Source organism: Winogradskyella litoriviva, assembly GCF_013249065.1.
GTDB classification, from domain to species: Bacteria; Bacteroidota; Bacteroidia; order Flavobacteriales; family Flavobacteriaceae; genus Winogradskyella; species Winogradskyella litoriviva.
Window position 1 is genome coordinate 749,729 of the sequence record NZ_JABRWQ010000001.1, and the last position, 115,343, is coordinate 865,071.

The following is a 115,343-nucleotide window of genomic DNA, read 5'->3' on the forward strand; positions in this document are numbered from 1 at the left end:
TTTATGTTTGTATGGTTAACATTCAAATCCCAATAATTAGCATACTGATCCGATAAATTTCTTGGATCTAAGCCCAAATACGAATAATGTGCCCAAAAGAGAGGTCCTGTTCCTGTACCAGCATGATCTAAAATTAAAGGTGTGTTATATTGACTCGCAGAAGTAACAATATTCCCATTGTCAGCCCAACCTTCATGGTACACCTCAGCCGGAATTGAATAATCCGGCGAAGCTGCACCTAAAACAAACGCTATTAATGTTTCGTTATATCCTTTTAATTCTAAATTTATTGCAAAATTGTTAGACGGACTCCAATGCCAAAATAATGCATTTTGTCCTTGCGTGTACCAATCCCATTCTACACCTTTCCACAGTAAATCTGCTTGTGCTGCAAGTTCTGCTTCTTCTGTAGAACCGTCTTTAAAATATTCTTTTACACAAATTAAGCCTTGGGCTAAAAAAGCGGTTTCAACTAAATCGCCACCATTATCTTGATCGCTAAATGGAATAGTGTTTCCTGTTCCTCCATCTATCCAATGCGACCATGCTCCATGAAAACGGTCTGCACCTTCAAAGAAGTTTAAAATTTGAGATAATCTTGAAACACCTTCTGTTCTTGTAATATAACCACGTTCAATACCAACCAAGATAGCCATTAAACCAAATCCACTTCCTCCTGTAGTCACTACATTCTGACTATTAGTTGGGTCATTAGGGTGATATCTTTCTTTTGCTGTACCAGAGTTAGATTCGGCATAGTCCCAGAAATACTTAAATGTAGTTTCTTGAGTCAAATCCATTATTTCTTCATCCGTTAATGGTTCAACTACAGGATCATCATCACTTGGGTCATACGGTTCTTGATAACCTGGTCCATCATCTGAACCACAGCTAACCATTATTAATGCTATAATAACTAGTTTAAAAACCTTCATATTAATCAACCTTTTTATATTTAAATCCTAATTTGTCTAAGCCCCTTTTTACATCTTCATTTTTCATAAATAACTTCCAAAACAAACCAGTTCTATAATTTTCTATCATTACCGGAATTGGTCCTTGGTCTATAGCTAAATATCTAGGTGAAGACCAATTATGTTCAAAACTAAACGCATCATAAGGCCCATATTTGCCTACTAAACTATCGTGATTTTTATATATATTTTCTAATACGTTCATACTCTCTCTTGGCGTATAAGGAAATGAGGATAAAGCTGCTGTTGGTGAAATAACACCTATATCATTTTCTGGTCTATGCCCATAATAACCTTTAATAGAATAACTTGATGTTAAACCCCAAAGACTATCTCCATAACCTTTAAAATCTTTTGGATTATCCACAGCGTATTTGTAATGTATTTTAGCATGATTTTGAGTTAATCTCCAATAGTCTGCATATTGATCCGTTAAGCCCTTTGGATTTAATCCTAAATAAGAATAATGCGCCCAAAATAATGGACCAATTAAATCCTCATCATGCTCATAATAATTCAATACTAAGTCTTCATCATAGAATTTTTGGTTTGAAACGATATCTCCATTTCTTGCCCAACCATTATCATAAACCGACTTACTAATTGGATATGTTGGTGATGCAGCAGCAAGCACGTACATAATTAAACATTCGTTATAACCACCAACCGGAAAATTCATTTCCCAGTTATATTCTGGTGACCAATGCCAATAGAGTACATCTTCTCCGTTTTTTGTGTACCAACTCCATTCTACTTCCTTCCAAAGTTTATCTATTTTATGTACTAATTCTTGTTCTTTTTTATTTCCGTCTTTAAAGTATTCTGAAACGGATAGTAAACCTTGTATTAAAAATGCAGTTTCTACTAAATCGCCTCCATTATCCTTTTTACTAAACGGATAAACTTTTCCTGTTTCACCATTAATCCAATGTGGCCAAGCTCCATGAAAACGTTCTGCCTTCTCTAAAAAATCTACAATTTTGAGATATCTATTTAAGGCTTGTTCTCGTGTAATCCAATTGCGTTCTACACCAACTATTATAGCCATTAAACCAAATCCACTTCCACCTGTTGTAACCGTATTTTTTGGCGAATTTGGGTATACATCATCCATATGAATACGCTCTCTAGCTAACCCAGAATTTGGTTCTGCACCTTCCCAGAAATAGTTAAATGTTTGCTTTTGAACAGTATCTAGTAACCTATTATTAATGTTAGAAACTATAACATCTGTTGTTTCATTTAAGACTTGTTCATTTTCGTTTTTTTTCTCCTTACCATCTGTTTTACAGCTAATTGTGAAACAAAATAAAATGACAACTATAGGTAATGTATATATATTTCTCATTGAGATTTGAGTAAGATTTTAGCGACACTTTAAATATAAAATGTCGCTAAAATTCAATTAAGGATAATTCAAAAAAAACTTAGACTAAATCAATTAACTTATCATATTTTAAAGCATATCTTGTATTTCAGATACTGATAATGCTTTATTGAAGAGTCTTAATTCATCTATGGCACTTAAATCTGATAAGTGATTCCAATAACTAAATGTATCTCCTCCGGCTCCAATTATAATATCATTACAACCTGTCCAATCTATGCTTGTTCCAAATGTTGAGGCTAATTGCTCAATACCATTAAAATATATTTTACTTTCTGTTGCTGAAACCGTAACTGCTATATGTACCCATTCTCCTGCTGTGACATCAATTATACCTCCATCATTCCAACTTTCACCATCACCAATACCTACATTAATTTTAATACGTTGTTCTGTTTCGCTTCCTTCTCTAAATATTCTAAATCCTTGATTTCTATCATCTGCATCATCACCAACGATTAAAATTCCTGATCGGTCTGGTGTTGAATTTACTTTATACCAAAAGGTAGCGCTAAAAGCATCTGCGCCAAACAAACCATCTATAGGATATGATAAGTAAGAATCTGTTGCTCCCATAAAAGCATTAGAACCATCATGGCTGTCGCCTGCATAAGTAGGTCCACCAACAACAGTTGGTTCATCTAAACTCACCAATTCTGTATAAGTACCATCAAAAGGCATATAGAATGTTTCACCATCATAGATTGGTTCGTATGGATTAGTAACATTAATGATATTTAAAATCTCGCTTTGAGACAGTGTTGTATTGAATAATCTTAACTCGTCCATAAAACTGTCGTCTGATAAATGATTCCAGTAGCTAAAGGTTTCTCCACCTGCACCAATGGTTAATTCTGTGCAACCTGTCCAGTCAATAGCGCCAGAAGGGGTTGCGGTATTAACTGCAATTCCGTTTAGGTAAATTATGGTTTCTGTAGGTGCAATAGTAAAGGCGATGTGTACCCATTCTCCAGCGGTGACGTCTATAACGCCTCCATCATTCCAACTTTCACCATCACCAGTACCAACATTGAGCTTAATTCTCTGCTCAGTTGCACTACCTTCTCTAAATAATCTAAAGCCTTGTAAACGGTCATCGGCATTATCTCCAACAGTTAAAATTCCTGATCGATCAGGTGAACCATTAACTTTGTACCAAAAGGCACCACTCATTCCACTACCCAACATTAGATTGTCTATAGGAAAGTTTAAATAAGAATCTTCTGAAGCCATGAAGGCATTTGAACCCGCAAATGCTTCACCTGCAAATTCTGGTGTACCAACTTCAGTGGCATCAGTGATTGATAATAATTCGGTGTATGTACCATCGAAAGGCATATAGAATACTTCACCAGCAAAAACGGCTTCATAAGGTGGAGCTTTAGAAAAATTAACGGATGATGATGTTGTATTACCTGCTAAATCAGTCGCCGTTACAGTTACTAAGTGATCACCACTTGTAAGACTATTATAAGTATACTCTTCATTTACTATTCTATAATCTAAAAACGTATCATAAGATGCGATATCAACACCATCTAAATTTAGTACAATAGATGCAACTTCAATATCATCTACAACTTTAAATTCTATATTAATTGGCACAACTAATTCTAAACCTGTTACCTCAGTTCCTTCTGTTGGATAAATAATCTCTACACTAGGCGAACCAGTATCTTCTCCTGGATCTACTGCAGTGATTGGATCAATACCATCCTCACATGATGCTATAAAAAGCATCATAAAAATTCCAAATAATTTTATTAATGTATTTTTCATAGTTTCTTAATTGTTTAGTTGACTTTGATAATAATCGTTAAGAATATAACTTTGATCTAATTGCGATTGAGGATAAGGTAAATAAGCCTTCTCCATATTAAATGTTCTACCATCATAGCTTAACTCATCAGTTCTTTCTAGTCTTACCATATCGTTAAATCTAATTCCCCATTCCATTCCAAATTCAGCAAATTTTTCATCCATAACTTGTTGGCTAGTTACACCTGTTAAGTTTGTTAAACCTGCTCTAGTTCTCACAGCATTTACAGCACTATCTGCAGTACCAGCAGAGCCAGTTGCTCCTCTGGTAAGGGCTTCTGCATACATTAATAAAACTTCTGAATAACGAATTACTGTGAAGTTCTTATTGGTTCCATAAGAAGTTCTTCCTGGTGTTAATTCTATTGATGGTAAATAGTGTTTACCACTGGCAAAAAATGCTCTACTGTAATCATTTATAATATCACCATCTCTAGTTGTGTTAGAAATCCAATTTGGTAATGTTGCATAATCTGGATCGCTTTGCAACTCTGCAATTCCTCTATCAGTAAATAAAACACTTGTTTCTAAACGAATGGTTTCATCTCTATCTAACATAAACTTAATATACTTAAAACTAGGCTCATAAAATCCCCAACCACTTGTAGCTTCTGGTACAGCAGCTGTCCAGTTTTGTGGTCCGTAGAATGCAAATAAATGACTTACATTTTCACCAGATGCTTGGCCAAAATCTGAATATTGAATTTCTAAAATATTCTCATTTGCTAATTTTCCGTCTATTTTAAATAAGTGATAGAAGTCATCAAAAAGCTCAAAATTACCTGAATTAATTATTTCTCCTGTAGCATCCGCAACCGTTTGATAGTTCTCAACCTCTAAGTTAGCCATAGCTTTAACAGTAAGTGCCGTATATTTAGTAATACCTCCAGGTAAATCTGTTCTTTGAGAAGGAGCGACATCTAATAAATTTGGAATTGCTTCATCCATTTGATTAGAAATCCAAATCATTAGTTCATCCTTAGGTAAAACCTCAATCTGAGTTTGATCTGTTGTTTCAATTTTATAAACATCACCAAATAATCTAGAAAGTTCTAGAGTTATAAATCCACGTAATACTTTACATTCTGCTACGTATTGATCAATTAAGGCAGAATTTACTCCACCTGTTCTAAAGTCTTCTAAAGATTCAATTTGTGATGTTATTTGTAGAATATCTTGAGACCAATTTTCAAAAATAGAATTGTACATCCAATAGCTATTGTCGTAAATAAAATTGTCTGTATCAGCAAACCCTTGTTGATCACCAAGACCACCAGCATTAACATCATCACCTCTAACAGATAATAATGGAATTTGTTCCCATCCAACACTTTGAAACTTTTCATAAGCACCTATTAAAGCTCCAAATGCACCTTCTTCACTTGTATAGTCTATCTCATCTGATAGCACTACTAGTTCTTGCTCATCATCTAACTTGTCTTCGCACGTAAATAGGAAAACAGGTAAAATGAATAAAATAATTCTGAAATTAAATATATTTTTCATTGCTTAATTTTTTAAAATTTAACTGTAACTCCAAATGTATAAACCGATGGTGTTGGATATGTTTGTGTATCTCTTCCATCGAAACCAACCTCTGGATTAAAACCATTGTACCCTTTTGTCCATAAAATAGGTCGATCTGCGGTAAGTGTAAAGCGCATTTCTGGTAGCTTTTCCTCTTTTAAAGTATAGGCTAACTGAATGTTTTGAATTCTAAAAAAGTCTCCATCTTGTAAAAAGAATTCAGATAATTTTTGATTCCATAAACTTCTATAACCTTCGGATGATGGAAACTTGTTTGTGGTTCCTTCTCCATGCCAGCGATTAATTGCTAGTTCTGCATCTATATTTCTACCTTGAGTTCTAATCACTTCCATGCGGTTGGTGTTTAATATTACATTACCACCTTGTCCATAAAACGCTACATTTAACTCAAATCCTTTGTAGTTAAGACCTATGTTACCACCAAAGTAATATGTTGGTACTGGTGATCCTATAACTTTTCTATCATTAGCATCTATAGTGCCATCATTATTAAGATCTCTGTATCTAAAATAACCTGGTTCAATAGCGGTTCCGTCTGCTATAATTGCTTGAACATTTGGATCTGCATCAACTTCTGCTGTATTTTGATAAACCCCTTCTATTTCATAACCATAAAAAGAGTTAATTGCTTCACCAACAATTAATCGTTGTCTTGCTTCTGCTGTACCAGTGTTTAGATATGGTTGACCAGCTAAACCAGTAATTTCATTATCTATAGTACTAAAGTTACCAGAAACTGTATACCCAAAATCTTCAGATATTTGTCCATTCCATGTTGCTGCTAATTCTATACCTTGATTTCTTACAGAACCAGCATTTTGGCTACTTACTTCCGTACCTACCAAAGGTTCTATATTTATCACTAAATTTTCAGTGTCTTTTACAAAATAGTCTGCCTCTAAAGACAATCTATTATTAAATAGATTTGCAGATAAACCGACATTTAATTCTTCAGTATATTCCCAATCTACATCATCTGCAACCGTAGAGAATTGAAAACCATTATAATAAGTATCATTAAAAACGGTAGAAATTGTACTTGCTGAAATTGGTATACTTGCACCTACAGCATTATTAGCTAATTTTCCCCAACCAGCTCTTAGCTTTAAATAATTTATGAAATTTATATCTTCCATAAATGATTCTTTAGAGATTTCCCAACCTAAACCAAAGGCAGGTAGATTAACATAAGTGTTTTCGTATTTGTTACTTCCTTCTGATCTAAATGTAGCATAAGCCAAGTACTTATCCTTGAATTTATATTGGGCTCTACCAAAATAAGACATTCCGTAATAACGACTACCTCCATCACTTGCAGTTCTGCTGTCTTCGGCAGTATTTTGAATATACCATGTTTGTTCGTTATCTCTTAAAAAGGCTCCACCTGGATCAAAATTTCCACTTGCCCAAAATGTTCTGTAATAATCATCTCTAAAAGATGTACCAGCCATTACTGTTAAATCGTGCTCACCGAAGCTGTTAGTGTAAGTTAATACATTATCAAAAATATAATTTTCTACAACACTGTTTGTTCTAGTAATGGATGAGTTATCTATACTTCTTTGATAGTCGTCAGTAATATAATAAGGCAATAGCATAATGCGCTCATTAGTGCCGAGGTAGTTATAAGAGAAGGTTGTTTTAAAACTTAAATGATCAGGTATAATTTTAAAATCTGCATAAAAATTAGCTGTTGTTCTTCTTCTTTCTCCTCTTCTGTCTGAATTATCAAGTAATGGAAATGGATTTTGAGAACCTCTATATCCAACCTCTCTAGCATCTGAGTAAGGTGTTGGGTCTGCGTCTACAAAATTATAATCATAAACTGGTAAAATAGGAACGGCATAATACGTTAATTGCCACGCTGAAGCTTCGTCATCGTATTTTACAGCATTACTGTATAAGATATTACCACCAACATTTAACCAATCTGCTGCTTTAGCATCTACTTTGGCTCTAATATTGAAACGTTCATAACTATTTTTCATATCTAAAATACCATCTTGAAGAAAGAAGTTTCCACCAAGAGAATATGAAACACTTTCAGATCCACCGTTAACTTGTAAATCGTAATTTTCAATTGATGCAACTCTAAGAACCTCATCATACCAATCTGTATTTACATCTGGAATGTTAGGATTAATTCTGCTTCTACCAAATCTTTGTATAGCTTGTTCTACACTAGAAATCTCTGACGCAGAACCAGACTCTTGAGCAAAAGTTACAAATTGCTCTGCATTTGCCATTTTTAATACATTTTGAGCATTTTGAAACCCATAATAGGTAGAGAATGATATTTCTGGTTTTTTATTAAACCTTCCTCCTTTGGTGGTTATTAATATTACTCCATTGGCAGCTTTAACACCATAAATTGCAGATGAAGAAGCATCTTTTAATATAGAAACATTTTCAATTTCACTTGGATTTAAAAAGTCTATACTATCATAAAACATGCCGTCTACAACATATAAAGGTGAAGAGTCACCAGCTAAAGAATTAGCACCACGTATTCTTACTTCTGGTGTTTCTCCAGGAGATCCAATACTACTGATTTGAACTCCTGCTACCTTTCCTTGAAACCCTTGTACCAACTGAGCAGAAGGTGTGGCTTTTAATTCTTCTGGATTAATGGTTGCAATAGCACTAGTTAAATCGGCTTTTTTCTGTGATCCGTAACCAATAACAACAACTTCGCTTAAAGAAGACACGTCGTCTTTAAGGGCAATATTAAGCTCCGTTTGATTCTCAATAAGGATTATCTGAGTTTCTAACCCAATATAACTGAACTCAATTTGCTCACCACGAGATGCTTTAATAGTAAATTTACCATCAAAATCTGTTGTAGTTCCTCTATTCGTTCCTTTGATAAGGACGTTTGCACCTGGCAAAGGCATCCCATCACTTTCGGTTGTTACAATTCCGTTAATATCAATCTGCTGAGCAAAAGCGCAAATTGAAAAAAACAGCATTAACAATAGACTGAATTTTGTTTTCATAAAAATTAATAAATATTAGAGTTTATTATTTAGTTTTTGTGTTCATCTAAATTATAACCTAATGTTAAATAGTGTTAACTTCTATTTACATTTTAAATACGTCATGTATAAAGTTTATTAAGAGAATATGGAAAAAGCCTAGTATGACGTAATATAAAGCTAAGAAAAAAACGATTTCGTTATGTAGATTTTAACAGAGTGACGTATAAATGACGTAGTGAAAAAATTAAATATATGATAATTTAGGCCTTATGTTATTTAATATTTAATAAATAATCTACTACAGAAGTGTCATTATCTAAATTTAGCTTCTTTTTTAACCTATATCTATGCGTTTCTACACCTCTAACAGAGATATTTAGTAGAGGAGCAATCTCTTTAGATGATAAATTCATTTTGATGTAGGCGCAAATCTTTAAATCCTTAGGTGTAATTTTTGGATGTTGTTGTTTTAGTTTTATAAAAAACTCATCGTGAACTTGATTAAAATTATATTCAAAAACTTCCCATTCATCTTTTAGCACAATAGAATTATCAACTTTTTTCAACAACTTTTTATAAGCGTAGTAGTTTTGAAAACCTTCCTTATTAATCATTAATTCTTTTTTAATTTCTTGTAAGGATTCATTTTTCTTAACCAAAGCCATAGCATTATTTGCTAATTGTTTACTCTTAGATTTTATATCACTTTGCAGCGCTTCATTTTTTAATTGTACAATACGTTTTTCATTTTCTAGTGTTTTTTCTCTAAGGAGTTTTTGCTGTTCTTTTTGGTATTTTATTTTTATTAGTCTTTGTTGTCTTAATATTTTTCTTTTTTGCACATAGAAAAATGTAAAAATTGCTAGGACAAAAATTAAAATGTATAATAAGAAACCTAAAGTTCCTCTGTACCAAGGTGGATTTATTTCAAATTCTAATGATTCAACGGGAGAGATATTTCCAAAATCATTTTGTGCTCTAAATAGAATTTTATAATTTCCTTCAATTAAATTATTTAATTCTAGGGTATTATTTTCTAAGGTATTCCAGTGTTCTTCGTTCTCAGATAATTTATACTCAAAAAAGTGATTATCAGATTTTGGAGAGGCTATTTCAATTTCTATATTTTCACCATATTCTAAAGCTAACGTCTTTGTATTAATCGCAGTGACTTCTTTGTTGATTAATATAGATTCTATTTTTGGACTATATAACTGAATGTTCTTTTTAAAGCCATTCTCTATAACCATAAAGCCATTTACTAAATTAAGAGCATAAATTGAATCTTCAATCTTAGAAATATTCTCATAACCAACGACATATCTATTTTTTATTCTTCGATTACCAAAGGTGATGCTATCTTCTAAATTGTTAAATGATTTTAAACTGATGACGCCATCCTTATTAATTAATCCTAATCGATTTGTATCTTCTTCTGAAATGATATAACTATCCTTTCCAAATTTTTCATTAAGTAGGTTGTACGGAATTATAGAATCAATAATGGGTTCATATTTCTTCCAACCATCATTAGTTTTAAAACTAATATTGTTTTTAATATTGTAAACCCGAAGGTTAAAATCGGAACCTATTCCTTTATCACTATAAGACGTAACACTAGAAATTGTATCAAAGTTGCTATCAAATTTTATACGATATAGTCCTTTATAAGCATGTGCCACCCAAGCCGTATTTGGATTTTCAAATACTAAAAAACGTGACGGAATTGTTGTTTTGCCTAAATGTTTAACTTCCCATTTATTATTACGCTTTTCAAATTTCACTAAACCAGTATACGTTCCTTGTATGTACGTGTGGTTTCTTTCGGGTACTTTTTTTATGGTCCAACCACCTGTAAAATTAGAAATCCAGGTGAGCTTATCATTGTTAACAATAAAGGTGCCTTCATTATGACCGCAGAAGAGTTGGTCTTCAATTATTTTTAAATCCCAAACCTGACCTTGAGAACCTTCTATAAAATGAAGTTTATCATTTTCATTTAACCTAAAAAGTCCGGTATTACTCCCTATATAAATTTGTCCATTATAGTTAACAACATCATATACAGCGCCCAGTTTACCAGATTGATCATTAAAGAAATAATAATGATTATCTAAATCTATTTTAGAAATACCGTTGTCTAACCCTAGCCACAAAGTGTTAGATGTATCAATATATTGCCCTAATACGGTATTATTAATTAAACCATTTTCTTTACTAATATGAAATTTTAAATTGCCTTTAGCATCTGTTAAAAATAAGCCGTCTTTTATTGTCCCAAAAACCATTTCACCATTTTGTAATTGTGAAAATTTATTAAGTTGATGTTGCTTAATTTCTTTATCAATGCTAAAACCTGTTGGCTTTAATTGATTTTTATTTAAAAAATAACTTCCCTTTAATGAGGTTAACAGAAGTAAGCCATTATTGTAACTTGTTAAAGAAATTATTTTTGTATCAATTAGCTTAGAGTTAAAAAAGAATGGCTTAAGTTTATTATTTTCTAGAGAAAAAATCCCTTTATTTAGAGTGCAGATATAGAGTTTGTTATCTATAACGTTGCTAGAAATTATAGCTGATTTAGGACTTAATTGAATAACATTTTTAAAATCATATATGTAAATATTTAAAAATGACCGAAAAACAATTTTGTCTTGAAACTTAACAATTTGCCAAATCTCTTCGTTGGGAGAAATTTGGTCAATAACACTTTCACTAAGAGAATTGTATTTTAAAATCCCTAGCGCATCTTTTTTCCAATATCCAAATTCTTCGTAAGAGCCAGTAAATACAATATTATTATCAGTAAATACTGAACGAACTGTCGTTTTATTTGGTAATTGGTAGAATTTCCAACTGAAGGCATCATAAACTAGTAAGCCATTATTATTGGCAACATAAATTTTTCCATCTTCTGCTCTGGTAATATCCCAATTTTGATTTCCTGCTTTATATTCTGCTAAATTATAATTATGAGTACTTGGAGAATATTGACCATATACGTTTGTTAAAAACAATACGAAAAACGATATTATGTACAGTGATTTTTTCAAATTTTATAGGAAATCAAATTCATTAATTACAATATTAAAAATAACAATTTAAAGGTTTTTATTAAATCTATCATGTTTAAATAAGTATAATTCTAAAAACTAAGACTTATAAAAAATTAATTAAATTTAGCTTTATATGATTTTAATTATATTAAACTATTTTAAATATTGAACCTCTGCACATTAATTATTAATGTTACAATTAACTTTTAAGGTTGTAACAAATAATTCCCAAAAACGACAAATTTTAATAAACCCCAAACCATGAGTATAATTCCAATTTCAATTTCTACTGAAGATAAAGATGCTTTAATTCATGCAAAATCTAGCATGCATAATTTAAGTTGGGCAATCCGTAATGTCAATAAGGTAGGCAATACTGTAGAAACAGGAATTAAGTTTGTGCCTGAAAAGGTATTGTTGAAGGTCCAAAAAATAATTGAATCGGTTTTGTTAAAAATTATAAAAGCAAATTTATTAACCATACAAAAGAATAAAAGATTTAAAAAACCGTCTAAAAACACTTACAAAGGTGTTATTACTGGTACTGGTGCTATAAGTGGCTTTTTTGGTTCATCTACAGGTTTTGGTACTGCAATTTTTGCTTCGGAAGTGACATTGACTACTAAATTTTTAATGCGAACCATTATGGATATTGCACGCAGTGAAGGGGAAGATATTTATACTTTAGAAGGGCAAATGGCCTGTATGCAAGTTTTTGCTCTAGGAGGTGGTTCTAAAAACGATGATGATTTAGAAACGAGTTATTATACAACAAGATTAGCTTTAAATTCAGCTATTAATAAAGTGTCCGCTTCTGGGATTAAAATTACCTTAGATAGTTTAGCTAAAGGCGTAGGTGTTCTAGGTTCTAATGCAATAGGTAATTTTTTATCTAACATAGCTACAAGGTTAAGCCTTCTTATTAGTGAAAAATTTTTAGCTCAAGCCGTACCTGTAATTGGAGCAATTGGAGGAGGAGGATTAAATTATGTATTTGTAGATCACTTTCAGAAGATGGCAACTGCTCATTTTACAATAAGACGATTAGAACGTAAATATGGTGAGAGCGCGATTAAGTTGGTTTTTCAAAGCATAAAAGTATAAATCGCTACCGTTAATAAAATAAATTATCCAAAATGTTGTTTTAATGTTTAATCCATCTATTAAATCAATTTAACAATCTCTAAATATTTTTAATTTAAATGCCTTTATTAGTGATAATTGTAAAGTAAAATAGTATTATATTTGCGCATAATTTTTAAAAAAGAGCGCGTATATTCTCTAAAATAACTACATTTTTTAGCTTTTTATCGATAAATTTTACCGTTCAAAGATGTTTTTTATGTGAAATTATTTTGTGGGCAAGAATTTTTTAATACATTTACACCATATTTAATAGAATGCAGAACAAGAATATGTTAGCCTCAGTCTTAGTTTTTTTCGTTGCTTTCGCATCTATGGCGCAAGGAGCCACACCACCACCACCTATACCACCACCACCTCCAGGACTACCAATTGATAATGGAGTGCTTATTTTATTTGTGCTTGCTATTGGTTTAGGAATTTATAAATCATTTACGTTTTCTAAGAAAAGAGCTTAGATTCTAAGGTCATTTAGGCGTTTTACATATTTGCCTATAACATCAAATTCTAGATTAACCTTATCTCCAATTTTTAATGTTTTAAATATTGTATTATTATAGGTGTAAGGAATTATGGCTACAGAAAACTGATTTAACTGAGAGTTTACCACTGTAAGACTCACACCATTAACCGTTATAGAACCTTTTTCAATAGTAATATTATTAAGGTTTTTATCATATTCAAAAGTAAACACCCAACTACCATTTTCTTCTACAACATTAATACAATTCGCTACTTGGTCTACATGCCCTTGCACAATATGTCCATCTAAACGGTCACCAAGTTTCATGGCTCGTTCAAGATTAATAAGTTGATTTTTTGTAAGAGAACCAATATTAGTTTTGTCTAAGGTTTCTTGGATAGCCGTAACAGTATAAGTATCTCCCTCAATATTAACAACCGTCATGCAGACTCCATTATGAGCAATACTTTGGTCAATTTTCAATTCTTTTGTAAGAGATGATTGTACGGTAATGTGTAGATTGCTTCCGTCTTTTTCTAGCTTGTTAACACTCGCTAGATTTTCAATAATTCCTGTAAACATAAAATGTACTTTATTTAGTTTAAATTTGCAACCACAAAGTTAAACCCATTTTATGAAATAAACTTTGTAAGTGGTAAGAAACGGAACTAAAATATTAAGTATTCGTTATTTTATTCAAGATAGTTACAAAATATATGAAGCGAAAAGAATCTGTTATTGTTGGTATTTCAGTTGGAGACCTCAATGGTATTGGCCCAGAGATTATTATAAAAACTTATGAGGATCCTAGATCTTTAGAATTAAGTACGCCTGTAATTTTTGCATCAGGTAAAACCATGCAGTTTTTTAAAAATCATTTTAAAAGTAAAATTAATTTCTACAATATTGACACACCAGAAAAAGTGGTTGTAGGTAAGGTTAATGTTGTAAATGTATGGAATGAATCTGTAAAAATAGATTTTGGAAAAGAAGACAATAAAATAGGTGAGTATGCTATAAAATCACTTGAAGCCGCAACCAATGCTTTAAAAAATGGAACAATAGATGTTTTAGTAACTGCTCCAATTAATAAGCACAATATACAATCTGATAAATTTAACTTTCCAGGCCATACAGATTACTTAGCAAAAGCGTTAAATGGTAAAAGTCTAATGTTTATGGTTTCTAATGCACTTCGCGTTGGGCTATTAACAGATCATGTACCTTTAAAAGATGCAAGTGAGAAAATCACAGAAGAATTAATTAATGAGAAAATCACAACTGTTATAAAATCATTAAAACAAGATTTCGGAATTGCTAAACCTAAAGTTGCTGTATTAGCCATAAATCCGCATGCAGGCGATAATGGAGTTATAGGTAATGAAGATGATACAGTTTTAAAACCCGCTTTAGAAAAAATAAAACTACAGGGTAATTTAGTTTATGGTCCTTATTCTGCAGATAGTTTTTTTGGGTCTAATAACTATAAAAAGTTCGATGCTATAATAGCATCTTACCATGATCAAGGCTTAATTCCGTTTAAAACTATTGCATTTGGTGAAGGCGTAAACTATACTGCTGGCTTAAGTAAAGTGAGAACATCACCCGATCATGGAACCGCATATGAAATTGCAGGTAAAGGTATTGCAGATGAGGGATCTATGAAACAAGCAATATTTACTGCAATTCAAATTTTTAGGAGTCGCGAAACGTATAATTTTTACAGTAAAAACCCGTTAAAAAAGCAAACGAGATAGTTATAAACAAAATTTGTTGATATCTAGGCTTTAAATAATTAAAAATTTATATATTTGCAGGCTCAAAATGAGTGTAGTAATGAAGGCATTAAAATCTTATATAATTCCTTTTGTAGGATTAAAAATAGGAGAGCATCATTTTGATTATCAAATTGATAATACGTTCTTTCAACATTTTGAATACGATGAATTCAATACAGTTGATGTTAAAATAGATCTGAAATTTGAAAAAAAATCAACACTTTTAGAGTTGAATTTTTCAGCAAAAGGAACAGTAAACATTAATTGTGATATTACAAATGAACCTTATGATCAAACAATTGATGACGCTTTTAAACTAGTTGTTAAGTTTGGCAATGAGTATAATAATGATAACGAAGAAATATTAATTGTACCACATGGAGAATATGAAATTAATGTGGCACAGTATATTTACGAACTAATTGTTTTAGCAGTTCCTGTAAAGCGTGTTCATCCAGGTGTAGAAGATGGTACGTTAGAATCAGATATACTTTCAAAATTAGAAGAATTAAGTCCACAAAAGGACATTAAAAATAAATCGTCAGAGGATATTGATCCTCGTTGGAATAATTTAAAAAAACTATTAACGGATAAATAACATTTAAAATGGCACATCCAAAGCGTAAAATATCGAAAACAAGAAGAGATAAAAGAAGAACACATTATAAAGCTTCTGTACCTCAAATAGCAACTTGCCCAACAACTGGTGAGCCACACTTATACCATAGAGCTCACTGGCACGAAGGTAAATTATACTACAGAGGTCAAATTTTAATTGACAAATCTGTTGAAGAAGAAAACGTAGCATAAATATTATGCATGCATAAAAGAAAACGCTCACTTGTGGGCGTTTTTTTTGTTATTATTTTTTGAATAGCGCAAAAACCACTTACTTTGCGTAATTAATTGCGATAAATTGATAAAAATTGAATAAAACATATCAAATTTTGTCAATTTTCAATACATTTAATCTTCTAAATCCTAACAATGAGTAAAATCACAGCGGCAATTACAGCAGTCGGAGGCTATGTTCCGGACTTTGTTTTATCAAATAAAGTACTTGAAACCATGGTAGAAACTAACGATGAATGGATTACTTCTAGAACAGGTATTAAAGAGCGTAGAATTTTAAAAGAGGAAGGAAAAGGAACTTCTTTTTTAGCAATAAAAGCAGCCGAAGACTTAATTAATAAAAAAGGCTTAGACCCAAAAGATATTGATTTGGTAATTGTATGTACGGCTACACCAGATATGAAAGCTGCTTCTACAGCAGCCTATACTGCAACGCAAATTGGTGCTGTTAATGCTTTTTCTTACGATTTAGAAGCGGCCTGTTCAAGTTTCTTATACGGAATGTCAACGGCATCTGCTTATATAGAATCTGGTCGATATAAAAAGGTACTTCTTATTGGCGCAGATAAAAATTCGTCTTTTATAAATTATAAAGATAGAACAACATGTATTATTTTTGGTGATGGAGCTGGAGCTGTTCTTTTTGAGCCAAATGAAGAAGGATTAGGTCTACAAGATGAATTATTGAGAAGTAATGGTGAAGGAAGAGAGTTTCTTCAGGCAACTTATGGAGGATCATCTTATCCTATTAATGAAAATACCTTTAAAGAAGGAAAACATTATGTTTTTCAAGATGGGAAAACAGTCTTTAAAAATGCCGTTTTTAATATGGCTGACGTTACAGAGCGTATTTTAAAGAGGAATCAACTCAAAAACAACGATATACAATGGTTGGCGGCACACCAAGCCAATAAGCGTATTATTGATGCTACTGCAAACAGAATAAATTTAGAAGAAGATAAAGTAATGATGAACATACAGAGGTACGGAAATACAACTTCAGCTACCTTACCGTTATTATTACACGATTACGAATCACAACTTAAAAAAGGTGATAAAATAATATTCGCTGCCTTTGGTGGTGGATTTACTTGGGGCTCAATTTATTTTAAATGGGCTTATAATTCCTAAAAAAATAACTAACTAATTAATATCTAAAATTATGGATATAAAAGAAATACAAAACTTAATTAGGTTTGTAGCCAAATCAGGTGCAAGTGAAGTTAAGTTAGAAATGGATGATGTAAAAATCACTATTAAAACTGGCTCAGATGATACAACAATTGTGCAACAAGTACCAGTACAAGCGGCTCCTGTAATGCATCAACAAGTACCAATGCATCAACCTGCACCAGTACAAGAAGCTCCAGCTACACCAGCAGCTAATGCAACTACCGAAGATTCTAAATATATAACTATAAAATCACCAATAATAGGTACATTTTATCGTAAACCATCTCCTGATAAACCAGTTTTTGTTGAGGTTGGTACTGATATAAAAGAAGGTGATGTGCTTTGTGTAATAGAAGCAATGAAATTATTCAACGAGATTGAGTCCGAAATTTCTGGAAAAATTGTAAAAGTATTGGTGGATGACGCTTCACCAGTAGAATTTGATCAACCATTATTTTTAGTTGATCCTTCATAAACTTTAGGTTTAGAAGTTTAAGTTTAAGTTTAAATAAGACGTAGTATTTAAACATAAACAACTAAACAATAAACTCTTAAACTCAAAAGACATGTTTAAAAAAATACTAATTGCAAATAGAGGGGAAATAGCACTTAGGGTTATTAGAACCTGTAAAGAAATGGGTATCAGAACTGTTGCAGTTTATTCTACAGCAGATGCAGAAAGTCTTCATGTAAAATTTGCGGATGAAGCTGTTTGTATAGGTCCACCATCGAGTAGTGATTCTTACCTCAAAATATCAAATATTATTGCAGCTGCAGAAATTACCAACGCAGATGCTATTCATCCAGGTTATGGATTTTTATCAGAAAATGCTAAATTCTCTAAAATATGTGAGGAGCATGGAATAAAATTCATTGGCGCATCTGAAGAGATGATTGATAGAATGGGTGATAAATCTAATGCAAAAGCTACAATGAAAGCCGCAGGAGTACCTTGTGTTCCTGGAAGTGATGGCATAATTGAAACATTTGAAGATTGTGTTAAAATTGCAAAAGAAACAGGTTATCCTGTAATGTTAAAAGCTTCTGCAGGTGGTGGTGGAAAAGGTATGCGAGCTGTTTGGAAACCAGAAGATTTACAGAATGCATGGGAATCCGCACGTTCAGAATCTAAAGCAGCATTTGGCAATGACGATATGTATATGGAGAAGCTAATTGAAGAGCCTCGTCATATAGAAATACAAATTGTTGGTGATTCTCGAGGAAAAGCCTGTCATTTATCCGAAAGAGATTGCTCAATTCAGAGACGTCATCAAAAGTTAACGGAAGAAGTACCTTCTCCTTTTATGACTGATAAATTGAGAAATAAAATGGGTAAAGCAGCTGTAAAAGCTGCCGAATTTATAAAATACGAAGGTGCTGGTACAGTTGAATTTCTCGTAGATAAACATAGAAATTTCTACTTCATGGAAATGAATACTCGTATCCAAGTAGAACACCCAATTACAGAACAAGTTATAGATTTCGATTTAATTCGTGAGCAAATACTTGTTGCGGCAGGTGTACCAATTTCTGGTAAAAACTATTTACCTCAATTGCATTCAATAGAATGTAGAATAAACGCTGAAGATCCATTTAATGATTTTAGACCTTCACCAGGAAAAATTACTACTCTTCATGCACCAGGAGGACATGGTGTAAGATTAGATACCCATGTTTACGCTGGTTATAGTATTCCTCCTAACTACGATTCAATGATTGCAAAGCTGATTACTACAGCTCAAACAAGAGAAGAAGCTATTCATAAAATGAAACGAGCTTTAGATGAGTTTGTAATTGAAGGAATTAAAACTACAATTCCGTTCCATAGACAGTTAATGGATCATCCAGATTATTTAGCTGGTAACTATACTACAAAATTCATGGAAGACTTTAAGCTTCAAGATGAGATAGAAGAATAAAAAAAAGAACCCAAACCGAAAGGTTTGGGTTCTTTTTTTGACCAAGAAAATAACTCAATTGATTAGTTCAGTTTTAAAAGAGATAATCGGTTTTTTTGATAATCAAATAAATACAAGTAAATTTAGAGATTGAAAAAATAATAACTATGAATAAAACTTACTTTATTAAAACAACAATTATTTTATTTTTATTAGTCACGTTCACTGCTAGTTCTCAGAACTTAAAAGGGTTATGGACTAGTGTTGGTGAAACAAAGGCAATTCAGACAGACCAAGTGTTTAGAAAAATCTCACTAAAGACTGAGAAATATTTTAAATTAAATCTCGAGGAATTAAAAAATAAATTACAAAATGTTGGAACCAGAGAGCACCAAGGAAATACAATTATTGCTTTTCCAAACTCTAATGGAGAACTACATAATTATAGAGTATTTGAAACTCCTATGATGGAGTTAGAGCTTCAAGCGGAATATCCTAACATTAAAACTTATGCTGGTCAAGGTATAGAAAATCCTTCAGAAATAATAAGGTTTAGTATTACATCAAAAGGATTTCATGGGATGTTTTTAGGGATGCCAAATGGTACTCAATTTATAGATCCATTTTCTGATGACGGTAATATTTACACAGTATATTCTAAACAAAATATAGAAGATTTAAGTTTTGGTTTTGAGTGTGGTCTTATAGATGACCCAAAATTAAATAACATTTATGAAAACGCTACATCTTTAGCAAAAAATGCAGACGATGGAATGTTAAGAAATTATAGATTAGCTGTTGCCTGTACAGGTGAGTATACAGCATTTCATGGTGGTACCGTTGCTGATGCATTAGCAGCTGTTGTAGTAACTATGAATAGGGTTAATGGCATCTTTGAAAGAGATTTGTCAATTACAATGACGTTGGTTGCTAATAATTCTAGTCTTATTTATACAGATGGCGCAACAGATCCATTTGATAACGATAGTACAAACACATTAATCAACCAAAGTCAAAGTATTATTAATGGTACAATTGGATCTGGTAATTATGATATAGGACACACCTTTAGTACAGGAGCAGGAGGTTTAGCAGGCTTAGGTGTTACATGTAATAATAACAATAAAGCAAGAGGAGTAACTGGAGTAGCTCAACCTGTTGGAGATTCTTTTGATATTGATTTTGTTGCGCATGAATTAGGTCATCAATTTGGAGCTCCACATACTTTTAATGGAACCGTAGGAAACTGTTCTGGCGGAAATAGATCCGCAGCAAACGCATACGAGCCAGGTAGTGGATCTACTATTATGGCATATGCTGGTATTTGTGGATCAGATAATATTCGAATAGGTAGTGATGCTTATTTTCATCGTAATAGTATTTTCCGAATTTGGAATCATGTTTCAGGCACAGGCTCTTGTCCTGTTAATAGAACAGCAACCGGAAATACAGAACCTGTTGCAAATGCTGGTGCTGATTATATTATTCCGCAAGGAACACCATACAAATTAGACGGAAGTAATTCTAGTGATGTTGATGGATTAGCTTCACTTACTTACACTTGGGAACAATACGATTTAGGAACAGCTGGAGTACCAGCCGAAACAACCTTAACAGGACCCTTAGTAAGGTCTTACGAAGGAACAATTAATCCTATAAGATACATACCAAGACTTGTAGATGTGGTTTCTAATGGAGGCGTTTCAACAACATGGGAAAAACTAGCAACTGTTAATAGAGCTATTAATTTCACTCTAACAGTTAGAGATAATGATGCTAGTGGAGGACAAACTGATTCTGATGGTATGACTGCTACAGTGACAACATCTGCTGGTCCTTTTACAGTAACGTCTCAAAATACAGGTGGAATTTCTTGGGATGTAGGTTCGTCTCAAACTATTACTTGGGATGTTGCAGGCACTACAGGTAATGGCGTAAATGAAGCCAACGTAAATATTTTATTATCAACCGATGGTGGTTTAAATTTTGACACAGTTTTAGCTAGTAATACACCTAATGATGGTTCTCAAAGTATTACTGTACCAAATGTTGCATCTTCAAATTGTAGGATTATGGTTGAAGCGGCAAATGGTATATTTTTCAATGTAAATAGTAGTAATTTCGGAATTGGAGTTGATATATTATGTACCACTTATACCTCTGGTAATATAGCTTTGGCTATTCCAGATGGAGGAGGTGAAAATGTTCAAGGAGCTGTGGTAGCTAATACTATTAATGTCCCAGATTCTGGAACAATCACAGATTTTAGAGTATCTATAGATGTTACACATTCTTACATAGGTGATTTAATAATACAATTGCAACATCCTAATGGAACAGCTTTTACCAATATTTGGAATAGAACATGTAATACAGGTGCATTTGGTAATATTGATGTAACTTTTAAAGATGGTGAGCCAACTATATCTTGCGCTAGTCCTACAATTGGACTTTACGAGGCAGCAAACACTTTAAGTGTTTTTAATGGTTTGGATATGAGTGGTGATTGGACCATTCTATTAGTGGATAATTATACAGGTGATACAGGTACTTTAAACAATTGGTCAATGGAATTTTGTTCAGAAGCATTAAGTATTGCAGAAAATGAATTAGACAATTTAAATATTTATCCTAACCCTAATAATGGCGAATTTAATATTGGTTTTAACCCAAAGACAGGAGAAGCAATATCAATTGATGTTTACGATATAAGAGGGCGTTCTATTTACAGCAACGTTTATAGTAGTGTTGGTCGTTTTGAAGAAACAATTGCGCTTAGCAATGCACAATCTGGAGTTTATATGTTAACCATATCAGATGGTTTGCAAAAAGTGACTAAGAAAATTATAGTAGAATAAAAATAAAATTTATACTTTAAAAGCTCCTACAATTAGGAGCTTTTTTTATATTATGAATTTATCGTATTGGGAAATAAAAACGTGGCTTACTAACATTGATTTTACCATTGTAGGTAGCGGAATTGTAGGTCTTAATTGCGCATTACAATTAAAGCGGCGATTTCCAAAGTCAAAGATTTTAATTCTAGAAAAGGGAATCCTTCCTCAAGGTGCAAGTACAAAAAATGCTGGTTTTGCATGTTTTGGGAGTTTAAGTGAGATTATAGATGATCTAAAAACGCATACTGAAGGCGAAGTGATAGACTTGATTAAAAAGCGAATAAATGGTCTTAAGATACTTCGTGAAACCTTAGGTGATAAGTCAATTGATTTTCAGAATTTAGGTGGTTATGAATTGTTTTTAGAATCTGATGAAGCTTTATATGACTTATGCAAGTGCAAGAAGGAAGAAATAAATAAGCTATTGTTTCCCATCTTTAAATCTGAAGTATTCAATTTTAAATTAAACAACTTTGGTTTTAAAGGCATAAAACCCAATTATAGTTTTAATTCATTTGAGGGACAAATTGATACAGGTAAGATGATAGAAGCTTTATTAAATAAAGTACAATCACTTGGCATAAAAATATTAAATAACACAACGGTTGAAGCATTTTCTGAAGATGCTAAATCGGTAAAAGTTAAGACAAACCATTTTGATTTTAATTCTAAGAAACTTTTTATTGCTACTAACGGATTTGCAAAACAACTTAATATTTCTTCAGTTAAACCTGCTAGAGCACAAATTTTAATTACAAAACCTATTAACAATTTAAAGATTAAGGGTACGTTTCATTTAGATGAAGGCTATTATTACTTTAGAAATATAGATAATAGAATATTGCTTGGTGGTGCGAGAAATCTCGATTTTAAAACCGAGGAAACTACAGAATTTGCACAAACTGAAATTATTCAAAATAAGCTTAAAGAACTTTTAAAAACGACTATTTTACCAAATGAAAATTTTGAAATTGAGAAACGTTGGTCTGGTATTATGGGAGTGGGCAAACAGAAAAAAGCAATTGTAAAACAGTTAACTAATAATGTGTTTTGTGGCGTACGTTTAGGTGGAATGGGAATAGCAATTGGTAGTTTAGTGGGTAGAGAGTTAGCGGATTTAACCTAATAAGTAATGCTAAAATTGATCAAACGTTTATTTCGATTTGTACTTAAAATACTGTTTTGGTGTGTGGTGTTTTCTGTTGCAGTAGTTTTATTATTTAAGTGGATTCCTGTACCAGTAACACCTTTAATGCTAATCCGTAATGCAGAACAAACAGATGCTAATAAAAAAGGTTGGGAGCATAATTGGGTTTCTATTAAAGCTATTTCACCTCACTTACAAAAGGCAGTAATTTGTAGTGAGGATCAATTCTTTTTAAGTCATAATGGCTTTGACATTAAGGCTATTGAAAAAGCATTTGAGAATAATAAAAAAGGTAAGAGACTTAAAGGTGCGAGCACTATTTCTCAACAAACAGCAAAAAATGTATTTCTATGGCCAGACAGAAGTTGGCTACGAAAAGGATTAGAAACCTATTTTACGTTTTTAGTAGAACTTATTTGGACAAAAGAGCGTATTATGGAAGTCTACTTAAATAGCATAGAGATGGGTCCAGGTATTTATGGAGCAGAAGCAGCAGCGCAATATTGGTTTAAAAAATCAGCTTCTAAATTATCAAAATACGAGTCAGCAGCAATTGCGTCAATTTTACCTAGTCCTTTGAGATATAGGGCAAATCCGGCAACAACTTACATTGAAGGCAGAAAATCTTGGATAGTAAAACAAATGGGTTATTTAGGAACTATAAATTATTCAGAATAAAAAAGATAGATTCAAATAAAGTAAAAAAGCAAGCCATTTCTGTAACTGTTTAATAGTTTATTAGACTTATAAGTGATTATAATAGAGTTTAATATTAAATCGCTTATAATTATTACTATTTTTGAAATCAATTATATTGTTTAATTCAATATTAGCCCAAATATATCAATACCTTACCATGAAAAGATTTTTCAACTTTTTTATACTTATACTTAGTTTAACTTTATTTTCAAGTTGTTTTGAAATTCTCGAAGAAATTAACTTAAATGCAGATGGAAGTGGAGAAATGTTGGTGACATTTAATTTAAGTAAAAGCAAATCTAAAATTGCATCAATTATGCTTTTAGATAGTGTTAATGGCTATAAAGTGCCTTCAAAAGAAGATCTAGGTTTAGCATTAAAAGAAGCAAAAAACCATTTAAAAACAATAGAAGGTATCACTAATATTAATACAACTTCAGATTTCGATAATTACATCTTTACTATATCTTGTGATTTTAGTTCAACTGCAAACTTAGATGCCGTTTTTAAAGATTTAATTAGTAAGCACAATAAAAAGAGTAAAACAAAATTTAATACTACTAATTTCTCTTACAGTACAAATAGTTTTAAACGCTCGTTTTCTTATGATGAGAGTATCAGAAGAAATTTTTACAAATTAAATAGTGAAGATCGTAAGGTTTTTGAAGACGCTAATTACACAAGTATATATAGATTTGAAAATGATGTAGAAAATGTAACTAATACTAATGCTAAAGTATCTCCTAATAAAAAAGCGGTCTTTCTAAAAGTAGATGTAATGTCGTTAATTTTAGGAGAAAAAAATATCACAAATACTATTCAATTATCAAAATAATATAACTACCAATCCAACTTCAACATGAAAAAAATATTACTACTTACTTACCTATTTTGCATTGCATTAACAATAAACGCACAAGATTTGGTGTCTAAAATACCAAAAGATGCTAAGGCTGTAGTTTCAATTAAAGGTAAAAATGTTACCGACTTAGTTTCTGTTTCAGAGTTTGAAAACTCAAAAATTGGTAAACTATTTCTAAAAGAAATGCGAAATGAAACTGACGGTAGAGTTTCTAATTTAAATGAATTAGGAATTGATCTAAACCGTGATTTTTATTATTTTATGACGTCAGATTCATTAAGTCTAAAGCATCATGTTTTAGTGCCTTTTAAGGATAAAACTGGTTTTGAGAAATTAATGCCAGAAAGGCAAAAGAAGAAAATAATAACAGATGGAGACCTTTCGTATTTTGTAGACACATATGATAGCATGATAACGATGTGGAATAATAATATGTTGCTAATGGTAGTATCTCAAGAAACATACAACAACGATTATTATAGTTATAATGATTATAGTGTAGAAGAAGTTGCCGAAGAAGTTGTTTTAGAGGAAGAAGAAGTAGAAGTTGAGTCAACTGAATCTGAAATAGAAGTAGAAGAAACAGTTATAGAACCTTCTGAGCCTACTTATAATAATGATTATTATGAGAACTTAAGAAAAGATAGAGAAGCCAAAAAATTATTAGCAGATAAAGCTTTAGTTACCTATGCAAAATCAACAATAAAAGGTAATCATACAAATGGTTCTATACTAAAGAACACAAAATATGTAAAAGCAATTGGCAATGGTAAAGATGAAGCTGTAGCTTGGATTGGAGATTTTAGTTCAATTTATTCAGATATGTTACAAAATTTATCATACGGTATGGGTCCAAATTATTTAGGTTTATATGATAGCTTTCAAAGCTTTTACAGTGATATGTCCTTAACGTCTAAACTTAATTTTGAAAAATCTCAGGCATCTTTAAAAACACGTTATACCATGAATAATGACATGGCTAAATACACTGAGGCTATGTATAATGGCAAAATGAATTCTAACTTTTTTAAATATTTTAATGAAGATAAAATGCTAGGGTATTTTGCGGTAAACATAAGCACAAAGGGTGTTTTAGAAGCCTATCCAGAAATGATGAGTAAAATGTTTGAAGGTTATAATGACGATGAAGTTGCTGCATTTGTGCCTATTGGCATGAAAATTTTATCATTACTAATAGATGAAGAAGGCGCTGCACAACTATTAAGAGGTGATATGCTTTTTGTTCTTACAGAAATGAAAGAAAGAGAATTAACTTATACAACCTATGAGTACGATGAAAATTATGAAAGAGAAGAAGTAACAAAAACAAAAAAAGAAACCTTACCAGGTTTTTTAATGATGCTTACATCTTCTGAAGGCGATTTATTTCATAAGTTAATGAATATCGCTGTAAAAGAAAGCAGAGGAGAAGTCACTTTAAGTACTAATGGCATATACCAATTAACTACAAGCGATTTACCATTAACAATAAACGTTGCTTATAAAGATAATGCTATTCTTATCGGAAGTTCTTTTGAAGACCTGGTTGCCATCAAAACCGGAAAATTTAATAGTAAAGTTAGCGGTAAACATAAAAGTTTAATTAAAAAGAACTCGAGTGCCATTTATGTAAACGGACATGAAATTGCATCAACATTCCCTAGAGAAATGATGCCTAATGCTGTAAAAGAAAAAATAGATTTTATTTCTCAAAATACAGAGGATGTTATTTTTAAAACCGGAAAAATAAAAAATAATGCGATGGAAGGTGAAATGATATTAAATGTACCAGAGAAAGGGCATAATAACAGTTTAGCTTACTTTTTAAATATGATAAATGCTCTAATGGATTAATTTTTAAAACTAAAATCTTTTGAAAAAATCTATAAAAATAGCCCTATCAATACTTGTATTAGTATTGATAGGGTATTTTGGTTATACCCATTTTAAGAAAACATCTGTTTTGCTTAATGTTATCCATAAAGATGCAGAAAGTGTCATAAAAGTTGGTGTTCATGATATTAAAAAAACGTTACTTTTAGATGTCTTATCGTCTCCAAGTTATTACTGGAAAAACTCAAAATTATACAAAGACAGTAAAAAGGACGACTCAAAAGAAGACGATGATATTGGTGTTGATTTTAAGCCGTATACAATGGCTTTTTATTCCATAAAAAATATTGATAACACACTTTTTACTACCTTTAAAATTAATGATTCAGAAGCTTTTGAAAAGTATATAAAGAAATATGCTCAAAAGAAATCGAGCTTAATTACAAATAATGAGATTGGCTATAAAAACCTTGTTTTAGAAAAATCTCAACTAATATTAGCGTGGAATTCAGAAAAAATAGCATTAGCCTTAACCTTAGATGCATCTTTAGAGAAACTAAAAGTTGTTTTTGAAGATGTGTTATTAAAAAATCAGCTTATTTCAGACAAGAACCATAAGATTATAAAGCAACTAAGTACTTCTAATGATCATATTGTCTATCTTAAAAATGAGAGTATAATAAGACTAAATTTTAAAGATAAAGAAGCTATAATAGACGGTAATATATTTACACAAAAGGCAGATGCTTATAAAATGAGTACAACTTATAATGGTTTGCCAGAAGCGTCATTTCAATTTTATTTTGATGGCAATTTCAATAGTATAGAACATAAAACAGCATTTACTCAACGTTTAGAGAATCTATCATTCTTTAGTAAAAACAATATTGAAGCAACTCAGTTAATAAATAAAACTAATGGATTTTTAAGTATTGGTATAAAAGGAACAACAATGCAATCAGACACCATAGTAGGTTATGAATACAATGATAATTTTGAAAAAGTAGCTGTTAAAAAACTGCAAGAAAAAGAGGTGCCTAAAATTTCTATCAATTTGGGAGTTAATAAGAATGAAAGTTTAAATATGTACTTACAAAACCAAGGTGCTATAAAAAACGATGTCTTATTAAGTATTCCTTATTATACATTTTATACAAATGAAAATGGTAATAACTTATCATTAAGTACTGCAAAAGAAGACATGAATACTGAAGAAATAAACAGTTCTAGTTTTTTTAATTTAGATGTTAATTTTAATCGCTTACAGAAAGATATTTCAATTCCAAGAGCTAATGAAGTGTTTGGATTGTTAGAGACCCTTAATTTAAGAGCTAATCAATTAAAAGGGACAAATCAAATTAAAATAGAAGGCTGTCTTATAGGAAAAAGTGAAGATGTAAACATTATCTCTCAAATTTTCTTTGGATTAGAAAAGCAGAAGGCGGAAGAGGATTTAGTTAACGAGAATATTTAATAGAAATATTAGACAGAACTATATCGGTTATATATTCATCACAATGACAAGTAACATAAAACAAGAATTATACGATCAATGTCAATTTTTTATAGATGCTCGTTTACAAGCCATCACAAAAACTATTGCAGAAATTCAAGAGTCTTTAACTTCTGAAACTAAGAGTAGTGCTGGCGATAAACACGAAACGGGGCGTGCAATGTTGCAATTAGAACGTGAAAAAGCAGGACATCAATTAGCCGAAATTGAAAAGCAAAAACAAATTCTTCAAAAAATAAATGTTGAAGCTAAACACCAAAAAGCAGCATTAGGTTCAGTGATAAAAACAACACAATCAAATTATTTTATTGCTGTAAGTGCTGGTGAATTGGTAATTGATAACACCACTTATTATGCAATTTCAGCAGCAACACCAATTGCACAATTATTGTTATCTAAGGGTGTTGATGATGAGGTTGTTTTTAGAGGGAATCTGTTTCGAGTTTTAAATGTTGAATAAGAAGAAAACAATCATGTAAAGAACTATAAAGAAATTTTGAGGTAGATTTCTAATCCTTTTAATAATGCTGAATTATGCTCAATAAAAATAGAATCGGAGTTGTAATCTGCTTCAATGAGCCAATTATTACCATTAAAATAAGAATGTTTTACAATAGCTTTTAAATCGGATTGTTTTACAATTTTAACTCGATTAGCATATACAATGCCATAAGGTTCAATAACATTAAATTCTCCAAAAAATGAAGCTATTAGAGGTGTTTTTGGGTTGTTGTAAATTTGTTGTGGTGTGTCTTTTTCTATTATTTTAGAATCGTGAATAACGAGTAATTGGTCTGCAAAACCGAGGACATCATTTTTATCGTGTGTGGCAACAACACAGGTAATATTATTGTCTTTTAAATATTTAAAAACACTACGACGTAACGATTGTTTTTTAAAATTATCAATATGGCTAAAGGGCTCATCTAGTAATAAAATTTCGGGTTGTTTTGCTAAGGCTCTCGCGATGGCTACGCGCTGTTTTTGTCCGCCACTTAATAGTTTTACTTTGGTTTTAGCAAAGGCTTCTAATTCTACAACTTTAATTAATTCTTCAGTACGTTTTTGTTTTTCTTCAGGATAAAAACGAGATAAATATTTACCAATATTTTCTTCAACTGAAATGAAAGGCATAAGGTCAAACTCTTGGGTTACATATTTCATAAAATCGTAACCAATCACTAAATTGTATTTTGGTCCAAGAATTTCTTGGTTTTTCCAAAAAATATGGCCTTGTTTTAAATCGTATTCACCATAGATTAATTTTAAAAGTGTGCTTTTGCCTGAGCCACTTTCTCCAATAATGGCAAGATTTTCTCCAGTTTCAACATTAAAGTTTATAGCCTTTAAAACCTTAGTTTTAGAATACCCAAAAGTGACATTTTTTACTTGAAGCATGTTGCAAAGATAGATGTTTCAAAAAATAATTGGGACAAAAAAAGCCGCTCGATTTCTCAAACAGCTTTTAATTGTATAAGGTTTATTATTATTTTTTTATAAACTTTCGTTTCATAGTTTTTCCTTGAGATTCTAGCCTTAAAAAATAGACTCCACTGGTTAAATTAGAAACATCAATACGATTAGATTTTAGTTTTAAATTAAGAACACGTTTTCCATTAATATCAAAAACTGTTGCTATTTTATTAATCACTTGAGACGAAGTATTAATAAAAAGTTCATTTTCCACAGGATTAGGATAAATTGTAAGATCAATTAATGTATAATCTATAGCACTAAGTGCAGAACCTTCAGTAATATTATGTGTTGTATCTATTGCTGGGTTTTCTATATAATCTACAACACCAGATGGCCAATAAATAGTTAAGCTGGTAATTGAAGTTTCTGCTCCAAGACCAAAATGAGTGGTTAGCGAACTCATAAATTCAAAACCTTCACCGCTTCTTACATCTCTTATTTGTGTCCCTGTAGATGTTTCAATTTCTATTCTAGCGCCAATGCCATTTATATTGCTGCTTGTGCCAATGGTATTTATTTTAATCCAATGATTAGTATTTGCATTGTTGAGGTAAATGTTTCTATTTCTAAAAATATCTAAAAACCCATCGTTGTTAGTATCACCTATTGCTCCACTTGGTGGCATATTTGTAGAAAAATTAGTGAAGGTAAAATCACCATTATTGAACAAAATATCACCATTAGATAAGATATCTATATAACCATCATTATCAAAATCAGCAGGCGCATTTTCTATTCCTAATGCAGCCAAATCAACTCCTGATCCAAAAGTTACATCAGTAAAAGTACCATCGCCATTATTTTGCATTAATTTAGAAGGACCATTTGATGTAGTACTTGCGCCAACATAAACATCCATATCTCCATCATTATCAAAATCCGCCCAGGCAGAAGACCAGGTTTGTATATTGTCTCCTAAATTAGAAGAATTGTTGTGTCCCACGCCAGGATAATTTGTATTGTACCAACCATTGCTATCTGCAACATTTGTGAATACTCCATTGCCATCATTTCTCCATAATTCGTTGGTGCTAATGGTTGATGAGCCACCTCTACATTTAGCAATAAACATATCCATGTCTCTATCGTTATCAAAATCTATCCATACAGTTCCATAATTTCCTCCACCAGGCGTTAAACCTAATCCATTTGGAACAACTCCTGGACTTTCTCCTTGATAAAAAGTTAAATTACCAGAACCATCATTGATATAGTATACATTGGCATCAACATCATGACATACAAAGGCATCTAAATGCCCATCGTTATTTATGTCTACAAAATTAGACCGTTGCGAAAAAACATAATTAGAACCCGATATTTCGGTGTAACCAGTACCAGAATTATTAGCCTTCATAAATGTAACACCAGAGCCTCCTCCGTAAACAAGATCATTATAACCGTTGCGGTCAAAATCACCTGCTGCTAAACTCCAATTAGGTGAATAATCGGCTGATGGAGTAGAAACATTTGTTTCATTAAAACCACCTGTAGCTAACTGATAATGTACATTGATATTATCTGAACTTACAGAAACCACATCGTCTAAAAAATCACCATTTAAATCAACCAATGCGATATCATATGTTCCTGTAGTTGCTATTGGGTTTGTTGTAAAAGATACTGGATAACTAGATAAATCTATACCTGTTGTAAATGTTTGGCATTGCCATGAACTAAAGCCACCAGCAGCACAATTTGCTCTTACGCAAACTCTATAGTCTGTTTCTTGTGTTAAACCTGTTAATACATAAACACTATTTGCGGTAAAAATTCCAGTTGTTGGCATTATATCTGTAGTTAGACCTATTGCAACTTCCCAAGATGTTTCAGTCCCTCCAGCAATCCAATTAACACTTGCGGTTGTAGCTGTGATGTTGTTAATTGAAACAGATTCCACATCTGGACAAGCAGGAGGCATTGAAGATATAATAGCTACAGAATTAACACAAAAGCCCCAACCAAAGGAGTTATTATCGTTATATAGAATACGATATTTAAAACCTGTTTGTTGTGCGTTAGAAAAAGTAGAAATATCTAAACCATCACTAATAAAACTTGTTGGTGTGTTGTTACAAAAACTTACAGTTGAGTTTGAATTATCAGTAAGTGTGTTTCCCCAATTTTCCCATTCAGTTGTAGCGTTATTCCAAAATTGAAGCTGTAGTGATTCATTTTGATATATATTAAAACCATATTGAAAACTTACGGTTAATTCAGTTTCACCAGTACTAAAAGCAGCACTTAAATCAATAACAGGCGATTCAGCAGCGACATTATTAGCAGAAGTACCACCAGCAAGATTATCATCAAAAGAAAATGAACTACTAGTTGTTGTTGGGTCTTCATAGAGATATGTTACATCATAAGATCCAGAAAGCGTCCATTGGTTATTTGGCCAATTAGCTGGTTGATTTAATTGTTGCGCAAAACTATACGCAAAAATAAAGTTTAATAGAATTGTAAATAGTAGTGGTTTTTTCATATTGGTTGGTTTAGTTACAATCCGTATTTAGAGAATTAATCCATTCTTCAATTAATTGAACACCTTCTACATGTACAATTGTTCTTGCCATTAAAGGCATTCTGTCCGAAGGTTCTGTAGAACTCAACCTGTAATGTAATACGGAATTTCTTGCATCACCAGGTTCTATAATATGACCAAGACCAAAGCCAAGATCTGTATCTGCATCTACACAAACACCTAAGTTAGTGAGATTTTCTGTGTCTGTAAAATCTAAGCGCAATGGCCTATATGCACAATGTGTTTCTTCAGAGTGGCAATGTGCACAGTTAATATCTACATAAGCTCTTACTCTACGCTCTAAAGTTTCATTTGTATCATTATAATCTGGGAGTTGAGCTATGGTATTAGGAAGCATATTTTCTAAATAGCCAACATTTATTAATTTGTCTAACTGATTGGATGTTCCATCATTATAATTGTAACTTAAATTTAAGTTTCTAGGTTTGGGACCAATAGGTTTGGGTATTTCCATTACTTTATGACACGTATGGCATTCTGCTGCTGAAGGTATTCTATATTGAACAGATTTTATTTCGTTAGATTGTAGCCATTCTACATCCACGTAACTTCCATCCATGTTTAAAGTAGCTTCGGTTTGTTCATTATTCCATATATAATTAGCAAAAACCCAACCCTCTTGTTTTCTAATCAATAGTCTTGTTTCTAAGTTTTTAGAATCGTTGTTAGGTAAAACATTATCATAGTAAAAGCTTTTTATTAAAATTGCTCCCACTGGAAAATCTAAATTTTCGTTAGCACTTACATATGATGCCTTAGTATTATTAGGCATCCAAACAAATCGTTTTTTCTTAGCGTAATCACTAAATAATGTTGAATTTAAAGTATAAGGTATTACACCAAACGTGGGTTCGAGATTTTTTAATTCGTTTTCAAATAATTGATATTCTGAAAGCGTTTGATATGGCATTTCCTCTAAATTTAGATTGGTATCTGGAAAAAGAGGTGTAAGTCCATCATCTTTGCCACAAGAAAACAGAAGCAGAATTGAAACTAAGTAATAAAGGTAGTTTTTTTTCATGCAGAATAGTTATACAACATTAATAAGACAGTTGAATACTAAAAAAACCTACCTCAAAAATGATTCTTTCATAAATAGTTTAACTATCCTTTTACTTTTTCTGTTGTTTTAGAAGGTAAAACCTTAAATCCCATATTATAAAGTGTAAACCCATAGATGTCTGCATATTGTTCTATAGTTTTACTCACAGGTGTACCAGCGCCATGACCAGCGTCTGTTTCTATTCTAATAAGTGTTGGGTTGTTACCCGTTTGTTTACTTTGTAATTCGGCAGCAAATTTAAAACTGTGAGCTGGTACAACTCTATCATCATGATCACCTGTAGTCACCAAAGTTGCAGGATATTCTACACCTTCTTTTACATTATGAACAGGCGAGTAGCCTTTAAGATAGTTAAACATTTCTTTACTATCTTCTGCTGTTCCGTAGTCGTAAGCCCAACCAGCACCTGCAGTAAATGTATGGTAACGTAACATATCTAAAACACCAACAGCTGGTAATGCTACTTTCATTAAATCTGGACGTTGTGTCATTGTTGCACCAACTAATAATCCACCATTAGAACCACCTCTAACTGCTAAATAATCTGAAGACGTATAGTTCTCTGAAATAAGGTATTCTGCTGCTGCAATGAAATCGTCAAATACATTTTGCTTTTGCAGTTTTGTACCTGCATTATGCCATGCTTTTCCGTATTCTCCACCACCTCTTAGGTTGGGTACAGCGTAAATTCCGCCTTGTTCCATCCAAACCGCATTTGCAATACTAAAACTTGGTGTTAAACTAATATTGAATCCACCATAACCATATAGAATGGTTGGGTTTTTACCGTTTAGCTCTAATCCTTTTTTGTGTGTTATAATCATTGGCACTTTAGTACCATCCTTAGATTTGTAAAACACTTGTTTGCTTTCGTAATCTTCAGGATTAAAATCAATGTTTGGTTTTCTGTATAATTCTGAAGTTCCGTTTTCTATATCATATTTATAAATACTTCCTGGAGTTACATAATTTGTGAATGAGTAGTATAACTCTTTTTCTTCTTTCTTTGCTCCAAAACCGCCTGCACTTCCTACACCAGGTAGTTCAACTTCTCTAACTAATTTACCATCGTAATCATATTGTAATATTTTTGAAACTGCATCAACCATGTAATTAGCAAAAAAGTAGCCTCCTGCAGTTGATGGACTTAATACATTTTTAGTTTCAGGTATAAAATCTACCCAATTTTCTGGAGTTGGATTTGAAGCATCAACTGTTACAACTCTTTTGTTTGGAGCGTTTAAGTTTGTAGATAAATAAAGTTTAGTACCTACATTTTCTAAAATGCCTGTGTCACTATCTGTATGATTTAAAATAGTAATCAACTTACTATTGGGTTTAGTTAAGTCTTTAATAAAAAGTTTGTTACCAGAGGTAGAAACACTAGCCGAAATAATTAAGTATTTATCATCTTCGGTTACGCCTCCACCAATATATCTGTGTTTTTGTTCTGGAGTACCTCCAAATATTAACTCATCTTCAGATTGTTTTGTTCCTAACTTATGATAGTAAACTTTATGTTGGTCTGTTTTGGCAGATAGCTCACTACCTTTTGGTTTGTCGTAGCTAGAATAATAAAAGCCTTCGTTTTTATACCAAGACATGCCACTAAATTTAATATCAACTAAAGTATCTTCTACAATTTCTTTAGTTTCGGTATTCATTATTAAAATCTTTCTCCAATCGCTTCCGCCTTCAGAAATAGAATAGGCTAGCGTTTTACCATCTTTAGAAAAACTTGTACCTCCTAAAGAAATTGTACCATCTTCTTTAAATGTATTTGGGTCTAAGAATACTTCAGCCGTACTTGGGTCATCTCCAGTTTTATATCTGTAAATGACATATTGATTTTGTAAGCCATCATTTTTATAAAAGTAAGTGTAATCGCCTTCTTTAAATGGTGAACCTATTTTTTCGTAATTCCAAAGTTTTGTAAGTCGTTCTTTTAATTCTTTTCGATAAGGAATGTTATCTAAATAACCGTAAGTTGCTTCGTTTTCAGCTTTAACCCAAGCTTCAGTTTCTGGACTTCTGTCATCTTCTAACCAACGGTAAGGATCAGATACAGCTTCACCAAATATAGTGTCAATAACTTCAATTTTATTTGTTTTTGGATAGTCTACAGAAATTGTTTTCAAAGTTTCAGTTTCGTTTTTACATGATACAAAAATACTCAGTACTAGAGTTAGGAGAAGTAATTTTTTCATAATTAGAATAATTGAGATTAAAGAAGATTTCTCCCAAAGATAAGACTTTCATATTTTGACATAAGTTAAAAGGCAAAAAAAATACGCTAATTCAATTAATAAGATAATTGAAAAAGCGTATTTATTAAGATTTTATAGATGTAAATTACTTTACACTAATTCATTTTTCACAAGATATTCTGCAATTTGAACAGTGTTTGTTGCTGCACCTTTTCTAAGATTATCACTTACAACCCACATATTTAAAGTATTTGGTTGAGAACCATCTCGTCTTATACGACCAACAAAAACATCGTCTTTACCATGCGCAAACATTGGCATAGGATAAGTGTTGGTTTGTAAATTATCTTGAACAATAATACCATCAGTAGTGTTAAGTAATTCTCTTACTTCAGCAACATCATATTCGTTTTCAAATTCTACATTAATAGCTTCACTGTGTCCACCTGCTGTAGGAATTCTTACTGCAGTTGCAGTTACAGCTATGGTGCGATCACCTAATATTTTTTGAGTCTCATTTACCAATTTCATTTCTTCTTTGGTATAACCGTTGTCTTCAAAAACATCACAATGTGGAATTGCATTTTTATGAATTGGGTAAGGGTAAGCCATATCACCTTCTTTACCTGCAATTTCATTTTCCATCTGTTCAACAGCTTTTACGCCAGTACCAGAAACGGATTGATATGTAGAAACTATGATTCGTTTAATTTTATATTTTTTATGAAGTGGTGCTAATGCCATTACCATTTGAATGGTAGAACAGTTTGGGTTAGCAATAATCTTATCTGTTTTAGTTAACTCATTAGCATTAATCTCTGGAACCACTAATTTTTTAGTATTATCCATTCTCCAAGCCGAAGAATTATCAATTACGGTTGTGCCAACTTCAGCAAATTTTGGAGCCCATTCTAAAGAAGTGCCACCACCTGCAGAAAAAAGAGCAATATCTGGTTTGGCTTCAATAGCAGAAGGAATACTAATAACTGAAATGTCTTTGCCTTTGAATTTTATTTTTTTACCTACAGAACGCTCAGAAGCGACTAATAATAATTCATCTACTGGGAAATTACGCTCTTCTAATACGTTGAGCATTACATTTCCTACTAAACCTGTTGCACCTACTATAGCTACTTTCATTTTTTCATTTTTTTAAATAAATTGTAAGCAAAGCTACATAAAAAACCTCTTTTTTTTAATTTAACCATGGCTTATAACAATAAAAAACAAAATGTTAATTATTTAACATTTTGCATAAAAAAACCCAGACAATAATTATCTGGGTTTAATTAAAAATAAGAGTGTAGCGATGACGCTATACGTGTTTTATTTTTTTAATGCATCTCTGATTTCGGTTAAGATATCAAGTTCAGATGGTCCTGCTGGAGCTGGTTCTTCAGCTGGAGCTTTAGTTTTATTGTAAGCTTTTACAATAATGAACATAACAAGACCAACAATTAATAAATTGATGATTGCGTTAACCCAGCTTCCCCACATAATTGCGTTTTCTGGAGTTGTTACTGCACCTGCTGCATCAACAACGGCTTCTGATAAGATAACTTTTTTATCAGAGAAATCAGATCCACCAGTAAAGTAACCTACAACTGGCATTACAATATTGTCTACAAATCCTTTTACAACGCCTCCTATGGCACCTGCCATAATTACAGCTACTGCAAACTCAATAACGTTTCCGCCAGTGATAAATTCTTTAAATTCTTTTAACATAATTTAATGTTTTTAATAGTTAGTTAATGTGTTAGTTAGACGCAAAGTTAGTTCAAAAAGTCACATTATGTTAAAAAAAAATTAAATTATGGCAAAAAAATACGTTTAACACGTTGAGAAACAGCGGTAATAATCTCGTATGAGATAGTTTTAGCCTTTTCAGACAAGTTGCTTGCCTTGTATTTAGAATTGAAAATAATTACTTCATCTCCTTCTTTACAATTAACATTAGAAATGTTTACCATAATCATATCCATACAGACATTTCCAATTATTGGTGCTTTTGTACCGTTGATTACCACATAACCGTTGCCGTTACCGTAAATTCGGTTAATACCATCTGCATGACCAATGGGTATGGTTGCTGTACGTTCTTTTCCTTTTGAAGCATATGCTCTATTATATCCTACAGTTTCATCTTTTTCTATACTATGTATTTGAGAAATAACAGATTTTAAACTCGCAATGGGCTTTAGGTTTTTATCTTCTTCTACAGAATTTCCAAAACCATAAAGACCAATTCCGGCTCTAACCATATCAAAATGTGCTTTAGGATAATTGATAATACCAGAGGTATTACATAGGTGTAACCATGGGTTATAGCCAGATATTTTTGCGAATATTTTTGCTATAGTTTTAAATTTTTCAATTTGAATATTAGTAAAATCAATTTCATTTAAATCTTCGCTAGCCGCTAAATGAGAGAACAAAGATTTTACTTTTATTGATGTTGAATTTTTAAGTTTAGAAACTATAGTATCAATTTCATTTTCTTCAAATCCAAGTCTATTTAAGCCTGTATTAAATTTTATATGAACCGGATAATTTTTTTGAGACAGCTCCTGTGTAATTTTTATAAATTCGTCTAACACATGCTTACTATAAAGACTTGGTTCTAAGCAATAATCAATAAGTGTTTTAAAATTTATTGATTGAGGATGAAGTACTAAAATTGGTGTTGTAATACCAGCATCTCTTAAAGCAACACCTTCTTTTACATAGGCCACGGCAAAATAATCGACTTTTAGTTTTTGAAGATGTTTGGCAATTTCTACAGCATCACTTCCGTAAGCAAAAGCTTTAACCACAGCTAAAAATTTGGTTTGTGGTTGTAATTTAGATTTTAAGTAATTGAAATTATGGGTAAGCGCACTTAAATCAATTTCGAGAACAGTTTCTTGAGCTTTAGACATCTCGTTTTTGGTCTTTAGAATCTATTTCTTCAGCATCTTTCACTTTCATTTGTCTTACTTTATCGCGTTGCATACTTTTATAGTAAGCGGCTCGACTTAAGGGCTCGTATTCATCAACCTCACCAAGTAAAACTAAATCGTCACTTAAGGCTTTTCTATAACTGTATTGCGCTAAATTCCCTGTTTTTGTACAAACTGCATGCACTTTGGTTACATACTCTGCAGTTGCCATTAAATTTGGCATTGGTCCAAACGGATTGCCTTTAAAATCCATGTCTAAACCAGCGACAATAACTCGTATGCCTTTATTGGCTAAATCATTACAAATTCTAACAATTTCATCATCAAAAAATTGAGCTTCATCAATACCAACTACATCACAACCATCTGCTAAAATAGGAATATTAGCAGCTGCTGGTACAGGTGTAGAGCGAATTTCATTAGCATCATGAGAAACTACCATTTCTTCATCATAACGTGTGTCTACTGCAGGTTTAAAAATTTCAACCTTTTGTTTTGCAAATTGCGCACGTTTTAGTCGTCGAATTAGTTCTTCGGTCTTACCTGAGAACATCGATCCACATATGACTTCAATCCAGCCAAATTGTTCTTTCTGATTTACTGTATTTTCGAGAAACATTTTGTAATTTTAGCACTAAACCGAAGTGTATCTTCGTTTTTATAAAGGTCTCGCAAATTTATTAAAAATCAAAAGTAAAACTTACGAAAAGATGAAAAAGAAATTAGAATCAGAATTAGTTAGCATAGCACATAGGATTCTAAAGCTGAAAGGTAAAGAAGATGTAGATCAATTACACGCTGAAGTTTCTAAACTTTATGAAAAGTTGACGGTTTTGAAATTCGCTCAAGAAAATTTTGAAGAAACAATGCCAACTATAGGTCACGACTCTTCGTTTTTTGGCATGTTAGATGCTGCGTTTAACAATAAAGTTAGTGATAATGTAGAAGTTGAAGACCGAACTTATATTAATGTAGATGAGGTTGAAGATGATGGTATTGTAGAACCTGTAATGACTAAAATTAAGGATATGTTTGAGCATATGCCTAAAGAAACAGAACCAAAAGATCCAATATTAGAAAAAGCTTTAGCGCAAGAAGAAGTACCAGCAAAAACTATTGAGTTTGAAACTATAACCTCTGGTTTTGAAGCGATGCCAGAATTTGAACCTATTGAAGAGGCTAAAAAACGAGAAGCCGAATCCGCAAAAAAATCGTTAAACGATAAGCTAAAAGGAAAACGCTTAAATATTGGACTCAATGATAAATTGGCTTTTATTAAGCATTTATTTGAAGGGAAAAATGAAGATTATGATCGTGTAATCTCTCAAATAAACACCATGAATTCTTTAGAGGAAACTAAACAACTTATTATAGAAATGGTAAAACCAGATTATAATAATTGGGTTGGTAAAGAAGACTACGAATTGCGTTTTATGGAATTGGTTGAAGGACGTTTTAGTTAATAATTTAAATAAACATAACCCACAAAAGCATCATTAAAACCATTGATTTCTAGTATATAGAAATACGTACCAACAGGTAATAAATCTGAGCTTTTTAAAAGTCCCATGTTTGCTTTACCATTCCATGTATTTGTATAATTATTGGCTTCATAAATTTGTGTACCATAACGGTTATAAATCTTAAGCGTATTATTAGAATAATCTTCAATACAAGGAATTACAAAGTAATCGTTTGAGTTATCATTATTTGGTGAAATCCCTTGTGGAATGGTTAAACAATTATTGATGTCTACAGTAGCGTCATCCTCGTTATTATTTAAATCTCTATCTGGCTCATTAGTACTATTTAGAAATGCAACATTGGTTAAATCGGTTGAAGAAATTACTCTTGCCGTTAAGATTAAAGTTGCAGATGTATTAGCATCTAGATCTGGGATTGTCCAAATAAGCGCAGCATCATTAAAATTACCATAGCTTGTAGTAGCAGATATAAACTCAAAACCTTGTGGTAAGGCATCAATAACTTCTATTAAAGTGGCAGTTGTGGTACCTAAGTTGGTTGCCGTAATTGTAAAATCTACATTTTGACCATAAAAAGCTTCTGTTGGTTCAACGGTTTTTAAGATTTCAATATCAATATCAGAAGTATCCACTGTAACATTAAGTGTAGCGCTAGCTTGAGATGTATTTATATTGTTATTGTTTGTAAAGTTTTCAAAATTATTAAGATAACCTCCAATAGTGTTAGAAGTTACCATTACAGAAAACGTGCAACTTTCAACACCATCAGGAAAAACTAAATCTTCAACACCAACAAAATCGTCTCCTACGTTTCCTGCAAAAGTAGCTGCACAACCATTAGATTCCACCCAACTTGGTATGCTAGAAAGTATAATGCCAGTTGGTAAATTATCTGTAAATGAAATGTTGCTTTGGGTAGGGTTTGAAGCCACATTATAAACTGTAAAAGTTAATTCACTTTGTCCACCTTCGATAATAGTATCTGGTGTAAATGTTTTTTGTAAAACTGGTGCAATAACTTGTACACTGTTAATAGAAATATTAGACTCTGGCGTTAGCTCTTGGTTGTTTGTAGCATCTGGTATGGCTTCAGCAATATTATTATAAGCACCTCCAAAACTTGGAGCAGAAACCGGGATACTAATTCTAACTGTAGAGCCAGCTTCCATGGTTGGTATTGTTCCTGTTATAAAATTGCCAACCGTACTAAAACTAGTCATACAAGTTGCGTTGCCAGATGTGACTGTACATGTTGGGTCTCCAAGGATTGTAAAAACAGGATTTACAGTGTCTTCAAAAAGAACATCTACAGCATCAGAACTTGTGGTACTGTTACTAATATCAACAATCCAATTAAATGTTTGGTTGATATCTACTTGGGTAAATTCAGGATAGGTTTGTACTATTAAATCTAAACAAGGTGCAAAATAAGTGTTAACGGAAGCAGAATTGTTTCCAGGATTACTATCCACTAAATCACTAACATAATCAACTTTAACAATGTTGGTACCAATTATTGCGTTAAAAGAACATTCTGGCAACCAATCTATAGTGACACTAAAAGTTACGGAACTGTTAGCAGGCAATACCCAATTATCTTCTGCTGTAATTTCCCAAAAAGTGTCAAAATAACCATCTTCTGTAATGCCATCTAGAGTCACACCAATGTTTGAATTATTTATAGTAAAACAAGATGCTGTTCCGGTTGTTTCAACACATTCTAAGTTGGTTAAAGTTGCTAAAAGTTGTGGGTCGTCATTAGTGAGAATTGGCATATAATCTTGTAACTCAATAATACTATCTTCTTCACTAATATTACTAACGGTAATTTCATAGGTAATTAATCCCCAAGCAGCCGTATTTGCGCTTGAGCTTCCGGCAGGTAATTCAGGGTATACTTGCGTCTTAGTGACTATTAAATCATGAGATTCTTCTCCTCCACAAGGAACAGTTGGTATTGGGAGTTCAACAAAATTAGAAAAGTAATTATTATCAATGTTGCTATCTAATAATTGGGTATTTAAAATATTGGTAGCGCTTCTTACATTTACCATAATTGGTGAATCTCCACAAGGTTCAGAAAATTGAACTATGGTTTCTATGGTAATTGTTGTGTTTGGTTGTAAGACAAAATCGTTACTTGTCCAAAGTTGACCATTATCAGATAAAGTGAAGTCATTACAATTTACTGGGCCAGTAGTGTTTAAGCAATTTATAGATATAATCTCCCAATTTACAGTTGTTGAGAGGTTTTGAAAAAAGAAGCGCATAGGAGTTTCTACAGAACCACTATTGCAAACCGTAGTTTCAAAAGTAATGTCTTGGTTATATTCTAAATCTACCGTAGTATCTGGGTTAGTTTGTACAGTTTCAATACATATATCAGTTTGTTCGCAAACTTCTGCCAATAACAAATTTGTGGTTACACTATTAGAGTTTATTGAAGTAATATTTGCTGTATTCAATTCTATATTAATAATGCTATTTACATCAATTGGTAATGGATTTGTTGAGCAAGAAAAGTTAGTGTATCTATAAACCAATTGAAAAGTAATACTTCCTCCAGAAGTAATTACATTATCGTCATCACTAATAAACATAGAACTGGTAGAGGTGATAGTGTCCGAGATACCATTAAAATCAGTTAAATCTGGGCATACAGTTCCATTGGTTGTTTCAATACATTCAATCGAAATAAATTCAGCAAAAGGTTGACCGTTTGCATTAGGAGAACTTAAACTTAATTTGCCTTTTATAGATGAAACCGGAAAATCAATAACACTATTATTTGTGATGGTAAATTGATACGTTACCAAATCTCCCCAAGCACTAATTGCAGTGCCTTCTACAGGATTAATTTGAGTGTGCGTTATTGAGAAATCGACAACAACATCTAACACATCAATAGATATAATGGCTTGATTATTACTAGTATTTGTATCTTGTGTATTTGTTGGTGGATTTACTGTTCCGTTTGCGGTAATACCTCCTAAATTTGTTGGTGCTGTAACTAAAACTAACAACTCTACGCTAGAGTTATTAGGCATGGAAGCAATAGAAGCGGTTAAAACATTACTTATAACGTCTATATTTGAGAAGTCAGATGCACCTGCATTACTATTTTGCGAATTATAGGAAAGGATGGTAATATCTGCATCAAAATTTACTGAAATGCTAGCATTATCAACAGCGTTTCCAGAATTTAAAACGGTAACTACATATTGAAAATCTTCATAAATATCAACTTGAGAAATTGCAGTACCAGTTAAATCTTGGGCTTCAATAGCAATAGACAAATCTGTAGTTTGACTATGTAATTGTAATCCTAAAAGAAATAAAACCAATAAGCAGAATGGTTTTCCAATCATAAAATAATAGTTTTGATTAATGCAATAATCTCAAGTATAGAACAAGTAAGTTAATAATTTTCCTACTTAATTCTCTAACTTATTATAAAGATGCTAAATATCCCAAATGGTTGCGTTGATATATTTAGAAACATTGTAAATTTGAAAAGAAACTGCATACAATGAGTAAACTTTACCTGGTTCCAACACCAATAGGAAACTTAAAAGACATGACTTTTAGAGGAGTCGAAGTGCTAAAGGAAGCTGATTTAATTTTGGCTGAAGACACTAGAACTTCTGGAAAACTTTTAAAGCATTTTGAAATCACTACGCAAATGCAAAGCCATCATATGCATAACGAGCATAAAACGGTGAATCATTTAATTGAAAAACTAAAAGCCGGATTAACAATTGCCGTAATCAGTGATGCTGGTACACCAGCCATTTCAGACCCAGGATTTTTATTGGTAAGAGCATGTGTAGAAAACAATATTGAAGTCGATTGTTTACCAGGAGCAACAGCCTTTGTACCAGCTTTGGTAAATAGTGGTTTGCCAAATGATAAGTTTGTTTTTGAAGGATTTCTTCCTGTTAAAAAAGGGCGTCAAACTCGATTTTTATTGCTGTCAGAAGAAACTAGAACCATGATTTTTTATGAAAGTCCACACAAATTAGTAAAAACACTTGGTCATTTCTGCGAATATTTTGGAGAAGACAGACCAGTTTCAGTTTCGCGTGAAATCACTAAACTCTACGAAGAAACCATAAGAGGAACAGCAAAAGAAGTTTTAGAACATTATACCAACAAACCACCAAAAGGCGAAATTGTTATTATTGTTGGCGGAAAAAGTAAATAAGATGACTAAAATCGAATTTAAAAATAAATTGAAGTCGAATCCAGAAGCGATTAAATTTTCTGAAACGATGGCCATAATCGAGAGCTATTACAAGTTTACGCCAACGGCTTTTACAAATGGAACTCTAGAAAATGCAGAAGGACAAAATTCAGGATCTTGTAAATTGTTTGCCTTTGCTATAGAACAAAAACTAACAAAAGAGGAAACTTTAGCATGTTTTGGTGAACATTATTTCGAGGATGTTTTAATTAACCCAAAAGGCATTGGTCACCAAAACATAAGAAACTTTATGTATACTGGTTTTGAAGGATTAGACTTTAAAGCCTTTCCGTTAAAAAAGAAGTAACTTGTAGTGTTCTGAATTTATTTACTGTAACGTCAGTTCGAGTGTCAAGCTTTTTTGCTTGACGTATCGAGAACCAAATTAATATGGAAGAATTACTTCGCAATATAAGCCAATGTACTACTTGCAAAGCTCACCTTCCGTTAGGTCCAAGACCAGTTGCTAAAGCGCATATTAATTCTAAAATTGTAATTATTGGTCAGGCACCAGGAACAAAAGTCCACGATTCTGGTATTCCTTGGGACGACCAAAGCGGAAAGAAATTAAGACAATGGCTTAATGTCACAGATGAGCAGTTTTACAATACCGAAAATTTTGCCATTATACCTATGGGATTTTGTTATCCAGGAAAAGGACAAACAGGCGATTTACCTCCCAGACCAGAATGTGCACCACAATGGCATGATGCATTATTTGATAAAATGCCAAATGTGGAGTTGGTAATTTTAATTGGCGCTTACGCTCAGAAATACTATTTAAAAGATAAAGCGAAACGCACATTAACAGAAACGGTTGGAGATTACAAGGAATATTTACCAAAGTATTTTCCGATTCCGCATCCATCACCAACCAATCGATTTTGGAGGAGTAAGAATCCTTGGTTTGAGGAATTAGTAGTGCCTATTCTTCAGAAGAAGATAAAAAGCATATTGAAATAATTAAAATTTTAATCTAAAAAAAACCTCACCATTTCTGGCAAGGTTTCAATCTAATTTATCTAAAAGCGGAGCGCTCTAAAAGTCTAACAATATAGATTCCTGAATTCGCAGGAATGACAAAACCATTTATTCAGCAATCTCAAGCACAGTCCCAGAAATCCAAGTTTTGTCTTCATCACCATAATAAAGATAAACAGTACTTGCAGGTGCTTGGTAATTTCCAGCGATATCTGCTTTTAAGTCGAGTCTAATCTCTTTGGTTTCTGAAGCTCTAAATTCTCGCCAATAAAAGACTAAATAGTTATCGAAAATTTCATAATAGGCTACTTTATTTTCTTCTAGAGTCTTTTTAAGTTGCCATGGTTGTGCTGTGGTGCCTGATGGTAGACCTATAATCGCTGTCGACATGGCAAGTGGTTCTTTTTTTGTATTGGTAACAGCGATATTAAAACTTACATTATCACCAACAGCATAAGCTTTATCTAAAATAGTTGTTTCTAATTCTAAAGGACAAATCTCAGAACTATTAGGTAAAGTACTATCCCATTTTACATTTAAAGAATATGGGAATTCTGCTTTTGGGTTATTGAATTTAACCGTTACGTTTTGTTTTCCACTTGTTAAGTAAGATTCAAAATCACGAATCGCAATTTTACCATCATTAGTGATTTCTAATTTTCTAGTTAATGATTTCCCATTCACAATTAACGTGATGTTATCATTCTCACTTATCATTTTTTGTTTCTGCTTTTTTGTGTAATTAATAAGTGCTTTTAAAGCCATTGCAGTGGCTTGGGTAGAACCAAATCTGTTGTGTTTTCTTTGTTTTACCAAATAATCGATGCCTTCCGCAATTAAAGTTTCATTTGGAGTGGTTTCATCCATTAAAGCTAATAAAGTCAATGCTGTGGTTTCTATGTTTTTTGATTCTCCATAAGAACGTGTAATCGTATTTTCTACAGGAAGTTTTTTTAATCCATATTCAGCGATATTACTCTTAATTTTTTCAATAAGAACTTTGGCCTTTTCTATCTGATTTAGGTTAAAACTGGTCATAGTTAGCAATGCCATTTTATAGGTGTCGTTACTTTGAATGGCATCGTTGTAAGCTGTGTTATATTCCAGTGAAATATCGGCATCAATTTTAGCTTCACTTAATGCATAAACAATATAAGCATTTGCAACATCTGATGGCGAACTCGCAAAACTATCGTAACCTTTTTTACTCTTTTTAAAGCCACCTTTTCCGTCTTTTCTGCTTAGTAACCAATCGACCGTTCTCTCAATCATTTTATCATCTACGCCTTCATACAATTCTTTCATTTCAGTAAATTCTAAAATACCATAAGCGGTTAAAGTTTCGTGAGGAGGTGTGTGTCCAAACCATTCAAATCCACCTTGAGAGGTTTCAAAACTGATTAGTCTTTTGTATCCTTTTTTAATAAAATCTAAGGCTTTAGCTTCAATCTCAGGATTACTTTTTCCGGCTTCTTTCAAATATTTTAAAACCATAATATTTGGATAAGTTGATGATGAAGTTTGCTCAAAACAGCCATAAGGTTGGCGAATTAAAGATTCTATACCATTCATAACATCACCAACAACATCCGTATAAATATTAAACTCTGTTGAAATAGAATTCTTTACAGCATGGTTAATGTCAAACTCAAAACTTTCAGATTTTGAACCAGAAATAGATAATTCCGTTGGGAAGTAAGGACTTAAAATTGTGGCTTGTTTTTTCACAATATCCTTATAGTTTTCAGATGTTGCACGTATTGTAATTTCTACCTCTTCGCCTTTTTCTATTGGTGTTACTTTTATGTTTTTGGTGATGGCACTTTTACTTTCAACTTTAATATTCTCATCAAAAGATTCTGCTAATTTTAAGTGTTTTGGAAGCTGAATTTTTAGATTTGTTTGAATTGATTTATCAGTATCATTTGAAATTGTTACTGGTAGCGAAATGGTATCGTTTAGCACCATATAATTGGGTGCTTTAAAATCTACATTCAACAATTTTTTAGTGGCATATAACTGATCTTTTTTGCCAATAAGTCCATTAAATCCAATCCCTTCAGCCATAATTTTAAAAGAAGTTATAGCATCCGAATTATAAAACTCAAGTTCTGCAATACCTTCACTATTGGTTTGTACAACAGGATTCCAATATATGGTTTGTCTAAAATCGGTACGTTCTTCAGGTAGACTCTCACCTTCATATTTTGGCATATAAAACGTATTTGGCGTATTGGTATAAACAGGACTATTGTTATAAAATTGATGGATAGCGTAGTTGTTGAATTTAGCATTATTCAGTTTCTTTTTGTTACCATAACTTCTAAAATCTCGTCCACTTTTTGTGTTAATAAGTATCACACCATTTGCACCACGACTGCCATAAATGGATTGTGCAGCCGCATCTTTTAAAACAGTAACACTAGAGACTTGTTGTGGATCCACATCACTTAAAGCAGATTGTTCGTAAGGCACACCATCTACCACAATTAAAGGCTCAACGTTTCCAGATACCGAACCAAATCCTCTTATTCTAATGGTTGTTGGGCTTCCTGGTTGTCCATTTGCATTAACAATATTTACACCTGCAACGCGTCCTTCTAAAACATTTAAAATTGAGTTCTCATTAGTAGAAATATCTTCTGCTCTAACCTGAACAACAGAACCTGTAAGTGATTGTTTTTTCATAGTGCGATAACCAACAACAACGACTTCATCTAGGTTACTACTATCTTCTTCCAAATTGATTGCCACGACTGCTTTTTCTTTAATAGGTTGTTTTAAAAGTCTTTCGTTTTTTGAAAATTCCTTAAAGCCATCCTTATTTTCTACAGCGTTGTTTTGAGTCTGATTGTTATAATTTCCCTTTTTAAATTCAGTTTTTTCAATGGTTAAGTTTTCACCATTATCTTTATAAGCCATTAATGTAAGATGAATGTTTTTATCATATTTGAATAAAAACGAACCATCTTCAGCCGTATCAAAAACTAAAACCTTGGTACCAAAACTATCAAATAGTAAAAGGTGTGCTTGTGTTGGCTTTCCTTTTTTATCTAAAACCACACCAGATTGGATGGCACTTTGTTCTGGAATAAATTGCGCATTCTCCTTGGTAACCGTTGGCTTATCAATATAGGTTCTCCAACCTTGTGCTAGCATTAAATAATCTAAAGCTTCCTTAGATTTTGGTTCTTTAGGGTTTAGGTAAAAATCGGGTTTATGAATCTTTCCTTTGAGTTCTGATGAGAGTAATAAATACGATAAAATATGGTCTTGTTTATCGTCTGCAAAAGACAGTAATTTGTTATCTGCAATAGCAATAGATAAGTTGGCAGGAATTGGATTATTGTTATTATCACAAGTCTTAACCACCAGTTTTACTTTTTCTCTGGTATTGAAGTCTTCCTTTTCTAAACTCAAATCTATATTGAGTTGTTTGTGAGGATTTAGAAATACCAAACGTTCTGCAAAAGTACTGTCGTAAGCATTTTTTATGCTGAATTTTGAAATTCCGATTGGAAAATCTTTAGTATCTAAAACCATATTTTTTTGGTTAGAAATCGGTTTTTTAAGAAGTAAGCCACTTGCGTTTGAAACTTCTAGAAACAAATCTGTTGAATAGGTTGAAAACAGATTGATATATGTTTTTAAACTATCACTCACCACTGAAAAACGAACACCATTTTCATAAACTTTTGGAAGTGGAATTAATTCATCTGACACAAATGGTTCTGTTAGTTTTGCGTAATATGTTTTGTTATTTAGTGCATTAAGATTGAAGCTTCCCATGCCATCGTGAAAACTTTCAAACGTTGAAACCACAGCATTATTCTCATCTAAAATATCACCTTTTACGTCTACAGGTTTTCCGAATTCGTTAATAGCTTTTAGTGCTACTTTGTTTAAAGTGCCAGCGACTATTTTTCCGCTCTCTGGTAAAAATTGTAAATCAATAGTATTTAAAACCACAGGAACCGCTCTAGAAATAGATTCTGTTGTGCCTTTATAATCAACCAAAACGTTTAAAACAACATCAGAAGATTCTAAAGTATCTGGAAGATTAAAAGTGGGTTTAAATTTTCCTTCCTCATTTGTGATTGCAGATTCGGTTAAAATAATGTTGCCTTTTACACTTACTGTAAATTCGATTTTGGTATTAGAAAGTGGATTGTTTTTTAAATCTTTCGCTTCAAAATTAGAAATGACTTTAGATGATTTTCCGTAACCTTCTTTTTCAAATTTTAAGTTTAAAAGTAGATTTGGTTTTACCACTTTTTGAACTGTAATTTTTTTAGTGAAGAATGCTTCATCACCAAAATTATTCTGCCAATTGGTATAGCATTTTAGCGTGTAAATACCACCAACCCAATTTTTGTCAATTATAAAATCGCCATAAGCATACCCTTGTTTTATACTGAGTGTTAGGGATTTTACAACGGCACCTTTTGGCGAGATTAATTCGGCATGCATTATGTCACTTAATGTAGAAATGGTATTGTCTGCCCCAACCACATAAGATTTAAACCAGATGGTTTCACTAGGAAAATAAAATGGTCTATCCGTTTGGGTATAGATTTTTTCTAAGGGATTCTGTAACGATTTGTGGGCTTTAAATGATAATAAAGACAAAACACTAATAGCTACAAGTATCAAAATTTTGGTATGTTTTAGTATACGTTTCATAAGATTTATATTTTAAGTTGAGCTTTAAAACCAACTTCTGTGATTAGAGGTGTGTTAAAAAAGTTGAGGTTATTGCCAGAGTTTGTATCAAAAAGAGAAGACTGAGGCGATGCACCTCTATATTTTGTAAATGTGAAAAGATTATTGGCATAGAAACCGATTTCAAATTGTCTAAAAAAAGAATCGTTGTCCTTACCAAAATCATAAGAAACTTGAATGGTTTTTAAGTTAAAAAAGCTAGCATCTTCAATGGCATCTTCGGCAACACCTTCAAATCCGTATCGCACAAATCGGTTGTTTTCAATACCGTTTTCAGGATTGTAAAAATCTACAATAGTTGTATTGGGATTGCCTTGTTGGGTAACTCCATTAAACACATAATTGGTAATAGGTCTTTGGTCAGCTGATTGTTGTGAGGTTCCAAAATAGTTAAGAACGTTTTGTGTGCCATTCCAGACGTCACCTCCTTTTTGATAGTTAAGTGTAAAATTAAATTTGAAATTGTTCCATTCTAAAGAATTATAGAAACCAAACGTAAAATCTGGTGTAGGGTCGCCAATAATTTGTTGCTGAGCATCAACCATTGGGTAACCGTTAGAATCAATAACCATATTATTTTGCTCATCTCTTGCATAAGCAGAACCAACTATAATTCCTGCAGGTTGGCCAACAATAAGATTTTTAGAAATTGAATTAAAACCAGCTATAGCAACGCGTTCTTCGGAATCATATAGTTTTAAAACTTCGGTATTATTAGTAAAAAAGTTAATATTAGCATTCCACTTTAGTTTATTATAGTAGTTAGAGGCTTCTAACTCCAATTCAAAACCTGTGTTGTTAATATCTGCTATATTTTTAAGTTGAAACGTATTATTTTCTAAAACAGGAAACACGCTTCCTTCAGTTTTAGAATCAAAATACGTGGCTTCAAAATTCCAATTGATATTAAATACGTTGAAACCAATTTGAGTACTAAAATTATAGTCTTGTTTTTCTTCGAATTTAATACTTTCATTGGCGAACAAATCAATATTGCTAGTGTAGTTTAAACTTTCGGAAGGTGATAATGTTAAACTATTATGACTCTGATTAGTGTAGAATAAAGGCATTTCATTGATACCAGAAGCATTACTTACAAAAAATGTAATGTATCTAAAATCATAGATATCTAAGACATCTAAAAGTTCAAAACTTAATCTAGACGTTGGTAAAAACCATTTGTTTCCTTGGATAGATGACAAGTAAGAATCCGTATTAAAACTGACTTCCAATCCTTTTGAATAAGAAAGAGATAAGTATTGTTTTAAGCTTACTGAATTTTTGTGAAGCTGATTTTCTATAGTAGTTGAAATAGCTGGATTTGAAAATGAAAAATCACCAAACCCTTCAGATTCCTTAAACGTATATTTTAAGTTGTCGTGGCTATAATTGGTAACGGAATTTAATTTCAATTCAATGTCACCAAATTGCTTTTCGTAATCAAGAACTAACGTACCATTAAAAGTGTTTTTTTCAATGTTTTTATTACTTAGATAACCATCTTCAAACCCAACAGTATTGGTAATCAATCCGAAATTTTGTTCATTTTCGGTCGTTTTAAAGTTTATATGAGATTTAATTTTGAAATCATCAAAAGGCTCTATATCATTTTGAAGGCTAACCACAAATAAATCATTAGCATCATAATTTCTGTTATTATTTAAAAGCCATTCTGGATTGTTATAGTTTGAAGGACTAAAACTGCGTTGCGTATTATCCGCAAGAATACTACCTTGAGAATTAGAGAAGGAGGTTGGCGTCACCCAAGAATTTAAGAGTAAATTATTAATAAAACCATTAATGTTGGGTTGGTTGTTATTTCGTTTTCCGTATTTAACAAAGGTGTTCCAGTTCAATTTTTTGTTTTCATATTTTGTTGTTTTATAACTCAACATAATATCATCCGTTTTACTGCGATTACGACCAAAAATATCATCAGAATTTTTAGTGATATAATCTATGTTGGCCATCCATTTGTTGGTTTCAACATTGAAAAATATATTATTAGATGTGTTAATTGTTGTATTAAAAAGTGTGTTATTATAAGCGTTCGCTGAGTTGCCATTTCCGCTTCCTAAAGAAACTAATTGTCCGTTAGAATCGAAGCTGTAATTAGTGCCATCGAATTCTAAAATAGTTAAGCTAGGACCATAAGAAAACACGTTACTTGTTTCTGGACCAAGAAAAGTTAATGCACCATTTTGTGTTGCACCTTGGCTAAATTTATTTTGTAATTCTGGTAGATTGTTATCCTTTACAAATTGAAAACTTAAAGTGGAGTTTACGCCAACTTCAAAATATATATCTGGGTCGAAATAAGTGAGATTTACATTTTCTGGTTTAATCTCAATGCCTTTAATACGTTGGAATTGATTATAAGTGCCGTTGTCATTAAATGTGTGTTTAGAATTTTCTATATCAGGAATATTAAAGCTTGTCTTTTTCACCGATTTTAATGCCTTGCTGTACGCGTCACTTTCAATGGTTTTTACAGGAATACGCTCAACAAAAAGACGTTGTTCTACACCAAACATTGCTGGAGTTACTTTGATTTCTCTTGGTGTCATGGCTACATAGTTAACAACCAAAACGTCACCAACATTGCAAGTAATGCTGTAGTTGCCATCAAAATCTGTTTGCACACCTTTTGCGGTGCCTTTAACAATAATAGATGCTCCAGGTAATGGTAATCCGTCAGTTTCCGTGGTTAAAACACCTTTAACAATACCTTGTTGTGCAAGACTTAATAAAGGTAAGAGGAGAAGAAATAAAATGGTTTTTAATGGTACTTTGTCCATGAGTAAAAGTTGTTGGTTTACTCAAATGTATGTGTGAAGAAGTGGATTAAAAACGTATAATGAGTGAATGCGCCAAATGAGTGAGTAAAGTATATAAAATGGAAAACCAATGATATCTACGATTTAAGATAAGATTGGTTTTTAGCTATAATTGAATAAAATCTATTGCAGAATACTAACGGAATAATTTACTAATTACTAAATATTTATTGAAAATACTGAGCATATTTTCTTGCTTTTTGTGGGTTTGCTTTTACATCAACACGATCAATCTCTTTACCATTTTCATTTAGTTCTAAAATGTAAAACTTTTCGTTTTCAAAAACACGTTGTAAATAAACTTTTGTACTACCATCTTCGTTAAAAAACTTCATAGTTTCATAACTATCGTAATTAGAAGATACCATTTCAGAATAAATTTTACCTTCAGCGATTTGTTGAGTTATTGTTCTTCCATCTCTAATAAAACTCTGAGAAATAATATTGCCTAACAAATCAAAATTTTGAGTTTCTATGGCCTTACCATCTTCAATTTTAGATTCAGATTGAATTTTTCCGGTTTCATAATAAGTGAATTTACTTCCAACTAAAATATCATTGCTAAATGTGCTTTTACTATTTAAAACACCATCTGGGAAATACATTAATTCTTCACCATGTTTTTTGCCATTTCTATATTGAGTGTGAGAAAACATTTCACCATTTGGATGAAAAATAATATAATCGCCATTTAACAAACCTTCTTTAAATTCAAATTCTTCCCATTTAGAAAGTTCATTACCAACAACATAATAACCATCCATAAATTCTTGCTCGCTTTTAAGCCTGTAATAAGCTAACCCATTATAAGTGTTTACAGTGTAAGCATTTCTCTCAATAAAGGTAAAACCCTCATTTTTTTTGTCTTTATTAGAATTTTTACATCCAAAGAATAATAGCGAGCAAGCTATTAAAAGAGTAAATAGGTTTATTTTTTTCATAGTAATCAGTTACAATTAATATTGTGATCCATCATGTTTGCCAACCTCAAAGCCGTGTTTTCCTAAAAACTGATTGCCACTTTCAATAGCTCCAGTTTCCATTGTAGTTCCCATAGAATCATTCCAACGATTTAGATATCCAAAGAGAGAAATTACACCGAGCATTTCTACTATTTCGCCTTCGTTCCAATGGTTGTATAAACGTTCTTTAATTTCTGCATTTACAGCATTTGGCACTTGGCTTGCGGCTAAGCTAAAATCTAAGGCTGCGCGTTCTGCTTCTGAAAATGCAGGATGTGTTCTATAGTCCCAAATATTATCTAATTGTTCTTGCTCAGCTCCATAACGTTCCGCAGCTCTTATTGCATGTGCTTGGCAATATCTACAACCAGTAGAATTACTACTAACCCAAGCAATCATTCGTTTTAAGGCTGAGGTTACTCTGCCTTCATTGGCCATAACGGCTTTATTTAAATTAATAAATGCTTTACTTATTGCTGGTCTGCGTTGCATGGTTAAGACAGAATTTGGGCAAAACCCTAAGGTTTCGTTAAAAAATTCTGCTAATTCTTTGGTTTCTAAATCGTGTTCTGCAGACAAAGGAGTTACAAGTGCCATAGTTGTTTTTTTAGTAGTATTTTTGAATGAACAAGATAGGATTTCTAAATTTTAAACTAAAACAAAATGGCTGATAAAATAACAACACACTGGAAAGGGAATATGGTTTTTGAATCCGATAATCCAAGATGGCCTTCTATTATGATGGATGCTTCTGAAGAATTTGGAGGCACTGGATCTGGTATGGCACCTAAAGCAATGATGCTCTCATCTTTGGCTGGTTGCTCTGGTCTAGATGTCATTTCTACATTAGATAAAATGAAAGTAGAAATAGATGATTTTAAAATTGAAGTTTCGGGCGAATTAACAGATGAACATCCAAAATATTATCACACTGTAACCGTAGATTATCATTTTTACGGTTCAGATATAAACAAGAAAAAATGTGATCGTGCTGTAAATCTTTCGGTTGAAAAGTATTGTGGCGTAATGGAAATGTTTAGACGTTTTGCAGATGTGAAAACAAATATTATTTATCATATAGCAACAAAACGATAAATTATATTAAGTTTAAGCGCAATTGAGACATAAAAAACCCTATTTTTTAATTAGGTCATAGATGCGAAAGAGCTTATAGAAGTTGATAACTATGCGTTGGACACTAAAACCAAAACCAGAATCTTTAAAAGTTGAGGCTTTAAAAAAAGCACTTCAGGTTGATAATATTGTTGCAACTTTGTTGTTGCAAAGAGGTATTGAAACCTATGAAGCTGCTAAAACATTTTTTAGGCCAAGTTTTAGTGATTTACATGATCCATATTTAATGAAAGATATGGATAATGCTGTTGCACGCATAGAAAAAGCCATTAAAGCAGGAGAAAACATAATGGTTTATGGTGATTATGATGTTGACGGAACAACTTCTGTGGCCTTAATGTCTTCCTATTTAAAAACAAGAATTGATTCGGTTGCTACCTACATTCCAGATCGCTATGACGAAGGTTATGGTGTGTCTTATAAAGGTATTGATTTTGCAGACGACAATGATTTTACGTTAATTATAGCATTAGATTGTGGCGTAAAAGCTATTGATAAAGTGGCTTATGCTAAAGAAAAAGGGATAGATTTTATTATCTGTGACCACCACAGACCAGGCGATAAAATTCCAGATGCAGTAGCAGTTTTAGACCCAAAACGAGACGACTGTGATTACCCTTTTAAAGAACTTTGTGGCTGTGGCGTAGGTTTTAAATTAATAACGGCTTTAGCAGCAAACCAAGGACAAACAGCAGAAGATTTAGTTGAGTATTTAGATTTGGTGGCTACAGCAATTGGTGCAGATATTGTACCCATTGTAGATGAAAATAGAGCATTGGCTTATCTTGGATTACAGGTTATAAACACCAATCCAAGACCAGGAATGAAAGCCATTATTGCTGAGGTAAAAAAGGATATTTTAACCATTACAGATGTCGTTTTTATCATTGCACCAAGGATTAATGCAGCAGGACGAATGAAACATGGCAACCATGCTGTAACATTATTAACCGAAACTGATTTTAATTTGGCAGCGGAATATGCTGTAGATATAGACCAATTTAACACAGACAGAAGAGAAACCGATAAGCGTATTACGCAAGAAGCCTTAGTTCAAATTGAAGAAAATAACGAGCAAGAAGGCTTTACAACTGTTGTGTGTAACGAAACTTGGCACAAAGGTGTCATTGGAATTGTTGCTTCTCGTTTAATAGAAACGTATTACAGACCAACTTTAGTTTTTACAAAAAGTGGAGATAAATTAGCAGCTTCTGCACGTTCTGTAAAAGGTTTTGATGTGTACAATACTTTAGAAGCATGCTCAGAGCATATAGAACAATTTGGAGGTCATAAATATGCAGCAGGATTAACACTATTACCAGAAAATTACGAAGCCTTTAAAGCAAAGTTTGAAAGTGTTGTAAAAGAAACTATAGACCCAAAATTACTAACACCAGAACTTAAAATTGATTTAGAAATAGAATTAGGAGAAATCAATGATAAATTAATGCGCATCTTAAAACAATTTGCACCTTTTGGACCAGGGAATATGTCGCCAACTTTTATGTCCCAGAATTTAAAAGATACAGGTTGGGGAAAATGTGTTGGCGAAGATGATAAGCATATTCGGTTAACCGTTACACAATCTTTTAACGATAAGATTGTTTGTATAGGTTTTGGTTTAGGCGACAAAATAGATATTATAAAAACGAAAAGACCATTCAGTGCAGCCTATTCTATTGATGAAAATCACTGGAATGGAAATGTAAGTTTACAGTTAAAGTTGAAGGATATTAAAGCATAAATAAGTGGTAAAAAACGATCCATACGCAGCATTAAGAATCAAAGAATTCAACATTTTTTTATTAGTAAGATTTGCCTTAGTTTTTGGTTGGTCAATGCAGTTTGTTGTGATTGAATGGCAAGTGTATGCCATGACTAACGATAAATTGAGTCTTGCTATAATAGGTTTATGTGAGTTTTTACCAGCTTTTTTTCTCGCACCATTTGCAGGACATATTGCTGACAAAAAGGAAAAACGAAATCTTTTTGCGCTATGTATTGCGTTGTTTTCATTAATAAGTTTTGGATTATTTTGGTTGACGTCAAATCAAATTGAAGCCTCATGGACAACTAAAACTATTTTATTCAGCATCTATAGTTTGGTGTTTTTTGGTGGTGTTTTAAGAGCGTTTTTTGGTCCAACCATCTTTTCATTAATCGGATTACTAGTTCCTAAGAAAATTTATCCCAATGCAGCAACATGGAGCAGTAGTACTTGGAAAGGTGCAAGTGTGTTTGGAGCATTATTAGGTGGATTTTTAATTGCGTGGATTGGTGTACATTATACGCTTGGTATTATATTCTCTTTGGTAATGTTATCTTTAGTATTAGTGTTTGGTATTACTAAAAAACCTATTCTAAACCAAGGAAATACTGAAACCGTAAAAGAGAGCCTTAAAGCAGGACTCAACTTTGTTTTTAATGATAAAGTGGTTTTAGGAGCGCTAACCTTAGATATGATTGCTGTATTGTTTGGTGGTGCTGTTGCCATTTTTACCGTTTTTGCAAAGGATATTTTAGATGCAGGACCAAAAGGTTTGGGTATTTTACATGCTGCATTATCATCAGGAAGTATTTTAACCATGTTGGCTACAACATACATTCCAATAGCAAAAAGCACAGGAAAAAAACTACTGATTTCAATTTTTGGTTTTGGTCTTTGTATGATAGTTTTTGGGGCTTCAAAATTTATGTGGCTTAGTGTTTCGGCCTTGTTCCTTGCTGGTGTTTTTGATGGGATTTCTATGGTTGTACGTCAAACCATACTGCAACTCAAAACGCCAGACCATATGAGAGGACGTGTTGGTGCTGTTAATTCTATGTTTGTTGGGTCTTCTAACGAACTTGGTGCTGTAGAAAGTGGAGTAGCAGCTAGAATTTTTGGAGCACCATTAGCAGTAGTACTTGGTGGTACTGTAACGCTTATCGTTGTTTCCGTAATAGGAATAAAGAATAAACCGTTAAGAACACTAGATTTACAACAAGATATTGAAGAGCACGAAAAAGAAAGTTAATTTATAAAAAATCACTATCTTTAATTAATTAACATCTCAGATAATGACACTAGTTGCAAAGAAAAAGGCTCTAATTCAATGGATTTCATCAGTTAAAGATCCAGATATTATTAATCAGATTTTTGAGTATAAAGCGATTAAAAACCAAAGTTTTAAAGAAGAGCTAAAAGATGCGATATCTTCTCAACAATTAAAAGAAGAAACAACAGCATATATAAAGTCTTTAGATTGGAAAAAGTAACCGTTTACTATAGACCTCAGGTAACAACATATATTAATGAATTGGTCTATTCTCTTTATAAACGTGATTACTTCGGTTTTATGGAAGATGCTATCATCTACAAAGATAAATTGATAGATTTTATTGAAAACAATATTTCTAATTTTCCATATAAGAATACACCTTTAGCATTAGCGCATTTTGGAAGTAATTATATATTCTACAATAGTACGAAGAGAACAACCTGGTACATTTTCTTTGAAAGAAGTGATAGTGACTTTCTTGTAACTTATATTTCCAATAATCATCACCCTATCTCAGAGTTTCTAAAATAGATAGTTTTATTTATATTTCTTCAACTCAAAAGAATTTCCATCAAAAACACCATAGGTGTAATACTGAATCCAATCGCCAAGATTGATGTATTTAGACGTTTCGTTAAGTTGAATTTCAAGCGGTAAATGTCTATGACCAAAAATGAAGAAATCTCTATGTTTGTCTTCAAGTTTACGTTTGGCATAAATGGCTAACCATTCGTTTTCTTCACCTAAAAATTTAGCGTCGTCGTCACCAGAAATTAGTTTGTTCTTAACAGACATATATTGCCCAATTCTTATACCAATATCCGGATGCATCCATTTAAATAACCACTTAAAAAAAGGATTGGTAAACACTTTTTTCATACGCTTATAACCTTTATCCTTTGGTCCTAAGCCATCACCATGTCCAATAAAAAAGGATGTATCGTTAACAGTAAATTCTTGTGATTTATGATAAACAGGGATTCCCAATTCTGTTTTAAAGTAATCTTTCATCCATAAATCATGATTTCCAACAAAGAAGTAAATCGGGATTCCCGAATCTGCAATCTCTGCTAATTTCCCTAAAGTTCTGGTAAATCCTTTAGGAACTACGGTTTTGTACTCAAACCAAAAATCGAATAAATCACCTAATAAAAAAATAGCGGCAGCATCTTCTTTTATTTCATCTAACCAAGCTACAAATTTTTTTTCGCGAGGCTTTGAAGCTTCAGGTGTTGGTGCTCCTAAATGATTATCTGAGGAGAAGTAAATTTTCTTTCCTTCAGCAAGTGTTATGTGATTAAGTTTATTCATTATCCGAAGCGTACCATTCAGCAAAAGAAGATGTTGTTTCTGAAAGCTTCAATGAATGTAATTTTATAGTTTCTGGTAGGCGTTTTTTAATTTTTTCAGCAAAATCAATAACCATCATTTCACTTGTAGGTTGGTAATCTACAAGTAAAACATTGTGCCCTCTATCTTGTAATTCTTTAGCGAGTTCTACATGAGGTGTGTTTTTATTAAACACAGTAGCATGATCAAAAACATCTACAATTTCTTCCTTTACAATCTTTTTTAAATCTCCAAAATCTATGACCATGCCATATTTTACGTTAGTTGTGTCTGAAATTGGAACACCTATTACTGTTACAAAGAGTCTATAACTATGTCCATGTACGTTTTTGCATTTTCCGTCATAGCCATAAAGCGCGTGGCCTGTTTCAAAAGAGAATTGTTTTGTTATACGTATGTTGCTCATGCGAATCTATTTGAGATGCAAAGATATTATAAATGTGAAACGAATCTGGTTTTAGGCTACATTTGAGTACTTTATTTATTATATAAATTTGATGCTTGGCTAAGATTTACGTAAATAGCTTATTTGAAGCAGTTCCGTAGGTTTAAGAAATGTTTTACAAATCTAATGTTTTCGATATTTTTATTAAAAAGCTAAAAATACTCTTATTAAATATCTTCTTTATATCTGTTTTTATTATATCTGTAAATTAAATAGGCAAGTGCAACCAAAATTACAAAAGGTAAAAGTGAACCAATAAATACACCAATTCCATAATAATCGTCAGGTGCATTTTTTAATTTTTCTTCTATTTTTACGTCTTGTAGTATAGTTATAAATAAGTTCATTTAAGAAAATAAATTAGGAAACCAAATTTAAGGTTTTTGAGCAAGAGGAATAAAGATTTTTCTAAATTTTATAATTAATGGTAATCCTCTCGCTATCATCCAAAAGGTAAATGCAGTAAAAATGCCATATAATTTATAGTCTTTAATATCGGTCCAAAAAATAACAGGAATAAAAATAACAAGTGTAGAAAATAACAATACATTTCTAAGATATTTCATTTTACCGAGTCCTTTAAAAACACCATCGAAAATAAAGGCTAGAGCACATAAAGGTTGCATGGCTAAGACTATCCAAAATACGTTGTAAAACTCTGTTAAAACGTTTTCATCGTTACTAAATAAATTTCCAATTGAATAGTAAAAAATGCTTCCAACTAACCCAATTATAATACCTATAAAAACACCGTACTTAATCAGTTTATTACTTAATTTTACGAGGCTTTTATAATCTTTAGCTCCAAATAATTTTCCGGATAAAATATTTCCAGCACTTGCGTAACCATCAATAAGAAAAGCACCTAAAAACCACAAATTAATAGCAATAGTATAAGCCGCAATATAATTTTCACCATATTTAGTAGCAAAGCTAGTTCCAAAATATAATGCAATATTTAATGCAATGGTTCTAATAAATAGATTAAGAATCATTAACGCAAAACGTTTCATTTCTGGATTAAAAGGCAACTTCACCAAAAGTGGAATATCTGTTTTTTTTAGTAAATAATAAGCCGAAAGCGCAGCCATTATAATTTGAGCTATAACGCTTGCATAGGCAGCACCTTTTATATGCATAGCAGGAATATAATTTTCAATTCCATACACAAAAATGACATCTAAAATAATATTAGCCATAGCACCAGAAATAGCTATTACCATTGGGAAATATGTATTTTGAAGACCTCTAAATGTACCAAAAACAGCAATAGTAAATAGGGTAAACGGAAAACCAAAAACTCGGATATGATAATAATCTACGCTATAATTTAGAATACTATCAGAAGCATTATAAAGTTTAAAAATCTGAGGTGCTAATGGATAAGTAACAGCAATTATAATAATACTTAATGTAGTAATTACAAAAATTGCTTGAGCGGGTAGATTTTTAACAGCTTCAATATTTCCGGCTCCTAAGTATTGAGAAACAATAGACGAAATAGCACTTCTGGTTTGGCCTAAAACCCATATTAGCATTGATAAAAATGTAGTAACAATCCCAACCGCAGCTAATGACGTTGTTGCATTTTGTTCCATATTGCCAATAATTGCAGCATCAGTTAATGATAATATAGGCTCAGATATACCAGAAATTAATGCTGGTATAGCTAATTTGTTTATTTGATTTAATGTTATTGCGTTTTTCACAGAATCAATTCGTAACAATGAAAAGGAAAATTACTTTGTTTTGGGAAGTAAATATCTTCTAATTTTTTATAACCGCGAAGTTCGTAAAACTTTTGGTTACTTTTGTTCTGCGAAAATGTGTCTAAGCGAATTGAACTATAGTTATTTTCTATGGCAAGTTGTTCTGCGAAGGTCATTAATTGTTGAGCATAACCTTTGCCTTGTAAATTAGGATGAATGGCTAATCTATGTATATAAATGTTATTTTTATTTGGTGTTAACCATTTAACTGGCACATATTCTTCATCTATAAAAGTAGAAATAACAATACAACCAATAATCTTGTAATTTACTTCAAGTACATAAAGTTCTTGTCGGTCTAAGTCGTTTATAAAAACAGACTGACTTGGGTAATGTTCATTCCATTGAAAAATACCTTCGCCTATCATAGATTTAGCACAAGCCTTAGTGATATTTATTAAGGATTTAATATCTGTTTTTTCTGCTTTTCTAATCATTAATAATGTTTACATTTGTTTCAATTGTACAAAAAGTTTCTTTCAATAGGTCTAAAATACTCGGTTATATTGAATTAATATTTGGGGATGTAGCTCAGTTGGCTAGAGCGCTTGACTGGCAGTCAAGAGGTCGTCGGTTCGAGCCCGATCTTCTCCACAAAAAGAATTTATTTAAAGTACAGTTTTGATTTGCTATTCTAGAAAACGAACGGAACTTTTAACAACTAAATTTAATTCTTGGGAAAGCTCATGTTTATCCCAAGGATGTTTGGTATTAAAAACATGGTCTGTGTTCTCAATAATTTTAACTTCACTTTTAGAATTCCATTGATGTAAGGCTTCTGCTTCAGTTATTTTTACAGAAGTATCCTTAGAACCGTGAATTATTAAATGCGGAATTTTTAAACCTTTTTCGGCTGATTCTATATGAAGGTGGTCTTCGTTGGCTTTAAAATCTTCAAAAAATTGAAAATAGTGAGGCATTTGTTGTTTTGTTCTTCCGTTTAAAACGAATTTAACACCATCATCTTTCCATTTTTTGATTTCTGCATCTGAACCAAATCTAGAACCAAAATCGCTTACACTAGCTAAAGTAATGAGCTTAGTAATACGGTTATCTTCTGAAGCTTTTATAATAGCGATTCCGCCTCCACGACTATGACCAATTAGGTTTATAATATTGGTATTAATTTTAGAATTGGTTAAAAAATGATTTTGACACCAAGAGATTACAGCATCTAAATCGTCTAGTTCTTTAGTGTAATTATTATTTCCAAAAGCTTCCAAATCTGGGAAATCAATTGGATTTTTCAATGTGCCTCCATTATGCGAAAAATTGAATTTTATAAAACAAAATCCTGCTTTTGCAAAAGTCTCTGCCATAAGATTCCAACTTCCCCAATCTTTAAACCCTTTATAGCCATGACAAAAAATAATAATAGGTTGGTTGTTTTTTTCTTCAGAGTAAAACGCGTCAATTAAAATGGGTTTTTTATCTTTTCTTTTGAGAGTAATATTTTTATTAATTGTCATTTGTCGATTTCTTTTTCAATAAAATTAACCTTTGGATTGCATATTTCTATAATGAGTTTTTTTAGTTCAATCTCAAAATTATCTAGAGTTTCTTGGGTAATGAGCTGGTCTTTTTTTGCGTAAGAGCCAGGTTTATCTTTTTTACCAAATTTTAGAAAACCGTTGTTAAGGTTCTTAAATGAAATAATACCAGCTTCAATGGGTAATTCAATCCGGTTTTGTTGTTTCATCATATAAGCATAGCATAATACTTGGAATGATTTACTGTATTTATCATAATCAGAGTTTAAATCTTCCCAATTAACTATTTCTACCTTGTTTTGTGTCACTTTTCCAGATTTATAATCTATAACCCTAGTGATACCATTAAAGCTATCAACTCGATCTACTTTTCCTTTTAGTTTAATTGGGAAATCTAAACCTTCAATTTTAATTTCTATAGCTTCATCGGCTTCAATAGAAAGTATTTTAATTTTGTTTCCTTTTGTTATACTTTCAATCTCTTGGTTTAAGAAATTAATGATGTATCGTTGAGCAATTTCAAAAATGATAAGATTTTTACCACTAGAAAAACCACCTTTGTTATAAAGTTTTTCAAAATGATTGGTAACCATATCTTTAGTCTGACTCTTAAATGTTTTAAGGTGTTCTATAGTTAAAATTGAACCTTCTAGTGGTTTATAAAAATCTTCTAATGAATTATGAATAACAGAACCTAAAGTGTTAGCGGCTATATTTTCTTCGACTTCTTCAAATTCTTTAATTCCTAATATTTTTTCGAAATAAAAATCAATTGGATTTCTAATATAATTAGTTAAAGAAGAAGGAGAAAACCCTTTATTTGAAAGTGTTTTTATTTGCTCAATAACAGAAGGCGTTTTATTAATTTCTTGTAATTTTTTATTTAAAGTAGGTACTTCTGGAGAAATTATTTGGTGCTTTATATTATGAATACCTTCAATATCCAATTGTGTTATAAATCTACTTTTTTCGCCTCCTTTTAGCGCATCAACTTCAGTATTGTAAATAATATATACGTTTTTTGCACGTTGTAGAAGTCTGTAAAAATGATAAGTATAAACAGCATCCTTTTCCTTATAAGTTGGTAGATTCTTTTCAATTTTAACATCGAATGGAATAAAGGAATTGTTAGTTTTTCCAGATGGAAGAATCCCTTCGTTTACTGAGCTTATAATAACGGTTTCAAAATCTAAAACACGAGATTCTAACATTCCCATTATTTGAAGACCTTCTAATGGTTCGCCTTTAAAATCTAATGTTTCGGAGCTTAGTAGTTCTTTATATATTGTTTGTAATGCCGCAATTGAATTTAGATATTTATAATTTGAGTTTAATTCAGTTAATTGATTAAACAATATATTAAATCGATACAAGTATTCTAATTCTAAGCTGTGGCTTTGTTTATCCTTATCAAAATTAGATTTCATTTTAAAAATGAGGTCTAAGCACTGTTTTAACGCAGTTTCTGGCTGGTCGTTCCAAGAACTAAAAAGTAAATCAATGATATCTATATGCATTGGTGCAAGTTCTTTTAGACTTGATACAGATAGGTATACTAGATTATTTTTTTGAAAAACAGTTGTAATTTCACTTGCTATGTTGGTGGATTCTGTTTTAAATAAAGGATAAATTGATGGATGAGAAAGCAAACTAATTATGTCTTTAAAATAAAACTGCTTAGGGTTAGTTTTGTGAGCTAAAAACAATTGTTCAAAAAACGAAGCTAGTGGAACGTACTGTAAGGAAAGGCCCATTGTAACGTTTAATTTTGTAATGTCTTTAGGTATAGAATTTAAAACTGGTAATAAGAGTTGTTCTTCGCCTAAAACAACTGCTATTTTAGATAAATTGGTTTCGTTTTGAATTAATTCTTCTAGAATTTGACCAACATATTTTGCTTGACCAACCAATTTTGGAACTCCTATGGATTGTATGTTTTTTTCTTCTGTGTAATGTGTAGTAACCCAATTAAATGCATGGGTTTTAAAGTAGTTCCATCCGTTACGATGTTGCCTAGTAAACAGTCCTGCATCATGTATACTATCGTCGATAAAGGTTTTATCAATGTCCCAATATATATGTGCTAGTTCATTTTTTAGTAAATCTTGTATTATTTTAGATTCGGCCGTATTTAGAGCATTAAAACCTAAAAAAATGTGTTTTTTATTAGTCTTGTGTGCAGCAATATAAAATTCTAAATTTTCTACGGCTTTTCTATATGTAAGACCTTGATAACCTTGTTTGGACTGTATTAGGTTATTAGAAAAGGCAGCATAATAAGTTTTAAGGCGTTTCCAGAACTTTAAGTGATTGGTGATAAGTTGGGTTTGGTTAGTTTCTAAAGACCAATGATTAATCTCCTTTATGGCATTTAAATAATCAAATATTTGCTCTTGTGGAATAAGGTAACGATCTATCTCATTGAAGTCTTGTAATAAGATTTGTGCCCATTTAGAAAAAGAGTCAAATGTTTCTATTTCTTTTTCTGGTGTAAGACTTTTGTAAATAGCATAAAGTCTAAATAATAAATCTGTATTTGGTAGGGTTTGTAAACCAGATAGGTCTTCAACAAATTCTTCTATACTTAGAATTTGTGGTGTAAATACGGGTTGACTTATTAAGGTTGAAATGTGGTGTTTAAGAAAAACACCAGCACGTTTACTGGGTAAAATGAAATGTAAATCTTCTAAATTTAAATTTTTTTCTTGAAGATCAACGAGTACTGTTTTTATAAAACTTATCATTCTATAAAAATAAAAAACGCTCCGAATTTCGGAGCGTTTTTAAAATATATTTTAGATGTGATTAGTTTTTCAACTTCACTTCTACACGTCTGTTTTCTTTTCTTCCAGCTGCAGTTTTGTTGTTTGCAATAGGAGTAGATTCACCGAAACCAGCAGCAGTTAATCTGTCAGCAGCAATACCATTAGCGATTAAATAATCTCTTACAGCGTTTGCTCTTCTTTCAGATAATGCTTGGTTACTTGAAGAAGAACCTTGACTATCAGTATGACCTTCAATAGAGAAATCCGCTTTTGGGTATTCTTTTAAGATAGCAGTCATTGCTTGTAATACTTGATCAGTAGATTTTTGGAAACTTGCTTTACCAGACTGGAACAAGATAGTTCTAGCATAGTTATTCAATGTTTTCATTACTTCTTCTGTTGGCTTAACTTCAGGACAACCGTTATTTGCAGCTGTTCCAGCTTCGCTAGGACATTTGTCATCTTTGTCTAATATACCATCACCATCAGTATCTGGCCAAGGACATCCGTTGTTAGCAGCAGGACCTGCTTCGTTAGCACAGTTATCATCTTTATCAGCAACACCGTCACCATCAGCATCAGGACAACCAGCTAAAGTTTTTAAACCAGCTACTGTAGGACATTTATCATCTTTATCAACAACACCATCACCATCAGAATCAGGACAACCGTTAAATTCAGCTAAACCTGCAGTATTGGGACAATCATCTTTAGAATCTTGAATACCATCATTATCAGAATCAGGACAACCATTAAAGATTTCTAATCCAGCTTCTTCAGGACAAGCGTCGTTTTGGTCATATACACCATCACCATCCGTATCAGTACCACCAAACTTAAATGTAAGACCTACAGAATGTTGGAAATGCTTTTTTGTGCTATTTTCAAATGCATGCTTATAAGTAGAATTAACATCAACTCCTAATTGCTCAGAAATCCAAAATTTAAATCCTAAAGTACCGTTTAAAGTACCTGCACCTGAATCATCTAACCAAGTGTAACCACCACCAATACCTACGTAAGGGTCAATTACTTTAGAGTTAATAACTTCCATTAAACTGTAAGAAACTCTACCGTCTAAGCCAAAATAAGTGTAATCATCAACTTTATTTGTAGTTTCTACTCCAAATGCATCTGTATTTGAACCAAATCTATCAATTTTGTTTAAAGATCCAGTAGCTGTAAATGTAAAACCATCGCTAAGGTATCTAGAAACTGAAATAGTAGATAGAGAAGGGAAAACATTCCAGTGATCTTCTACATTAAAATACTCGTCAAAATAATCACCTTGAGGTGCATCTTCTCCAACAGGATAAAAGTCAACAGCGTTGGCTCCAACAGTAATAGCCCATGGATTGTTTTTGTCTTGAGCATTAGAAGTGCTAAAACTTGCAATAAGTACTGCAACAAAAAATAATCTGCTAAGATTTTTCATATTCTTATTAATTTAATTTTTAAGTGTTAATTAAACGCAAAAGTAAGTTGTTAAATTTTATTAACAAAGCAAAATTTATAAAATTATTGAGATATAGCCCTAAAAATGAGAGTTTGTAACCATTTTAAATAACATCTAATGCTTTACCTACTTTAGTAAAAGCAGATATTGCTTTGTCTAATTGTTCTTTGTTGTGAGCAGCAGATAGTTGTACTCTAATTCTTGCTTTGTCTTTTGGTACTACAGGGTAAAAGAAACCAATAACATAAATACCTTCTTTTAATAACATGTTAGCCATATTTTGAGATAATTTGGCATCGTATAGCATTACAGGTACAATTGCAGAATCACCATCCACAATATCAAATCCTGCTGCTTTCATGCCTTTTTTGAAGTATTTAGTATTCCAATCAACTTTGTCTCTTAGTGTGGTGTCATTTTTTAACATATCGAACACTTTAATAGATGCACCAACAATTGCAGGAGCTAAAGAGTTTGAGAATAAATAAGGACGAGAGCGTTGACGTAGAAGCTCAATTATTTCTTTTTTAGCCGTAGTATAACCACCCATTGCACCACCTAATGCTTTTCCTAGGGTACCTGTAATAATATCTATTCTTCCTAAAACACCTTTTTCTTCTAGTGTACCAATTCCTGTCTCTCCTATAAATCCTGTGGCATGACATTCGTCTATCATAACCATAGCATCATATTTGTCCGCTAAATCACATATTTTATCTAAAGGTGCAACTAAGCCATCCATAGAAAACACACCATCGGTTACAATTATTTTGAAACGCGCACCATTTGCATTAGCTGCAATTAATTGTGTCTCTAAGTCTGCCATATCATTATTTTGGTAACGATATCTTGCCGCTTTACATAATCTTACGCCATCAATAATTGAAGCATGATTTAAAGAATCTGAAATTATAGCATCTTCTTTACCTAATAACGGTTCAAAAACGCCTCCATTAGCATCAAATGCGGCTGCGTATAGTATAGTGTCTTCAGTTCCATAAAAGTCAGCAATTTTTTGCTCTAATTCTTTGTGGATATCTTGAGTACCACAAATAAAACGCACAGACGACATGCCAAATCCATGCGTATCCATGGTGTCCTTTGCTGCTTGTATTACATCTGGATGTGATGATAACCCTAAATAATTGTTGGCACAAAAGTTTAATACTTTCTGACCAGTATTTAGTGTTATTTCTGCACCTTGAGGAGATGTAATAATTCGTTCTTCTTTAAAAAGACCAGCTTCTTTTATAGATTCTATTTCTTGTTGTAAGTGATTTTTTATATTTCCGTACATCGTATTAATTTTGATTGTTAAGCAAAGATACTATGAAAAATTAGACTTGCAGAACCTCTATAGTGTCATTTATATAAACCAATAATTTATGCGTAACGTTTAATTTCATTTTATTTAAAACCGACTCATAATCATTAAGTTGTGCGGCATGAAACGATTTGGCTTCTCCTGTTTTATAATCTATAATTATGGCTTCGTTTTTAGAATTTATATTCAATCTGTCTGGTCTTAAGAGTTGCCCAGAATTTGTAATAATATCTCGTTCATTATATATTTTGAAATCTTCTTGAAAATAACGCTCAAGGTCAGGATGTCTAATGACATCTAAAACTATCGTTTTTAATTCTTCAATATATTCTGTTGTAATATCTCCAGAAATTAATAATTCTTTAAATGCAAAATTAACATCTTTAACGGTTTTAATCTTTGATAAAATAAGGTGTACTAAGTTACCTCGTTCTATAGCAGCTTCTTGTTGTGTATCCCAAAGTAATCCAGATTTAGTAACAATATTTAAGTTGTGATCTTCTTTAGGAACTGAGATTAACTTCAATGAGCTTGAAGCTTTTTTGGGTTCAATTTGGTTTTGATTTGGTTTTAAAGTACCATAACTATAGTTGAGTTGGTTATCGTTCCATTTATTTTCTTTTATCAAGAAATTAATAAACTTTCCAGCATAAGAATTAGGGTTAATGGCACCTTTTGTATTAATATCTTTTTTTGAAATTATATATAGTTGCTCAATAGCTCTGGTTAAAACCACGTAGAGTAAATTCATGTTATCTAACTCTAATTGCGATTGATGGGTATTGTAAATTTGAGCGCCTGTGTTACCGAAATGCTCAACATCTTTATTGTAATTAAGAAGTAACTTACTAAAACCATTGTAATCTTCTGCATTAACAGGAAACCAAACCTTTGGTTCTAATTCATTATAAATATTTAGATCAGCATATGGGAATATCACCACAGGAAATTCTAACCCTTTTGATTTATGAATAGTCATTATCTCAACCGCATTCATGTTTTCTGGTGTAACAACACTTAATTTGTCTGCTTTCTTTTCAAAATAATTGATAAAACCTGCTAAATCTGAATTTTGTTTTTGCGTAAATTCTAAAACTACATCTAAATAAAACTGAAGGTAAGCATCAGAAGATTCGTTTAGATTAAATAATCTAACCACGTGCTCTACCAATTCGTAAAGAGGTAATTGTAAACATCGGTTTTTGTCTATGTAAATATTCAGTTCTCTTAATTCTGAAAACATCTCATCTAAATCTTGCTTTAGATAGGTTTTGAAAAATAAGTGCTTGTCTTTGGTTTTAAGTCGCTCTGCTAAAAAGGATAATACTTCAACTTTTAAGCTATCGTTATTGGGTTGAACCAATAATTTTAAAAATGAATTAATAAAATTAACCTTGTCAGAATTTTTTAAAAGCAAGGTTTCTGAAGATGTTATTTTAATGCCATTATCATTTAAATAATTTGCAATAGCAACTCCTTCTTTTCTTTTTCTAACCAATACACAAATGTCATCTAACGGAAATCCGTTAGCTTGGCATTGTTTTATGGTCTCTAATACTTCAATAGCATAGTTTTCATGGATATCATCATCTTTTTCAGTTTCTAAAAAGTTGAGATTTACATAGCCTTCAGAGTTATTATGTGTTTGCTGTTTTGCTTTTCTAAAAAGTTCAGCATAAGCATCATCGCTAAATGAAGTTTCGCTTAAAAACTCAAAAAACGAATTATTAAATTCAATAATTGCTTTTGCGCTACGGTAATTAGTTTCTAGTGGAAGAACTTCAGCTTCAATTTGAAATGGGTTTTCTGTTTTGTTATAAAGTTTTATAAATTGTTCTGCTTCACCACCTCGCCATCTGTAAATAGCTTGTTTTGCGTCACCAACCAACATTGTATCACCATTTGCTGCGGAAAGGGCATTTTCTAATAATGGTACCAAATTTTCCCATTGCATTTTTGAGGTGTCTTGAAACTCATCAATAAAGTAATGTTTAAATTTTTCACCTAAACGTTCATAGATAAATGGTGTGGGTTGGTGTTTTATTTCTTCACTAATAATAGTGTTGAATTCTGAAATCAACATTTTATTTTGGTCGGCTTTTAAAACTTGTAATTCGTTTTTTAAAGCGTTTAAAACCGAAAGAGGTGTGATGTTTTTATAGAGTCCCTTTTTTAACTTTAAATTGAAAAATGCTGCTTTAGAAGCAGTAAAATATTCTGCTATTTGCGGTTGAATACTTTCTATTGTTGAAGCCACATCAGCAGAAACACGTTTTGGGTAAAGGGTGTTACCATCAATTAAATCATTTTGCCAGTTAGAATCAAAGCTTACATCAAACTGTTTATTTGCTAATTTTTCAAAATGTTTAGGAAGCGAACTTCTGTTAAAATCATTAAATTGTAAGCCAGATTCTTCAATTAATGTTAAAGCAGAATTGGCTATATTTTCAATTTCAATTTCTATTTTAATACTTTCTTTATTTAACTGATTTTTTAAAACTCTAAAATCGTCAAGTGTTTTTTCTTTTAAAGTATTAACTGCATAAAGGTCATTCTCGTTAACTAATAATTTTGCGATTTTATTAAAGTCAAAACTAATATCCCAACTTTTATCGTCGTCTGCTTTTTCTATAGCAAAATCTACTAACACTTTGGTTAAGGCTTTTTCACTTCCTGCTTTAGCAATAAGACTATCAACGGCTTCATTCAGTAATCGCTCTTGGTCTAATTCAACTTCAAAATTTATAGGTAATTTTAGATCGTGTGCAAAAGTTCTAATGACTCTATGTGTAAATCCATCTATAGTAGATATATCAAAAGCACCATAATTATGAATAATATGTTTTAGAATATGTTTTGATTTGTGATGAAGAACTTCTGGTTTTATTTGTAATTCTTCACAAATAGCCTCAAACATAGGATGTGGTTGTATTAAACTTTCTTCAGAAGAAAAAGATTTTAGCATATCTATAATGCGTTCTTTCATTTCTCCAACCGCTTTGTTGGTAAAAGTTATAGCTAAAATGGATTTAAATTGGTCGTAGCTTTTAGACTGAATTAAAATTTTTAAATAGGCTTTTGCCAATGTAAACGTTTTTCCACTACCTGCTGAAGCATTATATATTTTAAAGGCTGAATTTTGCAAAAGATAAATTTTATACCAAAATAGCGAATCTTAATAGTTTATTAAGAGAAAATAGCGATCAAAATTGTAAATTTGAAGTGAAACAATTTATTAACCAATAAAATTACAAAGATTATGGCTTTCGATTTACCGAAATTAAAATATGCTTACGATGCTTTAGAACCAAATATTGATGCTCGCACAATGGAGATTCATTATACTAAACATCACCAAGGCTATACAAATAAATTAAATGCAGCTATTGAAGGAACAGATTTAGAAGGGAAATCTATTGAAGATATTCTTGGAAATCTAGATATGAGTAATGGAGCGGTTAGAAATAATGGTGGTGGTTTTTATAATCATTCATTATTTTGGGAAGTAATGAATCCTGAAGGAAAGGGACGTTTATCTGGAGAATTAAAAGACGCTATTGAAGCAGAATTTGGTTCTTTTGATGCTTTTAAAGATGCATTTTCTAAAGCTGCTGCAACACAGTTTGGTTCTGGTTGGGCTTGGTTGTGTGTACATAAAGGTGGTAAAGTAGAGGTTTGTTCTACACCAAACCAAGATAATCCATTAATGCCTGGTGTTACTTGTGAAGGAACTCCAATTTTAGGTTTAGATGTTTGGGAACATGCTTATTATTTAAATTACCAAAATAGAAGACCAGATTATATTGAAGCGTTTTTTAATGTAATTAACTGGAATGAGGTAGAAAGAAGATATGCGGAAGCTAAGTAAGTTTACAACATAGTTATTAATAAAAAATCCGAGTCTTTTTAGGCTCGGATTTTTTTATGCTTTTTTATTTGAGAATTGAACATGAAAAAGGGCGAACAGACGTTCACCCTTTTTGCCCCAAATCTACCATAAACTTAACCTACTTATGTTATGGTGAATCAAATATAAGTGGACATTATTTTAAGTAATCAATTTTATGGACAAACGACCTATATATTAGTCTAAGCGTGGAAAGTACTATTATTCCATGGTAATAAGTGTAAAATTGAGGGATTCAAAAGAATTTATAACTTAAAGTGTTCCTTTAATATAGCGCATAAAAAAAGGTGAACGATGTTCACCTTTTTTTGCCCCAAATCTACCATGAACTTAACCTACTTATGTTATGGTGGTACCAATGTATATTTAATTTGTTAAAACGAATGTAAATATTGGATGAAATGCATAATTTTTGGATAAAGTGCTTGTTTTTTCGGATAAAAAGCTATATCGTAATCAAATTTAGTACGCACGTTCCTTATTTCCTTCGTAAAAATTAATAAATGCTCTGTTAACAACTCTATTTCCTCCAGGCGTTGGATAATTGCCTGTAAAGTACCAATCGCCTAAGTTTTTAGGACAAGCCTTGTGTAAGTTATTAACAGGTTGGAAAATAATTTTAACTTCGGCTTTTATGGACTCTTCACTTAGTAATTCTGAAATCTTATCAGAAATCTGTTCATCTGTAAAATTATCATAAACTGCTTTAACATGATTTACAACTTCAACGTCTTTTAAGTCAACTTGTTTAATACACTTTTTATAAACTTGGTCTATAATATCATACTGATTATTGTCCTTTAATAATTCTAACGCTGCTCTAAAAGCAATTAATGACTCTAGATTTGCCATATCAATTCCATAGCAGTCTGGATAACGAATTTGAGGAGCAGAAGAAACCACAACAATTTTCTTTGGGTTTAGTCTATCCATCATTTTAATGATACTTTTCTTAAGCGTTGTTCCTCTTACAATACTGTCATCAATAATTACAAGGTTGTCCGTTGGTTTAATAACGCCATAAGTAACATCGTAGACATGCGCTACTAAATCATCTCTACTACTGTCTTCAGTAATAAAGGTTCTTAGTTTAACATCTTTAATTGCTATTTTTTCAATTCTTGGAAATTCAGATAAAATTTCTGTCACTTTTTCTGCAGAAAGTTTACCACCTCCATTTAATATTGATTTTGTTTTCTTTTCGTTAAGATACTCTTCAACACTTTCTATCATTCCAAAGAATGAAGTTTCTGCCGTATTTGGAATATAAGAGAATACACTATTCTTTGTGTCATTATCAATAGCTTCAAGAACTTTAGGCATTAATAGTCTACCTAACATTTTTCGTTCTTGGTAAATTTCTGCATCACTACCACGAGAAAAATAGATACGTTCAAAAGAGCAAGCTTTGCGTTCTAATGGTTCTAGTATTTTCTTAATTTTGGTGACACCAGATTTTTTGGTGATAATGGCGTGTCCTGGATCTAATTCTTTAACGGATTCAAAAGGAACATTAAATACGGTTTGTATAACTGGTCGTTCTGATGCTACAACAACAACTTCGTCATCTTTATAATAGTAAGCAGGTCTTATACCTGAAGGGTCACGTAAGACAAAAGAATCTCCATGACCTAGCAAACCTGCCATGGCATATCCACCATCCCAATTTTTAGCGGCTCTTTTTAAAATTTTACCTACTTTTAAACGTTGGGCAATTAAAGGAGAACATTCGTTTTTATTATAACCTTCTTTTTTAAGGTCTCTATATATTTTGGATACTGCGTCATCTAAAAAATGACCAATTTTTTCCATTACGGTTATAGTATCTGCTTTTTCTTTTGGGTGTTGACCTATTTCAATAAGATTATCAAACAGCTCATTAACATTTGTCATGTTAAAATTACCAGCTACAATTAGGTTTCTATGCATCCAGTTGTTTTGTCTTAAAAACGGATGAACACTTTCTACGCTGTTTTTTCCGAAAGTACCATAACGTACATGTCCTAATAAGACTTCACCTATATATGGAATGTATTTTTTTTGTAATTCAACGTCGTCTTGATATTCAGGATTATTGGTTAATTTATCGTTGATACGCTCGTTAATTTGAGCAAAAATATCTTGAATAGGTTGTTGTGCAATTGACCTTACACGACTAATGTATCGTTCTCCAGGTTTAACGTCTAATTTTATACTAGCAAAACCAGCACCATCTTGTCCACGGTTGTGCTGTTTTTCCATCATTAAATACATTTTGTTCACACCATAAAAAGCGCTTCCATACTTTTCTCTATAATATTCTAAAGGTTTTAATAGTCTTATGAGTGCAATTCCGCATTCATGTTTTAAAGCATCGCTCATGTTGTGTTATCTGCTAGTGTTTATTACAATGTTTAAGTCTCAAATATTATTGAGATGGAATAAAAAAACGCGCTCAATTTTGAGCGCGTTTTTTTAATTTAATTCTATATCAAATTGCGTTAGACTCTTAAATTGGTCTAATCGTTTATAAATTTCTTTATCCGTTAAGTTTTGCATACGCTCTGTTCCAAATTTTTCTACGCAGAATGAAGCTAAAGTTGAACCATAAATTACAGCGTTTTTCATGTTTTCAAAAGAAAAATCACCTGTTTTTGCTAAATAACCGGCAAAGCCACCAGCAAAAGTGTCACCTGCACCAGTTGGATCAAAAACTTCTTCTAAAGGTAATGCTGGTGCATAGAAAACATTATCATTATGAAATAATAAAGCGCCATGTTCTCCTTTTTTAATAACAACATATTTTGGTCCCATTTTATGGATTTTTCTTGCTGCGACTACTAAAGAATATTCACCAGTTAATTGCCTTGCTTCTTCATCATTAATGGTAATTACATCAACGTTTTTTATTACAGAAAGTAAATCGTCTAACGCGATGTCCATCCAAAAATTCATAGTATCTAAAATGGCTAATTTTGGTTTTTTAGTCATTTGGTCTAAAACACCTTGTTGTACTAATGGATGCAAATTTCCTAACATTACAACTTCAGCATCTTTAGAGTTTTCAGGTACAATTGGGTTAAAATGTTCTAAAACATTCAACTCTGTAGCAAGTGTATCTCTAGAATTCATGTCATTGTGATATTTTCCACTCCAAAAGAAAGTTTTACCGTCTTTTATAATTTCTATACCGTCAATATTAATATTTCTATCTTTTAAAAGATCTAAATATTTTTGTGGAAAATCACCTCCTACTACGGAAACTGCAGCAGAATCGATATTAAAATATGAAGCTGATAAACCTATATAAGTTGCTGCACCACCTAATATTTTATCTGTTTTACCGAAAGGAGTTTCGATAGCATCAAAGGCTACGGTACCAACAATCACTAATTTACTCATTACCCAAGTTTAAATTAAGTTGCAAATTTACATAAAATATATTCCTTGTGAAAAATGAATTATAACAATACGTTCATTTTTTATTTCCTTCCAAAATCCGCAGGAATTTCGCCCCAAGCCTTAGTTTCCCATTTTACTATTGTGGTGCTATAAGAGTTAGTTTTTAACCATTCTATGGCGCGATCCACTAAATCAAAAACGGGTTTATTCTTGGTATTTCTTTCAAGTTTAGAATTACAGGTTTTTTTACGTACCCAACTCATAGCTATTTTAGAATCTGTATATAGTATACGGTTGCTATTATGTTGCTTTAAAAAGGCTAAACCATGTACCAAGGCTAAAAATTCGCCAATATTATTAGTGCCTTGTTCAAAAGGGCCTTGAATAAATAATTGTTTTTTTGTTTTAGTATCTACACCTCTATATTCCATAATACCTGGATTACCACTTGAGGCTGCATCTACAGAAATTGAATTATAGTTAGGTTGACCAATTTTTTTGAGCTGTGCTTCGGTAAGTTCACTTTTAAAAGATTTAGATTTGCCTATGTAATCAAAGTAATTACCTTTTAAAGCTTTTTTTGCAGCTTCAAACGTAGAGAAAGATTTATACTGAGCGCCTTTAAAATCTTTTATTTGTGCTTTACAGTCGTTCCAAGATTCAAAGACACCTGTGTGATGACCTTTCCAAACGGTGTAATATTTTTTTTTCTTTTTAGTCATGTTAACTTATCATTCAAATAAGTGTCTCTTTTTACTATTTGCAAGAGTAGTTTTCTACTTTAGTAACTTATTTACTATTTGAGGAAAATGCTCCATCTCCAATAAATGAATTTTATGAGCAACATCTTCTGCCGAATCCGTAGGTAAAACATTACATTTTGCTTGAAAAATGATAGCACCTTCATCGTAATTTTCATTAACATAGTGAATAGTTATACCAGTTTCAGATTCTTTATTAGCAACAACGGCTTTATGGACATTAATACCATACATACCCTTACCACCATATTTAGGTAATAATGCAGGATGAATATTTATAACTTTATTAGGGAATTGGTTGAGTATAAATTCAGGAAATTTCCAAAGAAAACCAGCTAATACAATTAAATCTGGTTGAGCTGTTTTTAAAATATTTAGAACATCATCAGATTTTGAAAACGCCATTCTATTAAAAGATAATGCGCTAACATTAAGTTGTTTACATCTATCTAAAACTTTGGCATGAGGATTGTTAGTTAGTACCTGAATAACAGACACATTATCGCTGTTGTGAAAAAACTTAATTAAATTTTCAGCATTAGAGCCACTTCCGGACGCAAAAATTACAACACGTTTCATTTACAGGTATTTTTCATCTATTATTCGAACAAAAAAAAGAATAATAATTAACAATTAGTAGCAAAAAGCAAATACTTTATCTTTATTTTTACTAAATTAAAAACACATTTTAACGGTAAAGATGAATATTCAAATAAAGTTTTTTATTTTTGCCATCTAATTAAAACTTAAAATTAAAAAATTATGTCAGACATTGCATCACGAGTAAAAGCGATTATCGTAGATAAATTAGGTGTTGATGAAAACGAAGTTGTAACTGAAGCGAGCTTCACAAACGATTTAGGAGCGGATTCATTAGATACTGTAGAATTAATAATGGAATTTGAAAAAGAATTTGATATTCAAATACCAGATGATCAAGCTGAGAACATTGCAACAGTTGGTCAAGCCATTTCTTATATAGAAGAAGCAAAATAATAACTCTTTTTTATGGAATTAAAGCGAGTCGTAGTAACGGGTTTAGGTGCACTTACACCAATAGGAAATACCATAGATGAATATTGGGATGCCCTTATTAGTGGTAAAAGTGGTGCTGCACCTGTAACACATTTTGATGCTGAAAAGTTCAAGACACAGTTCGCTTGTGAAATAAAAAACTTTGAGGTTACTGACTTTATTGATAGGAAGTTATCACGTCAAATGGATAAGTTTTCTCAGTATGCAATGGTGGCTTCAGATGAAGCGATTGTAGACTCAAAACTAGATCTAGAGGCGATAAATAAACTAAGAGTTGGTGTAATTTGGGGAGCAGGAATTGGTGGTTTAGAAACATTTCAAGAAGAAGTGTTAAATTATGCTGCTGGTGACGGAACACCTAGATTTAGCCCAAGATTCATTCCAAAAATGATTGCTGATATAGCACCTGGAAACATATCTATAAAATATGGTTTTATGGGTCCTAATTATACCACAGTATCTGCATGTGCATCTTCTGCAAATTCAATGATCGATGCTTTAAACACTATTCGTTTAGGGACTTGTGATGTGATTATTACAGGAGGAAGTGAAGCTGCAGTTACCATAGCTGGTATGGGAGGATTTAATGCTATGCACGCTATGAGTACTCGTAACGAAAGTCCTGAAACAGCTTCTAGACCTTTTGATGCTACCAGAGATGGTTTTGTGTTGGGAGAAGGAGCAGGAGCAATAGTTTTAGAAGAGTATGAGCACGCAAAAGCAAGAGGAGCTAAAATCTACGCAGAAGTTGTAGGTGGAGGTTTATCTTCTGATGCTTATCATATGACGGCACCACATCCAGATGGAATTGGCGTTGTTGCGGTAATGAAAAATTGTTTAGAAAATGCTGGTTTAAATCCGGAAGATGTAGATCATATTAATACACACGGTACCTCTACACCTTTAGGTGATGTTGCCGAGTTAAAAGCTATATCGGAAGTATTTGGCAGTCATGCTAAAAACATAAATATTAATTCTACAAAATCTATGACAGGTCACTTGTTGGGAGCTGCAGGAGCTATTGAAGCAATTGCTTCTATACTAGCTATGGAGCATGGTATTGTACCACCAACAATTAACCATGAAACGGTTGACGAAAATATAGATCCAGAATTAAATTTAACACTTAATAAAGCTCAGAAACGAGATATTAAAGTCGCAATGAGTAATACATTTGGATTTGGCGGTCACAACGCTTGTGTAGTATTCAAAAAATTAGATTAAATCCCGAATGAGCTTCATTCGTAACATATTAAATTCCCGTTCTCAAGAAGACGGGAATTTTTTTTTACAACTCAAGGAAATCTTAGGGTTTAAACCAAGAACTAAGTCATTCTATATAAAGGCATTTACCCATCGTTCTATGAATTTAAAAGACGATTTGGGTAATGCTGTTAATTATGAGCGATTAGAGTTTGTTGGTGACGCTATGTTAAGTTCTGTAATTGCAGCATATTTGTTTGAAGAGGTACCACATGGAGATGAAGGTTATCTTACAAAGATGCGATCTAAAATTGTAAGTAGAGAGCATTTAAACAAATTAGGAGAAGAGTTAGGTTTAATTGATTTAGTACAAAGTAGAATACCAACATCTAACTTTGGTGATAACATACATGGTAACCTTTTTGAAGCATTAGTTGGCGCTATATACTTAGATAAAGGCTACAATACATGCGAAAAATTTATTTTTAAGCGAGTAATAAATCCACATGTAGATATAGAAACACTTGAAGGTAGAGTAATAAGCTATAAAAGCTTACTTATTGAGTGGTGTCAGAAAGAAAAAAACACTTTTGATTATCAGGTCTATGAAGATACAGGAAATGATGAACTAAAGCATTTTTCTGTAAAACTTACCATAAACGACAAAGTTGTATCTAAAGCCAGAGCAACATCAAAGAAAAAAGCAGAAGAAAAAGCTTCTAAACGAGCATTCTTTGCATTTCAAAACGAAATAACAAAGCTTCATTAGGTTGAAACTTAAATTTTAGAATTAATTCTACGATAACGTTTTCGTAAATTTTATGGGTTAAGATTAAAGGTTTCTTAATAAAACTAAGCGTAGATTATAGTATATTTACCAAATTATACTAGTTAAACAATCAAATTTAATATTTAGGAATTTATTAAGTATCAAATATCAAAGTTATAACAGTATGGCTTTACATAAACTTCAAGTTGATGATTTTTACGATGATTCTTATAAATTAATAGCTATTCATTGTAGATTAGAAGATTATCGATTAGCATATTTGCTCAATAAGCATTTAGGAATTAAGCTTGAACGTAAGGAGAAAGATATCGACTTTAAATATTTAGAGTCATCATATAGTATTTTTGAATGGGATAATGAAACGGAATATGTACTATGGAATTTAATTTCTAATGTATGTAAAAAGGAGGAAGATAGTCTATCTAGTTCAGGTACTTTATTTGATAGCCCTGAAAAAATCTTAAAAACCTTTAATTTAATTTCAGAGTTTAAAAAGGTTGATTTTTTTCTAAAAATTTCGGATGAAATACAAATTGTAAACGAAAAGTTTATATTAAATAAATTGCAAGCTATTCCACAAATTATAACAAGTTATACGGTAAATCCGTTACAAATAAAGTCGAAAGACCATTTAATTTTTTGAATCAATGTTAAATAAAAAAACAAAAATAGTAGCCACATTAGGTCCAGCAACAAGTACAAAGGCAGTATTAAAATCTATGCTAGATGAAGGTTGTAATGTATTTAGAATTAACTTCTCTCATGCAGATTATAAAGACGTTACTGAGCGTATTAATATGATAAGAGAACTTAATGAAGAGTATGGCTATAATGCTTCTATATTAGGTGATTTACAAGGTCCTAAATTGCGAGTTGGCGTAATGAAAGGTGAGGTTGTAGTTAATGAAGGCGATGAAATTATTTTTGCAACTGGAGAACGTTTTGAAGGCACTAAAGAACGTGTTTACATGACTTACGATAATTTTCCACAAGATGCAAAAGCAGGAGAACGTATTTTATTAGATGATGGAAAGTTAATTTTTGAAGTGGTCTCCACAGATAAAAAGAGTGAGGTTAAAGCCAGAGTTATTCAAGGAGGTCCTTTAAAATCTAAAAAAGGTGTAAATCTTCCTAATACAAATATTTCTCAACCTGCATTAACTGAAAAAGATATTGAAGATGCTATTTTTGCTATAGGACAAAAAGTGGATTGGATAGCACTTTCGTTTGTTAGGCATGCAGAAGATTTAATGCAGCTTGAAAACTTAATAAGCGAGCATAGTGAGCATAAAATTCCTATCATTGCTAAGATTGAAAAACCAGAAGCAGTTGAAAATATTGATAAAATTGTAGCCTATTGTGATGGTTTAATGGTAGCTCGTGGTGATTTGGGTGTGGAAATTCCGGCTGAAGAAGTACCTTTAATTCAAAAGCAATTAGTACTTAGAGCAAAGCGTGCTAGAATTCCTGTGATTATTGCAACTCAAATGATGGAGACAATGATTACTAGTTTAACTCCAACTAGAGCAGAGGTAAATGATGTTGCCAATTCAGTAATGGATGGAGCAGATGCGGTAATGTTATCTGGTGAAACGTCTGTAGGTCAATATCCTGTTCAGGTAATTCGCCAAATGTCAAATATTATACGTAGTGTAGAAGATTCACCACTTATTGAAGTGCCACAATCACCACCGCATATTCGTACTAAACGCTATGTAACAAAAGCAATTTGTTATCACGCAGCTAATATGGCAAACGAAATTAATGCTAAGGCTATATCTACATTAACAAATAGTGGTTATACAGCATTCCAGATTTCGGCATGGAGACCATCGGCACACATTTTAGTATTTACATCTAACAAGCGTATTTTAACTCAGTTAAGTTTACTTTGGGGAGTTACTGCATTTTATTATGATAAGTTTGTTAGTACTGATGAAACCATTGAAGATGTAAACGCTATGGCTTGTAAAAAAGGTTATTTAGAAGTTGGTGATATGTTAATTAGTTTAGCAGCAATGCCAATACAAGAAAAAGGTATGGTGAATACTTTACGTGTTTCTGAAATAGAGAGTTGTAGTTTTTAAATAAGCAGTTTCCGTTTATTTAAGAGCATACATATATAGTAAAACAGCAATAAGAAAAAAATATTCTTATTGCTGTTTTCTTTTATAATATACTTGTTATCGCTTAAAGGTATTGAGCTCTTTTTTGAGTAATTTATAGATTCATTAGAAATTGTTTAATCATTATAGTAATTGGTATTAACTACTAAAAATCTATTTTTAGCTGTACGCTTACTGCATTTCTGTCTTCTTTTTTAATTTTTTTTAAATCCGTATTTAAGTTAGATAATGATATACCAAGAAGCCTAACAGAATTGTTTAACTTTTCTTGAAACAATAAATCTTTAGCGGTATCTAGTATAATTGCTTGTTCACTAACAAAATATGGCAATGTTTTACTTCTTGTTTGTAAAGAGAAATCACTGTATTTAATTTTTAATGTAATAGTTTTACCAGAAACCTTATTTTTAAGTAGTCGCTTAGAGACTTCCTTTGCAATAAGTTCTAGTTTGTCAATCATAAAAATTTCTGAAGTAAGGTTTTTACTGAAAGTGCGCTCAGCTGCCAAGGATTTCCGAATACGATTTGGCTTAACCTCACTATGGTGAATGCCTCTTACAACATTAAAGAAATAATCTCCAGATTTCCCAAAATTTTCATTTAAGTATTCTAATGATTTCGATTTTAAATCCTTTCCTGTAAAAATACCCATACGATACATTTTTTCTGCAGTGACTTTACCAACACCATAAAATTTTCTGATATCTAAATCTTCTAAAAATTGAATAACATCTTCTGGGTTTACAGTTTTTTGTCCGTTAGGTTTGTTATAATCACTTGCTACTTTGGCAATGAACTTATTAATAGAAATACCTGCAGAAGCTGTAAGGCCAACTTCATCATAAATGCGTTGTCTTATCTCTTTTGCAAGTAAAGTTGCACTAGGCAAGCCTATTTTGTTTTCGGTAACGTCTAGATAAGCTTCATCTAGAGATAACGGTTCTACTAAGTCTGTATAGTCGTGAAATATATTTCGTATTTGTTTTGATATTTGGGTATAGCGTTCAAAATCGGTTTTAACAAAAATCAATTCTGGACAAAGTTTAATGGCTAACCGACCAGACATCGCACTTTTTACTCCAAATTTTCGAGCTTCATAGCTTGCTGCACTAATGACACCTCTTATTCCGCCTCCTCCTACGGCAATGGCCTTACCTTTTAATTCAGGGTTATCCAATTGGGCCACAGAAGCATAAAACGCGTCCATATCTACATGAATAATCTTTCTTATTGGTAAGGTCTGTAACACACAACAAATTTATAATATCTTTGATTAGATTTATTGGTAAGACTATGAAACTTATATATACATTGCTTTTTTTAGTTCTTTTGTTATTCATTTGGTCTTCAATTTCACCTTTTGAGTACTTTACTTGGTTTTTAGAGGTGCTACCTGCAGTATTAGGAATTTTGGTTTTGGTGTTAACCTTTACTCGCTTTAGATTCACTAACATTGTTTATATTTTAATTTCTATACATTGTGCCATCTTAATAATTGGAGGACATTATACGTATGCTGAAGTTCCATTATTTGATTGGATTCAAGAAACTTTTAATCACACAAGAAACAACTATGATAAAGTAGGACATTTTGCTCAAGGTTTTGTACCTGCTATGATTACAAGAGAATTGTTAATAAGATATGATGTGTTGAACAATACTAATTGGCTTAATTTTATTGTTGTTTGTATTGCAATGGCAATAAGTGTCACTTATGAGTTTATAGAATGGGCAGTTTCATTGGGAACAGGAGAAGGAGGCGATTCATTTTTAGGAACACAAGGTTATATTTGGGATACGCAATCTGATATGTTATTTGCAACAATTGGCGCTATTTGTGCGCTTATCGCTTTGAGTAATGTTCATGATCGGCAAATAAAAGATATAACCTTTTAATGTATTAGATATTAAAATTATGATTGAAATAGAGCGTAAATTTTTGGTAAAATCACACGCGTTTAAAACAGTAGCGTTTCATAAATATAAAATAAAACAAGGTTTTCTAAACAGCCATGAAGAACGTACTGTAAGGGTAAGGTTGAAAAATGATAAAGGTTTTTTAACTGTAAAGGGCAAATCTTCTTCAAATGGATTAACACGTTTTGAATGGGAAAAGGAGATTTCTATTGTCGAAGCAGAGAGTCTTTTGTTATTATGTGAAGAAGGGATTATTGATAAAATTAGATATGAAGTTAAATGTGGAAATCATATTTATGAGGTAGATGAGTTTTTCGGAGAAAATAAAGGATTAGTTATAGCTGAAATTGAATTAAACTCTGAAAATGATACGTTTGATTTACCCATTTGGTTAGATGAAGAGGTTACAGGTGATATTAAATATTACAACTCACAATTAAGTAAACATCCATTTAGTTCTTGGGAAAAATAAAGCCTATTCCACAAAGAATAGGCTTTATTAAAATTTATTTGATTTATCGTTTTATTCTGAAACAGTAGTTGTTTCATTTGAAATTATTAAGAACTCTGATCGTCTATTTTCTGCATGTTGTTCTTTAGTACAACCGTTAGAGCAATCAATTTTTGGTTCAGATTCTCCCATACCTTCTCCTGAGATACGTGCTTCATCAATGCCTTTAGAAATTATATATTGTACCGTAGTTTTTGCTCTACGATTAGATAAATTAGCATTGTAAGATTCTGGACCTCTATTATCTGTATGCGATGTTGCCTTAATTACCATTTCAGGATATTTCTGCATTATTTGAACTAACTTATCTAATTCAAATGCACCTTGTGCAGTAATATTAGATTTATCAAATTCAAAGAATATAGGTGCTAAGACAATTTGCTCAGCTACAATAATCTTTTCGATTGGATCTAGTGAAATTTGAACGTTGTTCTCTTCATCAGTAGTTCCTTTAACAGTAACTTTTTTACTTTCAAAATCTTCCATTATGACCTCTAATTCAGTGTCTTTTTCGCACTCAACTATAAATTCTGCAATACCTTCTTCATTAGTTGTTTTAGAACTAACTTTATTGCCTTCATCATCATATAATGATACAGCTGCTCCACTTATTGGTTCTCTAGTTTTATCATCTAATACAGTAGCTGTTATAAGAACGTCACATAACGGTTGTAGTTTTTTAAAGGTATAGATATCATCACTTCCTTTTCCACCTTCTCTGTTAGAAGACACAAATCCTTCACCCGTTTCTTCATCAATGATAAATGCAAAGTCATCTGCATTACTATTTATAGGGATTCCAACATTTCTTATTGGTGCAACCTTTCCATCAATTTCTTTGGTGTAAAACACATCTAATCCACCTAATCCTAAATGACCGTTAGAAGAAAAATAAAGCGTGTTATTACTACTTATATAAGGAAACATTTCTTGTCCTTCGGTGTTTACTTTTTGGCCCATATTAATCGCTTCACCTAAAGTACCGTCCGCGTTAATTACTGCTTTATAGATGTCGAAATCACCATAACCACCTGGTTTGTTAGATGAAAAATACAATGTTTTACCATCTGGACTAACCGCAGGATTTTTAACAGAATAGTTTTGGCTGTTAACAGATAAACTTTCTACAGTATCCCAGTCATTTCCAAGCTTAGTTGCTTTAAATAAGTACAATTGACTATAACGTGTACTACTTAAAGAGTCTTTTTCATAGGCTTTTTCAAAATAGCTTTCTCTAGAGAAATACATGGTGTTGCCATCTGGAGAAAATGATACTAAACCTTCGTGAAACCTAGTGTTAATTTTATTATTAGCCAATATTGCTTCTTGATAAGAACCATCAGAATTTTTATTAATGGTATAGATATCTAAAAATGGTTGATCATTCCATCCATACGTTTTACGACTATCATTACGACCTGATGTAATATATAATTTATCTCCATTAAGTGTTCCACCAAAATCAGATTGTGTTGAATTGAAATCTGCATTTTGAACGTTAAACTTTTTACCTTGTTCTAAAATCTTAGGAAGGTAATTAGGGTTTTTTAAGTAGGCAGTGGCTCTATCATCAGATGGACGCATAGACGCAAATTTATCCATTTGCACATTAGATTCTTGATATTTACCATTTGCTTTAAGCATTTGAGAATATCTATAAACCATTTCTGGCTGTTCTGAAGTTTCTAATGCCTTAGCATAATAACGTTCGGCATCTACGGTATTAAATATGTTATAATAGCTATCGGCTAATTTTCCATAGACGTAAGCATCTGCTTTACCATCATCAACAAGTTTGCTATAACTTTCTGCTGCTTTAACAAATTCTAGTCGAGAAAAATGTTTATCTGCTTTTTTCGTGTTGTTATTTTGAGCAGTTAAGCAAAAGCTACTCATCAACGTAATCAATAATAATGTTTTAAAGTTTTTCATAATTGTTTAGCTTAACTGATTAAAAGTATCTTGGTGAACGAGAAACTCGTTTAGGGAAATTAAGGTCAAATAATAAGAAGACCTCATGAGATGCAGGTGCATAGGCTTTAATATCAGAAGAGATAAAGTCGTAAGCATACCCAACTCTTAGCGATGGTGTTAATGCAAAATTCATTAATGCAGCAAATGAATCATCTAATCTATAAGAAGCTCCGATTTCAAACTTTTTATAGAATCTAGCATTAACATTTACATCAAAAGATGTTGGTGCATCAAATGCAGATTTAACCATGAATGATGGTTTAAGCTCTGTGTTCTCTGATAAATCAAAGACATAACCACCTGTAAAGAAATAGTGTTGTGTTTCAGACCCTATTTTAAGACCACTATCATCTAAATGTACCGACGATAATAAGTTCGGTACTGATAAAGACACATAATATTTGTCTGTATAATAAAAGAATCCTGCTCCAATATTAGGTGTTGTCTCGTTAATATCTTGATTTAAGAAAGGGTCAGTTGGATCAATAACATCAATACCTGCTAAACCAATATCGTGAAATGTAGCACCAGCTTTTATTCCAAATGCCAAATTATGTTCACCACCTAATTTTAAAGTATAGGAAAGGTCTACATAAGCGTTGGTTTCTTTAACCGGACCAATTTGATCTGCAATAACAGATAGACCGAGACCTAGATTATTACCAACAGGTGCATGACCAAAGAAAGTTCCTGTTTCTGGTCCACCATCAATCTTTGACCATTGATTTCTGTATAATAAGCCAAAAGAAAGATTTTCTTTTGAGCCTGCATAAGCAGGATTTATAATATTCATATTATACATGTACTGCGTGTACTGAGGGTCTTGTTGCCCATGCATTTGAAATGCCAAAAGCAAAACCGCTATAATAGAGAGTTTTTTCATTATAATAAGTTGATTCTGTTAGTTGATTATCTGTTAATATATACCCAAGAACTTTTAGACTTCGCTCCACCTTCATATACAACAGTATAGAAATATGTACCTACTGGCAACTCATCACCATCATTGGTTTGCCCATACCATTCATTGGTATAATTATTTTTGGAGTATACTAATGTTCCGTTTCTATTGAATATCTCAAGTTTAGTAACGTTGAAGCTTGTTAAATCAAAAGTGTCATTTTGACCAGGAGAAACACCTGGTGAAATTCCTTCTGGGAAAACACAAGATTCAAGTTCTACAACAAATGTGGTTATAGTATTAGCACAACCTGTATCATTAAATTCTATTGTTGCCGAGTAATCTCCTTCAACTAAAACAGAATTTAATGTTAAACCATTTCCACTTATTGGGTTACCATTTAATGACCAGCTTACTGTTACGTCGTCTGCTGTAAAGTTAGTTCCGGTAATGCCTATTGTTACAGGTACCGTTGCATTAGGACAAACTGCGTAAACGTAACTTTCATCAAAAGATGCTAACGGAACAATATTTACTTCTAGGTTAAAAGAAGTTGTACTGTAGCAACCTGTAACTGTATCTTCTGCTCTTACATATATAGTTTCTCCTTGACTAGTATAAGGACTTGCAATAGCAGCAGTATCTGCATCTGCATCTGCTTGAGAGTTATGGTATGTAATTTCAATATTAGTATCGGTAGTTACATCAGCATTGATTGATGTTAAGTCAAAATTTGTTTCACCATCTACAGCACCATCCTCATCATCACAAACAATGAAATTAGCTGGTTGATTAATAGATGGTCTTGGATTAACAGTTAATTCTACCTGTGATAATTGGCGACATCCTAAGAAATCGTTAGTAGCAGCATCTGTATCTTCAATTCTAATAATTAATGTTTCGCCAGTAGATGTATATGGTGAACTTACTGCATTAATAGCTTGGTTAGCATCACCTGTATTAGTATAATATGATACTGTAAATCCGTCACCTAAACCTAAATCTGTAGTTAAAGCGTCTAAATCAAATTCTTCTGAACCATTTGCCTCTGGACCATCACATACTGTGATATTTTGAGGAGCTATTGTACCTGGGTCATCGTAGAAATTTATAATTACTTCTTGAGAAAATGCATCTGATCCACATTGGTTATCGAAAGCTTGAACTAGATATTTAGTTGCTCCGCCTATACCAAATCCTGCAGAAGGAACTGTTAATGTACTAGAAGTTTCATTTGGTATAACAAAGCCATCTTCATACCATATAAATTCATCAGCAAAAGGTGAATTTGTTGATAATGTAACAGTTTCATATCCACAAACGGAAACTTCATCTGCTTCAGTAGGATCATTATCTTCAGGAATACCTACCTCGTTACTTGTAATTTGAGCGTCTATTTCTGCTTCAATAGTACCATTGTCACTAGCATCAGCATTAGTTTGCTCAATTGTAATATCACCAGCACCACCATTAAAGTTAGTTACTAATAACATGTAGATTTCACCACTAACAGCATTGTCTATAGAAAGGTTCTCTATTGAAGAGGCTGAATAACTACAGTCAACAATATTACCTAATGGATAGAAACCAGTATCTGGATTGTTAGAGAACGGACAAGAAGGACAATCTTCTAATAGAATATCTGTACATGCTTGTGTAACTGAAGTAAAAGGACCCCATATTACAAAATCGACATCTAGTCCATTACCGTTAGCATCAGTTTGTTCAATCTGAATTTCAATTGGACCCGATTCACCTACTTGGATGATATTCCAAGTTGGGTTAGGAATAGATCCTAAACAAGCCACAGGGCCTGTACTTGGAATTCCAATAACATTTGGAGTTGTTAATGCACCACCAACAGAACAGAAGTTTTCTGCATTATCACAAATAATATTTGTTGGTGCAGGTTTAATACATAAATCAAAAGTTGATGTTTCTGGTTGAGTTCCTCCACTGAATACTCGTACATAATACGTGTTACCAATAACTAATGATGGTGTAATTGCCGCAGCATCATTAGAACAGTATAATTCAGTTAATGAACCACAAGTGCCTTCGTAAAGCGCATGGTCAATATTAGTAGTACCACCAACAATGTTAATAATTGAGATAATTTGAATCTCATCTAGAGCTTCAAAAGAAAACCAAACATCATCATCTGGCGATCCTGTACAACTTCCTTCTGTAACACCAGATGGAGTAGCAGCCAAAATAGTACCAGGAGTTGTAGCGTCACAAGTACTTGTTGCATTAACTACTGCTGCAATAGCATCCACACAATCATCGTTTGCAGGAGGACATGCTAAAACTTCATATGTTTCACTACTAATTACACAATTATTGTCTTGCTCATTGGTTACGAATACTTTTACAGAACTTCCAAAAGGGAATGGACCAGCTTGATAAACACCAGTTGCTGTAGCTTGTACAGTTGAAGTATCTAAAGTGTTAGAAATCTCTAACGAAGTGGCATCACCTAAACTAGTAACATTGACGTCTATATAAAATTGACTGTTATCACAATCTGGAGTAACGGTATAATCTGCTTCAGCTAGTGTACATAGTAATTCTTGTATGTTTACTGTAAAGTCTAAAGTTACACCCCAAGAACCATTGTAACAAGGGTCAGGCGTTGATTGGCCAAAATCAGCAGAACCTATACGCATTCTGTGTTCTCCTAAAGGTGCTGTAATTGGCATTACAAATGAAGCGTCTAATAAATGAGGTGAACTTGCTCCTGAAGATGTTCCTTGATATACAAGTTCAGTATCATCAAAAACTAAATTATCATCAAAATCAATCCAAATGTTCGTTCCATATGTAAAACCATGACCAAATTCTATTTCAACATTGGTATTAATACCTTGGAAAACGTTTACAGAAGGTGTTGTATGATTTTCATAAGTTAAATCACCTAAACTAGTAAAGGTTGTAACTCCTAAGTTTACATAGTTAACACCATCGCCATCGTTACTCGTCGGAATAGATTCACAATAACCTGTGAAGAATTGGAAAGGACCAAAGTAAGAACTTTCATCACCAGGACCACAAATTGCAGACACGTAAAACTCGTAACTAGTATCTGAAGTTAATCCTGTTAATACATAAGGATTAGTTGTTACACCAGCCTCTATAGTTCCTGTACCTAAAGCAAAACCAGCTTCACCATATTGAATATTCCATGATGTTGCCGTACCAGATTCTGTCCAACCTACTTCAGTTGATGTTAAACTTAAATTATTTGCCGTTAAATCTGATGGTTCAGGACAAGTAGGGATTCCTCTTACTCTAAAGTTATCTACAAATACATCATTATCTGCAGTATCATCAACAGTTCCTTCAGAAGCGAAAATTCCAAACTGAACTATCTGCCCAGCATATGCGGTTAAATCTACAACAGGATGCTCACCAGTAGCAGCAATAACCGAATTAGTGTCATAGGTTAATAAGTTTATCCAAGTAGCTCCGTTGTCATTTGTCATTAAAAGTTGAACAGTATCATCTGACCCTAAAGTACCAGCAGTAGTACTACTACCAAAAGTCATAACTCCAAAATCGAATTCTACCTGAAAAGGTCCTCCTGTTAAATCAAATTGAGGAGAGATTAGCCAGTCACTTTTTGATGCTACCCATAAATTAATTTTATATGCGCCGTCAAAACCATCGTTCAAGAAGCCATCTTGAGTCCAACTACTATTTCCTAAATCGGTAGGTCCTGTAGTAGCGTCTCCATTATCTGCAACTTCCCAACAGTCTGCTGGAATATTTGTAAAGTTTTGAATATAATCTGGAATAAATACATCACATAGTGTTTCAAAAGCAAAAGGACCAGCCCAACCACTAAGTTCACTACCACAGTTAGCCTGAACATAATATTCATAACCTGTTATTGCACTTAAACCTGAAGCAGTATAAGGGTTTGAGATATCAGTATCTGTTGGTGTGCCAGTTGCTGCAGTACCTGCAGTTACAATTTCAATATTCCACATTGTTACAGAACCATCTTGAGACCAACTTAACTCAGCACTATTTGAAGTAATAGCACTAGCTGTTAATGTTGTTGGGTTAAAACAAGAAGGAGCTTCATCAAAAGTAACATCGTCTATTGCAATATCGTCATAAAAGTCACCACTTTCAGTTTCTGAAAAAATGAATCTTGCTTGTACATCTCCAGTAATTGTTAAAGTACTTAAGTCTATTACTTTTAATTCCCAGCCTGATGTATTTGTATTATACGTTGCCATGCTATTCCAAGCCGCTCCATCCCAAACTTCAACATCTAGTGTACTATTAGCATTACCTTCATTATCACTAATTTCGTAAAAAGAAAGTGCTGGTGCTATTAAGCCACTAACATCAACTAACGGAGTTGTTAATGTACTAGGACCTTCAGTCCCAGAAGAATCTACCCAAGCAAAATAACCATTTGTTGCAGTAGAACCAGTAATTGTTCCATTATCTCCAATATGGTCAAACCCAGTATCATCAGCAAATTCCCATTCTTCTGCACCAGTATTAGACCAACATAATGGAATATCGCCTGCATTTTCAAAACCTTGAGTGTATGGAGCAATAAATGTTACACATTCTGTATCAATTATTAATGGTCCAGCCCAAGAACTTAGTTCACCAGAACCACAATTAGATTGGTAATAAATATAATAAGTTGAAGCAGGAGTTAAACCTGTTAATGTTGTATTTGGAGTTCCGGTTACAGCAATGGCATTCTCCTCTTCACTATTTCCTGGTGTAAAATCTGCACCACTATTGTATTCGATATTCCAATCGGTAGATGAGCCAATTTCTGTCCAAGATAACATTGCTTCATCAGAAGTAATACCTGAAGCACTTATATCACTAGGCGTAGGACATGCTTGTGTAATACCACCTAAAATTATATTAGGTATAGTATCATCAATATTGTTTGCCGTTGGCGGTGTAGCCGGATCAGGATTAGTACTATCGTTATAGTAAGATATTGTTCTATTAGTAGCTACTTGCGAATTATAGAAGTCATCGGCAAAGTTGTCATAGTCCACAAGGTTTTCTTCTACTGCAATAACTAAATTGTCAGTTCCAGTATAGGCAAAAGGCGTATCTAATGTTATTGTAACCCAACCTTCAGTACCTGCGGTAACAGTGATACCTCCAGTATAGACTTGAGTAAAGGACGCTATAGGCTCCCAATCATCCGTGTCTGCATATTCTGTTCTCGGTAACTCAGCCATGTAAATAACTAATTCCTGACTATTTGGTAATGCAGTAGTACCACTGTAATACCATTGAATATCAGTAATGTTACCCGAAGCATTAATTTCTGAAGCTAAATAGACCGTTTGCGAGTAAGAATATCCATAATATGCCTCGAAGGGAGCATTCTCAGATTCCAGATTACCCGCTCCTATTGTCACTTGTGAATTGACCTGTGATAGCATGGCAAAAAGTGCAAATAATAGTAAAGTACTTTTTTTCATTATTAATCGGTTTGTTAAAATTTGTTTATCTCCCTTTCAATCAGTTGATTATAAGGAATTTTGCTAGTGTTTGATAAAAGTTATGATGTAATTTGCATGTTAATCGTTGGTTAGGCGTTTAAATCTATGCGAAGTCGAATATATAAAAAATGCCTATTAACAAGATGTTAACACTACTATAATAGATTAACTACCGTTATAATCGACAAAAGGTTTGGTCGATTTTTAAGATGTCTTCAAATCAATAAAAACGGGGAAATGATCACTAAATCCTCCCTTGTATTTTTTGCCTGAATAGGTTCTAAATGGTTGACCTTTATATTTCCCTTTGTATTGTGTAAGAAACTTACTGTTAAATACTTGTGCGTCACTAAAAATTAATTTAGAATTGGAAGTATCAAAAAAATTAGTTGAGAATAAAATTTGATCAAACAAGTGCCACTGAAAATTATGGTTTAAACTTCCATTATCACGAGACCAAACTGTTTTAAATGGATTGTAAAGGGCACTTTCATTTTCTAATAAGAGTAAACTAGTACAGTTAGGGTTGTCATTAAAATCGCCCATAACAATAAATTTTGAATGGATATCATTGTTTTTTACTTCCTCTATAATAGAATTTACAACTTTTGCGGCTGCGATCCGTTTAAATTCGGTCTCTTTTACACCCTCTCGTCTAGAAGACCAATGGTTAACAATAATATTAATAGGTTCATTGTTAAGTTCTCCTTTTACCAATAAAATATCTCTAGTGTAATCTTGCTGACCTGGTTCCTTTTCAAAATAAACTGAAAACGTCTCAGAATGTGATACTTTAAAAAGGTCACTTTTATAGAGAAGAGCGACGTCTATTCCTCTTTCGTCTTTAGAATCGTAATGTATAAAACTATAATTTTGTTCTATTAGATTTTTACTATTTACTAAATCTGATAATACTTTTTTATTTTCAACTTCAGCTAAGCCAATTATTGCAGGTGAAGCTTTAGAATTTTCATTGCCTATTTGAGAAATTACAGTGCCTAATTTTAGTAATTTGTTTTGATAACGTTTTGGTGTCCAACGTTTTATTGAAGTTGGTGTGAAGTCGTCATCATAGGTAAAAGGGTTGTTGTTTACATCGAATAAATTTTCGATATTATAAAATGCAATAGTAAAATTTTCAGTATTATTAATCATGGCAATAAATATAGGATTTTAAAATATTATATTGGAATAATCCATTTGCTTAACTTTGTACTTTAATTAATTTATGATAGAGAAAAAAGATATTGCTTTAGAGAAAGCTGTACTTATTGGTGTAATTACTCAAGATCAAGATGAAGAGAAGTCTAAGGAATACTTAGATGAGTTAGAATTTTTGACCTATACAGCAGGAGGTGAGGTGATTAGGCGATTTACGCAAAAAATGACAATGCCTAATCCAAAAACTTTTATAGGTACAGGGAAAATGGAAGATGTCACTAAGTTTGTAAAAGAGAATGATATAGGGACAGTAATTTTTGATGATGAATTATCACCTGCCCAAGAACGAAATATTAGTAAAATACTGAATTGTAAGATTTTAGATAGAACTAATCTTATCTTAGATATTTTTGCACAACGTGCACAAACAAGTTATGCCAGAACGCAGGTAGAATTAGCACAATGTGAATATTTATTGCCCAGATTAAAGGGAATGTGGACGCACCTAGAAAGACAAAAAGGTGGAATTGGAATGCGTGGACCAGGAGAAACAGAAATTGAAACCGATAGACGTATTGTACGTGATAAAATAGCGTTGCTAAAAGCAAAGATTAAAACCATTGACAAACAAATGGCAGTACAACGTGGCAATCGTGGTAAAATGGTGCGTGTTGCTTTAGTAGGTTATACAAATGTTGGTAAATCTACTTTGATGAATGTGATTAGTAAAAGTGATGTTTTCGCTGAGAACAAACTTTTTGCAACGTTAGATACAACTGTAAGAAAAGTAGTTATTGGGAATTTACCTTTTTTAGTTAGCGATACCGTTGGGTTTATAAGAAAATTACCAACACAATTAGTAGAATCTTTTAAAAGTACGCTAGATGAAGTTAGAGAGGCAGATTTGTTACTTCATGTAGTAGATATTTCACACACTAATTTTGAAGAACATATAGAGTCGGTAAACCAAATTTTAGATGATATTGATAGTAAGGATAAGCCAACCATTATGGTGTTTAATAAAATTGATGCCTACCAGGCAGAACCTTTTGATGAAGATGATTTAATTTCAGAACGAACCGAAGCCAATTATTCTATAGAAGAATGGAAACGAACTTGGATGAATAGAGTGGGAGACAATGCCTTATTTATTTCTGCTATCAATAAAGAAAATATGGACGAGTTTAGAAAACGCGTTTATAAAGAAGTTAGAGAAATACATATAACACGCTTTCCTTATAATCATTTCTTGTATCCAGATGTTGAGGATATAGAATAATTAAGATAATTATTGAAACAAAAAAAGAGGTCTTAAACAAGACCTCTTTTTTTTATAAATATTTTGTTGGCTTAAAACTTGTAGCTTAAACCAAATGTATAGTAAGATTGTAAATTGTTATCAGCATCTGATAAATCAACACCTTGAGCATTAGCTGCTTCTTGTTGGTTGCTTCTTAAACCAAAATCAAAACCAACACCAATCATTTTCCATAGTGTATAACCAAAAGAGTTTGTCCATGTCCAGTTAGATAATTCGCTAGACTTGTAACTTTGGAATGTAGAAAAGTTAGTTTTAAAGTTAATTGCACCAATTTGTCTTGTATAATCTGCAACTATTTTTGCACCCATAGAAGAATCAAAAACAGAATCGTTATCAGCAAATACAAAGTTGTAGTTTAATGGGTGAATTACTACTATTAAATTTTCAATAGGAGTCCAAGTTGCACCAACACCAACATCTAAATAACCAGGATCATTAAAGTTGTCTAAAAGTGTAGTTCTGTATTCCATTAAACCAGAGACAGCCCAAGTTTTACTTAAATTTCTACCATAAAGTGAAGAGATGTTAAATACGTCAGTACCGTTTTTAAAGCTATCATCATCATCTGGATCATTTTTGTCATCAAACTTAATCCAGTTTAAGTTTGTTAATAAAGAGTTTCTCCAAAAATATTTGTCTTCAATTTTGTTAGCAAATGCATTTAAAGTAATACCAAAGCTTCCAGAAGAAAGATCAGGAGTTCCTTGGCCATACCAATCATTAAATTTAGATAAGTTACCACCTATTGTTCCAAAAGCACCTGTTCTCCAACCTGGTAGAGCATTTATTTGTGCTTGTAACGCATTAGCTTCTCCTTGAAATTTGTCAGCTTCTGCTTGTTTTTCGGCTTTTTGAGCTTCTAATTCTTCTTTAGTTTGCGCAAAACTTAAAGTTACTATCAATAGGAGGAATACTGATAGAAGTAATTTTTTGTTCATAATGGATTAATTTTTAATAAATTAAATTGTTATTAATTTGCAAATATAATGCTTTATTGAATTTCGTTATTTTTTTTTCAATAAAATCACCACTGATAAGACACCTAAACTAATAATAGGTCACAAATTGAAAGAACTATTTCTTTTTGAACAGTGGAACAGAAGAACAAGCCTCGCCAAACATAATTGATTTTACAACAGGTTTTAATTTTTGGGAAAGTAAAATGAGAGCATTAGAAGGTACTGGTTTGTTTGAGCATCCTTTTATTATTACAGGTGCATTTTGATATTCTGAAAGATCTAAATTTGAAATGATTTCAGCATACAATAAAGATTCTAACATTTCTAAAGATCCAATTATAGATAATTTTGAATAGGCCTGAAGCTCTAGAGTAATTAGCATATAAGCCCAATCTGGCACAATAGCATCAGTAGAGCAATGTAAAGCAACATAACAATCTTGGTACTGCTCCCAATTATGTGATGCAACAGAAACTCTAAATTCTTTTTCCCTTAACACTAACCCTTCTAGCAACCAATCTTTAATATCAAAGAGCACTCGCTTTCCTTCGGGATAGTAATCTTCTAAATCAATGACTTTTAATTTGCTGTTAGCGACTCTATTTATTATCTCATCCATATTTTGAATTTCTTAAATTTAACTAAATACCGCGAACTGCTAATAAAACTACTAGAAGATTCTATAACATACCAAGTTCTAACTTGGCTTCTTCGCTCATTAAATCTTGTGACCAAGGTGGATCAAAAGTGATTTCTACTATAGCGTCTTTAACTTCATTAATAGATTTTACTTTTTCTTCTACCTCTAATGGTAATGTTTCTGCTACTGGGCAATTTGGTGTAGTTAGCGTCATTAAGATTTTTACTTCTAAATCTTCGTTTACAAAGACATCATAAATTAATCCTAATTCATAAATGTCTACTGGTATTTCTGGATCGTAAATTGTTTTTATAACTCTTAGGATTTTTTCACCTAACACTGCTGTATCTATAGTTGAGTTGCTCATTTTGTAAATGTATTAACTAATTTAGTTGTGTTTGGTATGCAATTGCATACATTTTTAATTGTTTTATCATACTAACTAAACCATTAGCTCTAGTAGGTGATAAATGTTCTTTTAGACCAATTTTGTCAATAAAATCAGTGTTGGCTTCTAGGATATCTTTTGGGTGTTGATTAGAAAAAACTCTAATTAAAATAGCAATTATACCTTTTGTAATAATAGCATCACTATCTGCTGTAAAGTTTACTTTATCGTCCTTCATATTGGCATGCACCCAAACTTTACTTTGGCAACCTTTAATGATGTTATCTTCAGTTTTATATTTTTCTTCAATTAAAGGTAAATCTTTTCCAAGGTCAATCATGTATTGGTAGCGTTCCTCCCAATCTTCAAACATTGAAAATTCATCAATAATTTCGTTTTGTACTTCTTCAATAGTCATAGTCTCATTCTTTTGTGCAAAATTACAAAATCGTTAGTTTTTAGCGGTGTTTTCTTTGATGGATAACACTTTATTAACTAATACTTCTATTGCTTCTGGAGGATTTCCATGGTCAAATGTTGGTGTCATATATTCAATATCTCCAATAATTACGGCTAGATTAGCATGTTGTGCGCCATCTAATTGATAGTTTTTAGAAGGCGGAATTAAATCTTTAATTGTTTCAACATCTAAGCCTTTAATTAGTTTTTGTATGGCTTCCCAATCTTTAGAATCTGTATTGTATTTAAGGATGTTTTGAAGACCTTTGTCTTTAGACAATAAAATATTAGATTTTGAAATTGATATAAAATCGTATGAACCTCTTGTAGTAGTAGTGTATTTTACTGAGGTTTTATATTCAATATCATTAGTAACAACGCTACTTTTATTAGAGGTGATAATTGTATTTGTTCCTGTAATTAAAATGTCATCGTTTTCAGAAAATGAAATAAGGTTATCCTTTATAGAAAATGCGTTAACCGAATTTAAAGCCTTTAAAAACTGACGTTCGGTTTGTGAAATAGTACCTGGACATAATTTTTTTGAAGAAGCGATATTGCCAAAAGTTAACGTGTTGTTTTCTAAAGTATAGGTGCCAAAAAAACTATTACAGCCAGCAAAACCAGTGACTTTTTTTTCAGTGTCATCGAAATTTATGGTTATTTTGTAAGAAGAAACATCAGTATCTCCAAGTTGTGTTACATAATAGGTTCCTAAAAGTACTTCTTGCATTTTTTTGTTGGTTTCAATTGCTTTTTTGGATGAATTACAAGAATTCGCTGTTGCCAAAAGCATAAATATACTGAGTAATATTTTCATCTATAAAGAGTTTTAAACTGTAAGATACATAATTGATGCCAAATTTTAGGACAGCATCATTATCGCCTTTTTTAAGGCAACAATAAAAGCATCTATTTCTTCTTTAGTATTATAGAACATAAAGGAAGCTCTAATTGTTCCGGGAATCTTATAGAAATCCATTATTGGTTGTGCACAATGATGACCTGTTCTAACTGCTATACCCATTTTATCTAATATTGTTCCAATATCATAAGGATGAATATTGCTTACGTTAAAGGAAATGACGGATGTTTTTTCTTTGGCTGTGCCGTAAATTTTTAAACCTTCAATTTGTTGTAATTGTTCGGTGCCGTATTCTAATAGTTCATGTTCGTATTGGGCAATGTTATCAAAACCAATGCTGTTCATATAATCTATTGCTGCACCAAAAGCAATACCACCACAAATATTTGGTGTTCCTGCTTCAAATTTATGAGGTAAGGCTGCGTAGGTTGTTTTTTCAAAAGACACTTCTGCAATCATTTCGCCTCCGCCTTGGTAAGGTGGTAACTTATTCAGCCATTCTTCTTTTCCATAAAGCATACCAACTCCTGTTGGTCCGCAAATTTTGTGGGCAGAACACACATAGAAATCAACATTTAAAGCTTGAACGTCTGGTTTTAAATGCGGACAAGATTGAGCACCATCTACTAAAACAGCAGCGCCAACCTGGTGTGCTTTTTCTATAATATATTCAATAGGATTTATGGTTCCTAAAGCATTAGAAATATGATTTACAAAGACCAATTTGGTGTTGTCGTTTAAAAGCGCATCGTATGCTGACATAATTAATTCGCCATTTTCATTCATCGGAATGACTTTTAAACTGGCTCCTGTGCGTTCACAAAGCATTTGCCATGGCACAATATTACTGTGGTGCTCTAAAGCAGAAACAATAATTTCATCTCCTTTTTTTAAGAGTGAAGAAAAGCCGTTAGCAACTAAATTGATACTATGCGTTGTACCAGCAGTATAAATGATTTCGTAACTGTGTTTAGCATTAAAATGTTTCTGAATTTTAATACGTGCTTGCTCATAAGCGTCCGTTGCTTCCTGGCTTAAACTATGCACACCTCTATGAATATTTGCATTGTAATTGCTGTAATAATCTACAATAACATCAATGACTTGCTGAGGTGTTTGCGAAGTTGCAGCATTATCGAAATATATGAGTGGTTTCCCATTAACCGTTCTATTGAGAATGGGGAAGTCTTTTCTTATGTTTTGTACGTCTAACATTATCTGAATTGCTAAATACAAAGATACAACGCAATGTTCTTAAAGAAAAACTAATAGGTATGCATTAAAATAAATAAAACACATTTTATTTGGATACATTTATATAAAATGTATATTTGTAATATGTATAGTAAAGAATTAACTAAAGGAACGTTACAACCTATTATTTTAACGCTTATTAATAACAAGGGTAAAATGTACGGTTATGAGATTACACAAGAAGTAAAGAAGATGACATCAGGAAAAATTGATATTTCGGAAGGTGCATTATATCCAATTTTACATAAGCTTGAAGCAAAGAAGGTTTTAGAAACTGAAAAAGTATTTATTGGTAAGCGTGTTAGAAAGTATTATAAAGTAACCAAGGAAGGTAAAAAAATGGTTGAAACCGTTACTGAGGAAATCAATGATTTTATAGAAACGTTGAGCCTGATTTTTAATCCAAAACCCATATAAACATGGAATTAACAGAAAAACATATCACGTTTATTGAAAATAGCTTGTCTTTGTATGGTGTGGAAAATATTGATTTAAGGGAAGATTTACTAGACCATATCTGCACTTATATTGAAAATCAAGATTCTGAAGATTTTAATAGGTTGTATCAACAAGCTTTACAGAAATTTGGTGGTTATGCAAGTTTTCAGAATCTACAATTAGAAACTAATCATCAAAAATTAGCTAAAGAAATCATTTTTGTAAATAAGTTAAAATTCTCTGCAGGCTTCTTAGTCATCCTTTTATTGGTTGTTAGCTTAGTTTTTCAAATGATGCAATGGCCTTATGCAAATGCTTATTTACTTGGTGTAATTGTAGTGTCAGTATTAGTAATACTTCCTGCTCATTTTTATGCAGCCTATAAAAAATCTATTCACAAATATTCTTAAAACATTTATTATGAAGAAATCATTCTACATCCTCGGATTTGTAACATTTTTTATTCTCGGAATTGGTGCAATGTTTGAGTTTTTGACATGGCCATACAGAGGTGTTATCGTTTTTATCGGCTTTCTGTTTCTTAATTTCGGATTGATTCCTACCTATTTCTATCAAAAATATCAGCAATGTCAGTCTTAAGATATTGCTGTTTTCTGATATGCTTGATTGTCTATTGTTCTGCAACAACACAAACTGATATCACTAAAAAGATTGATGAACTATTAGAAGTTTACGATTCTAATGAAGCGCCAGGAGTAACTGTAAGGGTTATTAACCAAGGAAAATCTATTTACTCTAAAGGGTTTGGACTTTCAAATTTAAACTACAACATCAAAAATTCGGATTCAACGATTTTTAGTTTGGCATCCGTTGCTAAACAGTTTACCGCATCTGCTGTTTGGGCATTGATTAATGACGGAAAATTAAATTTAGAGGATGATATTAGAACGTATTTGCCAGAATTTCCAAAGTATAATAATATTATAAAAATTAAGCATTTATTAAACCATACAAGTGGAATTAGGAACTACCATACCTTAATGTATTTGTCAGGTTTTGATTATGACACATCTTATTATGATAATAATACTGTGCTTCAATTGGCATGCAAACAAAAAGGATTAAATAATCAACCAGGAGAAAAAGTTAGTTATTCTAATACCAATTATAATCTTTTAGCGCTAATAATTGAAAGAATTTCAGAACAAAACCTCAATGATTATTTAAGGCTAAAAATTCTAAGTCCCTTGCAAATGAATTCCACTTTTGTTAGAGTAGAACACGGTAAACCAATTAAAAACAAAGCTGTTGGTTATCAGCAACAGAAAGAAGGCTTCAAGTTTTCTACAAGTAGTCAATTAAGTTATGGAGCAGGTAGTATGGGTTCTTCTGCCAATGACATGGCTATTTGGATGCAAATGCTCAATGAACAAATTTTAGAATTTACATCCTTAGCTCAATTTTTAAAAGAAACCGAAGTATTAAAGTCTGGCGAGAAGACAACCTATGCAAGAGGATTAATGATAGATAACTACAAAGGTTATAAAACAGCACATCATAGTGGTTTTGGGTTTGGTGGACGTACGCAATTAATTACTATTTCTAAAAAGCAACTAGGTATTATTGTTTTAACCAATTCTCAATCTATAGATGCCCCAAAAATTGGATACCAGATTTTAGATATTTTAATTGAAGACAAAGAAAAGTTTAAAGATATAAAGGAAGAAAAAATAAGATTTAAAGAACAGGATTTCAAGGCATTTATTGGCGAATATAAAGAGGTCAATAGCGATATGACTATGACATTATTTGTAGAAAACGATACCCTAAAATCTATTGGTTCTATGGGAAGAACTGCTGCTGCACTCGTGCAATTTGACGAAAACAAGTTTCATAGAACCCAAAGCCAGAACGTGAAATATGATTTTACACCTTCAGCATCTCACGATATGATTATTTCATTTGGAGGTACACCATTTTATTTTAAATATGCTAAATTTATTGATGCTGAAGGCATTGAAGTCTCAGATTTTGTGGGAGATTTTTATTCGGAAGAATTAGATGTTACTTATCGTTTTTTTGAAGAAGACCATAAGCTTAAATTGTCTTACGCAGGAAAGCAAAGTGTAAATTTATATCCCATTCAGTTAAACCAATATGGTAATAATGATAGAACACTTTATCATTTTGTAAAAGATGAAAACAACAGAGTACAAGGTATGCTTTTATCTTGTGATGGGACTGTTAGGGAAATTGTATTTAAAAAAGAAAAGGATCGCTAAATGGCCATCCTTTTTTTGTGAATAATTAAGATCTTTAAGGTTTTCAAAACCTTAAAGATCTGTTGTTGTATAAGTTATAAGTCAAACCCAAGATTTACACCTAATTTCTTAGCTATAATCTTAGTAATTCTATTTTTTAGTTCTGGTATTTTAACCGAATCCATCACGTTGTTACTAAAGGCAAACATTAATAATGCTCTAGCTTCTTTCTCAGGTATTCCTCTAGATCGTAAGTAAAACATTGCACTTTCATCTAACTGACCAATCGTACAACCGTGAGAACATTTTACATCATCTGCAAAAATTTCAAGCTGAGGCTTGGTGTTAATGGATGCTTTGTCACTCATTAAGATGTTATTATTAGCTTGAAACGCATTGGTTTTTTGCGCTTCCTTTTCTACAACAACTTTTCCATTAAAAACACCTGTTGCGCTATCATCAAAAATACCTTTGTAATCTTGGTGGCTTTCGCAATTTGGTTCTATGTGGTGTACTAACGTGTTGTGGTCTACGTGTTGCTTATCTCCAATTATGGTAATTCCTTTCATGGTAGAATCAATACGCTCTCCATTTTGGTAAAAATTAAGATTGTTTCTAGTTAATTTACCACCAAAAGAAAAGGTATGCACTTTAGCTAAACTTTCTTGTTTTTGATTGACGTAAGTGTTATCAATTAATGAAGCACTTTGCTTATCATTCTGAATTTTATAATAATCTACAATAGCACGTTTATTAGTAAAGATTTCAGTTACAGAATTGGTTAAAACAGGGTTGTCCGTTAAACTCTGGTGACGTTCTATAATCTGAACATGTGCATTTTCGTTAACTACAATGAGGTTACGAGGTTGTAATAGCACTGCAGATTCATTTCCTGTTGAAAAATGGATAATTTGAATTGGTTTGTCTACAACTTTATTCTTTGGAATATTGATGTAAGCACCTTCATGTGAAAATGCAGTATTTAATGATGACAAACCATCTTTTGATGCAATTTTATTGAAATAATTATCAATAATAACTTTGTATTTTGGTTTTGTTAAAGCTGAAGACATTAAGCATACATCTAAACCATCATGTGTGGTTTGAGATAGGTTAGAAGCATATTTTCCGTCAATAAAAATAATTTTATAAGCATCTATCTCATGTATAAAATATTTCTTTACATCTTTAAATTCAATATCATTTTCATGCTTGGGAAACACACTGTAATCTTGTTTTAAAACAGTATTTAAGGATGTGTATTTCCAATCTTCTAATTTCTTAGTAGGAAATCCTTCTGCTTCAAAAGTTTTTATGGCTTCAGTACGAATGTCATGTATGGACGAGTGCACATCTACTGTGTCTTCAAATGCCATAAATGACGATACTAATTTTTCTTTTAAACTCATTTGTATTAGTTGTTAGTTGTTGGTTGATAGTCTTAGGTTACTTACTGCAAGCTTAAGACTGACCGACTGCCTACTAAATTAAGCGTTTACTTCTTCTTTTATCCAATCGTAACCTTTAGCTTCTAACTCGTGTGCTAATTCTTTTCCTCCAGATTTTACAATTTTTCCATTGTATAAAACATGAACAAAATCTGGTACAATATGGTCTAATAAACGTTGGTAGTGTGTAATAACAATAACAGCGTTGTCTTTAGATTTTAATTTATTGACACCATTAGCAACAATACGAAGTGCATCAATGTCTAAACCAGAATCCGTTTCGTCTAAGATAGCTAATTTTGGTTCTAGCATGGCCATTTGAAAAATCTCGTTACGTTTCTTTTCACCACCAGAGAATCCTTCGTTTAAAGAACGCGATAAGAACTTACGGTCTATTTCTAAAAGCTCAGATTTTTCACGAATCATTTTCAACATGTCTTTAGCAGGCATATCTTCTAATCCTTTAGCTTTTCTTGTTTCGTTAATTGCAGTTTTCATAAAGTTAGTAACACTTACTCCAGGAATTTCTACAGGATATTGAAAAGATAAAAACACACCTTTATGTGCACGCTCTTCAGCCGCTAATTCTTCAATATCTTCACCTTCTAATAAAATAGAGCCTTCGGTTACTTCATATTCTTCTTTGCCAGCAATTACTGAGGCTAGTGTACTTTTTCCTGAGCCATTTGGTCCCATTATAGCATGAACTTCTCCTGCTTTTACCTCGAGATTAATACCTTTTAATATGGCTTTGTCTTCTATACTTGCGTGCAAGTTGTTGATTTTTAACATAGTCTTATTTTGCTAATTTTATAACGTCTTTTGAATCTGTATTTGGTGTTTCCACCTTTAATATTTCTTTAATTTCAACTCTAAAAGGCCAGCCTTCTTCGCCTTCTGGTTTTTTGAATTTCCTAACTCTTACAGTTACAGGAACCATATCTGTTGCTTCTTTCTTATATGGCTTAACTTGTTTTTCTAAAAGCTGTAAGTTGTCGTCTATAACTACGCCATAAATTTCATTAGAAGTTTGCAAAACGGCAGCTTTACCAAAATAAACAAAATCTCCCTTTATGGTTATCAACCCATCATTTTGATCGAACGATTTTGCTCTGTTCTCTTCTAAATTAACTTCGTTAGTTTTTGTTTCATTTTTACATGAAAATATCGCTAACGCTAAAAAGATAATAAGGTTAAATTTTTTCATTTTCTCTATCCTGAAATACCGAATTATTATAATTAAACTTTTTTTTTAGTACCTAAAAGGTGTTTTATACCTTACGGACATATTATCCTACAGAACCCTCTAAACTAATTTCTAATAATTTCTGAGCCTCTACTGCAAATTCCATTGGTAATTTGTTTAATACTTCTTTACTAAATCCATTTACTATTAAAGCAATGGCTTTTTCTGTATCTATACCTCTTTGATTACAGTAAAAAATTTGGTCTTCACCAATTTTACTCGTGGTTGCTTCGTGCTCAATCATTGCACTTTTATTTTTCGCTTCAATGTATGGAAACGTGTGTGCACCACATTCATTACCCATTAGTAAACTATCACATTGCGAAAAGTTACGTGCATTTTCTGCTCGAGAACTTACTTGTACTAATCCACGATAAGAGTTTTGAGACTTACCAGCAGAAATGCCTTTAGATATAATTGTTGATTTTGTATTTTTACCTAAGTGAATCATCTTGGTGCCAGTATCTGCCTGCTGATAATTATTAGTTACAGCTATAGAATAAAACTCACCAACTGAATTATCACCTTTTAAAACACAACTAGGATATTTCCATGTTACCGCAGAACCTGTTTCTACTTGTGTCCAAGATATTTTTGCATTTTTCTCACAAAGCCCTCTTTTAGTTACAAAGTTAAAAACACCTCCTTTACCTTCAGCATTTCCTGGATACCAGTTTTGTACTGTAGAATATTTAATTTCTGCATCATCTAATGCAATTAATTCTACAACCGCTGCATGTAATTGATTTTCGTCTCTACTTGGTGCAGTACAACCTTCTAAGTAAGAGACATAACTACCTTCGTCTGCTATCACAAGGGTTCTTTCAAACTGTCCTGTACCTGCTTGATTAATTCTAAAATAGGTCGATAATTCCATTGGGCAGCGCACACCTTTTGGAATATAACAGAATGAGCCATCACTAAAAACGGCAGAATTTAAAGCAGCATAAAAATTGTCTTTTTGAGGTACAACAGTACCAAGATGTTTTCTTACTAATTCTGGATGTTCTTTTATAGCCTCAGAAATACTCATAAAAATGATGCCTTTTTCGCCTAAAGTCTTTTTAAATGTTGTAGCCACAGAAACTGAATCTACAACGACATCCATAGCAACACCTGCTAATTTCTTTTGCTCATCTAATGATATACCTAATTTTTCAAAAGTTGCCAGTAATTCTGGGTCAACTTCATCAATACTATCGTATTTTGGTTTACTATTTGGTGCAGAATAATATGATATAGCTTGAAAATCTGGTTTTTCGTAATGTACATTAGCCCAATCAGGCTCTTCCATTTCTTTCCAAATTTTAAAGGCTTCCAAACGCCATTCTGTCATCCATTCTGGTTCATTTTTTTTCTTAGAAATAGCAATAACAACTTCTTCATTAAGTCCAACAGGAAATGTTTCAGATTCAATATCTGTATAAAAACCATATTCGTATTCTTTGGTTTTTAATTCTTCCCTTAAATCGTCTTCAGTATATTTACTCATAATTTTTTTTGCGTGATTTTTAAACTCGTTCCTTTCAGAAAGGTTAGGATGGACTCTCTATTATAGCGAAAAACTTTCTCCACAACCACATGTGCGGTTGGCATTAGGGTTGTTGAAAACAAAACCTGTTCCGTTTAATCCACCTGAATATTCTAACGTTGTCCCAATTAGGTAAAGAAAACTCTTTTTATCCACAATGATTTTAATATCGTTGTCTTCAAAAACTTTGTCGTCTTCGGCTTGTGTTTTATCAAACTTTAAATCGTAAGACAGCCCAGAACAACCACCACTTTTTACACCTACTCTAACATAGTCTGTACTTGGGTTGTAGCCATCATCAGTCATTAGTTCTATGACTTTCTTTTTTGCGTGATCAGAGACTTTAATCATATATTTTAACTAGATTAGTTCTAAATAGAATGCAAATATACGATATAACAAGGGTTTAACCATAGACACTAACATTATATTAGTATATGATTTAATAAGATTTAACTATGACTTAACAGCCAAGGAAATACTTAATTATGAAGTCACTTTTGTTTTAGAAACTGTTCTTGTAAGTCTATACAATTCTTGTAGTGTATCTTTTAACTGACTATTTGTAACAGTATTATTTTCAAAATTACCATTAGAATCTGTAATAACTACGGCATCACAATGAGTGCAAGTGAGCTCAGCAGTATGATCGATGTAGGTCTTTGATCTTTTGTAGTTATGGCCAAATATGGCGCATGGTAGGATTGGGTTAGTTTTGGGTTTCATAGGTTGTAAACTTAGGGTAGAGCAATTTAAAAAATACAACTTAAAACAAGTCGAAATACGAGATTTTTCGATGAAATGCACAATGTTTTTGGTTTTAATGTTAAAATTCAATGGCTTTATGCTGATATATTAGTTGGATTGAATGATTCTACTCTTAAAATAAATTATAAATTATTCTATAATTGGTTACAATTAAAAAAAAGCATAATATTTTTGCACTATGATTGAAGATAAAAACCCACAACGTACTCCTTTGAGTGAATTAGGAGAGTTTAAACTTATAGAACATTTAACAGAGCACTTTAAAGTAACTCAAAAATCTACTGTAAAAGCAATAGGAGATGATGCTGCTGTTTTAAATTTTGGAAAGAAACAAGTTGTTGTGTCCACTGATTTATTGGTAGAAGGTGTTCATTTTGATTTAAGTTATGCGCCTTTAAAACATCTTGGTTATAAGGCTATAGTTGTTAATCTGTCTGATATTTATGCCATGAATGCAATGGCGACTCAAGTTACGGTATCTATTGCTGTTTCAAATCGTTTTCCGTTAGAGGCTTTAGAAGAATTATATGCAGGTATAACAACTGCTGCTAAAGTTTATAATGTTGATGTTGTTGGAGGTGATACAACGTCTTCTACATCTGGATTAATTATTTCTGTTACTGCTATCGGTGAGGTAGAAAAAGGAAGTGAAGTATTGCGCATTGGTGCAAAACCAAATGATTTAGTGGTTGTAACAGGTGATGTTGGTAGTGCTTTTATGGGATTACAAGTTTTAGAACGAGAAAAAGAGGTTTTTAAAGTAAACCCAAACAACCAACCAGATTTATCAATGTACACTTATATTATTGAGCGTCAATTAAAACCTGAAGCACGTAAAGATATTGTAGAATTACTGAGAGAATTAAAGGTGAAACCAACAAGTATGATTGATGTGAGTGATGGTATATCATCAGAGATTATACACTTATGTAAACAAAGTAAAGTGGGTGTTGATATTTATGAAAATAAAATTCCTTTAGATCCTCAACTTATTTCTACTTGTGAAGAGTTTAATGTAGATAGTACAACTATTGCACTAAATGGAGGCGAAGACTATGAATTGTTAATGACAGTATCTCAAGAAGATTACCCAAAAATAAAAGGCAATCCTAATTTAACGGTTATTGGTTATATAACAGAAGAAGACAGAGGTATGCATTTGGTGACTAGAGCTGATGAAAAGATTCCGATTATTGCAAAAGGTTGGAATGCTCTTAAATCTCAAGAAGAGTAAATCTTTGACTTTTTTCTAATCGTTTTGTGTGAACTCGATGTAAAACAGTATTGATTTCTTTAAATTTTGGCGTTAACGGAATAAATTTTCCTTCACCATCAATGGTCATTTCAGATTTACAATTTTTACACTTGTATTCTTTTACATGGTAAGTAACATTTTTGGAGACTTTGTAGTCATGTCCAAATAACGAGCAATAAACGTTTTTCATCAACTATATTTCTAGAGGGATTCGCATTAAAAGGGAAGGGAATATAGTAAAATTTATTATTAGAAAGTTATTAACATTTAATAGATCGATGAACTGACTAATTTTTGCTGTAAACGCAATGTTCTAGAATTGTAAATACGCTCTAAGGCAGAATTTATTTCTTGACGTTTTTCTGTTAGTTCTATAAGTCGGCCAGTACTACTTGTTGTTAGTTGTTTTTTGCAACATTTGCAGGTGTACTCCTTTACATGGTTTGTTACCTTTTTGGTCATTTTATAGTTGTGACCAAATATTTCGCAGTATAGTTTTGTAGGTTTCATGTTTAAGACGTTTTACAAATTTTCTGTTGATTTGGAATGTAAACTTAGAAAAAAACCACAAACAAAACGTTAAAAGGGGTTATTTTTCGATAAAACGTAATAATGTGTAAGATAATTCTGATTTATTTTCGATAGAACTCATGTGTCCTTCCGAAAATTCTACATATTCAATGTTTGATTCTTTAATTTCATTAATAACTTGTTTGCTATTTATTAATCCATCTTTTTTGCCAATTATAATCAATTTTTTAGCGTTCAAATTTTTAAATAGTTCAAATCGATTTGGTCTCAATGTCATCCCTTCTTGTGCAGCAATATAACCTTGAATAGGTGTTTGTAAGGCTAATTGTAATGCTTTATTGTATTCGTTTTCAAATTTTCGCTTACTTTCTTCTGTAAATAGATTAGAGAAAGACATATTAACAAGAACTTTATAATTCATTTTTGCCATTTTACATGCGCGCGACCGTATTAATTTACGCTCATTATCATCTGCATCATAAGAGGAGTTTAGCAAACACAATCCTTTAAAAAATTCTGGATGTTTTTCGGCAAACGCCAAAGACACATATCCACCCATTGAGTGTCCTATAAAATGTGCAGTTTTAACCTTGTTAAATTTTAGAACCTCATATACAGATGCTGCCATATCTTCCATAGTATGAACATAACCAATGCAATCTGTTTTTCCATGACCCAATAAATCAACGCAAATAACTTGATGTTTTTTTGCTAAATGTGGTACAAAATCATTCCACATTTCTAAGGATTCTAGAAAACCGTGAAGTAAAACAATCGTTTCACCTTTTCCTGTTTTGGTATAATGAATTTTGCTGTTTTTGTAATTTATAATCATAAAAGCAAAGATAATTGAAGCATTTGTTTTCAGTCTTAAATCCATATAACATTTTACTATCTTTGAGGATAATCTTTAATAATTAATAAACCATGTTTTTAAAAAAACTACTTGCTTCATTATTTTTTATTTCGACTTTACTATTAACAGCTCAAATTGAAGAGCAAGATTTAGATAAACTTGTATCCGAAACACTAACCACATTTGATGTACCTGGAATTTCAGTAGGTATTTACAAAGATGGTAAAGTGGTCTATTCTAAAGGTCATGGTGTGCGTTCATTAACCAATAAAAAGAATATGAACGATGAAACCTTAGTTGGTGTAGCATCTAATAGTAAGGGGTTTACATGTTTTGCATTGGCAATGATGGTAGATGCTGGTGAGTTAAACTGGGATGATAAAGTCCGTAAGCATATACCAGAATTTCAATTGCATGATGCTTGGGTTACGGAAAATTTTACGGTTAGAGATTTGGTAACCCACAGAAGCGGTATGGGCTTAGGTGCTGGTGATTTAATGTTTTTTCCGGAAGGCAGCGACTTTAAAGTTGAAGACATTATTAATAACGTAAAATATCTTGAACCTGAAAGCTCATTTAGAAGCAAATTTGCCTACAATAACAATATGTTTATCATCGCGGGCGAAGTTTTAAAACGTGTTAGTGGTTTATCTTGGGAAGAATTTATTGAGACTAAAATTATGAAACCGGTTGGAATGATGAGCAGTAAAGCATCATATAATCGTGTTACAGATAAATCTAATATTATTGATGCACACACCATGGCAGAAGGAAAAGTGGTGCAAATTCCGCATGATTGGAGTGAAACCGCTAATGCTGCTGGTGGTATAGTAAGCAACGTTCCAGATATGTTAACTTGGGCCGCTTTTTTAATGAATGATGCAGTCACCAAAAACGGAGAGCGTTTGTTAAGTGAGCAACAGTTTCATCAACTTTGGCAATTACAGACACCTTTAAATGTGTATCCTAATGATTCTTATAATTCTAATTTTAAAGGTTATGGACTTGGTTGGTTTTTAACTGATGTAAAAGGCGGACACAAACAAGTATATCATACAGGTGGTTTGTTAGGTACAGTAACTCAGTTTACAATGATTCCAGATTTAGATTTAGGGATTGTAGTATTAACCAATCAAATGAATGGTTCTGCCTTTAATACCATAACAAATACTATTAAGGATGCCTATTTAGGTTATGAAAACCGAAATTGGTTAGAGAAATACGGAAAACGAAATGCTGATTATATAAAATATAATGATAGTTTAAAAGCTGATGTTTACTCTAAAATAGATAAAGCCCAAAAACTTAAAACCTTACCAAAACCAGAACATATTGTTGGTACATATACAGATGATTGGTTTGGAGATGTAATAATTTCGCACGAATTAAAAAAAGGCTATACTATAAAGAGTAAACGTTCTACAAGATTGTTTGGAGAATTATTGCCATTAAATGCGACCACTTTTGTTGCAAAATGGAATGATAGAAGTTACGATGCAGATGTATATGTGAATTTTACATTCAATGAGAACGAAGAAGCTGTTTCAGCAACTATGAAATACATTGCGCCAATAACAGATTTTAGCTTCGATTTTGAAGATTTAAAATTGAAGAAGACCAAATAGTGGATATAAAACACAAAGAACTTTTAGTCACTAGCTTTGGACTGTTTTCCTTGTTTTTTGGCGCTGGTAATTTATTAATTCCGCCATTATTAGGTTATAAAGCTGGTAGTGATTGGTTTTGGATTACTATGGGTTTTATGATTACTGCAGTCGTTATTCCTATTTTCGGAATACTTGCACATGCCAGACTTCAAGGCACCTTATTTGATTTTGGGAAAAAAGTATCGCCAACATTTAGTTTAATCTATTGTATTCTAATTTATGTGATTGCTGTGGCCATTCCGTCACCGAGAACAGCGGCTGCCACTCATGAGATTGCGGTTTTTCCTGCTTTTGGGACAAGTTCGTTATTAACTAGTGCAATTTATTTTTCCTTAGTATTAGTATTTGTGCTTAATCGTTCTAAAATATTAAATCTTATCGGAAAATTTCTAACGCCATTTATCGTCATCATGTTAATGGCTGTTATTAGCATAGCCTTGTTTTCTTCAGAATTTAATACAGGAATTTCACAATTTGAAACACCAATAGTTACTGGAATATTAGAAGGGTATCAAACCTTTGATGCTATAGGAGCAGTCGTTGTTGGTGCTGTTATCATTGTATCTTTAAATTTTGATAATATGGCTGTGGAAGCCTATGAATCTAAACGTACGTTAATTAGAAAATCTGGTATTATTGCAGGTTTAGGGCTATTTATTATTTATGCAGGTTTAATTGCTATTGGTGCTTATTACAGTTCAGATATTACGGTTAACGGAGAATTGAGTAATGATATGCAACGCGCAAACTTATTACGAGCTATTAGTATTTCGTCTTTAGGTAAATTTGGGAATACTGTTTTAAGCATACTTATTTCTTTGGCTTGTTTTACAACAGCTATTGGTATTGTTGCAGGTACAGCAGATTATTTTAAAGGTTTGCTTAACGACTCTAAGATGGTGTATGTTATCACTGCGATATTAGCATGTGTTTTGGGTGTTGGTGTTGGCCAATTAGATTTTAATTCTATAATTGTTGTGGCTGTACCAGTTTTGTTATTAATCTATCCTATCACTATTGTCTTAATTTTATTGAATGTGTTACCTCAAAAATTAACAACGCCTTTAGTCTTTAGAATCGTAGTTGTCATTACATTTTTATTTAGTATTCCAGATGTAGTCGGTTTTATTAGTCCTTCAGAAGTATTAAAATCAATAACCAGCTATATTCCTTTTGCAAACTATAGTTTAGGTTGGGTTTTGCCTGCTGTAATTTCGTTTTTCGCAACCGCTATTATTAAGAATAATAAGTTTCTCAAAAAATAATTTGTTATATAATTAACATTTTGTGTAAAAAGCAACTATTTTTTTAATTTTTATGTTTATTACAAATGTCAACTCTACATTTGTCCTCTAAATATTAAAAAAGTTATGTTAGTATATAAGTTTGGAGGTACTTCTGTGGGTTCTGTAGAGAACATGAATCATGTAAAAGATATCATTGGTACTAATGGCAAAAAAATTGTAGTGCTATCTGCAATGTCTGGTACTACTAATGCTTTGGTCGGAATTTCCGATTTAATAAAAGAAGGGGATACTGAGTTAGCCCAAAAACAGATTATAGAATTAAACGACACCTATAAAGAAACCGTTTCTAGCTTAATACAAGATAATGGTTTGCAGAACGATGTTATTGATTATGTCAATTCTATTTTTAAGTCATTATTAGACAATACAGCTGAGTCGCATTCCGAATTACTTCATAATTCAATCGTTGCTAATGGAGAATTGCTTTCAACCTATATGTTCAGCAAGTTATTGCAACAACATGGTGTGAGTGCTGCGCTTTTACCTGCTTTAGAATTTATGAGAATTGATAGAGCAAATGAACCTGATAATTTCTACATAAAACAGAATTTAGAACGTTTAATGGAAGACCAAAATAAAGCTGATGTATATATCACACAAGGTTTTATTTGTTTAGATGTAGATGGAAATATTGCAAATTTACAACGTGGTGGCAGTGATTATACGGCAACTATTATTGGTGCAGCCATTGAAGCTGAAGAAGTTCAAATATGGACAGATATTGATGGTTTTCATAACAATGACCCTCGTTTTGTAAATGATACCAAAGCGTTATCGCATTTATCTTATGATGAAGCCGCTGAGTTGGCTTATTTTGGTGCTAAGATTCTTCACCCTCAAACCGTAATGCCTGTTTGTAATTTAGATATTCCTTTGCGATTAAAAAATACAATGGCACCAAATGCGCATGGAACATTAATAACAAATCAAATTCATGGTGAAGGCATAAAAGCCATTGCAGCAAAAGACGGAATTACAGCTATAAAAATCAAGTCGGTACGTATGTTATTGGCACACGGATTTTTAAAGAAAGTTTTCGAAATTTTTGAGAAATACGAAACGTCTATAGATATGATTACAACTTCTGAAATTGCTGTTTCGTTAACTATCGATAACACAACGCATTTAGAAGCTATAACAGAAGAACTAGAAAAATTTGCAACGGTTGAAGTTGACGATTTTATGAGTATTGTCTGTTTAGTTGGAAATCATATTATATATCATCCTGATACACCTGAACTTTTTCAAGTACTGCAAGATGTTAATGTGCGTATGATTGCGTATGGTGGAAGTAATAACAACATTTCATTGTTAGTAAATACTAGTGATAAGTTAGAAACCTTGCAGAAATTACAACGTTACGTTTTTGAGTCTACCACAGTAGAGATTTAAACCATAAAAAAGTCGCTTTTTAAAAAGCGACTTTTTTATTACTATTTATATAGGTCCATTAAGCATTCATCAAATCCTCAATTTCATCTGCTTCAATAGGAATATTTCCCATTAAATTAAATGGTTCGCCTTTGTCTTGTACAACCACATCATCTTCTAAACGAATACCAAATCCTTCATCAGGAATATAAATGCCAGGTTCTACAGTAAATACCATATTGGCTTTAATAGGCTCATGTAGTAAACCATAATCGTGTGTGTCTAATCCAATATGATGACTTGTGCCATGCATAAAATACTTTTTATAAGCTGGCCATTTTGGGTCTTCATTTTGTACATCAGCTTTGTCTAACAAACCAAGGTTTAATAGTTGGTCAGTCATAATCTTACCAACCTCTACGTGATATTCTTTCCACAAAGTACCAGGAACTAATAATTTTGTAGCCTCTTTTTTAACATGATTTACAGCATTATAAACCGCTTTTTGTCTATCTGTAAATTTTCCTGAAACCGGAATTGTTCGCGATAAATCACTCTTGTAATTGGCATATTCTGCGGCAATATCAAATAAGATTAAATCGCCAGCCTTACATTCTTGGTTGTTTTCAATATAATGTAAAACGTTAGCGTTATTTCCGCTAGCAATAATTGGTGTGTACGCAAATCCTTTAGAACGGTTTCTAACAAATTCATGTAATAACTCAGCTTCAATTTCATATTCCCAAACACCAGGTTTTACAAATGGTAAAATTCTTCTAAAACCTTTTTCAGTAATATTACACGCGTGCTGTATTAAATCTATTTCAATCTGGTCTTTTACAGAACGTAAACGTTGTAAAATAGGATTGCTTTTTGCTACACTATGCGCAGGATATTTAGCTAATAACCATTTTGTAAAACGGTCTTCTCTAGTTTCAGTTTCTACATTAGCTCTGTAATGCTCATTAGTGTTGATGTAGAATGTATCGCAATAGGTAGAAAGTTCAGCGATTGTTTTTTCTAAATCCTGTAGCCATAAAACGGTTTTAATTCCACTAGTTTTAAAAGCAGCTTCTTTAGTTAATTTTTCGCCTTCCCAAACTGCGATATGTGCATTAGTTTCTCTAACAAATAAAACTTCTTTAAAATCTTCGTTTGGACAATCTGGAAATAACACCAAAACACTTTCCTCTTGGTCAACACCACTTAGGTAAAAAATATCTCTGTGCTGCTCAAAAGGCATGGTGCTGTCTGCACTAATTGGATAAATATCGTTAGAATTAAAAACAGCTAAGCTATTAGGCTTCATTTGCGAAGCAAAGTTTTTACGGTTTTTTATAAAGAGTTGAGAATCTATTAAATCGTATTTCATGATTATATATTTATAGGTTATCACA

At 32.2% G+C, this 115,343-nt stretch carries 96 protein-coding genes and 1 tRNA gene (1 of these 97 cut by a window edge); 42 read left to right on the plus strand and 55 right to left on the minus strand.

The features are described 5' to 3' along the window. The 6 genes from HNV10_RS03235 to HNV10_RS03260 form a co-directional block, all read right to left on the minus strand. Nucleotides 1-935, minus strand: partial view of a glucoamylase family protein gene (locus HNV10_RS03235; RefSeq protein ID WP_173299879.1) — the 5' portion only. The gene continues 424 nt to the left of window position 1, outside the view; the window shows 935 of its 1,359 coding nt (coding positions 1-935); it begins with the start codon at nt 933-935; its stop codon lies off the left edge, out of view. Nucleotide 936: 1 nt separating this feature from the next. Continuing rightward, nucleotides 937-2,322, minus strand: a complete 1,386-nt coding sequence (locus tag HNV10_RS03240; protein WP_173299880.1) for a glucoamylase family protein — start codon at nt 2,320-2,322, stop codon at nt 937-939. A 108-nt stretch (nt 2,323-2,430) separates the two neighbouring features. After that, nucleotides 2,431-4,140, minus strand: a complete 1,710-nt coding sequence (locus HNV10_RS03245; protein ID WP_173299881.1) for a LamG-like jellyroll fold domain-containing protein — start codon at nt 4,138-4,140, stop codon at nt 2,431-2,433. A 6-nt stretch (nt 4,141-4,146) separates the two neighbouring features. After that, the gene (locus HNV10_RS03250) at nt 4,147-5,685 is read right to left on the minus strand and encodes a RagB/SusD family nutrient uptake outer membrane protein (RefSeq protein ID WP_173299882.1); all 1,539 of its coding nucleotides are present in this window, start codon (nt 5,683-5,685) and stop codon (nt 4,147-4,149) included. An 11-nt stretch (nt 5,686-5,696) separates the two neighbouring features. After that, nucleotides 5,697-8,723: a SusC/RagA family TonB-linked outer membrane protein gene (locus tag HNV10_RS03255; RefSeq protein ID WP_173299883.1), complete on the minus strand. Its 3,027-nt coding sequence runs from the start codon at nt 8,721-8,723 to the stop codon at nt 5,697-5,699. Nucleotides 8,724-8,977: 254 nt separating this feature from the next. Next, a complete protein-coding gene (locus HNV10_RS03260) occupies nt 8,978-11,758 on the minus strand; it encodes a helix-turn-helix and ligand-binding sensor domain-containing protein (RefSeq protein ID WP_173299884.1) in 2,781 nt (926 codons plus the stop codon). A 264-nt stretch (nt 11,759-12,022) separates the two neighbouring features. On the opposite strand from HNV10_RS03260, the gene HNV10_RS03265 reads away from it, so the two are divergent. Continuing rightward, the gene (locus tag HNV10_RS03265) at nt 12,023-12,865 is read left to right on the plus strand and encodes an EcsC family protein (protein WP_173299885.1); all 843 of its coding nucleotides are present in this window, start codon (nt 12,023-12,025) and stop codon (nt 12,863-12,865) included. Between the two features lie 296 nt (nt 12,866-13,161). Continuing rightward, nucleotides 13,162-13,362, plus strand: a complete 201-nt coding sequence (locus tag HNV10_RS03270) for a hypothetical protein (RefSeq protein WP_241695447.1) — start codon at nt 13,162-13,164, stop codon at nt 13,360-13,362. Here the strand turns inward: HNV10_RS03270 and HNV10_RS03275 are convergent. Then, complete coding sequence (locus tag HNV10_RS03275) at nt 13,359-13,949, minus strand: riboflavin synthase (RefSeq protein ID WP_173299886.1); 591 nt, start codon at nt 13,947-13,949, stop codon at nt 13,359-13,361. The genes HNV10_RS03270 and HNV10_RS03275 overlap by 4 nt on opposite strands. A 134-nt stretch (nt 13,950-14,083) precedes the next feature. Here HNV10_RS03275 and pdxA point away from each other — a divergent pair, with 134 nt between their 5' ends. From pdxA to HNV10_RS03340, 13 genes are all read left to right on the plus strand, one after another. After that, complete coding sequence (gene pdxA / locus HNV10_RS03280) at nt 14,084-15,124, plus strand: 4-hydroxythreonine-4-phosphate dehydrogenase PdxA (RefSeq protein ID WP_173299887.1); 1,041 nt, start codon at nt 14,084-14,086, stop codon at nt 15,122-15,124. A 79-nt stretch (nt 15,125-15,203) separates the two neighbouring features. Next, nucleotides 15,204-15,743 (plus strand): YceD family protein, encoded by a 540-nt coding sequence (locus HNV10_RS03285; protein ID WP_173300058.1) that lies wholly within the window; start codon nt 15,204-15,206, stop codon nt 15,741-15,743. An 8-nt stretch (nt 15,744-15,751) separates the two neighbouring features. Then, nucleotides 15,752-15,955, plus strand: a complete 204-nt coding sequence (rpmF, locus tag HNV10_RS03290) for a 50S ribosomal protein L32 (protein WP_157364235.1) — start codon at nt 15,752-15,754, stop codon at nt 15,953-15,955. A gap of 177 nt (nt 15,956-16,132) precedes the next feature. After that, nucleotides 16,133-17,128, plus strand: a complete 996-nt coding sequence (locus HNV10_RS03295; RefSeq protein ID WP_173299888.1) for a beta-ketoacyl-ACP synthase III — start codon at nt 16,133-16,135, stop codon at nt 17,126-17,128. 31 nt (nt 17,129-17,159) lie between these two features. Then, nucleotides 17,160-17,645: an acetyl-CoA carboxylase biotin carboxyl carrier protein gene (gene accB / locus HNV10_RS03300; RefSeq protein ID WP_173299889.1), complete on the plus strand. Its 486-nt coding sequence runs from the start codon at nt 17,160-17,162 to the stop codon at nt 17,643-17,645. Between the two features lie 91 nt (nt 17,646-17,736). Then, on the plus strand, nt 17,737-19,089 hold the full coding sequence (accC, locus tag HNV10_RS03305; protein ID WP_173299890.1) for an acetyl-CoA carboxylase biotin carboxylase subunit: 1,353 nt from the start codon (nt 17,737-17,739) through the stop codon (nt 19,087-19,089). 146 nt (nt 19,090-19,235) lie between these two features. After that, on the plus strand, nt 19,236-21,926 hold the full coding sequence (locus tag HNV10_RS03310) for a zinc-dependent metalloprotease (RefSeq protein WP_173299891.1): 2,691 nt from the start codon (nt 19,236-19,238) through the stop codon (nt 21,924-21,926). A gap of 52 nt (nt 21,927-21,978) precedes the next feature. Continuing rightward, a complete protein-coding gene (locus HNV10_RS03315; protein ID WP_173299892.1) occupies nt 21,979-23,091 on the plus strand; it encodes an NAD(P)/FAD-dependent oxidoreductase in 1,113 nt (370 codons plus the stop codon). A gap of 6 nt (nt 23,092-23,097) precedes the next feature. Further along, on the plus strand, nt 23,098-23,790 hold the full coding sequence (gene mtgA, locus HNV10_RS03320) for a monofunctional biosynthetic peptidoglycan transglycosylase (protein WP_173299893.1): 693 nt from the start codon (nt 23,098-23,100) through the stop codon (nt 23,788-23,790). A 178-nt stretch (nt 23,791-23,968) separates the two neighbouring features. Further along, on the plus strand, nt 23,969-24,646 hold the full coding sequence (locus HNV10_RS03325; RefSeq protein ID WP_173299894.1) for a hypothetical protein: 678 nt from the start codon (nt 23,969-23,971) through the stop codon (nt 24,644-24,646). A gap of 24 nt (nt 24,647-24,670) precedes the next feature. Continuing rightward, nucleotides 24,671-26,527: a hypothetical protein gene (locus tag HNV10_RS03330; protein ID WP_173299895.1), complete on the plus strand. Its 1,857-nt coding sequence runs from the start codon at nt 24,671-24,673 to the stop codon at nt 26,525-26,527. Nucleotides 26,528-26,546: 19 nt separating this feature from the next. Further along, complete coding sequence (locus HNV10_RS03335) at nt 26,547-27,980, plus strand: hypothetical protein (RefSeq protein WP_173299896.1); 1,434 nt, start codon at nt 26,547-26,549, stop codon at nt 27,978-27,980. A 43-nt stretch (nt 27,981-28,023) separates the two neighbouring features. Beyond that, a complete protein-coding gene (locus tag HNV10_RS03340; protein WP_173299897.1) occupies nt 28,024-28,479 on the plus strand; it encodes a 3-oxoacyl-ACP synthase in 456 nt (151 codons plus the stop codon). Between the two features lie 23 nt (nt 28,480-28,502). Here HNV10_RS03340 and HNV10_RS03345 read toward each other — a convergent pair whose 3' ends face one another. From HNV10_RS03345 to HNV10_RS03380, 8 genes are all read right to left on the minus strand, one after another. Beyond that, entirely contained in the window at nt 28,503-29,417 is a 915-nt protein-coding gene (locus tag HNV10_RS03345; protein ID WP_173299898.1) for an ABC transporter ATP-binding protein, read from the minus strand. An 88-nt stretch (nt 29,418-29,505) separates the two neighbouring features. Beyond that, the gene (locus HNV10_RS03350) at nt 29,506-31,980 is read right to left on the minus strand and encodes an FG-GAP-like repeat-containing protein (RefSeq protein ID WP_173299899.1); all 2,475 of its coding nucleotides are present in this window, start codon (nt 31,978-31,980) and stop codon (nt 29,506-29,508) included. Nucleotides 31,981-31,990: 10 nt separating this feature from the next. Beyond that, a complete protein-coding gene (locus HNV10_RS03355; protein ID WP_173299900.1) occupies nt 31,991-33,061 on the minus strand; it encodes an SO2930 family diheme c-type cytochrome in 1,071 nt (356 codons plus the stop codon). 83 nt (nt 33,062-33,144) lie between these two features. Next, nucleotides 33,145-35,310, minus strand: a complete 2,166-nt coding sequence (locus HNV10_RS03360; RefSeq protein ID WP_173299901.1) for a prolyl oligopeptidase family serine peptidase — start codon at nt 35,308-35,310, stop codon at nt 33,145-33,147. 150 nt (nt 35,311-35,460) lie between these two features. Beyond that, nucleotides 35,461-36,450, minus strand: a complete 990-nt coding sequence (locus tag HNV10_RS03365) for an aspartate-semialdehyde dehydrogenase (RefSeq protein WP_173299902.1) — start codon at nt 36,448-36,450, stop codon at nt 35,461-35,463. 186 nt (nt 36,451-36,636) lie between these two features. Continuing rightward, nucleotides 36,637-37,038, minus strand: coding sequence for a large conductance mechanosensitive channel protein MscL (gene mscL, locus HNV10_RS03370; protein WP_173299903.1), 402 nt, complete (start codon nt 37,036-37,038; stop codon nt 36,637-36,639). Nucleotides 37,039-37,124: 86 nt separating this feature from the next. Further along, nucleotides 37,125-38,231: an alanine racemase gene (gene alr / locus HNV10_RS03375; RefSeq protein ID WP_173299904.1), complete on the minus strand. Its 1,107-nt coding sequence runs from the start codon at nt 38,229-38,231 to the stop codon at nt 37,125-37,127. Then, nucleotides 38,224-38,871, minus strand: a complete 648-nt coding sequence (locus tag HNV10_RS03380) for a thymidine kinase (RefSeq protein WP_173299905.1) — start codon at nt 38,869-38,871, stop codon at nt 38,224-38,226. The genes alr and HNV10_RS03380 overlap by 8 nt, the downstream gene beginning before the upstream one ends. 91 nt (nt 38,872-38,962) lie before the next feature. On the opposite strand from HNV10_RS03380, the gene HNV10_RS03385 reads away from it, so the two are divergent. After that, nucleotides 38,963-39,715: a hypothetical protein gene (locus tag HNV10_RS03385; protein WP_173299906.1), complete on the plus strand. Its 753-nt coding sequence runs from the start codon at nt 38,963-38,965 to the stop codon at nt 39,713-39,715. Here the strand turns inward: HNV10_RS03385 and HNV10_RS03390 are convergent. Next, on the minus strand, nt 39,712-43,104 hold the full coding sequence (locus HNV10_RS03390; protein WP_173299907.1) for a DUF7933 domain-containing protein: 3,393 nt from the start codon (nt 43,102-43,104) through the stop codon (nt 39,712-39,714). The two genes, HNV10_RS03385 and HNV10_RS03390, sit on opposite strands and share 4 nt — an antisense overlap. Before the next feature lie 161 nt (nt 43,105-43,265). Here HNV10_RS03390 and rsmI point away from each other — a divergent pair, with 161 nt between their 5' ends. From rsmI to HNV10_RS03405, 3 genes are all read left to right on the plus strand, one after another. Then, nucleotides 43,266-43,940, plus strand: a complete 675-nt coding sequence (gene rsmI, locus HNV10_RS03395; RefSeq protein WP_173299908.1) for a 16S rRNA (cytidine(1402)-2'-O)-methyltransferase — start codon at nt 43,266-43,268, stop codon at nt 43,938-43,940. Nucleotide 43,941: 1 nt separating this feature from the next. Next, nucleotides 43,942-44,286: a HopJ type III effector protein gene (locus HNV10_RS03400; RefSeq protein ID WP_173299909.1), complete on the plus strand. Its 345-nt coding sequence runs from the start codon at nt 43,942-43,944 to the stop codon at nt 44,284-44,286. Between the two features lie 83 nt (nt 44,287-44,369). Next, nucleotides 44,370-44,942, plus strand: coding sequence for a uracil-DNA glycosylase family protein (locus HNV10_RS03405; RefSeq protein WP_173299910.1), 573 nt, complete (start codon nt 44,370-44,372; stop codon nt 44,940-44,942). A 126-nt stretch (nt 44,943-45,068) separates the two neighbouring features. On the opposite strand, the gene HNV10_RS03410 is transcribed toward HNV10_RS03405, so the two are convergent. From HNV10_RS03410 to HNV10_RS03425, 4 genes are all read right to left on the minus strand, one after another. After that, nucleotides 45,069-49,643 (minus strand): TonB-dependent receptor plug domain-containing protein, encoded by a 4,575-nt coding sequence (locus tag HNV10_RS03410; RefSeq protein WP_173299911.1) that lies wholly within the window; start codon nt 49,641-49,643, stop codon nt 45,069-45,071. A gap of 5 nt (nt 49,644-49,648) precedes the next feature. Then, on the minus strand, nt 49,649-52,480 hold the full coding sequence (locus HNV10_RS03415) for a carboxypeptidase-like regulatory domain-containing protein (protein ID WP_173299912.1): 2,832 nt from the start codon (nt 52,478-52,480) through the stop codon (nt 49,649-49,651). A gap of 206 nt (nt 52,481-52,686) precedes the next feature. Then, nucleotides 52,687-53,460 carry a toxin-antitoxin system YwqK family antitoxin gene (locus HNV10_RS03420; RefSeq protein WP_173299913.1) on the minus strand — a complete coding sequence of 258 codons (774 nt, stop codon included), beginning with the start codon at nt 53,458-53,460 and terminating at the stop codon, nt 52,687-52,689. Nucleotides 53,461-53,475: 15 nt separating this feature from the next. Beyond that, nucleotides 53,476-54,078, minus strand: a complete 603-nt coding sequence (locus tag HNV10_RS03425; protein WP_173299914.1) for a carboxymuconolactone decarboxylase family protein — start codon at nt 54,076-54,078, stop codon at nt 53,476-53,478. A 66-nt stretch (nt 54,079-54,144) separates the two neighbouring features. Between HNV10_RS03425 and HNV10_RS03430 the strand changes: the two genes are divergently transcribed. From HNV10_RS03430 to HNV10_RS03450, 5 genes are all read left to right on the plus strand, one after another. Beyond that, the gene (locus tag HNV10_RS03430) at nt 54,145-54,576 is read left to right on the plus strand and encodes an OsmC family protein (RefSeq protein ID WP_173299915.1); all 432 of its coding nucleotides are present in this window, start codon (nt 54,145-54,147) and stop codon (nt 54,574-54,576) included. 91 nt (nt 54,577-54,667) lie between these two features. Then, nucleotides 54,668-56,359, plus strand: a complete 1,692-nt coding sequence (gene recJ, locus HNV10_RS03435; protein ID WP_173299916.1) for a single-stranded-DNA-specific exonuclease RecJ — start codon at nt 54,668-54,670, stop codon at nt 56,357-56,359. A gap of 4 nt (nt 56,360-56,363) precedes the next feature. Then, nucleotides 56,364-57,632: an MFS transporter gene (locus tag HNV10_RS03440; protein ID WP_173299917.1), complete on the plus strand. Its 1,269-nt coding sequence runs from the start codon at nt 56,364-56,366 to the stop codon at nt 57,630-57,632. 43 nt (nt 57,633-57,675) lie between these two features. Further along, nucleotides 57,676-57,873 (plus strand): hypothetical protein, encoded by a 198-nt coding sequence (locus HNV10_RS03445; protein ID WP_173279341.1) that lies wholly within the window; start codon nt 57,676-57,678, stop codon nt 57,871-57,873. After that, entirely contained in the window at nt 57,861-58,187 is a 327-nt protein-coding gene (locus HNV10_RS03450; RefSeq protein WP_173299918.1) for a hypothetical protein, read from the plus strand. Before HNV10_RS03445 ends, HNV10_RS03450 begins: the two co-directional genes overlap by 13 nt. Before the next feature lie 6 nt (nt 58,188-58,193). Here HNV10_RS03450 and HNV10_RS03455 read toward each other — a convergent pair whose 3' ends face one another. The 5 genes from HNV10_RS03455 to HNV10_RS03475 form a co-directional block, all read right to left on the minus strand. Beyond that, nucleotides 58,194-58,967 (minus strand): UDP-2,3-diacylglucosamine diphosphatase, encoded by a 774-nt coding sequence (locus HNV10_RS03455; RefSeq protein ID WP_173299919.1) that lies wholly within the window; start codon nt 58,965-58,967, stop codon nt 58,194-58,196. Continuing rightward, nucleotides 58,960-59,412 carry a 6-pyruvoyl trahydropterin synthase family protein gene (locus HNV10_RS03460; protein ID WP_173299920.1) on the minus strand — a complete coding sequence of 151 codons (453 nt, stop codon included), beginning with the start codon at nt 59,410-59,412 and terminating at the stop codon, nt 58,960-58,962. Before HNV10_RS03460 ends, HNV10_RS03455 begins: the two co-directional genes overlap by 8 nt. A gap of 206 nt (nt 59,413-59,618) precedes the next feature. Then, complete coding sequence (locus HNV10_RS03465) at nt 59,619-59,798, minus strand: hypothetical protein (RefSeq protein WP_173299921.1); 180 nt, start codon at nt 59,796-59,798, stop codon at nt 59,619-59,621. 27 nt (nt 59,799-59,825) lie between these two features. Next, nucleotides 59,826-61,160, minus strand: a complete 1,335-nt coding sequence (locus tag HNV10_RS03470; protein ID WP_173299922.1) for an MATE family efflux transporter — start codon at nt 61,158-61,160, stop codon at nt 59,826-59,828. Next, a complete protein-coding gene (locus HNV10_RS03475) occupies nt 61,157-61,657 on the minus strand; it encodes a GNAT family N-acetyltransferase (RefSeq protein ID WP_173299923.1) in 501 nt (166 codons plus the stop codon). The genes HNV10_RS03470 and HNV10_RS03475 overlap by 4 nt, the downstream gene beginning before the upstream one ends. A gap of 83 nt (nt 61,658-61,740) precedes the next feature. On the opposite strand from HNV10_RS03475, the gene HNV10_RS03480 reads away from it, so the two are divergent. Beyond that, a tRNA-Ala gene (locus HNV10_RS03480) sits at nt 61,741-61,814 on the plus strand. A 35-nt stretch (nt 61,815-61,849) separates the two neighbouring features. Here HNV10_RS03480 and HNV10_RS03485 read toward each other — a convergent pair. From HNV10_RS03485 to HNV10_RS03505, 5 genes are all read right to left on the minus strand, one after another. After that, entirely contained in the window at nt 61,850-62,689 is an 840-nt protein-coding gene (locus HNV10_RS03485) for an alpha/beta hydrolase family protein (protein WP_173299924.1), read from the minus strand. Further along, a complete protein-coding gene (locus HNV10_RS03490; RefSeq protein ID WP_173299925.1) occupies nt 62,686-65,454 on the minus strand; it encodes a PD-(D/E)XK nuclease family protein in 2,769 nt (922 codons plus the stop codon). Before HNV10_RS03490 ends, HNV10_RS03485 begins: the two co-directional genes overlap by 4 nt. A gap of 61 nt (nt 65,455-65,515) precedes the next feature. Then, nucleotides 65,516-66,910, minus strand: coding sequence for an OmpA family protein (locus HNV10_RS03495; RefSeq protein WP_173299926.1), 1,395 nt, complete (start codon nt 66,908-66,910; stop codon nt 65,516-65,518). A 124-nt stretch (nt 66,911-67,034) separates the two neighbouring features. Beyond that, nucleotides 67,035-68,228, minus strand: coding sequence for a glycine C-acetyltransferase (gene kbl / locus HNV10_RS03500; RefSeq protein WP_173299927.1), 1,194 nt, complete (start codon nt 68,226-68,228; stop codon nt 67,035-67,037). Nucleotides 68,229-68,268: 40 nt separating this feature from the next. Then, nucleotides 68,269-71,400 carry a UvrD-helicase domain-containing protein gene (locus HNV10_RS03505; protein ID WP_173299928.1) on the minus strand — a complete coding sequence of 1,044 codons (3,132 nt, stop codon included), beginning with the start codon at nt 71,398-71,400 and terminating at the stop codon, nt 68,269-68,271. 114 nt (nt 71,401-71,514) lie between these two features. Here HNV10_RS03505 and HNV10_RS03510 point away from each other — a divergent pair, with 114 nt between their 5' ends. Beyond that, complete coding sequence (locus HNV10_RS03510) at nt 71,515-72,123, plus strand: superoxide dismutase (RefSeq protein ID WP_194241006.1); 609 nt, start codon at nt 71,515-71,517, stop codon at nt 72,121-72,123. 501 nt (nt 72,124-72,624) lie between these two features. On the opposite strand, the gene HNV10_RS03515 is transcribed toward HNV10_RS03510, so the two are convergent. The 4 genes from HNV10_RS03515 to purN all read right to left on the minus strand — a co-directional run bounded on the left by HNV10_RS03515 (nt 72,625) and on the right by purN (nt 76,883). Beyond that, nucleotides 72,625-74,523, minus strand: a complete 1,899-nt coding sequence (locus HNV10_RS03515) for an amidophosphoribosyltransferase (RefSeq protein WP_173299929.1) — start codon at nt 74,521-74,523, stop codon at nt 72,625-72,627. Between the two features lie 93 nt (nt 74,524-74,616). After that, a complete protein-coding gene (locus HNV10_RS03520; RefSeq protein ID WP_173299930.1) occupies nt 74,617-75,543 on the minus strand; it encodes a PfkB family carbohydrate kinase in 927 nt (308 codons plus the stop codon). An 80-nt stretch (nt 75,544-75,623) separates the two neighbouring features. After that, nucleotides 75,624-76,265: a ribonuclease H1 domain-containing protein gene (locus HNV10_RS03525; protein WP_173299931.1), complete on the minus strand. Its 642-nt coding sequence runs from the start codon at nt 76,263-76,265 to the stop codon at nt 75,624-75,626. Between the two features lie 54 nt (nt 76,266-76,319). After that, the gene (gene purN, locus HNV10_RS03530; RefSeq protein ID WP_173299932.1) at nt 76,320-76,883 is read right to left on the minus strand and encodes a phosphoribosylglycinamide formyltransferase; all 564 of its coding nucleotides are present in this window, start codon (nt 76,881-76,883) and stop codon (nt 76,320-76,322) included. Between the two features lie 183 nt (nt 76,884-77,066). Here purN and HNV10_RS03535 point away from each other — a divergent pair, with 183 nt between their 5' ends. The 5 genes from HNV10_RS03535 to pyk all read left to right on the plus strand — a co-directional run bounded on the left by HNV10_RS03535 (nt 77,067) and on the right by pyk (nt 81,419). Then, nucleotides 77,067-77,300: an acyl carrier protein gene (locus tag HNV10_RS03535; RefSeq protein ID WP_008269813.1), complete on the plus strand. Its 234-nt coding sequence runs from the start codon at nt 77,067-77,069 to the stop codon at nt 77,298-77,300. Between the two features lie 12 nt (nt 77,301-77,312). After that, the gene (fabF, locus tag HNV10_RS03540; RefSeq protein WP_173299933.1) at nt 77,313-78,563 is read left to right on the plus strand and encodes a beta-ketoacyl-ACP synthase II; all 1,251 of its coding nucleotides are present in this window, start codon (nt 77,313-77,315) and stop codon (nt 78,561-78,563) included. 7 nt (nt 78,564-78,570) lie between these two features. Then, a complete protein-coding gene (gene rnc, locus HNV10_RS03545) occupies nt 78,571-79,311 on the plus strand; it encodes a ribonuclease III (RefSeq protein ID WP_173299934.1) in 741 nt (246 codons plus the stop codon). A 184-nt stretch (nt 79,312-79,495) separates the two neighbouring features. Further along, the gene (locus HNV10_RS03550) at nt 79,496-79,975 is read left to right on the plus strand and encodes an IPExxxVDY family protein (protein WP_173299935.1); all 480 of its coding nucleotides are present in this window, start codon (nt 79,496-79,498) and stop codon (nt 79,973-79,975) included. Between the two features lie 4 nt (nt 79,976-79,979). Continuing rightward, nucleotides 79,980-81,419, plus strand: a complete 1,440-nt coding sequence (gene pyk, locus HNV10_RS03555) for a pyruvate kinase (RefSeq protein WP_173299936.1) — start codon at nt 79,980-79,982, stop codon at nt 81,417-81,419. A 184-nt stretch (nt 81,420-81,603) separates the two neighbouring features. On the opposite strand, the gene dinB is transcribed toward pyk, so the two are convergent. Then, nucleotides 81,604-82,707: a DNA polymerase IV gene (gene dinB, locus HNV10_RS03560; protein ID WP_173299937.1), complete on the minus strand. Its 1,104-nt coding sequence runs from the start codon at nt 82,705-82,707 to the stop codon at nt 81,604-81,606. Between the two features lie 44 nt (nt 82,708-82,751). Here dinB and HNV10_RS03565 point away from each other — a divergent pair, with 44 nt between their 5' ends. Together HNV10_RS03565 and HNV10_RS03570 are read left to right on the plus strand one after the other, a co-directional pair. After that, nucleotides 82,752-83,354 carry a DUF2238 domain-containing protein gene (locus tag HNV10_RS03565; protein WP_173299938.1) on the plus strand — a complete coding sequence of 201 codons (603 nt, stop codon included), beginning with the start codon at nt 82,752-82,754 and terminating at the stop codon, nt 83,352-83,354. A gap of 19 nt (nt 83,355-83,373) precedes the next feature. Next, nucleotides 83,374-83,847: a CYTH domain-containing protein gene (locus HNV10_RS03570; protein ID WP_173299939.1), complete on the plus strand. Its 474-nt coding sequence runs from the start codon at nt 83,374-83,376 to the stop codon at nt 83,845-83,847. Between the two features lie 51 nt (nt 83,848-83,898). Here HNV10_RS03570 and HNV10_RS03575 read toward each other — a convergent pair whose 3' ends face one another. From HNV10_RS03575 to HNV10_RS03590, 4 genes are all read right to left on the minus strand, one after another. Beyond that, nucleotides 83,899-85,818, minus strand: coding sequence for an OmpA family protein (locus tag HNV10_RS03575; RefSeq protein WP_173299940.1), 1,920 nt, complete (start codon nt 85,816-85,818; stop codon nt 83,899-83,901). A gap of 19 nt (nt 85,819-85,837) precedes the next feature. Further along, nucleotides 85,838-86,743: a PorP/SprF family type IX secretion system membrane protein gene (locus tag HNV10_RS03580; protein ID WP_173299941.1), complete on the minus strand. Its 906-nt coding sequence runs from the start codon at nt 86,741-86,743 to the stop codon at nt 85,838-85,840. Between the two features lie 26 nt (nt 86,744-86,769). Then, nucleotides 86,770-92,238, minus strand: a complete 5,469-nt coding sequence (locus tag HNV10_RS03585) for a fibronectin type III domain-containing protein (RefSeq protein ID WP_173299942.1) — start codon at nt 92,236-92,238, stop codon at nt 86,770-86,772. A gap of 225 nt (nt 92,239-92,463) precedes the next feature. After that, a complete protein-coding gene (locus HNV10_RS03590; RefSeq protein WP_173299943.1) occupies nt 92,464-93,414 on the minus strand; it encodes an endonuclease/exonuclease/phosphatase family protein in 951 nt (316 codons plus the stop codon). Nucleotides 93,415-93,487: 73 nt separating this feature from the next. On the opposite strand from HNV10_RS03590, the gene hflX reads away from it, so the two are divergent. Continuing rightward, entirely contained in the window at nt 93,488-94,699 is a 1,212-nt protein-coding gene (gene hflX, locus HNV10_RS03595; protein WP_173299945.1) for a GTPase HflX, read from the plus strand. 71 nt (nt 94,700-94,770) lie between these two features. On the opposite strand, the gene HNV10_RS03600 is transcribed toward hflX, so the two are convergent. From HNV10_RS03600 to HNV10_RS03625, 6 genes are all read right to left on the minus strand, one after another. Beyond that, entirely contained in the window at nt 94,771-95,679 is a 909-nt protein-coding gene (locus tag HNV10_RS03600; RefSeq protein WP_173299947.1) for a DUF3078 domain-containing protein, read from the minus strand. A 136-nt stretch (nt 95,680-95,815) separates the two neighbouring features. Further along, complete coding sequence (locus HNV10_RS03605) at nt 95,816-96,319, minus strand: DUF2480 family protein (protein WP_173299948.1); 504 nt, start codon at nt 96,317-96,319, stop codon at nt 95,816-95,818. A 61-nt stretch (nt 96,320-96,380) separates the two neighbouring features. Then, the gene (locus HNV10_RS03610; protein ID WP_173299950.1) at nt 96,381-96,707 is read right to left on the minus strand and encodes an iron-sulfur cluster assembly protein; all 327 of its coding nucleotides are present in this window, start codon (nt 96,705-96,707) and stop codon (nt 96,381-96,383) included. Nucleotides 96,708-96,723: 16 nt separating this feature from the next. After that, nucleotides 96,724-97,146 (minus strand): SufE family protein, encoded by a 423-nt coding sequence (locus HNV10_RS03615; protein WP_173299952.1) that lies wholly within the window; start codon nt 97,144-97,146, stop codon nt 96,724-96,726. A gap of 33 nt (nt 97,147-97,179) precedes the next feature. Continuing rightward, on the minus strand, nt 97,180-98,007 hold the full coding sequence (locus HNV10_RS03620) for an META domain-containing protein (RefSeq protein ID WP_173299953.1): 828 nt from the start codon (nt 98,005-98,007) through the stop codon (nt 97,180-97,182). 45 nt (nt 98,008-98,052) lie between these two features. Continuing rightward, a complete protein-coding gene (locus HNV10_RS03625; protein ID WP_173299955.1) occupies nt 98,053-99,267 on the minus strand; it encodes an aminotransferase class V-fold PLP-dependent enzyme in 1,215 nt (404 codons plus the stop codon). Nucleotides 99,268-99,390: 123 nt separating this feature from the next. On the opposite strand from HNV10_RS03625, the gene HNV10_RS03630 reads away from it, so the two are divergent. Genes HNV10_RS03630 through HNV10_RS03645 form a run of 4 tightly spaced genes read left to right on the plus strand, consistent with a single transcriptional unit; the run spans nt 99,391 to nt 101,987 of the window. Continuing rightward, on the plus strand, nt 99,391-99,723 hold the full coding sequence (locus HNV10_RS03630; protein ID WP_173299956.1) for a PadR family transcriptional regulator: 333 nt from the start codon (nt 99,391-99,393) through the stop codon (nt 99,721-99,723). Between the two features lie 2 nt (nt 99,724-99,725). After that, nucleotides 99,726-100,154, plus strand: a complete 429-nt coding sequence (locus HNV10_RS03635) for a hypothetical protein (RefSeq protein WP_173299958.1) — start codon at nt 99,726-99,728, stop codon at nt 100,152-100,154. A gap of 10 nt (nt 100,155-100,164) precedes the next feature. Next, the gene (locus tag HNV10_RS03640) at nt 100,165-100,344 is read left to right on the plus strand and encodes a hypothetical protein (RefSeq protein WP_173299959.1); all 180 of its coding nucleotides are present in this window, start codon (nt 100,165-100,167) and stop codon (nt 100,342-100,344) included. After that, complete coding sequence (locus tag HNV10_RS03645) at nt 100,332-101,987, plus strand: serine hydrolase domain-containing protein (protein ID WP_173299961.1); 1,656 nt, start codon at nt 100,332-100,334, stop codon at nt 101,985-101,987. Before HNV10_RS03640 ends, HNV10_RS03645 begins: the two co-directional genes overlap by 13 nt. A 74-nt stretch (nt 101,988-102,061) precedes the next feature. On the opposite strand, the gene sufD is transcribed toward HNV10_RS03645, so the two are convergent. The 6 genes from sufD to HNV10_RS03675 form a co-directional block, all read right to left on the minus strand. Next, entirely contained in the window at nt 102,062-103,375 is a 1,314-nt protein-coding gene (sufD, locus tag HNV10_RS03650; RefSeq protein ID WP_173299963.1) for a Fe-S cluster assembly protein SufD, read from the minus strand. A gap of 78 nt (nt 103,376-103,453) precedes the next feature. Then, a complete protein-coding gene (gene sufC / locus HNV10_RS03655) occupies nt 103,454-104,206 on the minus strand; it encodes a Fe-S cluster assembly ATPase SufC (protein WP_173299964.1) in 753 nt (250 codons plus the stop codon). A gap of 4 nt (nt 104,207-104,210) precedes the next feature. After that, nucleotides 104,211-104,621 carry a hypothetical protein gene (locus HNV10_RS03660; RefSeq protein ID WP_173299965.1) on the minus strand — a complete coding sequence of 137 codons (411 nt, stop codon included), beginning with the start codon at nt 104,619-104,621 and terminating at the stop codon, nt 104,211-104,213. An 82-nt stretch (nt 104,622-104,703) separates the two neighbouring features. Further along, nucleotides 104,704-106,152 (minus strand): Fe-S cluster assembly protein SufB, encoded by a 1,449-nt coding sequence (gene sufB, locus HNV10_RS03665; protein ID WP_173299966.1) that lies wholly within the window; start codon nt 106,150-106,152, stop codon nt 104,704-104,706. 60 nt (nt 106,153-106,212) lie between these two features. Beyond that, nucleotides 106,213-106,542 carry a HesB/IscA family protein gene (locus HNV10_RS03670; RefSeq protein ID WP_173299967.1) on the minus strand — a complete coding sequence of 110 codons (330 nt, stop codon included), beginning with the start codon at nt 106,540-106,542 and terminating at the stop codon, nt 106,213-106,215. 135 nt (nt 106,543-106,677) lie between these two features. Further along, the gene (locus tag HNV10_RS03675; RefSeq protein WP_173299968.1) at nt 106,678-106,917 is read right to left on the minus strand and encodes a hypothetical protein; all 240 of its coding nucleotides are present in this window, start codon (nt 106,915-106,917) and stop codon (nt 106,678-106,680) included. Between the two features lie 220 nt (nt 106,918-107,137). On the opposite strand from HNV10_RS03675, the gene thiL reads away from it, so the two are divergent. Continuing rightward, nucleotides 107,138-108,193 (plus strand): thiamine-phosphate kinase, encoded by a 1,056-nt coding sequence (gene thiL / locus HNV10_RS03680; RefSeq protein WP_173299969.1) that lies wholly within the window; start codon nt 107,138-107,140, stop codon nt 108,191-108,193. Here the strand turns inward: thiL and HNV10_RS03685 are convergent. The 3 genes from HNV10_RS03685 to HNV10_RS03695 form a co-directional block, all read right to left on the minus strand. Further along, nucleotides 108,174-108,404: a hypothetical protein gene (locus HNV10_RS03685; protein ID WP_173299970.1), complete on the minus strand. Its 231-nt coding sequence runs from the start codon at nt 108,402-108,404 to the stop codon at nt 108,174-108,176. The genes thiL and HNV10_RS03685 overlap by 20 nt on opposite strands. A gap of 77 nt (nt 108,405-108,481) precedes the next feature. After that, nucleotides 108,482-108,724 carry a hypothetical protein gene (locus tag HNV10_RS03690; protein ID WP_173299971.1) on the minus strand — a complete coding sequence of 81 codons (243 nt, stop codon included), beginning with the start codon at nt 108,722-108,724 and terminating at the stop codon, nt 108,482-108,484. 79 nt (nt 108,725-108,803) lie between these two features. Then, nucleotides 108,804-109,625, minus strand: coding sequence for an alpha/beta fold hydrolase (locus tag HNV10_RS03695; protein WP_241695448.1), 822 nt, complete (start codon nt 109,623-109,625; stop codon nt 108,804-108,806). A 47-nt stretch (nt 109,626-109,672) separates the two neighbouring features. Between HNV10_RS03695 and HNV10_RS03700 the strand changes: the two genes are divergently transcribed. The 3 genes from HNV10_RS03700 to HNV10_RS03710 all read left to right on the plus strand — a co-directional run bounded on the left by HNV10_RS03700 (nt 109,673) and on the right by HNV10_RS03710 (nt 113,967). Further along, nucleotides 109,673-111,226, plus strand: coding sequence for a serine hydrolase (locus tag HNV10_RS03700; RefSeq protein WP_173299972.1), 1,554 nt, complete (start codon nt 109,673-109,675; stop codon nt 111,224-111,226). After that, complete coding sequence (locus HNV10_RS03705) at nt 111,226-112,533, plus strand: branched-chain amino acid transport system II carrier protein (RefSeq protein WP_173299973.1); 1,308 nt, start codon at nt 111,226-111,228, stop codon at nt 112,531-112,533. The genes HNV10_RS03700 and HNV10_RS03705 overlap by 1 nt, the downstream gene beginning before the upstream one ends. A gap of 105 nt (nt 112,534-112,638) precedes the next feature. Beyond that, nucleotides 112,639-113,967: an aspartate kinase gene (locus tag HNV10_RS03710; protein ID WP_173299974.1), complete on the plus strand. Its 1,329-nt coding sequence runs from the start codon at nt 112,639-112,641 to the stop codon at nt 113,965-113,967. A 58-nt stretch (nt 113,968-114,025) separates the two neighbouring features. Here HNV10_RS03710 and HNV10_RS03715 read toward each other — a convergent pair whose 3' ends face one another. Beyond that, nucleotides 114,026-115,318, minus strand: coding sequence for an aminopeptidase P family protein (locus HNV10_RS03715; protein WP_173299975.1), 1,293 nt, complete (start codon nt 115,316-115,318; stop codon nt 114,026-114,028). Between the last annotated feature and the right edge of the window lie 25 nt (nt 115,319-115,343).

Excerpts from the sequence above, each read along its gene's own strand:
- HNV10_RS03645 (WP_173299961.1), top strand. The coding sequence starts at position 100,332 with ATGTCAGTCTTAAGATATTGCTGTTTTCTGATATGCTTGATTGTCTAT.
- HNV10_RS03295 (WP_173299888.1), top strand. The coding sequence starts at position 16,133 with ATGAGTAAAATCACAGCGGCAATTACAGCAGTCGGAGGCTATGTTCCG.
- HNV10_RS03600 (WP_173299947.1), bottom strand. The coding sequence starts at position 95,679 with ATGAACAAAAAATTACTTCTATCAGTATTCCTCCTATTGATAGTAACT.
- HNV10_RS03340 (WP_173299897.1), top strand. The coding sequence starts at position 28,024 with ATGACAAGTAACATAAAACAAGAATTATACGATCAATGTCAATTTTTT.
- HNV10_RS03525 (WP_173299931.1), bottom strand. The coding sequence starts at position 76,265 with ATGACTAAAAAGAAAAAAAAATATTACACCGTTTGGAAAGGTCATCAC.
- HNV10_RS03575 (WP_173299940.1), bottom strand. The coding sequence starts at position 85,818 with ATGAAAAACTTTAAAACATTATTATTGATTACGTTGATGAGTAGCTTT.
- HNV10_RS03355 (WP_173299900.1), bottom strand. The coding sequence starts at position 33,061 with ATGAAAAAAAACTACCTTTATTACTTAGTTTCAATTCTGCTTCTGTTT.
- HNV10_RS03385 (WP_173299906.1), top strand. The coding sequence starts at position 38,963 with ATGAAAAAGAAATTAGAATCAGAATTAGTTAGCATAGCACATAGGATT.
- rsmI (WP_173299908.1), top strand. The coding sequence starts at position 43,266 with ATGAGTAAACTTTACCTGGTTCCAACACCAATAGGAAACTTAAAAGAC.
- HNV10_RS03345 (WP_173299898.1), bottom strand. The coding sequence starts at position 29,417 with ATGCTTCAAGTAAAAAATGTCACTTTTGGGTATTCTAAAACTAAGGTT.
- HNV10_RS03240 (WP_173299880.1), bottom strand. The coding sequence starts at position 2,322 with ATGAGAAATATATATACATTACCTATAGTTGTCATTTTATTTTGTTTC.
- alr (WP_173299904.1), bottom strand. The coding sequence starts at position 38,231 with ATGTCTAAAGCTCAAGAAACTGTTCTCGAAATTGATTTAAGTGCGCTT.
- sufD (WP_173299963.1), bottom strand. The coding sequence starts at position 103,375 with ATGAGTTTAAAAGAAAAATTAGTATCGTCATTTATGGCATTTGAAGAC.
- HNV10_RS03520 (WP_173299930.1), bottom strand. The coding sequence starts at position 75,543 with ATGAGTAAATTAGTGATTGTTGGTACCGTAGCCTTTGATGCTATCGAA.
- mscL (WP_173299903.1), bottom strand. The coding sequence starts at position 37,038 with ATGTTAAAAGAATTTAAAGAATTTATCACTGGCGGAAACGTTATTGAG.
- purN (WP_173299932.1), bottom strand. The coding sequence starts at position 76,883 with ATGAAACGTGTTGTAATTTTTGCGTCCGGAAGTGGCTCTAATGCTGAA.
- HNV10_RS03610 (WP_173299950.1), bottom strand. The coding sequence starts at position 96,707 with ATGAGCAACTCAACTATAGATACAGCAGTGTTAGGTGAAAAAATCCTA.
- rnc (WP_173299934.1), top strand. The coding sequence starts at position 78,571 with ATGAGCTTCATTCGTAACATATTAAATTCCCGTTCTCAAGAAGACGGG.
- HNV10_RS03400 (WP_173299909.1), top strand. The coding sequence starts at position 43,942 with ATGACTAAAATCGAATTTAAAAATAAATTGAAGTCGAATCCAGAAGCG.
- HNV10_RS03565 (WP_173299938.1), top strand. The coding sequence starts at position 82,752 with ATGAAACTTATATATACATTGCTTTTTTTAGTTCTTTTGTTATTCATT.
- HNV10_RS03535 (WP_008269813.1), top strand. The coding sequence starts at position 77,067 with ATGTCAGACATTGCATCACGAGTAAAAGCGATTATCGTAGATAAATTA.
- HNV10_RS03605 (WP_173299948.1), bottom strand. The coding sequence starts at position 96,319 with ATGGATGAGATAATAAATAGAGTCGCTAACAGCAAATTAAAAGTCATT.
- HNV10_RS03350 (WP_173299899.1), bottom strand. The coding sequence starts at position 31,980 with ATGAAAAAACCACTACTATTTACAATTCTATTAAACTTTATTTTTGCG.
- accB (WP_173299889.1), top strand. The coding sequence starts at position 17,160 with ATGGATATAAAAGAAATACAAAACTTAATTAGGTTTGTAGCCAAATCA.
- HNV10_RS03285 (WP_173300058.1), top strand. The coding sequence starts at position 15,204 with ATGAAGGCATTAAAATCTTATATAATTCCTTTTGTAGGATTAAAAATA.
- HNV10_RS03390 (WP_173299907.1), bottom strand. The coding sequence starts at position 43,104 with ATGATTGGAAAACCATTCTGCTTATTGGTTTTATTTCTTTTAGGATTA.
- mtgA (WP_173299893.1), top strand. The coding sequence starts at position 23,098 with ATGCTAAAATTGATCAAACGTTTATTTCGATTTGTACTTAAAATACTG.
- fabF (WP_173299933.1), top strand. The coding sequence starts at position 77,313 with ATGGAATTAAAGCGAGTCGTAGTAACGGGTTTAGGTGCACTTACACCA.
- HNV10_RS03640 (WP_173299959.1), top strand. The coding sequence starts at position 100,165 with ATGAAGAAATCATTCTACATCCTCGGATTTGTAACATTTTTTATTCTC.
- rpmF (WP_157364235.1), top strand. The coding sequence starts at position 15,752 with ATGGCACATCCAAAGCGTAAAATATCGAAAACAAGAAGAGATAAAAGA.
- HNV10_RS03675 (WP_173299968.1), bottom strand. The coding sequence starts at position 106,917 with ATGAAACCCAAAACTAACCCAATCCTACCATGCGCCATATTTGGCCAT.
- HNV10_RS03700 (WP_173299972.1), top strand. The coding sequence starts at position 109,673 with ATGTTTTTAAAAAAACTACTTGCTTCATTATTTTTTATTTCGACTTTA.
- HNV10_RS03685 (WP_173299970.1), bottom strand. The coding sequence starts at position 108,404 with ATGAAAAACGTTTATTGCTCGTTATTTGGACATGACTACAAAGTCTCC.
- HNV10_RS03315 (WP_173299892.1), top strand. The coding sequence starts at position 21,979 with ATGAATTTATCGTATTGGGAAATAAAAACGTGGCTTACTAACATTGAT.
- sufC (WP_173299964.1), bottom strand. The coding sequence starts at position 104,206 with ATGTTAAAAATCAACAACTTGCACGCAAGTATAGAAGACAAAGCCATA.
- HNV10_RS03660 (WP_173299965.1), bottom strand. The coding sequence starts at position 104,621 with ATGAAAAAATTTAACCTTATTATCTTTTTAGCGTTAGCGATATTTTCA.
- HNV10_RS03585 (WP_173299942.1), bottom strand. The coding sequence starts at position 92,238 with ATGAAAAAAAGTACTTTACTATTATTTGCACTTTTTGCCATGCTATCA.
- HNV10_RS03485 (WP_173299924.1), bottom strand. The coding sequence starts at position 62,689 with ATGACAATTAATAAAAATATTACTCTCAAAAGAAAAGATAAAAAACCC.
- HNV10_RS03580 (WP_173299941.1), bottom strand. The coding sequence starts at position 86,743 with ATGAAAAAACTCTCTATTATAGCGGTTTTGCTTTTGGCATTTCAAATG.
- HNV10_RS03715 (WP_173299975.1), bottom strand. The coding sequence starts at position 115,318 with ATGAAATACGATTTAATAGATTCTCAACTCTTTATAAAAAACCGTAAA.
- HNV10_RS03405 (WP_173299910.1), top strand. The coding sequence starts at position 44,370 with ATGGAAGAATTACTTCGCAATATAAGCCAATGTACTACTTGCAAAGCT.
- hflX (WP_173299945.1), top strand. The coding sequence starts at position 93,488 with ATGATAGAGAAAAAAGATATTGCTTTAGAGAAAGCTGTACTTATTGGT.
- HNV10_RS03590 (WP_173299943.1), bottom strand. The coding sequence starts at position 93,414 with ATGATTAATAATACTGAAAATTTTACTATTGCATTTTATAATATCGAA.
- HNV10_RS03380 (WP_173299905.1), bottom strand. The coding sequence starts at position 38,871 with ATGTTTCTCGAAAATACAGTAAATCAGAAAGAACAATTTGGCTGGATT.
- HNV10_RS03275 (WP_173299886.1), bottom strand. The coding sequence starts at position 13,949 with ATGTTTACAGGAATTATTGAAAATCTAGCGAGTGTTAACAAGCTAGAA.
- HNV10_RS03635 (WP_173299958.1), top strand. The coding sequence starts at position 99,726 with ATGGAATTAACAGAAAAACATATCACGTTTATTGAAAATAGCTTGTCT.
- HNV10_RS03310 (WP_173299891.1), top strand. The coding sequence starts at position 19,236 with ATGAATAAAACTTACTTTATTAAAACAACAATTATTTTATTTTTATTA.
- HNV10_RS03670 (WP_173299967.1), bottom strand. The coding sequence starts at position 106,542 with ATGATTAAAGTCTCTGATCACGCAAAAAAGAAAGTCATAGAACTAATG.
- kbl (WP_173299927.1), bottom strand. The coding sequence starts at position 68,228 with ATGTACGGAAATATAAAAAATCACTTACAACAAGAAATAGAATCTATA.
- recJ (WP_173299916.1), top strand. The coding sequence starts at position 54,668 with ATGCGTTGGACACTAAAACCAAAACCAGAATCTTTAAAAGTTGAGGCT.
- HNV10_RS03625 (WP_173299955.1), bottom strand. The coding sequence starts at position 99,267 with ATGTTAGACGTACAAAACATAAGAAAAGACTTCCCCATTCTCAATAGA.
- HNV10_RS03415 (WP_173299912.1), bottom strand. The coding sequence starts at position 52,480 with ATGGACAAAGTACCATTAAAAACCATTTTATTTCTTCTCCTCTTACCT.
- HNV10_RS03325 (WP_173299894.1), top strand. The coding sequence starts at position 23,969 with ATGAAAAGATTTTTCAACTTTTTTATACTTATACTTAGTTTAACTTTA.
- HNV10_RS03550 (WP_173299935.1), top strand. The coding sequence starts at position 79,496 with ATGGCTTTACATAAACTTCAAGTTGATGATTTTTACGATGATTCTTAT.
- HNV10_RS03465 (WP_173299921.1), bottom strand. The coding sequence starts at position 59,798 with ATGAACTTATTTATAACTATACTACAAGACGTAAAAATAGAAGAAAAA.
- HNV10_RS03690 (WP_173299971.1), bottom strand. The coding sequence starts at position 108,724 with ATGAAACCTACAAAACTATACTGCGAAATATTTGGTCACAACTATAAA.
- HNV10_RS03630 (WP_173299956.1), top strand. The coding sequence starts at position 99,391 with ATGTATAGTAAAGAATTAACTAAAGGAACGTTACAACCTATTATTTTA.
- pyk (WP_173299936.1), top strand. The coding sequence starts at position 79,980 with ATGTTAAATAAAAAAACAAAAATAGTAGCCACATTAGGTCCAGCAACA.
- HNV10_RS03490 (WP_173299925.1), bottom strand. The coding sequence starts at position 65,454 with ATGATAAGTTTTATAAAAACAGTACTCGTTGATCTTCAAGAAAAAAAT.
- pdxA (WP_173299887.1), top strand. The coding sequence starts at position 14,084 with ATGAAGCGAAAAGAATCTGTTATTGTTGGTATTTCAGTTGGAGACCTC.
- HNV10_RS03695 (WP_241695448.1), bottom strand. The coding sequence starts at position 109,625 with ATGGATTTAAGACTGAAAACAAATGCTTCAATTATCTTTGCTTTTATG.
- HNV10_RS03495 (WP_173299926.1), bottom strand. The coding sequence starts at position 66,910 with ATGAAAAATCTTAGCAGATTATTTTTTGTTGCAGTACTTATTGCAAGT.
- sufB (WP_173299966.1), bottom strand. The coding sequence starts at position 106,152 with ATGAGTAAATATACTGAAGACGATTTAAGGGAAGAATTAAAAACCAAA.
- HNV10_RS03620 (WP_173299953.1), bottom strand. The coding sequence starts at position 98,007 with ATGAAAATATTACTCAGTATATTTATGCTTTTGGCAACAGCGAATTCT.
- HNV10_RS03475 (WP_173299923.1), bottom strand. The coding sequence starts at position 61,657 with ATGATTAGAAAAGCAGAAAAAACAGATATTAAATCCTTAATAAATATC.
- HNV10_RS03445 (WP_173279341.1), top strand. The coding sequence starts at position 57,676 with ATGACACTAGTTGCAAAGAAAAAGGCTCTAATTCAATGGATTTCATCA.
- HNV10_RS03360 (WP_173299901.1), bottom strand. The coding sequence starts at position 35,310 with ATGAAAAAATTACTTCTCCTAACTCTAGTACTGAGTATTTTTGTATCA.
- HNV10_RS03410 (WP_173299911.1), bottom strand. The coding sequence starts at position 49,643 with ATGAAACGTATACTAAAACATACCAAAATTTTGATACTTGTAGCTATT.
- HNV10_RS03570 (WP_173299939.1), top strand. The coding sequence starts at position 83,374 with ATGATTGAAATAGAGCGTAAATTTTTGGTAAAATCACACGCGTTTAAA.
- HNV10_RS03615 (WP_173299952.1), bottom strand. The coding sequence starts at position 97,146 with ATGACTATTGAAGAAGTACAAAACGAAATTATTGATGAATTTTCAATG.
- HNV10_RS03425 (WP_173299914.1), bottom strand. The coding sequence starts at position 54,078 with ATGGCACTTGTAACTCCTTTGTCTGCAGAACACGATTTAGAAACCAAA.
- HNV10_RS03510 (WP_194241006.1), top strand. The coding sequence starts at position 71,515 with ATGGCTTTCGATTTACCGAAATTAAAATATGCTTACGATGCTTTAGAA.
- HNV10_RS03710 (WP_173299974.1), top strand. The coding sequence starts at position 112,639 with ATGTTAGTATATAAGTTTGGAGGTACTTCTGTGGGTTCTGTAGAGAAC.
- HNV10_RS03330 (WP_173299895.1), top strand. The coding sequence starts at position 24,671 with ATGAAAAAAATATTACTACTTACTTACCTATTTTGCATTGCATTAACA.
- HNV10_RS03265 (WP_173299885.1), top strand. The coding sequence starts at position 12,023 with ATGAGTATAATTCCAATTTCAATTTCTACTGAAGATAAAGATGCTTTA.
- HNV10_RS03430 (WP_173299915.1), top strand. The coding sequence starts at position 54,145 with ATGGCTGATAAAATAACAACACACTGGAAAGGGAATATGGTTTTTGAA.
- HNV10_RS03460 (WP_173299920.1), bottom strand. The coding sequence starts at position 59,412 with ATGAGCAACATACGTATAACAAAACAATTCTCTTTTGAAACAGGCCAC.
- HNV10_RS03455 (WP_173299919.1), bottom strand. The coding sequence starts at position 58,967 with ATGAATAAACTTAATCACATAACACTTGCTGAAGGAAAGAAAATTTAC.
- thiL (WP_173299969.1), top strand. The coding sequence starts at position 107,138 with ATGATTGAAGATAAAAACCCACAACGTACTCCTTTGAGTGAATTAGGA.
- HNV10_RS03255 (WP_173299883.1), bottom strand. The coding sequence starts at position 8,723 with ATGAAAACAAAATTCAGTCTATTGTTAATGCTGTTTTTTTCAATTTGC.
- HNV10_RS03245 (WP_173299881.1), bottom strand. The coding sequence starts at position 4,140 with ATGAAAAATACATTAATAAAATTATTTGGAATTTTTATGATGCTTTTT.
- HNV10_RS03420 (WP_173299913.1), bottom strand. The coding sequence starts at position 53,460 with ATGAAAAAAATAAACCTATTTACTCTTTTAATAGCTTGCTCGCTATTA.
- HNV10_RS03270 (WP_241695447.1), top strand. The coding sequence starts at position 13,162 with ATGCAGAACAAGAATATGTTAGCCTCAGTCTTAGTTTTTTTCGTTGCT.
- HNV10_RS03365 (WP_173299902.1), bottom strand. The coding sequence starts at position 36,450 with ATGAAAGTAGCTATAGTAGGTGCAACAGGTTTAGTAGGAAATGTAATG.
- accC (WP_173299890.1), top strand. The coding sequence starts at position 17,737 with ATGTTTAAAAAAATACTAATTGCAAATAGAGGGGAAATAGCACTTAGG.
- HNV10_RS03250 (WP_173299882.1), bottom strand. The coding sequence starts at position 5,685 with ATGAAAAATATATTTAATTTCAGAATTATTTTATTCATTTTACCTGTT.
- HNV10_RS03515 (WP_173299929.1), bottom strand. The coding sequence starts at position 74,523 with ATGAGCGATGCTTTAAAACATGAATGCGGAATTGCACTCATAAGACTA.